This window comes from Vibrio sp. CyArs1, from assembly GCF_022432925.1.
Classification (GTDB): domain Bacteria; phylum Pseudomonadota; class Gammaproteobacteria; order Enterobacterales; family Vibrionaceae; genus Vibrio; species Vibrio mediterranei.
Window position 1 is genome coordinate 57,672 of sequence record NZ_JAKRBO010000006.1, and the last position, 115,343, is coordinate 173,014.

A 115,343-nucleotide genomic window follows, 5' to 3' on the forward strand; every position below is an offset into this window, starting at 1 on the left:
TTCCCAGAGCTTAAGAACGTAGCAGTATTTGACACTGCGTTCCACCAAACTATGCCTCAAGAGTCTTACCTATACGCTCTACCGTACAACCTGTACAAAGAGCACGGCATCCGTCGCTACGGCATGCACGGTACGTCTCACCTATTCATCGCACGTGAAGCAGCTGAACTACTTGGTAAGCCAGCTAACGAACTGAACATCATCAACTGCCACCTAGGCAACGGTGCTTCTGTTTGCGCTATCAAGAACGGCGAATCTGTAGATACTTCAATGGGTCTAACTCCTCTTGAAGGTCTAGTAATGGGTACTCGTTGTGGTGATATCGATCCAGCGATCATCTTCCACCTACACGATGCACTAGGTTACTCTGTTGAGCAAATCAACAACATGCTAACTAAAGAGTCTGGCCTTCTAGGTCTAACTGAAGTGACTTCTGACTGCCGTTTCGTTGAAGACAACTACGGTGAGAAAGAAGAAGCAACTCGTGCAATGGACGTGTTCTGCCACCGTCTAGCGAAATACGTAGCGGGTTACACTGCATCTCTTGACGGTCGTCTAGACGCTATCGTGTTCACTGGTGGTATCGGTGAAAACTCTGCACCAATCCGTGAGATGGTTCTAAACCGTCTAGGCGTATTCGGCATCGAAGTTGACGGTGAAGCTAACCTTAAAGCTCGTTTCGGCGGCGAAGGCACTATCACTGCAGCAAGCAGCCGTATCCCTGCAATGGTTATCTCTACTAACGAAGAGCTAGTAATTGCTGAAGACACTGCGCGTCTAACGGGTCTTTAATTTTCAAACTGGCTAACTTAGGTTAGCCAGTTTTCTTATTGGGCTCAGCCGACCGTCTGTTTTTCTCCTAAAAGGACGTTCACCACGCTGAGTTTCTTCCCTACATATAGTTTGAGGTACTCAAAGAATGTCCCGTACTATTATGCTTGTACCAACTAGCGCTGGCGTAGGTCTTACCAGTGTTAGCATGGGTGTATTGCGTGCTATGGAGCGCAAAGGTGTGAACGTTGCGTTCTACAAGCCTATCGCTCAGCCTCGCCACGGTGGCGATCAACCAGACTTAACTTCAACTATCGTTGGTAACAGCAGCGATATGAAAGTGGGCCAACCACTTCCAATGTCTGACGTTGAGAACCTATACGGTAGCGAAAAAGTTGATGTACTACTTGAGACAATTGTTGAACGTTACAATCAAGTAAGCAAAGACGCTGAAGTAACGCTTATCGAAGGTCTAGTACCGACTCGTAAACACCCATTTGCGAACGCAGTTAACGCAGAAATCGCAAAAACACTTGGTGCAGAGATCGTATTCGTAGCAACGCCAGGTACTGACAACCCAAGTCAGCTTAAAGAGCGTATCGAAGTTGCATGTACTAACTACGGTGGTACTAAAAACAAGAACATCTCTGGCGTTATCATCAACAAGCTAAACGCTCCTGTTGATGAAGCAGGCCGTACTCGTCCAGATCTTTCTGAAATCTTTGATGACGCAGACACCGCGCAGCAAGCTAACCTTGAAGTAATGCAAATCTTCAACACTAGCCCAATCCGCGTTCTTGGCTGCGTGCCTTGGAAGATCGATTTAATTGCAACGCGTGCAATCGACATGGCTCAGCACCTAAATGCCGAAGTAATTAACGCGGGCGATATCGAGAAGCGTCGTATTAAGAGCATCACGTTCTGTGCACGTTCTCTACCGAACATGATCGAGCACTTCAAACCAGGTTCTCTACTTGTTACTTCAGCAGACCGTCCAGACGTTATCGTCGCTGCGGCACTTGCTGCAATGAACGGTGTAGAAATCGGCGCTATCCTATTAACAGGTGGCTACGATGTTCCTGTTGAAATTGCTGACCTAATCAAGCCAGCACTAGACACTGGCCTGCCAATCTTTAAGGCTCAAGGTAACACATGGCAAACGTCTCTGAACCTACAGAGCTTTAGCCTAGAAGTACCTGCAGACGATAAAGAGCGTATCGAGTTCGTTAACGAGCACGTTGCTGGTCACATCGACGGTCCATGGATTGACTCTTTACTTGAAGGTACTATCGGTACTCGTAAGCTAAGCCCACCAGCATTCCGTTACCAGTTAACAGAACTTGCTCGTAAAGCTGGCAAACGTATCGTTCTTCCTGAAGGTGATGAGCCTCGTACAGTTAAAGCTGCGGCTATCTGTGCTGAGCGTGGCATCGCGGAATGTGTGCTTCTTGGTAACCCAGACGAAATCAAGCGCGTAGCTGCACAACAAGGTGTTGAACTAGGTGCAGGTGTTACAATCATCGATTCTGATGCGGTACGTGAAAACTACGTTGCTCGTCTCGTAGAACTACGCGGCGCGAAAGGTATGACTGAAGTTGTGGCTCGTGAGAAGCTACAAGACTCTGTTTACCTTGGCACAATGATGCTTGAAGCAAACGAAGTAGACGGTCTAGTATCTGGTGCTGTTCACACAACAGCAAATACTATCGTTCCTCCGTTCCAAATCATCAAAACGGCTCCGGGTACATCTATCGTATCGTCAATCTTCTTCATGCTTCTGCCTGATCAAGTATTGGTATACGGTGACTGTGCAATCAACCCTGACCCAACAGCTGAGCAACTTGCGGAAATCGCTATCCAATCTGCAGACTCTGCTGCAGCATTCGGTATCGACCCACGCGTTGCAATGATCTCATACTCTACTGGTGAGTCTGGTAAAGGTGCTGATGTAGATAAAGTACGTGAAGCAACCAAACTAGCAAAAGAGAAACGTCCTGATCTTATCATCGACGGTCCTCTACAGTACGATGCAGCGATCATGGAGAACGTAGCGGCTTCTAAAGCACCTAACTCTCCGGTTGCAGGTAAAGCGACTGTATTTGTATTCCCAGATCTGAACACTGGTAACACAACATACAAAGCGGTACAGCGTTCAGCAGACCTAGTTTCTATCGGTCCAATGCTGCAAGGTATGCGCAAGCCAGTTAACGACCTTTCTCGTGGCGCACTAGTAGACGATATCGTGTACACAGTAGCACTAACTGCGATTCAATCAGGTCAAGAGCAAAAGTAATTTGCCCTTTAACTGAATGAAAAAAGCCTCCATCATCGGAGGCTTTTTTTTTGTATGCAATTTAACGCTCTCTTCCATGAGGCGAATCCAAGTCCAAATCAGGGCCAGCAGGAACAATTTGAGTTGGATTGATACCCGTATGACTGAAGTAGTAGTGGCGTTTAATATGGTAGAGATCCGTGGTCTCTTTAACACCTGTAACTTGGTATAGCTCTTTGAGGAAACCTTGGATATTTTCGTAATCAGCGATACGTTTTTTATTGCACTTAAAGTGCCCCACATACACCGCATCGAAACGCACTAATGTGGTAAACAATCGCCAATCAGCTTCCGTTATCTGGTCACCCGTTAAGTATCGATGGGTCGCCAACTGCGCTTCTACCTTATCCAAAGCATCGAACAAGCTATTGTAAGCTTCTTCATACGCCTCCTGAGTAGTTGCAAAACCGCAACGGTATACCCCATTGTTAATGTTTGGGTAGATAAACTCATTCCACTCGTCAATCGCGGACTGCAATTTCTCCGGATAAAAATCGTCACTATTACCTGTCAGATGGTTGAACTCCGAGTTGAACATTCGGATGATTTCCGATGACTCATTACTCACAATAGTGTTGGTCTTTTTATCCCACAAAACAGGTACAGTAACTCGACCGGTATAGTCCGGTTTAGCTTGTGTATAAATTTGGTGAAGTTTGGTGAATCCAAATAGAGGTTCAGGAAGTCCAAAAGACCACCCTTCTGAAAGCATGTCAGGACACACGACCGTAACATCAATGTGCGGTTCCAAACCTTTAAGAGCGCGAAAGATCAGTGTTCTATGAGCCCAAGGGCACGCAAGTGATACGTATAAATGATAGCGACCAGATTCAGGCTGGAATTCTGCTTGTGGGCTATTGTCTATCCAATGACGAAAGCCAGCATCTTCACGCACAAACTTACCGCCAGACGTCTTAGTGTCGTACCACACATCATGCCAAACACCTTCAACCAATTTCCCCATGCTTTCATTCCTTCTCTTCATTTAGTGATGACATTATATGAAGCGAGCATGAAGAACTTGAGGGGATGGTTTGAAAGAAGTCGTTCGAATAACTTGAATGATCTTTTGGTGAGAACAAAAAAAGCGCGACCAAAAAAGTTGCCGCGCTTAGGCCCGTCACAGGCTGAAAATAGCGGCTCTAATTATTCACACACAAACAACTAGAGCCATTCCTTGCTGGTTAGTGGGATTCCCTAAACACTGACGTTTAGGCACGACACTGCGTGTACGTCCGTTCCCTGAATTGTTGGTTTCTGTTGAGCACACTGCTCCGTTGCTTGTGGGCAGCGTGTTCTAAACACACAACCTGATGGAGGACTGATCGGAGATGGTAGATCCCCTTCCAACATCTGAATGGTTTTAGTGCGCTCAATTTTTGGATCTGGAATCGGAACCGCTGACATTAGCGCTTTAGTATAAGGATGCGACGGATTGGCAAATAATGCTTCTGCCTCACCTAACTCAACAGCATTGCCAAGATACATTACCAAAACACGATCAGAAATGTGCTTCACGACTGACAGGTCATGCGCAATAAACACTAGACTCAAGCCTAGCTCTTTTTGCAGCTCTTTCAGTAGGTTAACCACCTGAGCTTGGATAGATACATCCAATGCCGATACAGGCTCATCACAAATAATCATCTTAGGACGTAAGATTAGTGCACGCGCAATACCGATACGCTGACACTGACCACCTGAGAACTCGTGCGGATAACGGTTAATCACGTTTGGTAGCAGGCCTACTTTTGCCATCATTTCTTTGACGCGATCTTTCACTTCCTGTTTTGAGAGCTCTGGATAAAAGGTCTCTAATGGCTCGGCAATGATGTCACCCACCGTCATACGAGGGTTAAGTGATGCCAAAGGATCTTGGAAAATCATTTGGATTTCTTTGCGAGTGTCACGACGCTGAACCGCTTGCATCTTAGTCAAATCTTGACCAAGCCACATCACTTCACCATCTGTCGCTTCTACAAGACCGATAATAGCGCGTGCAAACGTAGACTTACCACAACCTGACTCGCCTACTACACCCAGTGTTTCACCTTCGTATAGACGAACATTTACGCCATCTACGGCTTTAAGCTGAGCCGGCTTTGACCAAGGCCAAGCTGATTTCGATGCAATGCTGAAGTGTACTTTTAGCTCTTTTACATCAAGTAATAGTGATTTGTTGTTTGTCATTGCATTCATTTTGCCCAAGCCTCCCAATCAGAAAAACACGCACGTTGACGACCTTGTCCAAAGTTCTCTAGTGTTGGCGCAGACACGCTACACTGTGGAGTTGCACGGTGGCAGCGCTCTTGGTAAGGACAGCCCGGTGGCAAACGTAATAAGTTTGGTGGATTACCTGGAATCGTTGGTAGGATCTCCCCTTCCGTGTCCAGACGAGGGATTGCCTTTAACAGACCTTCCGCATAAGGGTGGCTAGGGTTATAGAAGATTTCATCTACCGTGCCGTACTCCATCGTACGACCTGCGTACATAACTAGTACTTTGTCACATGAACCTGCAACAACACCCAAGTCATGCGTAATCATGATAATAGCTGTGTTGAACTCCGATTTAAGCTCGTTCAGAAGGTCCATGATCTGAGCCTGAACCGTTACATCCAATGCCGTTGTCGGTTCGTCAGCAATCAGCAGTTTTGGACGACACAATAGCGCCATCGCAATCATCACACGTTGACGCATACCGCCTGAAAATTCATGTGGATACATAGTAATACGCTTGCGCGCTTCTGGAATTTTTACCGCTTCAAGCATACGAACAGACTCTTCGAATGCCTCCGCTTTACCCATGCCTTTGTGCAGCATAAGTACTTCCATCAATTGGTCGCTAACTTTCATATATGGGTTAAGCGACGTCATTGGGTCTTGGAAAATCATCGCAATTTGCTCAGCGCGAACTTTGTTCAGTTCTTTTTCTGGCAAGTTGAGGATTTCACGCCCTTCAAATTGTGCACTACCCGAAATGATACCGTTTTTCGCTAACAAGCCCATGATAGCGAATACAGTTTGCGATTTACCTGAACCGGACTCACCTACAATACCCAGCGTTTCGCCTTGGTTGAGGGAGAAATTCAAGTCGTTTACAGCGGTAACAATACCGTCCTGCGTGGTGAACTCAACACGCAGATCTTTGACATCTAATAAGCTCATATTCAATCCTTTCTTCTAGTTCTTATCTGTCTTTTGGATCCAGCGCGTCACGAAGACCATCGCCAACATAGTTAAAGCAGAACAAGGTTACGACCATGAAAATAGCAGGGAAAACTAACTGCCAAATAGCCACTTCCATTGTTTGAGAACCCTCTTGAAGCAATGCGCCCCAACTGGTCATCGGCTCCTGTACGCCAAGGCCAAGGAATGAAAGGAAAGATTCTGTCAAAATCATACTTGGGATAAGTAGTGTTGAATACACCGCTACGATACCAAGTACGTTAGGGACAATGTGACGTGTGATAATTTTCCAATTACTCACGCCCGAAACGTGTGCCGCTTCGATAAACTCTTTGCTGCGTAAGCTAAGAGTTTGACCACGTACAATACGCGCCATGTCCAGCCATGCAATCGCACCGATAGCCACAAAGATAAGCACAATGTTACGACCGAAGAATGTTACTAGAACGATAACCAAGAACATAAACGGTACAGCGTACAAAATCTCAAGTACACGCATCATAACGCGGTCAACACGACCACCAATAAAGCCTGATGTTGCACCGTAAAGTGTACCAATCAGTACCGCAACAAATGCACCTAGAACCCCTACCATTAGAGAGATACGGCCACCCATTAATGTACGCACATAAAGGTCACGTCCAAGACTATCAGTACCAAACCAGTGCTCAGCACTTGGTGCAGCATGCATGGCATACCAATCCGTATCATCAAACGCGTATTGAGCAAACATTGGCAGGAAAATCACTGCTAATGTCATCAGGGTTAGAATAAATAAACTCACCATCGCAGCTTTGTTACGCATAAAACGGATACGCGCATCTTGCCACAAGCTACGACCTTCAATTTCTAAATTCTCGGAAAACTTCTCTACCGCTTCCAAGTTTTCTTTTTTCGTTAGCATCATTACCACACTCCCTTAGTAACGAATTTTCGGGTCGATCATCGCAAGCAAGATATCTACGATGGCGTTAAATAGAATGAATAGGAAACCAATTAAGATGGTGACACCCATTACTAACGAATAGTCTCGGTTAAAGGCTGCGTTTACAAACAGCTTACCGATACCAGGTAATCCGAAAATAGTCTCTACTACTACCGAACCGGTAATAATACCTACGAACGCTGGGCCCATGTACGATACTACTGGCAACAGTGCAGGCTTAAGAGCGTGCTTAAGAACGATATAACGATAGCTCAAGCCTTTTGCGCGAGCTGTGCGGATAAAGTTACTGTTCAATGTCTCAATCATGCTGCCACGAGTAATACGTGCAAACGTTGCAACATAAAGCAGTGACATGGCGATCACGGGTAACACGATGTATTGAAAGCCACCATCATGCCAGCCACCAGCAGGGAAAAGATTCCAATGCAGTGAGAACAGATAAATCAATGCTGGTGCCAATACGAAAGAAGGCATAACGACCCCAAGCATGGCCGTAGACATAATCGTGTAATCGAGCCAAGTGTTTTGCCGTAAAGCAGCAATAGTCCCTACGGTTACCCCCATGATAACGGTAAAGATGAAGGCAATCAGACCTACTTTGGCCGATACAGGTAAAGCAACCGAAATAAGCTCGTTTACGGTGTAATCTTGATATTTAAAAGATGGACCAAAATCACCTTGTAAGATGTTGGTCAAGTACGTGGTGTACTGTTCGAATACTGGCTTATCAAGGCCATATTTTGCTTCAATGTTAGCCATAACTTCCGGTGGAAGTGGGCGCTCACTTGAAAAAGGGTTACCTGGTGCGAATCGCATCAGGAAAAAGGAGACAGTAATTAATACCAACAGTGTTGGTATCGCTTCAAATATCCGTTTAAGTATGAATTTAATCATAAACTCATCCATCCAGTCTGTGACAATTTAAAATAAAATAGACACTGCGTGTGCTTACGCACACACAGGTCTTAGTTAGTTATATTTTTTATAGGGGATTATTTTGCTTTGATGTATAGATCTTTTGAGTAGATCTTATCTTCAGCGTTACCTTCTGGGTAACCACCAAGCTGAGGTGATACTAGACGTGTTGTAACATACTGATAGATAGGAGCAATTGGCATATCTTTCGCTAGCAATTTCTCTGCATCGATGTATAGCTGAGTACGCTCTTCTTCAGAAGTAGAGTGTAGGGCTTTATCGATGATCTTATCGTATTCTGCACTCTTATAGTGCTGACCCGCCGTTGTGTTTTGACTAACCATTAGTGTTAGGAATGAAGACGCTTCGTTGTAGTCACCACACCAACCAGCACGTGCAACGTCAAAGTTACCTGTGTCTTTACTGTCCAGGTAAGACTTCCACTCTTGGTTTTCAAGCTTCGCGTTGATGCCTAGCTCTTTCTTCCACATAGAGGCGATTGCAACAGCAATCTTCTTGTGGTTTTCAGATGTGTTGTAAAGTAGGTTGAACTCTAGAGGGTTGCTCTTCGTGTAACCTGCTTCTTCAAGAAGACGCTTCGCTTCAGCGATACGCTCTTTCTGAGAAAGCTGACCATACTCAGGAGTTACAGGGTCGAAGCCTGCAGTGATCTCTGGCGTTAGGAAATAAGCTGGTTTTTGACCTTGGCCAAGGATAGCTTTAGTAACGATATCTCGGTCCATTGCATAAGACATTGCTTTACGTACGCGAACGTCGTTAAACGGTGCTTTTTGTGCATTGAACTGATAGTAGTAAGTACATAGGTTACCCTTGATGTTTACATCTTGTGGGTACTCTTTTTGTAGACGACGGAAGTGCTCGTTAGGTACTTCGTATGTGAAATCTAGTTCGCCAGAAAGGAAACGGTTCATTTCAGCAACTTGGTTCTCGATAGGCAAGAACGTTACTTTATTAAGAACAGTATGGTCGTTATCCCAGTAGTTGTCGTTACGTACAAGCTCTAGACGCTCGTTAACTACCCATTTGTTAGGAACAAACGCACCGTTACCAACGAAGTTCTCTGGCTTAGTCCACTGGTCACCGAATTTTTCTACCGTCGCTTGGTGAACTGGCTTAACCGTTGTGTGACCCATCATCATTACGAAGTAAGGTACTGCTGTATCTAGCGTCACTTCTAGCGTGTAGTCATCTACTGCTTTAACACCTAGCTCGCTCTTGTCTTTCTTGCCAGCAACGATGTCTTTAGCGTTTGCCATCTTGGTGTATTCCATGTACCAAGCGTATGGAGATGCTGTTGCTGGATCAACTGCGCGTTGGAAGCTGTATACGAAGTCGTTTGCCGTTACAGGATCGCCGTTAGACCATTTTGCGTCTTTGCGTAGGTGGAAAGTGAAAGTTTGGTTGTCTGCCGTTTCCCAAGTTTCGGCAACACCTGGGATAGTCTTACCATTTGCATCTTGGTTCACTAGGCCTTCAAGAAGGTCACGAATTACGTGTGACTCTGGAACACCTTGAGATTTGTGTGGATCGAGTGTTGCTACCTCGGTACCGTTACCACGAACAAGCTCTTGTTTCTCTGCTAGTTTAGTGCCCGCTGGTACATCTGCGGCAAGAGTAGAAAAAGAAGTGGCAGCCACTGCCATGCCAGCACCTAGAAGAAGGGCTTGCGTGATTTTATTCTTATACATGCATTTAACTCCAAGTTTTAATTTTGCATCCATGACTTCTTCGTAAGATTGCTAGAACGGACAGCATTTTAGATTTATTTAGCTCACTTTTTGAGCATTTAATTCTAAATCCATACAAAGATTGCGGTTCACATTACCAACCTTCGAACTAATTTGCCATATTTTTGTAGCAAAAATGGCATAATTCTCCTACAACAGGTAAAAATCAGATGAATATACTGCAATGTGAAGGTAAATTGACAACTTCTCTCTGCTCAGAGAAATATAGCTAGAAATTAATATTGATAGTTCTATTTATTAACGATTATTCAGCACATTATGCCAACCATCTAGCATCAAGTTTAACAATTCGTTTTCATTCTACCCTTGCTGTAGAATTATCAAATGTCAAAAAAAACCTAAATGTGAACATAATCACATACAAGTGAATGACGTACAGAAACCCTAGGATAGAGATCACAAAAAGACCCGACCTCTGACTACCAGGAGGTCGGGGAAACTGATGTTTTCACGCGGCTCAAGCGTGAGTTCAGATAAGGAGATGTGTCACTTGCAAACTTGATTGCTACTGCTTGATTGCTGCTTGCCTGTTCCAACATCATCATTGTTCCGCGCTTTCGGTAGAAATTGAATTCCCCAATGAGGTGACATTACTCTCATCATCAATGGACATGTTTGCCTCCGAAATAGACCGTCAATGGATCGATATTACTATCAGCGGGAACCGTTGATGCCGCCTCAAGAAAAAGAGAAAACAACTCAGATTGGGAAGATATCTTTAGTTTGTTATGAATCCGCTTTCGATACACTTTGACGGTTTCGGTGCTGACTTCTAACAATGGAGCAATCGCTTTGGTTGAATAGCCTTGCAGAACCAGTTGCGTCACTTGGCATTCCCTTTCACTTAAGAAGTCTTTCCCAAAATTACTAAAAATGTCATTGAGCTGATGCCCAATCGTTCTCTCTTCTGGGCTACCCAACTCAAAATGTTTACGAATGGCTGATTTAAGCATGTCAAAGTACAAATTCAGACGTCGCTTCTCATCACAATCAACACTCTGTTTATTTCTCAGCCCAGCAGAAAGCACCAAAGTGAACCCTTCGGTACAAGTAACAATCAAGCCTATTTCTTGCTGTAAGCCAGTCTTTTTGTATATTTGATGGTAATAATCACTGCTATAAAACTCATCTGGGGCGATTTCATCCAGTTTATACACCCCCTCTCTCACGCCTCTTCGGATCAGTTGGTAAAACGGATCCAAAACTAACGCCCCCATAAATTCTTTATCTCTGCTCTGTTCGGCAAAGAAGTTGGTATCGTTATAGATGACCACTGGGGCTTTATCTTCGCTAAAGCCCATAACCACTAGACTTTCATAATCGACAATGTTGGTGATGAGCTGAGACAGTTTTTCCAAAAAGCTCTGCTCTCCGATTGCTTCAATAAGAGGAGGATAGCGATGGCTAAACTCCATCCACCCGTCCATAATAACTGACATAGACACTCCTTATCACGTATCGCTCCCTGATGAAATACCACGTCAGGGGCACGAGCTCAAATCCACCAATTCAACATCTCAAACGATGACCCAATGACCTATTCGATTTGTCAAACTTGCGACTATTTTTGGGCATTATTTAGTACACGATGGCAAATATTGTTGATGATAAAAAGTAAAATACCTGCGTTTTGATGAAGACCATCACAGATTGAACCGAGTTAGAACATAGGCCCCTTAAGTCACTTCGAACACGTAACCCCATCAGGGTACATACCCAAAAGGAAAGCGATCACATACTGTTTACATTTCATCAACAAAAATGGAGTTGCATAATGAAAGGACAGATGATGAACGTCCCTCTCACCATCACTGAAATCATGCGTCACGCCGACCGCGTCAATGGCGATACCGAGATAGTCTCGGTGACCTACGACAACCCTAGGCACCGCTATACCTTGTCGGACGCCTTTTCACGAACTCGACAATTGGCGAATGCACTCAAATCACTGGGATTAAAAAAAGGTCAGCGCGTCGCTACGCTTGCATGGAATGACTACCGACATCTTGAGTTGTACTACGCCATCTCTTGTTCTGGGGGAGTATTACACACCGTCAATCCTAGACTCTTTGAACAACAAATTGAGTACATCATCAATCATGCAGAAGACACCATAATGTTCTTTGACCCCATCTTCACACCTCTTATTGAAAAACTGCAAAGCAAACTCTCTACCGTTAACCACTTCATCGCACTAACGGATCACGCTCACTTACCTGAATCTCAAATCGAAAACCTATTGGACTACGAAAGTTTTATCGTAGACCGAAGCACTGTATTTACTTGGCCCGAGCTAGAAGAAGATGACGCCAGTTCTTTATGCTATACCTCGGGGACAACAGGCCATCCCAAAGGCGTGCTTTACTCACACCGGTCGACAGTCCTTCACTCATTAGGCAGTGCTCTACCTGATGCGTTTGGGCTTTCCATCGATGAGTGCGTAATGCCTATCGTACCTATGTTTCATGTTAACGGATGGGGTCTGGCGTACAGTGCCCCGATGACTGGGACTAAACTCGTGATGCCCGGACCCAAAATGGCAGATGGAGCTACATTGACTGAGCTTATCAACAATGAAGGCGTGACCATGACAGCGGGTGTGCCTGTTGTGTGGCTGATGTTGCTGGAGCATTTAAAACAATCAGAGCTTCAAGTACCAAGTCTCAAGCGAATCGTCGTCGGTGGCTCTGCTTGTCCTGAAGTATTAATAAGGGAGTTCGATGAATTATTTAATGTCTCGATGCACCATGCTTGGGGTATGACCGAAATGAGCCCCCTTGGTACCTTCAATAAACTCAAGCCAAAGCTACGTTCACTTGCTGATGAACAAAAGATGGGGTACCAGCTTAAACAAGGTCGCATTGTGTTTGGCGTAGATATGCGAATAGAAGATTGGCAAGGCAATCAGGTGCCGTGGGATGGTCACCAATTTGGTTCGGTCAAAGTACGAGGCCCGTGGATTGCATCAGGGTATTACAAGCAAGGAGAAAGTGTTGATAGCAACGGCTACTTTGATACCGGAGACGTAGCCAGCATTGATCCTGATGGTTACATGCAAATCACCGATCGTTCAAAAGATGTTATTAAGTCAGGAGGCGAGTGGATTAGCTCAATTGAACTGGAGAATATCGCCGTAGGGCACCCTGATATCAAGGAAGCTGCAGTGATCGGTGTTTCGCACAACAAGTGGGGTGAACGCCCGCTGCTTATTGCAGTCACTCATGATGTGACTGTGACGGAATCAGAGCTCTTGGCTCACTTCGATGGTAAAGTGGCGAAGTTCTGTATCCCCGACGCCGTTGAGTTTATTAACGAACTTCCTCACACCGCCACTGGCAAACTCAGTAAAAAAGAACTGCGAGATCACTTTAAAGACTATGTTCTCGGTTGATCGTCACTTTGAGTTAAACGATAACACGCCAATAGATATCGCTCCCCTCTAAATCTTCCCGCCTTCAATATGTGTTCGATAAACAGATATTGAAGGCAATAACAATTTACACAATAAGCACAGTTGTAACATTTTTGTAACCCATAAGGGTACTACTGTAATTCATCAATAGCACTCATGATTAACATATCATTAACAACCCTACTCTAGGATGGATAGGAGATAACTATGTTAAAACACTTTGTGAGCCCCGCTAGGACTATCGACTCCAAAGCCCTGATCATTGCAGCCATGATGCTGGTAATGTTCGCCCCAAATGCCTTTAACTTTCTACCTTTTATGCTAGGTGGTGCGGCCGAAGTGATGTCATTAAATGACGCACAAATCGAAAGTATTGCCATGTACGAATTATTAGCCACCGCCCTTTCATCACTTCTCTTTTCGTTGCTACTCATTCGTCGTACTAATTGGCGCTATATTGGATACCTTGCTGCACTTGCGTTGATTGTGGGCAACTATTTAAGTATGACGGCACAAGATTTTGACAGTTTTATCTTAAGTCGCCTCATTGCAGGTAGTGGTCAGGGTATTGGTTACTCACTAGGTCTTGTCGGAATGAGTGTGACTCGTCACCCTGGTCGGAATTTTGGCTATATGATTGCAGCTCTGAATGTATGGCTGATCACGTGGTTTATCCTCATTCCAGAGTTAATGGCTACCTATGGTTTGAATGCGCTATATCAATTCTTCATGTTCGCATCCGCTCTTTGTCTAGTGGCATTTTGGTTCTACCCAGATAATGGCCGTCTCGACAAAGATCTTGAGATATCAGAGGGTAGTCAGAGCAAGGTGGATAAGAAAACATTTGTCGTCCCGATGATATGGGTCGGCGGCGCGTTTCTTGTGTACAGTTTGAGTCTAGGAATTATCTACCCGTACATCGAAATTATTGGCGATGATATGCAAGCTTCCACTGAAGATGTTGGTTTGGTGTTAGCGGTTGGTTCAGTAATGGCAGTTGTTGGTGGTATTTTGACGGCTGTAGTGGATAAAAAGTACAGTCATACCACGATAATTGTCTCGCTAAGTATCATCAATGCCGCAGTCTGCTTTGGTATGGCTAGCACCAATGACACCACCTCTTTCCTCGGTTTTTCAGCATTTTATATCATGCTATGGAACATGATGTACGCACGTTACTACACCGCATTAGCCACCACCGATAAGTCAGGGTGTTTCAGTTCCTACGGGCCAGAGATTGGTACAGTAGGTCTTGCACTTGGGCCAATTGTCGCCCAGTCAGCTACGGCAACTGGTGACTTTCAAGGACAAGTCGGTGTCGGTGCTATCTGCATTGTCGTCGCCACCGTGATGGTGTTCATTGGCCTTGGAAAATCCAAACTCATAGAACGCTCTTTAGCGACGTCAACTGATTCAAGTCATCAGAAAGCATAAACGAAAGGAGCCGATATCTTATCGGCTCCTTTGCTTTTTCTATCGATTATTTATCAGCCGGGAACACCACACCGGTCTGCAATCGTACTTCGGTAATTATTCTCGAAATATCCAATGAACGCTGCACCGCATGCGGATCCATTTCTTGCGCAGTGATCATAGAAGCAAACGCCTCAGCTTCATACATCATGCTGTTCTCTACTTGTGGAAGCGACACGCTGGTCACTTCACCACTTCTTTCTCGCTTTTCAAAGCCTAGACACTCAGAAAAGTGTGTGAGTAGTAAGCTAGCTTCTTCACCTTGAATCTCGCTCGCCGCATAACTGTTACTCACCTTTGAATGCTCCAGCGTCACATCAAAGTCCGAATAACTTAGCAATACACTGCCGTGCGCGTCAACGCCCGACTCCAGTAAATGCCCAGACGCTTGAATCTTGCTTGGGGCGCCAAATAACTCAACCGCTGCAGCAACGGAATAAAAACCAATATCCATAATAGAGCCGTTAGAAAACTCAGGATTGAACGTATTTGGATTCTCGCCATCAAGGTATCTTTGGTAACGTGAGGAATATTGGCAATAGGTCAAATGAACCTTATGTAGGCGGCCTAATTCCTTCGTAGCTTTTTTTAACTCGATAAAGTTAGGTAAGTACGCCGTTTTGAAGGCTTCCATCAGGATAACGCCGTTCTCTTTGGCAACCTCAAACATCTGCTCAACTTCTTTAATATTCGAAGCTAACGGCTTTTCACAAATCACGTGTTTGCCCGCGCGCATAAGTTGAATCGCTTGTTGGCAGTGCAGACTGTTAGGAGAAGCAATATAAACTGCATCAATGTCTGTCGATATTCCAAGCTCATCTAAACTATCAAAAAACAACGTCGCTCCAAGAGGCTCACCAAAACGCTTTGCTGTTTCTAACGCTCTAGAATAAACGCCACGCACGATGAATTTTTCACTTTCTAGTGCCGCCTGAGCAAACTTCTCACTAATCCAATTGGTTCCTACTATCGCAAGCTTAATCATGATACATCCTTATGATTTTAGTTTGCTGCTAGGGTACTCCTTCAGCTTGATAAACATCAAATGAAATCGTCAATATTGATAGACCATCACGATTCGTCGCTTCACCTTATTCGACCTCTTCCACTATCAGTTTGGACGGGCACTGCCCAAAGTGCTTGCGAAACGCTAAGGTAAAATTAGAAGGATGATGATAGCCCGCTTCGTATGCAGCTTCGGATATGGATAGTCCTCCCTGTTCAATAGACTGCTTAGCGCGCTCCAATTTGCGCGCTCTCACATAGCTTATGACCGTCATGCCAATCTGATTCTTGAATTTTCTTTGTAACTTAGAAACACTCATTGCCATCGAGCGAGCGAGTTCTTCCAAACCTAGATCCTGATCTAAATTGTACTCAATGTGTTTAATCAACTGCGCCACACTATCTGGCCGTTTCTGTTGTGACAAGTTGGAGATTGGTAAACGCTGCTCAATTTCATCCGTGACGATTTTAACCAACTGCAATGTCGCAATATCTCTTGAGATCGTGTCATTAAAGTTGCTGTTTTGTCTTGGTTCAATAAGACTACGAACTATCCGATCCAATTCTTCAGAATAATGAACGTCGATATGTGCCTTATGAGTATTGAGAAATTGATTCAGTGTACAAGACCCGCTTCCCAGCCTAGATTGCAACCACTGGTGAGAAAACAAGATGTTGATTTTCTTTAATGTCGATTGCTTGATGATATCTCTTCGAAAACTTGCTGGCTTCGTCAGATTAACCGCTATCGCTTGAGATTGATTCGTTACCGATAAATCAAAACAGAGGTCATCGTACCCAAAGCTGAGCCTCCCCTCGAGTAGCACAGTTACGATGAGAGCTGGCGTGGCGACAGAAACTACTTTGGTATTCATTAATTCTTCACTGATGCCTCCGTGAAGAACATACCCTTCCTCAATAGTAGAAGGGTGTGAGATAAACACCCCTCTAGCCAATTGCGAACGTCGGGAAGGTGTCTCACTAACAATCGCCTCAAGATCGTTGTCAGCGACTCTTTTTGTCATTACCACTTTCTTAAAAACACTATTGGCCAATTCCACTGCCATTCCTCTTTATAAAACTCATAACTGTTGGACGATTTCTCATAATTGTTTTTGCTATTCACGACCAAATTACAAACTTATCATAAATGCAAACTATTATCATTTACATCATTGGTTAATTTTATGAATGTTTGTCTACCCTCAAAGCCCTATCACGACTTATCTAAAACCAGCTTAGCGGTGGCTCTTGCTTTAGTAAGTGCCCAATCTTTAGCGGATACCGCTATCAATAACGAAAATACCCCACTTGAAGAAACCGTTGTGGTCTGGGGAGCAAAAGTCTCCAGTAGCTCGGAGTCAGTGTTTGCTGAAGATATGTCACTACGCCAAGCCGATCATATGTCCGACTTATTACGAGATATACCCGGTGTCGATGTTGGCGGTACGCACTCGGTAAACCAGCGGATTAATATTCGCGGATTTGGTGAAACTGATTTAGATATTCGTTTAGATGGCGCTTCGCAGCACGCGAATATGTTCCATCACATCGGTAACTTGACACTCAACCCTGACATCATCAAACAAGTAGACATTCAAGTTGGCAATAACTCTGTTACTCAAAGTGGCATCGGTGGCGCGGTTTATTTTGAAACGAAAGATGCACGGGATTTGCTTCGAGGTTCTGATCAGTTTGGCGCCCGTGTGTTTGGTGGCTATGCTGACAACAACAGTAAGCAAGGCTCGCTAACTCTTTATGGACTGATGTCAGAGAAAGTTGATTATATGGTGTACGGCCACGGTGTAAGCCGTGGTAATTTTAAAGATGGTGATGGTAATCAAACTTATGGCTCCGAAGGTGATGTTTATAACATTCTGGGTAAACTAGGATTTGAACCCACTCACGAACACCGCTTTGAACTGGCTTATGACTACTATCGTGACAAAGGTGATTACAACCCTCGCCCTGATATGGGTGGAAACGCCAATATAGGGCTCACTCAGGACGATCTCATTCCAACAACTTATGACCGCAATACCGTTACGCTTAATTACGAACTCAACAAAGAGAAACATATAGGTCGGGTAAATGCGTTCTACAGTAAAACCAAGATAGAGCGCGATGAGAGCGCCATCAGCGGGCGCTGGCCGGGTAACCGACATTCTAACAATAGCGCTGAAAACCGTAATCAGGGCTTCAACGCTAAAGTGCAATCTCAACTGCCTGTCTTTGGCTTCGACAACTCACTCACTTACGGTGTCGATTATGTCGACAAACAGTCAAAAAGTGCCTACGGTGGGGTCGAATTTATGGATGAAAGCGCTATTTCCAGCGCTGCATTCATCGAAGACAAGTTTTATGCTACAGATAGGTTTGCAGTAACGCTTGGAGGTCGTTACGACAACTATAAACGTGAAGCCACAACCAGCGACAAGACATTTTCTGACTTCACATGGGCTTTGGCAGCAGATTGGGAATTTGTTGATGGATGGACATTATTTGCCAGTGGGCGAACACTCTTTAAAGGGCCAGAACTGTTAGAGACCTTTATTCGATATCAGGATGTGGCTTATTTGTCCGACGATATCAAACCAGAAACAGGTTACAACGCTCAAGGTGGACTCAAGTTCAATCGACATATATCGGAACACTTTATTGGCGGTAACTTAACTCTATTTAATACTCGTATAGATGACTATATCGTCGCAGAAGGTAGTGGTCGCCCATATGTTTACAACATTTACAACAAAGGCGACGCCCAATACCGCGGCTTTGAGCTAAGCGGTACATACAGCTATCAAGCATTCCGCTCGAAAGCATCATACTCCAAGTCGGACAACAAAGATTTGACCAACGGTGGGCCCGTAGTCAACGCTGCAGGACGCAGTGCGGACATTGGGGATAGTATTGCCGTAACCTTGGAATATGATATTTTTGCTGTTGATACGCTAATTGGATGGACATCCATAGTGGTACTTGATGAAACGAACGTTCAGGATGGAGCGCCTATCAAACAAGGTTACAATGTTCACAATTTCTACGCACAATGGGTTCCTAACCAAACGCCTGAGCTTTCCGTAACCTTTGGTATTGATAACATCTTTAATGAGCAGTACGTCTCTCATGCTTCACGCTCTGGAACTGCAAGAGGATTTACGTTGGACGACTATGAGCCTGGACGCAACATTAAAATCTCAGCAGCATACGAGTTTTAAATCAATATAAGACGATCTGATAGAGAAAAGGCGCCATTTGGCGCCTTTACTTATAACTGTTTAACAGCAGTTTGAATTTGCTCAACCAGTTCTGCATTGCGCAGACTTCCCGCTTCCAAGTCAAAGTTGTCGTAGAAACTTGGCACTGAGACTGTGGCTTTAACATTGCCGCCAAAATAAGGTGCAGAGTTAACCGCAGCCGCAAGAACGTTACTTGCTCCGCCAGGGCCCGGTGAGGTAGCCAAATAAACCGCCGGAATACCTTTAAACACTTCGCGTTCAATGCGCGTTGCCCAGTCAAACAGGTTTTTATAAGCCGCTGGATGATGGCCGTTATGTTCAGCAAAAGACACCACCAAAGCATCGGCTTGATGAATAGCCGCTAAGAATGCCTTTGCCCCTTCTGCTTGGCCAATTTCTTTCTCTTTATCTTCGCTAAACATTGGCACATCAAACTGGGTAAGATCGAGTACTTCAACGTCCGCGCCTTCGATCAGATTTGCAGCATAAGTAGCTAATGCTTTGTTGATAGAAGTGCTGCTCGTGCTGGCTCCGAATGCGATTACTTTCATGACAAGTTCCTTATTAGTGACAACGTTTTAAGAAGTTGTTTAAAGGTTAACCTATCCATCGTTTTCAACAAGCGAGTAAAACCAATCAAATCAATCGATTTTTTCGAACAAGATTAGATCGCGGCTTGTAGTTCGGTCCAAAGATCGTTCACTATGATTCTATCGGCTGGAGACAATTCAGATTTCGCTTCATCAATACTAGCCTGAATACGAGTTTTGAACTCAGCCAAATCCACTACCCCTTCTTCCTCACAAGAAGCCGCTGACAACGAAATGTGGCCGCGAAGATACCCACCAGCAAACAACTCATCTTCGGATGCGTCTTGGATGCGAGAATCAATGGTCTCTAGAAGTTTTTCTTCATATTCGATGATCATAGTTTAGGTTTTTCCTAGTTTACTCTAACGAACCGCAAATTGGTCACGGCTAAGTTCAGGGGTTTGATAAAACTGTCTTAGTGCTTGAGAAAGTGCCAATACCCGCTTAGGAATACCTTCGGAAAGTATTGCCATTACTTCGTCATGTACTTTACTCATAAACGCCACTCTATCTGGCTCAAAGTCGCCGCTTAGATTGTCACAACTTACGGTAAACGGGAACCCTGCACTGACGGATAAAATCCATTCATAAGCTTGAGGGCGAATTTCTACTTTCTCAAATTCACTCTGCACTTCCTGAGTACGCCCATCTGGATGATACCAGTAGCCAAAATCTTCCAATAATCTTCTTTCAGGTCCCGCCACACACCAGTGTGCAATCTCATGTAAGCCTGAAGCGTAAAAACCTCGTGCAAAGACAATACGATGATATTCCGTTGTTTCGTCGGCAGGTAAATAGATAGGCTCATCTCCACCAAGCTCTAGCTTAGTGTTGTATTCCTGATAGAAAGTTTGGTTAAAAATAGTAATTAAATCTTGGTACTGATGCTGCATAGTGACAGTTAAACGAAAACAATTGGGGCGTATTGTCTATGGAATTTTGCTAGAGGTAAAGTCTTGAGGTGAAGGAACAAGTCGTATCATTAGTTTTATTAATCAGAAAAACGTTTCCTTTATATAATATTTCATTCGTCACAACGCCTTTATGCCACTACACTAGCGCATCTTTTATTTTCGAGTATCGTGTCATGTTGCTAAGTGTCTTATATATTATTGGGATTACCGCCGAAGCAATGACTGGCGCACTGAGCGCTGGCCGTCGCAATATGGACTGGTTTGGAGTTATGTTAGTAGCGAGTGCTACCGCTATCGGCGGTGGTACCGTTCGCGATATTCTGCTTGGTCATTACCCTCTTGGTTGGGTAAAACATCCTGAATTTCTCGCCATCACTTGTGTGGCAGGTGTTCTCACTACTGGGCTTGCCAAATGGATCATTAAGTTCAAAGGGGTATTCATTCGTTTAGATGCACTCGGTCTTGTTGTCTTCACCATCATTGGCACTAACGTCGGGCTTGGCATGGGATTACACCCGTTTATCTGTATCGTTTCCGGATTAGTAACTGGCGTTTTTGGTGGCTTGTTGCGTGACTTGATTTGTCGTCAGACACCTCTGGTACTGCACCAAGAGCTTTACGCGTCGATCTCCGTCATCGCTGCTTGTTTGTACCTTGTTCTTCTGGAATACGGTGTGAGTACTTTGACCACAACGATAGTTACCTTAGTGATCGGTTATACCCTGCGTATGGCAGCGGTTCGGTTTAAATGGCGTTTGCCTTCTTTCCACCTTGATAGTGAAGAAGCCGTCCACTAAGCCCAATTCAACACCACTTTTCTCTTGGCTGATATTTACTAAGTAAATATCAGCTATCTTCTCCGCTCTATCGCTCCAACTCTTTTCTGCTTTTATAGTAAGACTCATCCAAAGCAACCAACATTAAATGTTAGCTGCGCAGCAACGTTTGCTCGTGGCCGCACAATAGGTACTCAACTATGTTTAAGTCTAATTCTTTAAAAGCACTCGCGATCGTTATGGCTATATTCGCAACGGGATGCGCGTCTAATAAGGCTACGGATGGCGAGGAAGAGAATCGAAATGCAGCGCGTAATCGTGGTGCTATTGGTGGTGCGCTTATTGGCGTCACAGCAGGTGCTTTAACTGGTAGCCCTGAAGTCGCAGTAAAAGCAGGCACTATGGGTGCGGTTGCCGGTGGCGTATCGGGCTCTATGAAAGATACCGCAGAAGCGAGAGAAACCGAGCGTACTGCGATCCTTGCCGAAAGCTTGGACAAAGATACGCGCAGCGAATCAGAAAAACGTGTTGCCGAGCTTGAAGCAGAAATTCGAATTAAAGAACTTGAGCAGCAAATCGCAGAGATGGAGCAGCAAGAACAAGCCACGGATTCGGAAAATGACCAAACTACAACTAAACTAGAATCACAACAAGAGAGTGACAGGTCCTAACTTATAGCGTTTGAAGAATAACAACGTCGGTTGGAAGCCCCTTCAACCTCATTCGAGGTGCGGGGCTTTTTTTCATCGTTTAGGAAATATCAGAATCAATCAGCGCCTTCACATACTTTCTTTTGTATCGTTGGCGGTGCCGGTTCATAGTGGCTAAGCGTCATACTAAATCGTCCTTCGCCACCCGTCAGTGCTTTGAGGCGTCTTGAGTAATCTTGCAGTTCGTTAATTGGCGACTTGGCTTCCAGTAACGTACTACCAAACGCCCCCTGTTCGCTGCCAACAATCAACCCACGATTACCGGACAAATCACCAGATACATCACCTACTGACGCAGTCGGTATCTCAAGTGTTAAATCCACAATCGGCTCCAGTACTATTGGACCAGCCTCTTCAACCGCTTGCAAAAAGGCTTTCTTACCTGCGATAACAAAGGCAATTTCTTTTGAATCTACTGAATGGTATTTGCCATCAAAAACCGTCACTTCAATATCACGAATTGGGTTACCGGAAATCGCCCCTTCTTCAAGGGCCTGCTGAATGCCTTTCTCCACAGCAGGGATTAATGCCGTTGGAATGGCACCACCTACCACTTTATTGACAAACTTAAATCCTGCGCCTCTTGCTAGCGGTTTTACTTTTAGTTGAACCTCTCCAAACTGCCCAGCTCCGCCACTTTGTTTCTTGTGACGATATTGCGCTTCTGCTGGCTTAGTAATGGTCTCGAAATATTCAACGCTTGGCTGACTGGTTTCAACGTCCAACTTAAACACTTTAAGCATTTTTTCGAGCGCAATTTTGAGGTGGAATTCACCCTGTCCACTCAAGACTGTTTCATTGGTACGAGTGCGATGCTCAATTTTCAGTGTCGGATCTTCTGCGGCAATCTTAGCCAAAACATCAGAAAGCTTCTGCTCATCACCACGTTTTTTGGGGCGCAGGGCTAAGCTATACATGGATTCAGGGAAGTTTAGTGTTTTGAACGCCACTCCATCTTCATCATGGGAGTCATGAATGACCGAATCAAACTCCAGATCATCCACCTTAACAAGTACACATAAATCGCCGGCTTTAGCACTGCTAATTTCTTGTCGTTTTTTACCTTGCAGATTATACAAATGACCCACTTTGAATGCCTTGCTGCTATCTCCAACAAACAACTGGCTACCTGTTGTGAGCTCCCCTTGGAAAACTCTGACATAAGCAAGTTTACCCATGTATGGGTCTACATTTATTTTGTAGACATGCGCGACTGTGTGGTCACGTTTATCGCAGTCAATTGATACTCGTTTACCATTTTTCTCTAATAAAGGCGGATTACCTTCATCAGGCATTGGCATAATTTCTGCCAATGTACGAAGCAGAAGATCACAACCTGCCCCCGTATCGGACGATACGAAACATACTGGTATTACATGCCCAGTGCGCAAGGCTTCCTCAAATGGATCATGAAGCTGTTCTGGTGTTAATTCTGAGCCTTGTTCTAGGTATAGCTCCATCAAGGCTTCATCAACCTCCACTACTTGATCGATGAGCAGTTCATGGGCATCTTCAACTCCGCTAAACAAGGTCGCTTGCTCTGGATTAGGTTCGAAGTAACAGTCTATGACCTCTGCGGGCTTATCGGAAGGTAAGTTTATTGGCAAACATTGAGCGCCAAAACGTTGCTCAATGTCTTCTAAGAGTGCCACCAATTTATCGGTATGTTGGTCAATCTTGTTCACCACGATCATTTGGCATTTTTTCTGCTCTTGAGCAAATTTGAAAAGGCGTTCTGACACTTGGTTAATTGGTAAACTGGCATCAAGAATCAATGCCGTCGTTTCAACAGCAGGAAAGATACTCAAAGTGCGGCCAAGCAGCTCAGCTTGTCCTGGAGTATCGATAATATTCATTTGGTGTTTTTGCCAAGAGAGCGTAACGGGAGTTGCTTCAACACTATGCTGGTAGTGTATGGATTGGTCATCAAAATCAGTGATGGTGTCACCATCTTCCACATGACCAAGATGTTGGCTGGAATGGGACTCAAAAAGCAGGCGTTCAATTAGGCTGGTTTTACCGGTTCCTGTTTGACCGACAAAGGCAATATTTCTGATTTCATGTTGAGACATAATGGACTCCTAAAATGATTGGAAACAAGCACAGTTGCATCGAGTCGGCGGTTTCCCGCCAGCTCGTCTTCCAAGTCATTTTTCGGATCCTTCTGTCCAATAAATGCACTCCTTTTCTCGATGAAGTTCTAGTGTGACTCTATACCCCTAAAATTATTGTGACTAATTTCATATCATTACTAATTTTGAGCATTTATTGTCCAAGACGTGATGAGGTACAAAAAAAGCCTCGCAGCGTTACTGCGAGGCTTCAAGTCTGTTGCTTATTCGAGCTAAATAACCGGTGTTTCTGTCGTTACACCGTGGTTTTGACCACGATGACGCAGTAAGTGATCAAGGAGAACAATCGCTAGCATCGCTTCCGCGATTGGCACAGCACGAATGCCCACGCAAGGATCGTGGCGACCTTTGGTAATTAGCTGAGTTGGCTCACCAGTTCGAGTAATTGTGTCTCCCGGAACGGTAATACTTGATGTTGGTTTTAGAGCAATATTCGCAACGATATCTTGCCCGGTAGAAATACCACCTAAAATACCCCCAGCGTGGTTGCTTGAAAAGCCTTCAGGCGTTAAAGGGTCACGATGTTCGCTGCCTTTTTGGTTTACCACATCAAAGCCATCGCCAATCTCGACACCTTTAACGGCATTAATGCTCATCAATGCATGAGCGATATCGGCATCAAGACGATCAAAGATAGGCTCCCCAAGGCCAACTGGTACATTGGTTGCTACTACTTGCAGCTTAGCGCCAATGGAATCACCCTGTTTTTTTAGGTCACGAATCAGCTGATCAAATGCTTCGACTTTGTCCACGTCAGGGCAGAAGAACGCGTTGTTTTCGATTTCATTCCAATCGACCTTATCGATAGACACATCGCCCATTTGTGATAAGTAAGCACGAATTTCTACACCGAATTCTTGTTTAAGATATTTCTTTGCAATTGCACCAGCCGCAACACGCATTGCGGTTTCACGAGCTGATGAACGACCACCACCTCGGTAATCACGTACCCCGTATTTTTGGTGATAGGTATAGTCGGCATGACCGGGACGGAATTTATCTTTAATTTCTGAATAATCTTTAGAACGCTGATCGGTATTTTCAATCAGCAGGCCAATTGATGTACCCGTTGTTTGACCTTCAAATACCCCAGAGAGGATTTTTACTTCATCAGGTTCACGTCTCTGAGTGGTGTACTTTGAGGTACCTGGGCGGCGACGATCTAAGTCTACTTGCAGATCGGCTTCGGTAATTTCTAACCCTGGAGGACAACCATCAACGATACAACCCAATGCAATACCGTGACTTTCTCCAAATGTTGTTACACGAAAATGTTGTCCGATGCTATTTCCTGCCATTACTTCCTCTGTCTGTCAGAACAAGCTATATCCGAGCTTGTTCAATGCCTGTCTGTTCTTCGTGATTTCATAGTGACGACAAAGGCAGACGTTGTAAACCCCCAAACAAAAAAACGCCGCAATTCTCATTACGGCGTCTTCAGTCATCTCGTTAACGATCAATCTTTATAGATTGCAAATTCCTCAGCGTGGGCAACAAGCTGCTCTCGCGTCAGCATAAATACGCCGTGACCGCCGTTCTCGAACTCAATCCAAGTAAATGGAATATGAGGGTACTGTTCCATCATGTGAACCATAGAGTTACCCACTTCACAAATAAGAATGCCGTTATCAGTTAAGTAGTCTGGTGCATTAGAAAGAATACGACGCACCAATTTCAATCCATCGGTCCCTGCCGCAAGACCAAGCTCCGGCTCATGAGTAAACTCTTCTGGTAAAGAATTCATATCTTCTTCATCCACATATGGTGGATTTGAGACAATCAGGTTGTATTTCTCTTTTGGCAGATCGCGGAACAAATCAGAGCGAATTGGGAACACTTGCTGCTCGAGGCCGTGGTCTTGAACGTTTTGTTCTGCAACTTCCAATGCATCGGTGGAGATATCAATCGCGTCTACTTCGGCATCAGGGAAAGCATGTGCACATGCAATCGCAATACAGCCACTGCCAGTGCAAAGGTCCATGATGCGTACCGGCTCTTCACTTAACCATGGCTGGAACTGCGCTTCAATTAATTCGCCAATTGGAGAACGCGGCACTAATACGCGCTCATCAACGAAGAACTCTAAACCACAGAACCACGCTTTGTTAGTCAAGTAAGCTGTTGGAGTGCGATCATTGATACGCTTAATAACACGCTCAACAACGCGAAGACGCTCACTACTTGTTAAGCGAGAGTTCAAAACATGCGGTGGCACATCGATAGGTAAGTACAGCGTTGGCAGAATCAGCTGAACCGCTTCATCCCAAGCATTGTCAGTGCCGTGGCCGTAAAAAAGACCCGCTGCGTTGAAGCGACTGACCGTCCAACGAATCAAATCTTGTAATGTGTGAAGCTCAGAAACGGCTTCTTCCACAAAAATCTTATCCAAAATTGCCTCCAAAAAGCGCTACAATACTGCTAATAACCTAATTTAATGAGTTGTTCCCATTAATGAGCCAGAAAGACGACAATACCGATGATGATTTCGGTCTATTCCGGGACGCAGTACAAGGCGTAAAAAAGTTGCGACAGGATACCATAGTCCAGCAGCCAAACCGAAATAAGAAACAAAAAGAAGCGAAAAGAACCAATAGAGAAGCGAAAGACGCAGAGTTTTACTTCTCGGATGAGTTTGTTCCGCACTTAAGCGATGAAGGACCAACGCGCTATGCTCGCGATGATGTGTCTACGTATGAAGTAAAGAGGTTACGTCGTGGTGTCTATGTGCCTGATGTTTTCTTAGACATGCACGGCATGACACAACAAGAAGCAAAACGTGAATTAGGCGCAATGATTGCTCATTGCGTGAAAGAGAACATTCATTGTGCTTGCGTTATGCATGGCATCGGCAAGCACATTCTGAAACAAAAAGCGCCTCTTTGGTTGGCGCAGCATCCAGACGTAATGGCGTTTCACCAAGCACCACTCGAGTTTGGTGGTGATGGTGCTCTGTTGGTATTGCTTTCAATACCAGAAAAGTAACGTCCTAAGGGTGAATGTGCCAGAGCACTTCGCCCTGCCTTCTCTCCACATCATACTCAATACACACTAAGCCTGATGTTGGAAACATTGGTGCACTGATATCACCGACAAATTCGGCAGTTAGGTAACCAACCAACGGCAAGTGCGATACCAGCAAAACTGACTCTAGATTTTCTAACTCAGCAATAGCTGACACATACTCAACCACGTCTTCCGCTTGACCATAAGGCGTAATATCGTCAGAGGTCACCACGTCGTTACTACTAAACTCGCTACTAATTGCAGCCCAAGTTTGTTGTGCTCTCAGGTATGGGCTGACCAGCACTTTGTCAAACTCCGAGTAACCTTGCTGTTTGCAAGCTCTCGCAACGATTACCGAGCATTCTTTGCCGTGAGATGTCAGAGCTCGCTCTTCGTCGCTAGGTGCGTAATGGACAGCCTCGCCATGGCGCATTATAAAAACTTTCATATGTTTACCTGTTTCTACTGATGGTTAACTTCATCGTTCCATCGATACAGAGCTATACTTATTTAAAAAAATTAATTATATCAATTCACTTGCTAAAGGCTTCGACTTTCTTAACAATTTAATAAGTAGTCTAAAAATATTTGTAACTTTGTTTTTGCGTGTCTCTTATTTAACGTCATAATTATTTTACTTAAGTATTGGTAAACCCTGTTAGTACCAATAGTGAGACATTGCTTTTGTTGCCAGGTGCTTGGTTGAGCTGTCCAAGCTTCCGCTTAATCTGGAGAAGATAAGTGCATCTAAGTCCTAATGATAGTCGCTCCTATCGCTACCTTACTCTCAACAATGAGCTAAGAGTACTGCTTATTCAAGATATGCAGGCTCAAAAATCGGCTGCCGCTCTGGCCGTTAATGTCGGTCATTTTGACGATCCTGATGATCGTGAAGGGCTCGCTCATTACTTGGAGCATATGCTGTTTCTCGGCACAGACAAATACCCCAAAGTTGGTGAATTCCAGTCTTTTATTAGCCAACATGGTGGCTCAAATAATGCGTGGACAGGCACTGAGCACTCGTGCTTTTTCTTCGATATTTATCCAAACGCCTTTGAAAAAGGTCTCGACCGTTTCAGCCAGTTTTTTTCTGCCCCTCTTTTTAACGAGGAAGCGCTCGACAAAGAACGTCAAGCGGTAGATTCAGAGTACAAACTAAAGCTGAATGAAGATGGACGACGTTTGTATCAGGTCCAAAAAGAGACCATTAACCAAGCTCACCCATTTTCTAAATTTTCCGTCGGAAATATCGACACGCTGAGTGATCGAAATGGGCAAAGTATTCGCGAAGAAATTGTTCGTTTTCATAAAGAACAATACTCTGCTGACCTTATGACATTAGCACTCATAGGTCCTCATGAACTTGATGAGCTAGAGCAATGGGCTGCCGGCAAGTTTAGCGATGTGGGCAATAATCAAGTACACGGAAAAGTAGTTGATGTCCCTTTTACGACGAAAGAACATACCGAAGTTCTAATTCAAGTAGAACCTATTAAAGAGATCCGCAAACTAATTCTCTCTTTCCCATTACCTGCCACGAATCAGCATTATCACCAAAAGCCAATGTCATACTTCGCCAACTTACTCGGCTACGAAGGTCAAGGCAGCTTAATGCTTTATCTTAAAAACAAAGGGTGGATTACCTCGCTATCTGCTGGTGGTGGAGCGTCGGGGAGTAACTTTCGCGAATTCAGTGTCAGCGTCTCTTTGACACCTGTTGGCTTAGAGCATGTTGATGAGATCATCCAAGCCGTTTTCCAGTTTACCGCGCTAATAAAGTCTGACGGCATGGATGAATGGCGCTACGATGAAAAAAGGGCTGTTACCGAATCAGCGTTCCAATTTCAAGAACCTGCACGCCCATTAGATCTCGTTAGCCACCTTGTAATGAACATGCAAAACTATTTGCCGGAAGATATTGTCTACGGCGACTATAAAATGTCTGGTTATGATGAAGAGCTATTGAAGCAATATGGTTCCTATCTCACCACAGACAATTTGAAAGCAACCTTAGTCGCTAAAGAGCAACGTTACGACCAACAAGCGAAGTGGTATTTTACGCCCTATTCAGTAACGCGTTTTACTGACGAACAGTTAGCATTCTTTAATCAGTTGCCTGCATTTTCTGACCTTCCATTCGGATTGCCAGAGAAAAACCCATTTATTAACTACGATTTAAAGACCTACCCTGTTGAGTCCAATGGTGAGCACCCTGAGCTAATTGAAGACCTTGACGGCTTTAGGCTGTGGCACCTACAAGACGATAAATTCAACGTCCCAAAAGGCGTAGTGTTTATTGCTATCGATAGTCCTCACTCTGTCAATTCACCCAAGAACATTGTCAAGACTCGCTTATGTGTTGAAATGTTCCTCGACTCATTGTCTGAAGAAACTTACCCCGCTGAAGTGGCTGGTCTTGGATATGACATGTATGCACACCAGGGTGGTGTTACGCTGTCCATCTCAGGATTCAGTAAGAAACAGCCTCAACTACTGGAAATGATTCTTAAGCGATTCGCGTCTAGAGAGTTCAATCCTGCCCGGTTCGAAAGCATCAAATCTCAACTATTGAGAAGCTGGCGCAATACGGCCAAAGATCGTCCTATTTCACAGTTATTCAATGCGATGACTGGGATATTGCAACCAAACAACCCGCCTTATCCGGTACTAATCGAAGCTCTTGAGTCTATCGAAGTGGACGAGCTACCAAACTTCGTTCAGTCTATTTTGTCCGAGCTGCATATTGAGATGTTTGTCTACGGTGATTGGCATCGCCAAGGCGCACTCGATATCGCCACTACTTTGAAAGATGCCCTTAGACTGAATAATCAAAAATACGAAGAAAGCCTACGTCCTTTGGTCATGCTTGGGGAGAATGGCAGTTTCCAAAAAGAAGTGTTCTGCGACCAAGATGACTCTGCCATCGTGGTTTACTATCAGTGTGAAGATATTGAACCAAGAAGCATCGCGTTGTACTCGTTGGCGAATCACCTGATGTCCGCCACCTTCTTTCATGAGATTCGTACCAAGCAGCAGCTCGGCTATATGGTTGGCACTGGTAATATGCCGCTTAACCGTCACCCTGGTATTGTATTGTATGTCCAATCTCCAAATGCGGCGCCCAACGATTTGATTCGCTCAATCGACGAGTTTCTTAACGCCTTCTACATGGTGCTACTAGAACTTAATGATTACCAGTGGCACAGCAGTAAGAAAGGGCTTTGGAATCAAATCTCAACCCCTGATACCACATTACGAGGACGAGCTCAGCGACTCTGGATTGCTATTGGCAACAAAGACACAGAGTTCAACCAACGAGAGAAAGTACTAGCTGAACTTAAATCACTCACAAGGGCGGATATGATTCGCTTTGTTGTGAATGAGCTAAAACCCAGAACCGCCAATCGGCTGATCATGCACAGCCAAGGTAAAGCGCATATTAACGCGCCACGCTTGGACCTAGGTTTCGAGATAGGCTCAATTGAAGAGTTTCAATTAAGGCCGAAGGATACGGATTTAGGATAATAAAAAACCCCTCATTTGAGGGGTTTTCTTTTTTAACGCTTATTTATAGAAGGTTTCGTCAAGTCCAGCTCGAGTTAACAAGCCGTCGCATGGCGCAAAGCGGTCACCGTATTTCTCAGCGTGCTGGTTCATCAACTCAACGACTTTCTTAATTCCAATCGTATCCATATAGCGGAAAGGACCACCTAAGAATGGTGGGAAACCAATACCGAAGATCGCACCAATGTCACCATCACGTGGACTGCGAATAATGCCTTCGTCCAAGCAGCGCACTGCTTCATTCAACATAGGTAAAGCACAGCGAATAGCGATATCTTTCTCAGACATCTTAGCTTCAGGTTTCAGGCCAAGAACGCTGTACACCGAACTGTCCACTGACTTCTTTTTACCTTTATAGGTGTAGAAACCCTTACCTGTTTTTCTGCCTTTACGACCATCGTTTAATAGTTTGTCGAAAACATCCGGACCTTGGAATCGCTCGCCTAGTTCAGCGACTAAAATTGGCATGATCTTGGCGCCAATATCAACACCTACTTCATCTAACAGTGTGATAGGTCCGACAGGGAAACCAAAGTCCAACAAAGCGTTATCAAGTGCTTCAATCGGCTCGTTTGATAGTAGGACGTTTGCCGCTTCATTCATGTAAGGCGCAAGAATACGGTTTACGTAGAAGCCTGCTTGGTCTTTAACAACAATCGGTGTTTTACCTTGCTTTCTGGCAAACTTAACCATAGTCGCGATAGTTTCATCCGATGTACCTTCATGCGGAATCACTTCCACCAACGGCATTTTATCGGCTGGACTAAAGTAATGCAGACCAACCACATTTTCTGGACGTTCCGCTTTTTCAGCAATCTGCGCGATAGGAATGGATGACGTATTGGTAGCAAAAATGGTTTCTGGTTTAGCGTTGCTCTCGACGTCATTCACCATCTGTTGTTTCAACGATAGATCTTCAAATACCGCTTCGACCACAACATCGGCCTTGGCAAAACCGGTAAAGTCTGTGCCGCCAGCCATTTGCAACATTTGCGCTTGTAGATCCGCTTTAGAGATAATGCGACGCTTACGCTTTTTCTCTAACAACTTAAAGTTGTAATTAAGCGCATTCACAATGCCTTCATTAGCAACATCTTTAATGCGAACTGGCACTTTCGCTTTGCATACGGTGACGTGAGTAATACCCGCCCCCATTAAGCCACCACCAAGTACCACAGCGTTGTCGACGGCTTTAGGCTGCGCGTCACTACCAAATTCTTTCTTCATCTCTGTGGTAGCGAAGAAAATAGAACGTAACGCTTTAGATTCTGAAGTCATCACTAATTCGCCAAAGCGTTTAGCTTCATTCTCCAGCCCTTTCTTCATGCCTTTTTCGAGACCATAGCGAATTACATCTAAAATGGCATCGGCCGCAGGATAGTTACCGCGTGTTTTTTCGTTGGTCTTCTTCGCTGCTTGGTCAAAGATAACTTTACGACCAAGACCGGTACCTGACATCAACACTTCTTTCTTGGTGAGCTTTTTCGCTTTGCGCTTTTTACCCTTACCTAAGAAATCTTTCGCCACGTCCAACAAAATAGTGTGTGGCACACTCGCATCGACGACACCAAGTTTTTTCGCCTTTTTGGCGCGAAGTTGCTTACCCGTAAGAATAAGGTCAAGAGAAGGCAGTAGCCCAATAAGTCTCGGTAGTCGCTGTGTGCCACCTGAGCCAGGAAGCAAACCAAGCTGAACTTCTGGTAGTCCTAGCTTAGTAATATCCGCATCACTACATACACGATAATCACAAGCAAGTGCGAGTTCTAGACCACCGCCCAAGCAGGGACCGTGAATCGCAGCAACAACAGGGAATGGAAGATCGGAAAGCTGCTGGAACATCTCTTGCCCTTTTGCAGCTAACGCTTGTGCTTCTTCTGCAGATGTACATGCATCAAGCATTCTCACATCTGCTCCGGCAATAAAGTTATCCGATTTCAATGAGTGGACAATCAACCCTTTAAGTGCCGATTTTTTCTCTTCAAGCTCAGAAAAAACTTGTGCCATTTCATCGGCAAACGCAGCCTGAAGGGTATTCATTTTCTCACCTGGAACATCTATTCCAAGCCATGCAATGTTCTGCTCATCAACATTAAGATGAAAGGCTTTTTGCTCGCTCATTATTCTACCTCCAGAATCATTGCCGCACCTAAACCACCAGCCGCGCAAGCGGTGTTAAGCGCTAATCCACCACCGCGACGCTTAAGCTCGTTCAGTGTTTGCGTAATCATTCGTGCACCAGTGGCTGCGAATGGGTGGCCATAGGCAAGTGAACCACCAAGTACGTTGAATTTCTCCATATCGATTTCACCAATTGCACTCGAACGGCCAAGTTTTTCTTTAGCAAACGACTCGCTTGCAAACATCTTGACGTTAGAAAGTGCTTGAGCCGCGAAGGCTTCATGCATGTCGATAAGCGTTAAATCTGATAACGAGATTCCAGCGCGATCTAGTGCCATAGGTGTTGCATAAGATGGCCCCATCAGCATATCTTCACGAACGCCAATAGCAGAGAACGCATAAGAACGGATATAGCCTTTGATTTCTAAACCCAGCTCTTTAGCTCGACCTTCACGCATCAACATAATCGCTGCAGCGCCATCAGTCAGCGGCGTACTGTTAGCCGCAGTTACGGTGCCATATTGGCGATCGAATGCTGGACGAAGCTTACTATAGCTAGCAAGCTCTGAGTCATGACGGATGTTGTTATCTTGATCTAGGCTCTTCTTATATGGTTCAGGGAAGGCCGTCATTACCTCATCACGCACTTTGCCCTCTTTCCAAGCTTGCGCTGCAAGAGAGTGAGAGCGATGCGCTAACTCATCTTGTTCAAGACGGGTGATTCCATGAGATTTCGCCATCTGTTCAGCCGTTTGTCCCATGGATAATCCAGTCGAATACTCTGCAACCGCAGGTGGCACAGGCATAAGGTCCTTGAAAGACAACTTCTTAAGAATGCTAAGTTTTTGGCCGACTGTTTTAGTTTTACTCAAAGCAAGAAGGTTCGCAGCCAGTTTTTTAGAAACCCCAATAGGTAAAACAGAAGATGAATCGGCGCCACCAGCAATCCCAACATCAATGGTGCCAGCCATAATACTTTCGCAGACATTGGCAGCAGCTTGGAAACTAGTCGCACAAGCTCTTGTCACACTATAAGCGTCAGTATGAATGTTCATGCCTGTGCCAAGAACAATTTCTCGTGCAATGTTAGGGGCTTCTGGCATCTGAACAACCTGACCAAATACCACTTGGTCAATTAACTTAGGGTCGATATCGGTACGTGCCATCATTTCGGCAACGACCATCTTTCCTAGGTCAACAGCGGGTACTTGGCTAAATTCGGTGCTTTGGCGCGCAAAAGGGGTGCGCAACCCTGCAACTACAGCGATACGTTCGCCGTTACGGGTGGTGAGATCGATTTTCCCCACTTCCTTACTGCTCATAATTTCTCCTTCCTAAGAGGTCTGACCACAGCATTGTAACGAAGATGTTAAGAATTTAAAACAGTCGTTTAATAAAACTTGATGGATTTATTGAATAACGTGATATGGTCGACCAAAATGGAATATGAGAATGACGTAAGCTAAGCGACAATAGGAACAGTGAAAACAAGAAGATAGATTCTACGAGCAAAAAAAAACCACACAGTAAATTGTGTGGTTGGAATCTATAAAGCAATTAACTTGCGCCAATTGAAAATAATCAGTTTCCTGATTAGGAGAAAGTAAAGTCAGCCTTCAAAAGGAAGTGTCATCTTGCTCAACATGTTAGTCCCGAAAGACCAACGAGATGACAAGGGTTAATATAACCGCTCCTCAGGTCTTAATTTTGAACTAGATCAATTTTGAGTGACTTTGCTGTAAATCCAGGGAAAAAAACACGAATCACAGAGCAAAAACGGGGGCTCCTGTGTCATTTATAAAAAAGTTTGGAAAGAAATCTTCGAGTAGTCCGGTCAACTCGAATATGGACAAACAAAGAAAATACGAAGCACTGGTTCGTGCTTATCATAGAGATCTTTATCGATACGCTTATTGGTTGTGTAAAGATAAGCCCGTCGCTGAAGATCTTGTTCAAGAAACCTGCTTGCGTGCTTGGAAGTCTCTGGATAGCCTTCAAGATGAAAAAGCCGCGAAGTCATGGCTTATCACGATTCTACGTAGAGAGAATGCTCGACGTTTTGAACGTAAGCAGTTTGATCTCGTCGATATCGATGATTATGGCAATGATGCAAAGGTTTCTGATGATCCGCACCATCAGCAGGAATGGCTTCAAGCACAAATTATGAAACTCGATGTCGAGTATCGAGAACCGCTCTTTCTACAAGTCGTTGGTGGCTTTAGTGGTGAAGAAATCGGCTCGATCCTCGACCTTAACAAAAACACTGTAATGACTCGATTATTTAGAGCACGCAACCAGCTCAAGGAAATGTTGGAGTCTGCGGATTCACCTAGGGGGCAACACAATGGATGAGTTAGAATTCCGTCGTCGTATTATGTCCGATCCGAAGGCGAAAGATGCTGAGTTATTGGAAGCGATCCAACAAAGCGAAAACAATGCGAAATATATGGAAGATATTTTGTCATTGGACGCTCGAATCGAACAAGCGATGAAAGTCGATGTTCCCGATGATTTAGCTGACCGGATCTTATTTAACCAACCAGAAAGCAACGTGGTCAAAGTGAAATTCGGTAAGCGCGCGCTTTCATTAGCAGCGTCTATCGCTTTTGCCTTTGGTTTACTAGTAGGCCAAGTTAATTGGGGGAATGTGGTTGTTTCACCGGCACAAGCTTCGTTATCTGATACAGCTATGAAACATGTTCATGAAGAAATGGGCTTTATTGAGCCACTTGATGAAAACGTCTCTAAAGCTCAAATTAATGCTAAATTGCTGCCATTTGCTTATCAGATCGGCCAGAGCTTTCCTTACCATGTTTATTATTTGAATCACTGCGGTTTTGGTGAGTCCAATGCAATGCACATGGTATTTCAAGGTGAAAAAGGCAAAGTGACCCTGTTCTTAACAGGCATCGCGAGCGGACAAACTAAGTCTTTCGATAAAGATGGAATGGCGGGAATGGTCGAACCGATTGGCGATGCCAGTTTCATCCTTGTTGGTGAAGAAGGTGAAGACTTTAGTAAAATCGGCGAAAACATTAAGAAAATCCTTAACCCTGCTTAATTTTATAGATAAAAGAGCCCTATTTCCGGATAGGGCTCTTTTTTTATTGATATTGTTATTTTTAGAGTATCAACTCTAGAAATAACCTTTTTCGATGCATTTCCTGCCAAATAGTCATCATTTATATACTTTTTACGCGATTTTAGTTACTGGTCAGATTTCTATTGCCTATACTAGCGATTAGGATCAGCCCCGAAATTGAGCATTAACTCAATTTTCACTAACGCCCAAAGAGGCGATTACAAAAAAGGATGTATACTAAATGACTACTTCGCGTCTGTATAAAAAAACACTATTAGCAGTGGCAGTCTCGTCACTCACTTTCGCCTCTCAACATGCAGCAGCAGCAGGTTTCCAACTTAACTCTCAATCAGCAACAGGCTTAGGTCGTGCGTTTGCGGGTGATGCAGTAATTGCGGATAACGCTTCGGTAATGGCGCGTAACGCGGCAGCTATGACGTTGTTTGATTCGCACCAGTTTTCTGGTGGTTTGAATGTCATCGCATCTAGCATTGATGTTAAAGATATCGGTGGTGCTGGAGCCCCACCGTATGGACAACAAGAACCAGATGCGAATAATACAGCCACTTCTTATGTACCGAACATCTACTATATTCATCGTCTAAATGACAAATGGGCTCTGGGTGCGGGCATTTACTCGAACTTCGGTACTACTAACAATTTTGATGACTCATTCGGCAATACTAATTTAGCGAAGGTATACGGCGGTACTACTGAGATTTCCAGCATCAACTACACGCTAAACGCAGCATACCGCATTAATGAGCAATGGAGTATCGGTGGTGGTGTAGATATCGTTCAAGGTTCAGGTAAACTTGAAAGAAGCACAAGTCCGCTAACGCCGGGCTTGGGTGAAAGCGATGTAGTAAATATCGATGCAAACGGTGTGGGTGTTGGCTTCAATGTTGGTACGGTATTTGAGCTGAATGAAGACAATCGATTTGGTCTAGCATATCACTACAGCCCAACGGTCACTGCTGACGGTACTGTAGAGTTTGCATTGGATCCAAATGCCAGCAGCATCGATCTAAAGCTACCTAGCATGGTAGAGTTTAGTGGTTTCCACAAAATTACTGATACCAAATTCGCGGTTCACTATAGCGTTCAATGGATTGGTTGGAGCGTATTTGACAAAGTTGAAACTAATAACAACGCAACTATTAAAGAATACAACTGGCAAGATGGCTACCACTTTGCTCTAGGTGGTACGTACTACTTAAATGAAGAATGGACCCTACGTGCTGGCTATATGTATGACACAGCAGCACAAGACCAAGACCGCTCGATCTCTGTACCAGACTCAGATCGTCAATGGTTCTCTGTCGGTGCCGGTTATAACTTCAAGAAACACCACACGATTGACCTAGGTCTAACTTACCTAGCAGGTAAAGATGTTGCTGTAACTGAATCGAGCGCTCCTTTAGCTCCAGAACTAACTGCAACCACACATGCTAACGCATGGCTTGCAGGTATCCAATACAGCTACAGCTTCTAAGCTAAATAGCTAAAGTTCTTAAGGGTCGGTATTCCGACCCTTTTTTCTATCTACCCCTACTCTAACCTTCACTTTCAGCATACAACTGGTCATACCTTTTCTTAATTTTTGTATACAGATGTAAGCTGAATTTTTGAAACATCACCATAACATCTAGATTATTAGCCCACAACAACCTATTTTTACGATATTTAAATTCAAAAATGATGTATTTGTAATAAATTAGTTTTAAAGCATTTACTCTAAAAATAGAATCACCGCTCTAAATGGAAATACTTTGAGCGAACAATAATGACAATTTCAAAACGAACTCCCCTATCTCTTGCAGTGGTTTTGGGGCTGCTCTCCTCTACACAGGTCTCAGCGGCAGGTTTTCAACTAGCAGAATATTCAGCGACTGGTCTAGGACGCGCATTTGCAGGTGAGGCAGCAATGGCTGACAATGCAAGCGCACAATGGCGTAACCCAGCAATGTTGACTTATCTAGAGGGTACTCAGATATCTGGTGGTGTGCTTTATGTCGACCCAAATATTGACGTTACCGGTACCTCTTCTAGATTTGGCTACACCGAAGCGAAAGACATTGCTCATAGTGCACCTGTTCCTAACTTATATGTGTCACATCAAATTAATGATAGTTTTACTGCAGGTCTCGCTCTAGGGTCAAACTACGGTATGGAAACAGAGCTTGATAGCAGTTTCCTTGCTACCCAATATGGCAATCAAGCGAAAGTAATGACCGTAGAAGCTGTCGCTAGCTTAGGCTATAAAGTCAACGAGCAATTTAGTATTGGTGGCGGTATTCGTTTCGTCACTGGAGAAGGACATTTTGGTGCATCAGTTCCTGTAGCAGGCACTGACCTGAAGTATATGGAAGGAAAGGATAGCTCTTGGGGCTATCAGCTTGGTGCGGCTTGGCAGATTAATCCTGACAACCGTGTTGGTATTGCTTATAAGTCGAAAGTGACTATGGACTTCGAAGGTGATGCCAGTGGTTTATTAGTACCAAACCAAAGTATTGGCGGAACGCTCTCAGTCCCTCTACCAGCAACCCTTGAACTAGCTTCATTCCATCAGCTAAATGAAAAATGGGCAGTTCATGGAAGCATCAACTGGACTCAATGGAGTGACTTCGACAAACTTGTTGCCGAATACGACAATGGTATGAGCGATCATATTAAAGGTGAATACTGGAAAGATAGCTATCGTTTCGCTCTGGGTACTACGTACAGTTTAAATAAAAAAGTAACGTTGCGTGGTGGTGTTGCTTACGATATGTCAGCTGTTGACGATAAATACCGTACAACCACTATTCCAGAAACAGATCGTACATGGTTAAGTGCTGGTGCTAGCTATGCATTTACAGAACAGTTCACTTTGGATGGTGGTTTGACTTATATAATGGCGCGTAAAGCTCCAATCGTTGAACCTCGCGACTCACATGACCAAGCTGCGTCCGTTTTTGGTGATTTCACTGGTGAAATCTCAGGTGATGTTTGGATTGTAGGCGTACAAGCTAACTATCGCTTCTAAGTTCTTTATAATTTTCAACATGCTTTAAGAGATTCTCATTTTCACGAGAATGACGATTATTTTGATTAGGGATTACTCGTCATCCTCACGAAAGTGAGGATCTCATCCAACAAGTGACGTCCTCAACGACATTCTATTGAAGTCACCACACGCTTTAAGAGATTCTCGTTTTCACGAGAATGACGATGGTACCGACCGAAGGCTACTCAAAATCCTCCAAGTAGTCATCAATATAAGCTTCTTCCTCGGCATCCACTTCATCATCCACTACTTCTGCTTTGTAGTTCTGACGTTGGATATAAATATCCCGAGTAAGAGAATAAGGATCTGGTGACTGTTCGAGTGTTGCTTCTTGAGAGACGACTAGCGCGCGTTTTTCCATTCCTTCCAAGGCCCACTTGCCAAAGCTAGCCCAGAAGTTTAAGAAAGATATTGGCGGATATAATCCATCTACTACATCCGCACCTTCACGCAAGGTAATCGGTCCGTAACCCGGTATCATAAAATATGGGCCCGTACCGACTCCATAATGCCCAATTGCATCACCGAACTCTTTTTTATCTCGCTTTTCAATACCGGCCGCAGACGCGATATCAATAAAGCCTAATAAACCTAACGTACTGTTTATCCAAAAGCGATTTAAGTGATCCAGCGCCTTGCCACCATTCCCCATAACAGCATTGTTTACAGCGCTAAACGGCTCATCAAGGTTCGCTAGGAAGTTACGTACCCCTAGTCTGACAGGGTCAGGCGTGTAGTTGACATAGGCGAGAGAGACGGGACGCACAAAATAGGGGTCTAAATAGTCATAGTTAATCGCCCACATTGCTCGGTTAAAGCTCTCGAAGGGGTCATAGACATCGGTGCCAACCTGAGTCGTATCATTGTCAGGTTGTTGTTCACTGTTCTCGACTTGCAGATCGCTGGACTCACTTGAGCTAGAATCCAAAGTCGTCGTTGTCTCTTGGCTTTCTATTGGCTGGATTTCTTCAGGAGATGAAGAGCAACCAAACAGAAATACGCAAGAAACAAAAACGGCAAAAAGAGTTATCTTTTTGCCGGTTGATGCTGACTGCATAACCTCATCCATAAGCCATGACAATCTGAGCAGATTCGTATTTTTCTATCCTAATACTTTGATAATTAGGAATTAAGCTCTAGATTGTTGTTATAACCACTAGTAATGAGTATAGCGGTATGCAACTACACAGGCTAGTTAAAGCAACAATCTAGGCCAATATTTATTAATCAGTATGACTATGTGTTATAGGCATCAGTACTGCTGATTAATAGACACCTCCACGGTATCACCTAATTTAGCAGGCTGGCTTTCACCAAACCAATCGCCATCACGAGTAGCAACATTACCATCACTGTCGATACGAACTCTCACAATAAGGCCATCTAAACTTGATAGCTTACGCCCTTCCATCATGCTGTTGTTATCATCCAAAACAACAGTGCGTGGGAAAGTGCCTAGCGGATAGCGCGCTGCCGCAACTGGCATTGGCGAACCGTCGGCTGGATGTACTGAGACGATTAGTGCTGCATCATCTGGGATACGAGCATCAGGGCTTAGTGAAATCGTCACCGCCACTGACTTACCTTGAACAATCGGCTCACCCATACGCGCTTTGGCACTCTCAATGCTTCGAGAAAGCATTTCATAGCGGCTGTCTTCTGGACCAATCATTTTCTGCATAATCGACCAGTAACGGATAGCGCCTGGGAAGTCTTCTCGCTCAAATGCATCAAATGCCAATAGCGAGAACACTCGAAGATCAACATACTCTTCTTGAATCAGGCTAGTAAGAAGGCTTCTTGCACGATTATTGTCCATTTCATCTTGAGACATCATCAGAGCTTGAGCGTAACCTAACTTAACATCTGCATCATTAGGCGTTAAGCGATAGGCTTTTTCCATCGCGTCTGTTGCGGTTGTCACGTCGCGATTCGCAAGGGCGATTCGACCTAACAGCAACCAGCCCGTTGCATCGTCTTTTTGGTAGTGCAAACGCGTACGCAATGCCAAAGTAAGATCTTGCATCTCATCTTCAGTCATTGGCTCAGCAGAGCCCGCCATCAGCTTCTTCGACAATTCAGGAAGATTAGCCGTGACTTCTTGCCAATTTTTCACCTTGGTTGCACCACCAAAATGCATATACATGCCATAAGTCAAGATCACAACCAAAGCAACAGAAGGAATCAGTATCGCCATTGGCGAAATATTGAATTTCTCGGTTTGTTGCTGCTGTTGTGGAATATCGTCAAGCAGTGATTGTTTAAGGTCATCGATTAAGTCTTGTTGGTTCTCTACCAAGCCTTCTTCGTTCTCTACTTCCAACTCAGAAAGACGATCTTTATAGAATGCCTTGTTTAATTCATCACGAAGCTGTTCATCGTTGTTGGCTTTCTTACTGCTAAGAGTGATTGCCAGCAGTGCGATTGCAACGACAACAAGACCGACTGTTGATATCCAAAAAAGTGTCATTATTGCTTATCTCCAGTCTCTTTTTCATCCAGCAACGCTTTCAGTTGAGCTTCTTTTTCATCGCTCCACTCGCTGCCTGCTTGTTCAGTTTGCTTAGCGCGGTTCTTACGACTGCGCATCACAATCAGACCAAAACCGAACACCACGACAAATAACGGGCCAACCCAGAGGATCGCCGTTGCGAATGTCAGCGGTGGATTATAAGTCACAAAGTTACCGTAGCGAGCGATCATATAGTCGATAATCTCTTGCTTAGATTTACCTTCTTTGGTCATCTCATAGACTTTCTGACGAAGGTCTACCGCAAGCTCAGCATTAGAGTCACCTATAGTATTGTTTTGACACTTGGGGCAACGCAGCGTGTGGTTTAGCTCTTTGAACTGGTTTTCCTGTTCTAACGAGTCAAACTCATGAACTTCAATTGCAGCATTAGCTGCCAACGCGAGCACTAATGAAGAAGCTAAAGCGATTAACCACTTTTTCATTTTTTCGCCTCCTCTAACATTTGCTGATATAGAGGCTGAAGTTTCTCACTCCAGTTACGAGCGTTCACATCACCAACGTGACGGTAACGAATCACACCATTAGCATCGATTAAGAAGGTTTCAGGCGCACCGTAAACCCCTAAATCTAGACCTAGCATACCATCACCATCGAACAGGCTAATCAAGTAAGGATTACCCAACTCATTAAGCCATTGAATCGCCTTGTTACGTTGATCTTTGTAGTTCAAACCGATGATTTTGACGCCATTCCCCGCAAGCTCATTGAGATACTGGTGCTCGGCATAACAAGTTGGACACCATGTGGCCCAAACATTAAGCAGTAAAGGCTCACCTTTGAAGATATCCTGATTGTATAGCTTTCCAGGCTCGGCAAGATCTTCTAAACGAAACTCTGGAACGTGTTTGCCAATCAGCACCGATTCTAGCTTGGTAGGATCATCCCCAGCCTGGTTACGCCCTAGCTGAACGGCAAAGACCGACACCAGAATTAGAAATGCGACTAAAGGAATAAATAGGATCTTCTTATTCATTATGCGTCTCCTTCCGCCTTCGCTGTCTTTCTGAAACGGTAACGTTTATCACTGATAGCTAATGCACCACCGATAGACATAATCAGTGCACCTAACCAAATCCAACGAACAAACGGTTTGTGGTAGATACGAACTGCCCATGACTTACCATCATCTAGACGCTCACCCATCGCAATATACAAGTCACGAGTCACTCCACGATCGATAGCGGCTTCAGTCATCATAGACTTAGCAGTACGATAGAAACGCTTTTCTGCATGAAGGGTGTTGATGTATTTACCATCTTTGGTGATTTCAAAGTCAGCGATATAACCATCGTAGTTCGGGCCATCTTTGTCACGCAGACCTTTGAAGTAGAAGTCGTAGTCATTAATCTGGTAATGCTCGCCCGGTGCTAAACGCACATCGCGCTCAATGCTGTAGTTTTGCACCATAGCGATACCAATCACGCTTACCGCTAAGCCGATGTGACCCAACATCATCGCCCAGTGGCTGCGAGGTAGCTTAGTAATGCCTTTGGCAAAACTGTGGCGGTGAGTTGCACGCTCGTAAAGTTCAAAACCATGCATGGTAATGATCCAAGATGCCATCAACCATCCAAGGAATGCGAGACCTGTAAAGTATTCAGCCAAAACGGTTACCATCAGCGCAGAAAAAGCGAGTGAGATAACACCAGAGATGACCATTGGCTTAATAAGCGTCGACATTTTGTCACGCTTCCAGCGAATCAGAGGGCCGATACCCAGTAGGAACGCGAATGGCACCATTAGCCAAGTAAACAACATATTAAAGAATGGTGCACCGATCGATACTGAGCCCAGACCAATCTGTTTATGAACAAGTGGTAGTAAAGTACCAACAAGCACCACGACGAGCGCCGCCATCAACAGAACATTGTTACCCAACAGCGCGTTTTCACGTGACAGCAAGTCGAAGTTACCACGTACTCTCACCGAGGCGCCTTTCATAGCAAACAGCAGTAATGAACCACCTATCACGAATACTAAGAAACCAAGGATAAACATACCGCGCGACGGATCGGAGGCAAACGCATGCACTGAGACCAAAATGCCGGAACGTACTAAGAAGGTACCCAACAAACTCAAAGAGAATGCTGAAATCGCCAGTAATACCGTCCAAGCTTTGAACGTGCCGCGTTTTTCAGTCACCGCCAACGAGTGCATTAATGCGGTACCCGCTAACCAAGGCATGAACGAGGCATTTTCAACTGGATCCCAGAACCACCAGCCGCCCCAGCCAAGCTCATAATATGCCCACCATGAACCTAGTGCGATACCTAGAGTTAGGAAAACCCATGCAGCGGTTGTCCAAGGTCGAGACCAGCGAGCCCAGGCAGTATCCAAGCGGCCTGACATCAATGATGCAATCGCAAATGAGAACGCAACCGAGAAGCCGACATAACCCATATAAAGCATTGGAGGGTGGATGATCAAACCAGGGTCTTGCAACAGTGGGTTGAGATCTCGTCCGTTAACCGGGAAGAAAGGTAACGTTCTTAAGAATGGGTTTGACGTAACAATGATAAACAGTAAGAAACCTACTGTGATCATGCCCATCACTGCTAGCACTCGCGCGACTGACTCTTGAGGCATACCTCGGCTAAAGCTAGCTACAGCAACGGTCCAAGCCGCTTGAATCAGCACCCATAGTAATAGTGAGCCTTCGTGAGCACCCCATACTGCCGTTAGACGGTAGTACCAAGGCAACTGAGTATTCGAGTTATTCGCCACATACTGCAACGTAAAGTCGTTAACGTAAAACGCCCACTCGAGAATAACAAAGGACAACAGTAGCATAATGAACATACCCCAAGAGAGAGGCCTTGCTGTGTTCATTAGCAATGTGTTGTTTTTCGATGCGCCTATGAGCGGCAAAATACTGAGTAACACTGATAAACTCAACGAGAGTATCAGTGCAAAGTGACCAATTTCAGCAATCATTGACCGCTTCCTTGTTTCTGTTCTTGAGAATATTGCAGTGGTTCATGCGTCTTCTTCATAGCTTCTGCTACTTCAGGAGGCATGTATTCTTCATCGTGCTTAGCTAGTACTTCAAAAGCCTCAATCTTAGTAGGCTCCACTAGTACTCCTTGAGCAACAATGCCCTGCCCTTCACGGAACAAGTCAGGAAGAATACCATCATAAACCACTGTCACCTTAGGACCGACATCAGCTAAATCGAAGCTGACGCGCAGTGATTCTGTATCACGACTTACCGAACCTGCAACCACCATTCCACCAATACGCAGACGTTGGCCAATTTCAGGTTTTGAGCCGTCTTTCTTACCATTCACCAATTCCGTTGGTGTATAGAACAGATCCATGTTTTGATTAAGTGCATAAATGATCAAGCCAACAGTCGCACCGATACCAATGAAAATGGCCAGAATAATGCCGAGCCTTTTCTTACGCCTTGGGTTCATAGAGTGTTCTCCATATTTTTCGCTGCTTCGATACGCGCCTGCCTATCGACTTTAGCTTGAACGTCTTTAAGTAGTTTTTTTCCTCGTGACACGCTAGTCACAAGAAGAATAATCATGGACAAAAAGGTGATGCCAAATGCACTCCAAACATAGGAGGCATAACCTCCCATAGCAAAAAAGTCACCTAAAGATTCAAAATGCATAATATCTAACCTCTTTGCTTGGCTTGTTCAGCCAGTTTGATCACCCACGGACGGTGCCCCTCTTTATTGATGATCTCATTACGTAAACGAATCATCGTCACAGCTCCAAAGAAGAAGGCAAATCCGAAAATATTCAGTAGCAGTGGCCATAACATGTCGCTCGAAATCGAAGGTTTAGCGAACTTAGTAATTGTCGCGCCTTGATGTAGCGTGTTCCACCACTCCACAGAGAAATGGATTATAGGGAGGTTAATCACACCTACTATGGCAAGAATACCCGCTGCTTTTGCTGCCGTTTTTTGATCATCAAACGCGTGGTAAAGCGCAATGACACCTAAATAAAGGAATAGAAGAATCAATTCTGACGTCAAACGAGCATCCCAGACCCACCATGCACCCCACATAGGCTTGCCCCACACAGCACCAGTTAACAGCGCGATGAAGGTGTAGACCGCACCAATTGGCGCCATGGCCAAAGCCGCTAAGTTAGACAACTTGACCTGCCACACTAGACCAATAAATGCCGAAATCGCCATCGACATATACACGCCCATAGACCAAATTGCAGAAGGGACGTGAATATAGATAATACGGAAGCTGTCACCTTGTTGATAATCTGCAGGTGCAAACGCAAGCCCCCAGATGGTGCCGATAGATAAGCATAGCAATGCTATCGTGGCAAACCATGGTAAAAGCTTACCGCACAATTGGTAAGTGGTTTCGGGTTTGGCATAAGGATGGAGCCATTTCCACATAGTGTTTCTCACTCTTTGACGACATTTCTCTCATCGCCGAATCGGCAATGTAAGCGTGGTATATTTTTAGTTTACGCTAACTCTTAGTGCGGCACTGATAGCAAACGGAGTCAGAGTCATGGCTCCGGCTAACATAGCAGCTAGCAAAGCTAACTGACCATTATACGCAACACCCAATGATGCTGCATCAATCGCAGAAGTAGCAAATATTAGAATAGGAATATAGAGAGGCAATACGAGCAAGCTCAGTAGCACCCCACCTTTTTGCAACCCAACAGTCAATGCAACACCGATAGCGCCTATAAAACTCAAGGTAGGTGTCCCCACCAATAAAGTTAAGACGACAGCAATCCATGTATTTGAGTCCAGTGATAGCAAAATCGCCAGCAGTGGACTAATAATGATAAGAGGCAACCCTGTCAGCAACCAGTGAGCAATAATTTTTGCTATAACAACCAGTTGTAGGGGAATAGGCATGAGCATCATCTGTTCAAGAGACCCGTCTTGGAAGTCATCTTTAAACAGTCGCTCCAATGACAAAAGTGCAGAAAGCAAAGCGGCTACCCACACAATACCAGCAGCAATACGCGCCAGTAAGTTTGGCTCAGGCCCGATACTTAATGGAAAAAGAGTAATCACTATGATGAAAAACCATAGTGGATTGAAAATATCGGCTTGACGACGAAATGCAATGAGTAGCTCTCGACGGATTATTTTCATCATTGACGCAATCATACTACTCTCCAAGTTTGATCTTTTTGAGCTTAGGATTGTCGCTAAACATATCTTGGTGAGTCGTTAACAATACGATACCGCCCTGTTCCGCATGATTGAGAAATAGATCTTCTAGCACTTTAACACCCTGCTTATCGATCGCTGTCAGTGGTTCATCCAAAATCCACAATGGTTGCTTACTGAGCCAAAGACGCGCCAACGCTACTCTGCGTTGTTGACCTGCAGAAAGTTGAGCAACAGGTACATCTTCTCGACCAGCAAGGCCGACTTGGGTTAACGCAGAAAAAATCTGTTCCGTCGATGTGTCAGGAGCATGAATAGACTGATAAAACTTTAGATTTTCGAACGCGGTCAGATCGCGTTTGACGCCAGTTTGGTGTCCTAGAAACAACAAAGATTGGTGATAATCTTCCCGACTGGATTCGATTTTTTCACCGTTCCATTTGATCTCACCTTCTTCTTTATCTCCCAGTCCAGCAACAATACGCATCAGCGTGGTTTTACCGGTACCGTTTCGGCCCTCAATCTGTACGAGATCGCCTAATTGTAAAGAAAAAGATAAATTCTCAAATAATACGCGGTCATCGCGAATCGCTGTTAATTTTGTTACTTCTAACATTCATTTACGTACTGGTTCGACAGGGCGTCCATCTTACCATAGCTAAAATAGCGTTAAACGATAATGATCAAACTCGCTTCACGAAACTTGGTAAGAAACTATAAATTGCTGTTCTTAAAACGAAATATATACCCACAAAGTGGTATATATTTTCTTAATCTGTCATATCATGCCGAACCATAGAATAGCAAACCGTATACCTATGACGACTAGAAAAAGGTAAAGAATTGTTAACGTTGTTATTAAAATAGAACAAGAACATCAATGGGTTATTGATGTTCTGTAACGTCTATCTGCTCTTTTTAAGGGAGGAATAACCTTGACTGGCAGGTGCTCGGATAGGTTGCTTTGCCTTGTGTAAAGGCGGCACTTTTTCTTTGCCGGCAATTTTGTTCTGCAGCGAGAGCATCAGCTCTGCTTCCGCCTTTGGAAGTTCGCACTCTTCGATAAGCTCGTTGATATCCGCGCCCAGTTTGACCATTTTGTTAGCGCGAGTGTACAAACGACCGTCACTATCGACATTTTCCAGCTCGATAATACGCTCGGTTAGGTGGGCTATAATTTCTTCTTGTTCAGATACTTTCTGACCAAGTCCAACTAGCACCGAACGTACTTCGAGAAGCTGTTTATTGCATTTTTCTACATCTTTCTCTAGCGCTCGCTTTTGCTGGCGAGCATGTGCCTTATGCAAATTCAGGCCACGATGAACCCTCACCAACCATACAAAGAGAATGATTGCTAATGCCACCGCTCCCCATAGCAGTGGTGACATCAAAGACACAGAGTCAATCATTATAGGTAAGCCATTTCATCCCACTCATCTTCCGAGAGCAGTTTATTTAGGTCAACAAGAATCAACAATTTACCTTCACGGTTGCTCACCCCTTGAATGAACTTCGCGCTTTCATCTGTGCCAACACTTGGCGTTGTATCAATTTCAGAAGAGCGCAGATAAACCACTTCAGCCACGCTGTCGACTAGAATACCAATAACTTGGCGTTCAGATTCGATAACAATGATACGAGTATTATCCGTGATTTCACCAGGCATCAAGCCAAAGCGTGAACGAGTATCAATCACCGTGACCACGTTGCCACGGAGGTTAATAATACCCAATACGTAGTCTGGTGCTCCAGGTACAGGCGCTATCTCTGTATAACGAAGTACTTCTCGAACTTGCATAACATTGATGCCGTAGGTTTCTTCTTCTAACTGAAACGTCACCCATTGCAGCACTTCATCGTTAGCTTGATCTTTTCTTAGTTCAACATCCATCGTTTGAGACATAGTCTTCCTCTCAATTCATTTCTGCCTTGCTTTATAATGAAAGCGGAAGCAAATAGCATTAATTTTGTTGTTTACTGTACCGATTTAACATCTAATCCAGCATTAAGCATGTCAATTAGCTCAGACACATGAACTAACGCACACATTTGTTCTTTTACCATCCCAGCAAGCCAAGGACGCTTACCGGACTTTTCTCTCCAGCGCACTGCTTCTGGTCTAAGTAGTTCAGTACCTTTAAGTTCTGTAGATGCCAGTCCCCAATGGCTCTCACCTAACATCACAATATACTCATAAGCATCTTTGTAACTATCGTCATTAAGAACATCAGGCATTACCCACATAGCCGTATCAACCACATCAAGTTGACTATCACGACTCGACTGCAGCCCTAGATACCAAGCAGGTTTGCCAATCAAATGGTTTAGCTCACCAATCTGGTGGATACCACCAAGCTCATCCAAAGGCACGGCAAACGTCATACCATTGACATCAAAATACAGCACCTGAAAACCTTCAGTACGCTCGCCATTTTGCCAAATGTTCTGCTCACCCGACCCACCATCTGCGGTAACTAGTTCTACATCAACTGTATCGGCAATCTCAGAATCAACTTTAATATCACTAGTTACATCCGAAGTTTCTTCTAGATCCCACGATTGAATTTCTTCTGTTGCTGGTTCAGCAGCAATTTGCTCTGACTCAACCTGAACGACTATGTCTGGCTCAGTAACTATTGACTCTTCAAGTGCTTGAGCTTCTGACTGTTGCTGCAACCCACTAAACAGCTTCTCAAGATGTTGCAGGTCAGGCTCTTCAGCTTCCGCGATAAGTTCGTCGTAAGTGCGTGCAACTTCTTTTGATTGGCTAAGTTGTAGTTGAGGCTCAGGTTGCCAAGTAGATTGTGAACCCTGCTGCTCACTAGAAGCCTCAGCTTCTGATACTTCAACAACAGAAGCTGGTTCACTCACTTCGATTGGCTCAGACTCACCACTATCAAAATCAAGGCTATCTTCTAGCCCTAATAATGACGTAAAGTAATCGTCTAGCGCTTGTTCGCTTGAGAGGGGAGCTGCATCAGCTTTCATCTTGAGCCAACCTTTCTAAATAAATCAGCAGCTGCTTATAGGCAAATACGCCACGACTTCCAGCGGCAAAATGCGACGCAGGTAAGTGCTTAAGACTTGCGTCTCTAAACTTGGTATCGATAGGTACCGCAGAGCTCCAAACTTGCGATGGATAATCGTGTTTAAGCTGGGTGAGTGTTTGCAAAGATGCCCGAGTTCGTTTGTCATACATGGTAGGGACAATCGTTACCCTGAATGGGCGTTGACGTGATTTCTGCATGATAGCCAACGTACGCACCATTCTTTCCAGCCCTTTCATAGCCAAAAACTCGGTCTGTACTGGGATTAAAATTCTATCACTCGCCGCCAACGCATTGACCATCATCACACCTAATATTGGTGGGCAGTCTATCAACACATAATCGTACTCATCACGAAGTGCCAATAATGCGCGTTTTAAGATAAGTCCCATGCCACTGCGATTACCCATGACGCGGTCGAGTGTCGCCAGCGACATATGAGCTGGCAAAATATCAATATTATCTATCTCGGTCTGGTGAATTAACGCTTTAACACGCGTCTCACTGAATTCTTTCAGTTGGAACAAATCGAACAAGCTATGAGCCAGCTCGTCCGAATCCATACCCAGATAGGTGGTCAATGACGCATGAGGGTCGGTATCAATCAACAACACTCGATGACCCTTTTGGCTCAATAGTCCTGCCAACGTTACCGTGGTGGTGGTTTTACCCACTCCACCTTTTTGGTTAGCCACACTCCAAACAATCATAGTTAGTGCCTCTTGAGCTCTACTAAAATACGTTCGGCGATGCGCTCCAACGGCAGGTCTTCCGTCGAAATACCTGCTTTCGCTACAGCCTGAGGCATGCCATAAACCACGCAAGACTCTTCGTCTTGAGCCCAAATCGTTGACCCTGCAGCTTTGAGCATACGAGCGCCTTCTCTGCCATCTGCACCCATTCCAGTTAATATCATCGACAACACTTTGTCTTGATAGATCTTAGCGGCAGAACCAAAGGTGACATCAACACAGGGTTTGTAATTCATGCGTTCACCACCATCAATGATGCGGATCTTGGTATTACCAGGGCGCCCCTCGAGCATCATCTGCATTCCGCCTGGCGCCAAATAGGCAACACCTGGTTGCAACATATCGCCATCCGCCGCTTCTTTGACCGTAATTTGGCAAAGAGAGTTTAAGCGTGCTGCAAACGCTGCCGTAAACGTCGCTGGCATATGCTGTACAAGTAGAATCGGGTGGGGATAATTAACAGGTAACTTGGTTAAGATCTTTTGCAGAGCGACTGGCCCGCCCGTTGAAGTTCCGATCGCTGTCAACTGATACGACTTACCACTGGCACGAAACCGTGCGGCTGGCGCAGTGGCCTTTACAGCACTCACTGAAGGTTCGACACGTGAAGCGGCTGTTCTCGATGATAATGTGCCCGCTGGTCTTGATATTGGACGAATAGGAGTTCTGCGTAACAACGCGCGACGGCTAGCAATTTGCTGCACACGTTGCTGCAATAGGCTGACAGCTTCGTCTTTGTTGCGCGCAATATCTTCAAATTTCTTTGGTAAGAAATCTAAAGCACCAGCTTCCAATGCATCTAAGGTCGCTTTGGCGCCTTCATGCGTCAAAGACGAGAACATAAGTATTGGGGTTGGCTGAGACGCCATGATCTCACGTACCGCAGAGATGCCATCCATAACTGGCATCTCTATATCCATAGTGATCACATCGGGTTTCAGAGACAGTGCCTTTTCGACTGCCTCTTTGCCATTCACAGCAACATCAACCACTTCTAATCGAGGTGCTGCATTAATAATATCGCTAACACGTCTGCGGAAAAAACTTGAGTCGTCGACGACGAGTACTTTAAGTGACATAGACTTCCCTAAATTAGATACGCGATGCCGCTGCGTACTGCTTAAGTAAGTCAGGTACGTCTAATATCAATGCGATGTGACCATCACTAGTAATTGTTGCGCCTGCCATGCCCGGCGTACCTTGTAATAGGCTATCTAGCGGTTTAATCACCACTTCTTCTTGGCCGATCAAAGTATCCACAACAAAGCCAACACGCTGGCTGCCTATCTGAACGATAACCACATGCCCATGACCCGTACGCTGCTCAGCGCGACCCGCATGTGGTGCGAGCCAGTTTTGCAGATAGAACAGAGGAATAGACTTATCACGAACAATGATCGTCAATTGACCATCAACCACATTGGTACGGCTTAAATCTAGGTGGAAAATTTCGTTCACGCTTGCCAAAGGCAGTGCAAATGGATTACCTCCCACGCCCACCATTAAGGTTGGAAGTATCGCTAATGTGAGCGGAACTTTAATGGTAATTTTGGTGCCTTTACCGAGTTCTGAGTCAATATCGATAGAGCCGTTTAAGGTATTAATGGCAGTCTTCACCACATCCATACCTACGCCACGACCCGATATATCCGAGATCTTTTCTTTACTGGAGAAGCCCGGCATAAAGATAAGATTAAAGCACTCTTTATCGGTCAGACGAGAGGCTGCGTCCTCGTCCATCATGCCACGTTTTACTGCGATAGCTCGTAGCTTCTCAGGGTCCATACCACCACCATCATCAATAATGGCAAGTTCGATATGGTCACCTTCTTGAGAGGCAGAAAGGGTTATCTTACCCGTGCGAGATTTACCTGACTGTTCACGAACATCTGGCATCTCCACACCATGGTCAACCGAGTTTCGAACCAAGTGAATCAGTGGATCCGCTAGGGCTTCTACTAAGTTCTTATCGAGGTCGGTATCTTCACCTTGCATTTCAAGAACAATGTCCTTGTTAAGGCTACGCGCCAAGTCTCTTACCACTCGTGGGAAGCGACCGAATACTTTCTTAATAGGCTGCATGCGGGTTTTCATTACCGCACCTTGCAGATCTGCAGTCACAACATCGAGATTGGAGACTGCTTTAGACATCTCTTCATCATTACTGTTGAGACCAAGACTTACCAAGCGGTTACGAACCAACACCAGCTCACCAACCATGTTCATGATGGTATCCAGTGTTGAAGTATCAACACGCACTGTTGCTTCGGCCTGTGGTTTCTTGACCTGCACAGCCGTGTTCTTGCTTTCCGCTGGTAAGGATTTTTCTGGGGCTGGCGCAACAGCGGGGGCCGCCGCTTTGGTAGGTTCTGCTACTTTAGGCTCGATCGTCGCTGATGCAACGTTTTGAGATGCAGGTTTTGTTGCTACATCCAGTTCATCTGGAGAAGGACCCTTACCAACACCATGCAATTCATCCAGCAGTTTCTCGAACTCTTCGTCCGTCATCAAATCACCACTGTCAGACCCTGCTGGTGTCTCTTTAACCTCTGGCTTAGAGGCAGCTACAGGTGTCACTGCCGGGGCAATATCTGCCGCAGAAGGTCCCTTACCAACACCATGTAGTTCGTCTAACAGTTTTTCAAACTCATCGTCCGTAATGTCTGACGAGCTAAGTTCCGCTGGCGCAACAGGCGCGCTATCCACCGCAGAGATGGCAGGCGCAGCCGCAACTTTACTCGGGCCACTCCCTTTGCCATGAAGCTCATCTAGAAGACGCTCAAACTCATCTTGAGTAATATCATCGATGGAGTCGCCTTGCGCCACCGTTGAAGATTCAACTACGCTGAGTTCTGGCTCAGAGACGGTCGGAGGTTCTGGGATTTCAACCTTAGGAGCTACGGCCTCATCTGCGGACTCTGGCTTACTTAGGCGATGAAGTTCCTCTAGTAGTGCAGGATCGGCTGGTTCAATCGGAGCCATGTTCTGAACTGATTGGAACTGATGGTTAACGGTGTCTAACGCTTTAAGCATAGTATCCATTAGACCAGCACTCACTGAGCGCTGGCCGTTTCGAAGGATATCGAAGACGTTTTCCGCACCATGACAGGTATCAACAAGTTCAGTTAATGCTAGAAATCCCGCGCCACCTTTTACGGTATGGAAACCTCTAAATATCGCATTCAAAAGATCTTTATCTTCAGGGTTGTTCTCTAGTTCGACTAGCTGCTCTGAAAGCAACTCGAGTATCTCACCCGCTTCTACTAGAAAGTCCTGTAGAATCTCTTCATCTAATTCGTAGCTCATTGTCCACCCCTAAAACCCAAGACTCGAAAGCAAATCATCGACTTCGTCTTGCGAAGAGACGGCATCGTCTCTCTCATGAGGGTTAATAATCGGTCCCTCGACGCCAACTGGTGCCTGCTTTGGTTTTGTTGTTATTGGTTGTTGTTCGTCACTGAACACTTTCAAGATTTCCACCAGCCTCGTTTCCACTTCACTGACTAAAGTGATGACGCGGCGAATGATTTGTCCAGTAAGGTCTTGAAAATCCTGCGCCATTAGGATGTTGGTGAGCTGAGTACGCAGTTCGGTACCATCCCCTTCCACCTGACTAAGTAGATCATCAATACGATGACACAGGTCTTTAAATTGTTTTAGCTCAAGCCTGCCATGCATTAGCTCGTTCCACTGTGGACGAACCTGTAATAAACATTCATGGAGATTGTCCGCCATAGGCAGACAACGTTCTACCGCGTCCATTGTGGTATTGGCAGAAATTTCCGTCTTGTTGATGACGTATTCTAAGCGGTCGCGAGCTTCAGGGATTTCATCATTGGCAATCTCATTAAGACGCGTATCAATGCTGAATTCCTTTAAAGCATCGTGCAGGTCACGAGTCAGAGCGCCAACTTCTTGAAGTACTCGACTTTCGTTGCCGCCTTGAATCATCATGACCAGCTCATTGGCTTCTTGTTGTTTGTCGTTTTCCAACAAATCAACAAGCTGCTTAGCTTGTTCTAATGAAATCATTCTGATATAGCCATTCGCTATGATGAGCGCGTTATAAACGCTCGAAAATTTTGTCTAATTTTTCTTTTAGTGTTGCTGCGGTAAATGGTTTAACGATGTAACCATTTACACCGGCTTGCGCCGCCTCGATAATCTGCTCGCGTTTAGCTTCTGCAGTGATCATAAGAACAGGTAGGTGTTTAAGTTCTTCATCCGCTCGGATGTGTCGTAGTAGATCGATCCCTTGCATGCCTGGCATATTCCAGTCGGTTACGACAAAGTCAAAATCGCCCTTCTTGAGCATTGGTAGTGCCGTTAAACCGTCATCAGCTTCTAGCGTGTTGCTAAAGCCCAAGTCGCGTAGAAGGTTTTTGACAATACGGCGCATTGTTGAAAAGTCGTCAACAATAAGGATTTTCATGTTTTTATTCAAAATTGCCTCCACTGAAAGCAAGATCAGTGTTTATTAATTATTATCTGTCCAAGCACTTAGCTTGGTGCGAAGACGCTGCATCGATTGGCTCAATATTTGACTAACGCGCGATTCGCTGACGCCCAATACTTCACCTATCTCCTTCAAATTTAACTCTTCGTCATAATACAAGGATAACGTTAATGCTTCACGCTCTGGTAGCGATTTTATTGATTCTATTAACGCTTCACGGAACGCATCGTCCGCGACACCTTGAAACGGAGTATTATCTTCTTCATCTGAAACAGAGACAGAATCTTCCGAAACGCCTAAATCTTCTATTCCCACCAGCTTCGAACAATTAATATCGGTCAGAGCTTTGTGGTATTGAGCAAGACTCAGCCCCAAATAGTTAGCCACCTCAGAATCGGTTGGATCTCGATTGAGTTCGACTTCCAACACTGAAATGGCCTGAGAAATATCACGGCTATGTTTATGTACCGAACGTGGTACCCAATCACCGCGACGAATATCATCAAGCATGGCTCCTCGAATCCGAATCCCGGCGTAGGTTTCGAAACTCGCGCCTTTAGTGCCATCGTAATTTTTTTGTGCTTCAATCAAGCCGATCATTCCAGCCTGAATCAAGTCTTCAACCAACACGTTCGGTGGAAGTCGCCCAATCAAATGGTGGGCAATACGCTTCACCAATACTGAGTACTTCTCTAAGAAAGCTTGCTGACCACTCAAATTGGCATGTTGGTCATAGGTCAAAGCTTTATTCACTAAACGGTTCCTCTAGCGCTTCTGGTCTATTTAGTAGCCTTTCGACAAAAAACTCTAGGTGCCCACTTGGTACTTTTGGAATTGGCCAAGTTAACGCTTTGTTCGCCAAAGAACTTAGCGCTAGAGCAGCAGGTGAGCGTGGAAATGCATCAACTACTATTTTTTGTCTCTTCACTGCTTGTCGCACTTTATCATCTAATGGGATGCATGCGACTAACTCAAGACTCACATTGAGGAATCGTTCTGTGACTAGTGTCAATTTTGTAAACAATTCTCGTCCTTCTCGATAGCTACGAACCATATTCGCCACCACTTTGAAGCGCTGAACTTGATGCTCTCGACTAAGTAGCTTTATAAGCGCGTAAGCATCGGTAATTGAGGTTGGTTCATCACACACCACCACTACTACATCTTGCGCTGCACGAGAAAAGCTCACCACCATATCGGAAATGCCTGCTGCAGTATCTACAAGCAGTACGTCCATTTCTTCTTCTAAGCTACCAAACGCTCGAATCAACCCCATATGTTGAGCATGACTTAGCTCTGTCATACTTTGCGTACCAGATGTCGCTGGGATAATTCGAATGCCGTGAGGACCTTCGACAATGGCATCTTTTAAATCGCATTCGCCTGCCAATACATGACCGAGGTTTTTCTTAGGTCGAATACCAAGCATGACGTCGACATTTGCCAGACCTAAATCAGCATCCAACACCATCACTTTTTTGCCTTGACGAGCCATACAGATTGCAAGTCCAAGCGTCACATTGGATTTACCAACACCACCTTTACCGCCAGTAACTGAAATTACCTTCGTCAACGTTGGCTGAGTCAAACGTCTTAGGCCACTCGCTTGGTCATGTATCATGTTATTTGTCATATTCGCTTGCACCTAAACCCCCTCCATATCACTGTTCCAGAAGTGGGGTTCATTCTCTGTCGACTTCTCTAATAGTTCGTTCGCTTTCGCGACCATATATTTGGGCTGCGCAATTACAATGTCTTCTGGCACCCGTTGTCCATTGGCAATATAGGTGACTGGCAGTGCATTTTGTACTACAACACTGATAAATTCGCCCAAGCTTAACGACTCATCCAACTTAGTCATAATGCACCCTGATAACGGGATGCGTCTAAAGTGGTCTAACGTTTCTTGCAACACTTGACGCTGCGCCGTCGCCGGTAGCACCAAGTAGCTATGTATTACTTCTCCACTCTCCTGCATCAGCGTATCTAGCTGTTCGGAAAGCCTAACGTCTCGCTGCCCCATACCTGCGGTATCAATCAGCACTAAGCGTCTGTTTCTTAATTGATATAGTACATCGGCAAGTTCTTCAGAATCTTTAGCAACTCTGACGGGACATCCCATAATTCTGCCATAAATAGATAATTGCTCATGAGCACCAATTCGGTAGGTATCCGTTGTGACTAGCGCTACATTGTCAGAGCCGTATTCCATGGCGGCTCTTGCTGCTAGTTTAGCCACCGTCGTCGTTTTACCTACCCCCGTAGGCCCAAGCAACGCGACTATCCCACCTTTGCGCAGAATATCTTGCTTACTCACTACGATTTGATCTGAGACTAAAGACAACAACGCCTTCCATGCTTTTTGAGGCGGCGTATCTTCTGGAATATAACAAGCGAGTTGGTCAGAAAGTTCAGGAGACAGGCCCATTCTTTCTAATCGTTTGATTAACATGGCTCGAAGTGGCTCTCGGCGCTCGACTTCTTGCCACATTAAACCGGACACCTGATGTTCAAGAAGGCGGCGGATGGAAGACATATCTTCCTTCATCGCTTCGAGTTCTTCACCGATTTTCGCGTCACGTGGATTGGAACCTCTGCGCGGTGCATCTGTACTATTTTCAGCGAATTGATGACGCCCTGTGGAGCGTAGGCTTGAACGATTGTCGCGAGAATCAAAATCTGAGCGATTTTCTTGAGCGTATTGATAGCGATCGCTGTTTTGATAACTGTCACTGACCGATTTTGCTCGCTCTGATTGTCTTTCTAATAAAGCAGAAAGAGAGTCTGGCGGTGTCGATGCGCTTTTACTCGCGTTGCTGTCAGCACCACGATAATTTTTGAGCATACTGGCAAACCGATCGGTGACCGACGGCGCACTTGCTGAACTTTTTTGATTGAGATTCACAACGTCGTCCTTGAGGCTGCGTCCACTATTCTGGTTTCTACCATCAGCATAACGGTCATTGGTCTGGCGACCACCGTCATAACTGCTCTGTGGACGTGTTGGTGCCGCCAATGCGTTGCTTTGCATCTGACGTGGTTCCGATGGCGAACTATCACCATCGACGGCAGCAACGATTTCTACCCCACCCGCCACTTTTTTATTGGACATGATCACCGCTTCAGCACCAAGTTCTTCTTTTACTTGGAGCAGCGCCTGACGCATATCTCTGGCAAAAAATCGTTTAATTTTCAACTGTTACATCCATTTTCCATCCAAACCGCTAATTACCAACGGCTTGCACAATTCTGATTTGTTTCTCATCTGGGATTTCTTGGTAAGACAAGACGCGTAAGTTTGGAATGGTATTTTTCACAAACTTAGCCAATGTCGAACGTAGTACCCCTGATGTCAGCAGCACAGCTGCCTCACCTTTTAGCTCTTGCTCTTGTGTCGCTTGAGTTAGCGACGCTTGCAGTCGTTCGGCTAATCCAGGTTCAATTCCGGTTGATTCGCCACCAGAAGCTTGCATTGTTTGATGCAATATTTGTTCCAGCTCAGGAATAAGGGTAATGACCGGCAACTCCGGCTCTATTCCATTGATTTCCTGAACAATTAGTCGTTTTAGCGCTATACGAACCGCTGCTGTCAGAACGTCAGGTTCTTGACTCTTGCCGGAGTACTCGGCCAAAGTTTGCACAATAGTTCGAATATCTCTGATTGGTATGGCTTCATGCAGCAAGTTTTGTAGCACTTTCACCACAGTTCCTAGAGGTAATTGCTCTGGTACAAAATCCTCGACCAGTTTTGGCGCACTGCGCCCCAGCATTTCAAGAAGGTTTTGCACTTCTTCGTGTCCAAGCAATTGCGCTGCATTGTTGGTCAGCAACTGACTTAAGTGAGTCGCCAACACGGTAGATGAGTCGACAACGGTATAGCCTAGTGCTTGAGCGTGCTCTCGCTGTGCTTCCTGAATCCAGACCGCTTCAAGTCCGAATGCAGGGTCTATGGTTTGTTCGCCGTCGATCAGGCCATAAACTTGCCCTGGGTTAATCGCTAATTCTTGGTCAGGACGAATCTCTGCTTCACCCACCGCGACCCCCATCAACGTGATTCGATAGGAGTTTGGTGTTAGCTCTAGGTTGTCGCGAATATGCACAGCAGGAATGAGGAAGCCAAAATCTTGTGACAGCTTCTTACGAACCCCTTTAACACGCTCGAGTAATTCACCACCTTGGTCTCGGTCAACAAGCGGTATCAAACGATAACCGACTTCCAAGCCAATAACGTCCACTGGGTGAACATCATCCCAAGACAGCTCTTTAGGAGTTGATGATGTTTCGTTGCTGCTGATCTCAGCGGGCAGGTTCTTCTGCTCCTCTTTCTTAGCTTGTTTTCTGTGTAACCAATAAGCCCCTAAGCCGGCGATCAATGCCAGCATCAGGAAAGCAAAATGAGGCATTCCAGGCACAATACCCATCACACCTAGGATCCCCGCAGTAATGGTTAGAGCTTTCGGATTATCAAACAGTTGGAAAACAACCTGCTGGCCCATATCCTCGTCAGTATTTTGACGGGTCACCATGATTGCCGCAGCAATGGAGAGCAAAAGTGATGGAATCTGTGCTACTAAACCATCACCAATGGTCAGTAACGTATAGATTTGGATTGCTTCACCAAAACTGAGTGAGTACTGCATCATACCAATACTCAAGCCGCCAATGATGTTTAAGAACAAAATCAGGATACCAGCAATGGCGTCTCCTTTAACGAACTTGGATGCACCATCCATCGATCCGTAGAAGTCTGCTTCTTTGGTTACTTCAAATCGGCGTGTTCTAGCTTGCTCTTGATCAATAAGGCCAGCGTTTAAGTCTGCATCAATGGCCATTTGCTTACCTGGTAAGGCGTCCAAAGTAAAGCGCGCACTAACTTCAGAGATTCGCCCCGCACCTTTGGTAACCACCATAAAGTTAATGATCATCAAAATCATAAACACGACTAAACCAACCGCGTAGTTACCGCCAATCACGACGTTACCAAAGGCTTCAATTACGTTACCGGCCGCACCACTTCCCTCGTGACCATACAGTAACACCACTCGAGTAGAGGCAACGTTTAGTGCCAAACGCAGTAAAGTCGCGATGAGCAGCACCGTTGGAAAAGCAGCGAAGTCGAGGGGACGACGGGTATAGACCGATACCAATAGCACCACCATCGCTAATGCGATGTTGAAGGTAAAAAACAGGTCGAGAAGAAATGCCGGGATCGGAAGAACGATCATTGCCAACGCTGCAAGAACCATAATTGGCGCACCAATAGCTGGTAATGCTCTGCGAGGAATGTTTGGCAACCTATCGGTAAAAGGTAAAGTCAACTTCATTAATAACTACGTCACTGCGTCACCAAAACCACTAGCCCTTGGTGAAAATAATCCTATAACAACAGCAACTAGCAAGAATCAAGCCACTAGATTCGCCAAATATTTGACGCTATTTTTATATTCTAGCACCTCCGATTGTCTCATTTCTTGAGACAGACAATTCGATATTACCCTGCTTATAAAATGAATTGATTAACTTTAGGATCAGGCGCATTAATTTTCGCGAACTAACTAAGTCATAGCGGATTGAACAGGAAAATTTTGAATCAATGTTAACAATCAGAAATTTGAAACACGTGCCAGTGTTGTTAATGAGCCTGGCACTCGGGTGCACGTCACACACGCCACCAGTTAACCAACAACTCAGTACATCAAAGTCCGCTTCTGATTATACCTTGCAAAAGTACCTACAACGACCTAACCATATGATTGTTATGCTGTCATTTTCAGGTGGAGGTAGTCGAGCTGCGGCGCTCTCTTACGGTGTACTGGAGGCTCTAGAGCAAACTCAAATACAAATAGACGGCCAGTCAATCTCGTTGATAGACGAGGTAGATGTCGTAAGTGCTGTATCAGGAGGGAGTTTCACCGCGGCCTACCTTGGCTTATATGGACATGACAAGCTAGAGCAATATAGACAAGATTTCTTATATCAAGAAGTTTCCCATGATATCGCTTCGCATTTCCTCTCGCCATTTCGATGGGTAGTTCCAAAGAACCTAACTGCCGATGCCACCAATTATTATCAAGATCATATCTTTGGTGACGCCACTTTTTCGGATATCGATAATACTCAATCACCATACGTTATTATTAATGCTTCCGATATTACAACTCGGACGCGTTTTTCGTTTACACCGGAATACTTTGATTTGTTATGTTCTAACGTAGATAACTACCCTATTTCGAGCGCCGTCATGGCGTCGTCTGCTGTGCCTGTTTTGTTTCCGCCCGTTGTGCTAGAAAATTATCCAACATGCGAAACTACAGCAATCCCGCTTGAGCTAATCAATCATGGGTCACCTAACCGAAGCCAGCAATTCGTAGACAGCTTAGATAGCTACAGTAGCAAAAAGAAAAACCAATACATACACCTAGTAGATGGCGGAATTACCGATAACCTTGGTTTATTAGCCATTTATGAACTGATGGAGCACTATGAAGCAGAACAAATACTTAACGCCTCTAATTCATCGTCATCTAGCATTCCATTCGTGATTATTTCTGTGGACGCCTCCACCTCCCCAGAACTTGGTCTCGGTCGTCACTCTGAAGCTCCAAGCATTAAAGATACCTTGGATGCGGTAACCGACATTCAACTCCATCGCTACAATGACTCTACCAAAGATTTAATTCTCGATTCTATGCATAAATGGTCACAAGAAGGCTCAACAAAGCACAAAGTCATCAAACCTTATTTTATTGAGATCAGTGTTCAGAATGCACAAGATGCAAAACTCAAAGCGATAATGAATGAGATCCCCACCGACTTTACCTTAGAACGAGAGTCAATAGACATAATGATCACCGAGGGTCGTCAACAATTACTAAATCACTCTGAATTTCAAGCTATGATTTTGCAGCACACCCAATAAATAAGGCGCTTCACTAAAATCTCATATCTTTTGGAATGGTAATTTGGTCATTTTGCAGCGTAGGGCGCTGTCCACCTTTTTTACGATACTGTTTTAGCTGATACACATACGCCAGTATCTGAGCAACCGCAGCAAACAGGCCATCTGGAATCTCCTGTTCCAGTTCTGTTGTATGATAAAGAGAACGCGCTAGCGGAGGCGAAGGAATGACATAGATGCTGTGCTCTCTAGCCACTTCTCGTATCTTGAGTGCCATGTGGTCGATACCCTTTGCAACTACAACAGGCGCTTTGTCCTGTCCCTGTTTATAGCGAAGCGCTACTGAGAAGTGCTCCGGGTTGGTAATGATAACATCGGCCTGAGGTACTTCCGCCATCATTCTTCGCTGGGCGGCTTCTCTTTGCAGCATTCGAATCCGTCCCTTCACCTCGGGTTTACCTTCGGTATCTTTAAACTCGTCTTTGACTTCTTGCTTGGTCATTTTAAGCTGATTCGCATGCTGCCAAATCTGGAATGGAATATCGATGGCGACCACAATCAATAGTGTCGCACTAATCAACAAGATAAAGTTAAGTAGAATATCGAGCGCGTGAAAAATGTTTTGTGGAAAGACTTCCATACTAAGCTGGAACAAGTCTGCTCTGGAGGCGTTAACAAGATAGAATGCCATCCCTGCCACCAACGTGACTTTTAAAATCGATTTGACCAGCTCGACCCAACTTTGCATTCCCACCATGCGTTTCAAGCCACTAAGCGGGTTCATTTTGGATAGTTTTGGCATCGCCGCTTCTGCAGAGAAACTAATACCACCAACACCAGCAGCACCGATTAACGCCGCAATAAATAGAACAAACAAGATAAGTAGAAGTGGAAGCAATAGACTGGAAAGTGCGCCAAGTGCCACATCAAACAGCTTGGTCGAATCGTAGATTTCTTCTCGGCTCAAGTTAAACAGCCGAGACATTGAACCAAACAAAGCGCGCGCGAGGCCTTCGCCAAACATCATCAGCGAAAGCGCCCCAACAATCAGCACTGAGACCGACGCTAACTCTTTAGAGCGTGCCACCTGTCCCTTTTCGCGAGCTTGTTTAAGCCACTGGGGGGTGGCGTCTTCGGTGCGTTCTTGGCCATCTGATTCTGCCATCGTCAGCCTCCTACTCGCTTAACAGTTCAGGTCGATCAAGCGACATACCTGACCTTCCACTTCGAGCCAATACAATTGGTAGTGACTGTACAGGCCAGCCATGATGTACCAACAGATCATCAAACCAATCAGCAATGCAAAGGCAAAACCAAGAGAGAAAATATTCAGCTGCGGTGCCGCACGAGTCATCACACCAAACGACAAATTCACCGTTAATAGAGCGATAATCCCGGCTAAGGCCATACTCAAGGCGGTTTGGAACATGATACTTAACCATCCAGCCATCTCACGAAAATCGGCACTAGAGAGATGTCCAGACCCGATAGGCAAAGTCTTAAAGCTCATCACCACCAGTTGAATCATTTTCAAATGACCATCCGTTGCCAAAAAAAACATCGTGGCTAGGAACATAAATAGCTGACCCAGCAAAGGAGTATTTTGGCCATTCGCCGGGTCGACCATAGACGCGAAACCCAGACTCGATTGCATACCGAGGATCTGACCTAGCATAACAAACGTCTGAATCATGAAGACGGTCGTCATCCCCATCGCAGTACCAATCAGTATCTGTTCTGCGACCGTAAGAAAGCCTTGGAAAGAAAACAACTCGATAGTTTGCGGAACGGCAGGGATAGAAGGCATGACAGCCAGTGTCAGCGCTAGCCCCAAAAACAATCGAATTCTAGGTGACACAAAGTTGGCCCCCGTCACCGACATCACCATCAACATGGCAGAAATACGCACGTAAGGCCAAAAGTAATTACTGATCCATTCGAGTACAGCGCTGGTAGGGTACTCCATAATGTTGTTACCAGAGTACCTGTGGCAGTCTCTCTATAATTTCATAGAAAAACTCCATCATCATTTGAGTGCCCCAGTGAGCAAAGCCAATCAACGCCAATATGGTGACTATCAATCTTGGTAGAAAACTCAGCGTCTGTTCATTGATAGAAGTGGCCGCTTGGAAAATTGCCACTACCAAACCGACGAGAAGACTTGGCACTACAATGGCACAGACGAGGATCAACACCATCCATAATGCGTCTCTAAACAGTTCAACAAATACCTCTGGAGTCATCGATTATCTCCAGCTACAAGGCAAAACTGCCGGCCAGTGTGGACAGTATTAAGTTCCATCCATCAACCAACACGAACAACATCAACTTGAAAGGCAGCGATACGATCATTGGTGACAACATCATCATACCCATCGCCATTAGTATCGACGCTACAACCAAGTCAATAATTAAAAACGGTAAGAACAACATAAAGCCGATCTGAAATGCCGTTTTCAACTCTGAAGTAATGAATGCCGGAATCAGTACCGCCATTGACACATCTTCTGGGTTCTTTGCTGTCGAGCCCGACATTTCAACGAACGTCTCCAAATCTTTGACTCGTGTCTGCTTCAGCATAAAGGATTTCATCGGACCTTGTGCCTGCTGAAACGCTTCTTTTGCCGTGATTTGTTCATTCAAGTAGGGTTGAATCGCTTGGTCATTCACCTGATTCAATACCGGCGACATGATGAAAAACGTCAAGAAGATCGCGATACCGATAATCACCTGATTAGAAGGTGTTTGTTGCAAACCCATCGCTTGTCTTAGTATCGACATCACAACAACGATACGGGTAAATGAGGTCATCAAAATAACCATGGCAGGCAAAAAGCCCAACATGGTCATCAACGCCAAAATCTGCAAGTTTATTGAGTAGTCTTCGCTGCCATCAGGGTTGGTTTTCATGGTGAACGCCGGAATACCTGGCCCTGTGCCAAACGAGCTTGAGGAGGCGCTGCCCGCTGCCCCCCGGTCATTCTGCATAGCGGTGACAGTCACACCTGTGTCTAGTGCAGCATTACTCGGTACTGGTGTCGCTACCGCCTCTTCTGCCCATGACAGTGGCGCAAGAAGCAGCGTCAAACAGATGAAAATCAGTCGAGTTAAGTTAGTCATGGGAATTCGGTTTCTTCATCAGTTTCGATAGCTGCGCAGCAAACGCAGGCTGAGCCAAATCGGCTTCCTCTAGTGGCGTCTCCAACTTTGAAATCAGCTGAATCGACTGCGAGGTAATACCCACTAAAAACTGCTCTTCACCTGCCTGTACTATAGCAATACGTTCTTTTGTCCCAACTGGAATTTGCCTAACAATCTTAAGCCCTTGCTGGTTGACCAGTGATGGCACCTTCATGCGTTTTAGCACCCATGCCAAACCAAGAATTATCAGAATAACTAACACTAAAGAACCTAGCGTAGTAGCTAGGTCAAATGGAGAACCAGAAACGCTTAGTGGAGCACTTTCTTGAGAGGCGACCGCCGTCGATGCCCCTCCTAATGAAACTGCCACTAGCAGAACTCTAGACAAAAGCTTTATCGCCATATTAACGCAACTTCTTAATTCGCTCAGTTTGACTGATGACATCCGTCAAACGGATACCAAACTTGTCGTTTACCACAACCACCTCACCATGAGCGATCAAGGTGCCATTTACCATGACATCGAGTGATTCACCAGCAATGCGGTCTAATTCCACTACCGAACCTTGGTTTAGCTGAAGTAGGTTACGGATGCTAATTTGTGAGCGGCCAACTTCCATAGAGATGGTCACTGGAATATCCATAATCGTATCCAGTTTACGACGCTCATCCTCTGAAATCGGCGCTGGTGAGTCTTGCAGTTCATCCAGTGGGGCGGCGAGTACCTCATCCACATCAATTTCTGGCGCCATTGGATCTTCACCTAAAGCGGCTGCCCATTCGTCTGCAAGTTTTTGGTCGTCACTAATCGTCATTATTTATATCTACTCTGGTTATTCTTCGTCTGCGTCTTCCACATGCTCCAACTCAGCCATAATATCCTTACCAAGGAAAGCTAAGTCGGTTTTCACTACATCTGGGCGTCTTATTTTTTCGGAAATCTGTACGGCAACTTTTTCGCCAGTGCGTCCCATCTTCACTCTGAACGTCGGCAATTCCTCAACAAACATAGTGGCATTTTCCGGCATATCGATAGGAATGATATCTCCGGCTTGCAACTCCATAAGGTCACGAAGTGATACGTCTTTCTCTAACAGGTTCACGCGGAAGTTCACCGGAACATCCATAATTTCTTCACGCAGGGCGCTACTCCAACGGACATCGGTTTCCATCTTATCCGACTGGACACCTGCATCGAGTAATTCGCGAATAGGCTCCACCATAGAGTACGGCATCACCACATGGAAATCGCCACCACCGCCATCCACTTCAATATGGAACGAGCTGACCACAATAACTTCGGTTGGGCTGACAATGTTCGCCATGCTTGGGTTCACTTCTGAGTCCAAATACTCAAACTCAACGCCCATAACTGGCGACCACGCTTCCTTGTAGTCTTCGAAAACGGTTTTCATCAATAACTGAATGATACGCCGCTCTGTAGGGGTAAACTCTCGACCCTCAATCTTGGCGTGAAAACGGCCGTCACCACCAAAGAAGTTTTCTACCAAAATGAACACCAAACGCGCTTCCATAGTAATGAGAGCTGTTCCTTTTAGCGGTCTAAAGCGCACCATATTCAAGCTTGTTGGCACGTATAAGGTGTTTTGGTATTCACCAAACTTCATCATCTGAACGCCGTTAATCGACACTTCAGCGGTTTTTCGCAACATATTGAATAAGCTGATTCGCATATGGCGCGCAAAACGTTCATTGATAAGTTCGAGTGTAGGCATTCGACCACGAACAATGCGATCTTGCGACGAGAAGTCAAAATGCACCACGTCATTGGGGTCTTGATCTAGCTCATCTTCAACTTCATCGACATCGTCTACTCCGTGGAGAAGCGCATCAATTTCGTCTTGGCTTAATAAATCGGTCACACAATACCTACTGGATTACAAAATCGGTAAATAACACTCTTTCGACTACAGGCTTACCGACAACCTGAGACAAACTGGCTTGAACATCAGCGGTAGCTTGGTCACGTAATTCAACGCGGCCATTCGTACTGCGCAATTGCTCAACCGTCGCCGACGCAAACGTCGACAACAATGTACTTTCTATTAAAGGAGAGTGATAACGCGCCACTTCTTCGTTATCTAGGCCACGGACCATAAGTTGCGCTTTGATCTGAACAACACGATCGCGCTGTTTGCCAGCGGCATTAAAGATAAATGGTTGGGCGATATTCACATACGATATTGGGTCAACTGGCACCGCTGCAGCACCGCTTTGTGCCGCGGGAGCACTTGCTGGCGCCTCACCAGATCCCAGTAACCAATAGGCGACACCACCAGCAGCCAGTAATAGCACCAGCGCTGCGACAATAATGATCAACAGTTTTTTGTTGTTCTTAGGTTGTTCTAAAGTATCTTCTGCCATTTTGTTCTTCTATTTTCCATGAGATTACTCGCGTTAGGCGTAGTAACTAATACCATCTTTTTTATTGGCAACATTCACGTTCAAGCTTACGCTTTCTTCAGTATCATCGACACCATGATTCGACTGACCACTAGATTGAGATCCAGAACCACTCGATTCATGAGAAGCGTGACGTTGTTGCTGACCTTGACTCTGTTGCTGAACCGACGAATCTGCCAGTTGAATTCCCTGTTGAGACAGCATTTCACGCAGCCTTGGCATAGCATGATCGACCATATCGCGCGTTTGTTGGTTTTGAACCGTAAAATGCACCGTCGCAGAATCATTGTTTAAACTCATGCGAATTTGCATTCGACCTAAGTCTGGCGGATCTAAACGAATATCCACATGTTTCAAATTTTTCGCCATCATCATTTGAACGCGCTCTGCAACTTGGTCACTCGCGTTCTCTTTGGTGAGCACTAGGGGCGACTGTACGTTTGTTGGTGCTTGTGATTGCTCAGCTCGCAGTTGATTAGCAGTCACACCTGCTGCTGCGGCATGCGTTATACCGGCGGGAGCATCATTTGCTTGTCCAAGGTTGGCGGCTCCCTTTTGTTTTTGCACGCCAGCTAAACTTGCATTCCCCGAGGTTAACGATGGATTATTGGTATTGTGCTTGGTTGCGGCAGCATTAGCCGCTAATACACTTGCGGCCATCGCCCCCTCTGAGCCGGCTTGAGTTGCACTATGTATTGGCACTGCTGTTGCCTGGGTAGCTGGCGTCGCCATAGCAGCACTTTGACTTGCACTCGAATGAAGCTTATCTGCAGTAAAAGCCGTCGCCGCGAGAGTCTTGGCGTCTAATTTTCCGCCTTGCTCCGCATCAGGCTTAGACCAAGCAATTTGGTTTTGTGTGCCAGCTTTTGTGTCTCCATCAAACGTCGTTGCTCTCACCTCTTGGCCGGACGCTAAATGTGCTGCAGTTCCTGCGGCAACCGCCTTAGATTTGTGTGAACCGTCGAGGTTATCACCAGAAAGCGAAGCACTACCTTGTGTAGGATTATTTTGCGTAGATCCCGTTTGTGAAAGATTGCCCTGAGACGCAGAAAGTGCCGCCAATTCTTCGGCGGTAGCTTCACTGACAACCCCATCAGGAGCAACGATATTTTTGCTTTGTTTCTCTATTGACGAGCCGTCGCCACTCATTGATGCTGCGTGTCCATCAACTTGATTCATCGTTTGAGGGTTGCGAGCGTTTGCAGTTGTAGTACCTAATATCGCGGCTCCTGCTAATTTGGCTTCATCTTGAGACTCAACTGATGTTGATTTGGGCTTTAGCGCACTGTTTGATTCATCTAAACGATTAAGCAATTCAGCACTGTCGCTCACGGTTTTTTTGGCTTCGACACTGCTGCCTTGAGAATCGGAGCTTAACGTCTCATCACCCACAGCTATAGCACCACCAGCCGCCATTTTTTTGACACCCTTCTCTTCAGTGCCTTCTACATCTTCATCATTCGCCTGACTCTTTACCGTTGCTGGGGTGGCTTGTGAAGACTTCGTGGTCTCAGCGGCTTTTCCTACCTCATCACTCACTTCAGCGCCATCTTCCAATAAAACACCTGTCGAACTCGACGTTATCTTTTCGCCTGATTTTTTGCCTTCAACCTTTTGGTTTTCCTCAGTATTTTCTGAAGAAATTGCGCTTTTAAGCTTATCAAAAAAGCCCTGTTCTTCCGCGTTATCGGCGGAATCCACCAAGGTGGTTTTGTCACTAGACTTAGCATTTGGTGTCGCTGAAATACTGTTGTTAGTAATTGCCAGACTCATTCCATTAAGGCCCGTAAAGAAGAGTTAAATACGCTAGGTGGCAAAATGCCGCCGCTTACAGTTATGTCATCTATCGATGCAAAATTTGTACCGAACAGTGAGTTTTACTAAAGGATAGGGTTAACGAGCAGAGCGACGACGAGCGAAAAGCAGGTTAGAAAACTCATCCATCTGTTTTTGTTCAAGCTTTTGTTCTTGCAGTTGTTTCTCTTTAGCTTTTTTATCGATAAGCCACTCATAGGACCGACGTTGTTTACGAGTATTGTGCCAGTAATCTTGGCAGTCTTCGACCTGTTGTTTGAAGTGACTTTCTGCGGATTTTTGCTTGGTTAATGTCTCATCTAGCTGTGTCAAAAAACGATTGAGGTGACCATACTCACTCGCCGTCAGCCCTCCTTTGCCACGCTCTACAAGTTGATTACAGTAATCAAGGCGATACTGCTCAATTTGTCTTACTTGGTTGTAATAGTCTTCAAGCTCTGATCGTGCTTTGTTGAGGGCTAAGACCGCTTGTTGCTCGCTGTCTTTGGCTTGTTCTAGAAGAAAATCGAGCGCATTATCCATAACCGAATCAGTTTACCTGCAACAGTTGTTTAAGCATACCCAAACACATATCGTATGGCACCGTTTCACGCATACTTTGTTGCAAGTACTGGTCAAGCTTAGGTTTCAGCGTAAAGGCGCTATCAATAGCAGGGTCAGTTCCCGGTTTGTAAGCGCCTATGGATACCAGATCTTGATTTTTGCGACAAACCGATAGCACCTGCCTAACAGCTTTAGACATTAGTACATGCTGATCATCCGTGATTTGTGGCATAACACGACTCACCGATTTTTCCACATCAATGGCTGGATAGTGACCAGCATCTGCCATTTCACGAGACAGAACGATATGACCATCCAAAATCGCCCTCGCCGCATCAGCGATAGGATCCTGTAAATCATCCCCTTCAGTAAGCACAGTGAAGAATGCAGTAATGGAGCCCTGATTCACATCACCGTTGCCCGCTCGCTCAACTAAAGCGGGGAGCTTGGCAAAGACCGATGGCGGATAACCTTTGGTTGCCGGTGGCTCACCTACTGAAAGCGCAATCTCACGCTGCGCCTGCGCAAAACGAGTTAATGAATCCATCAGAAGTAAGACATCGAGCCCTTGATCACGGAAATACTCGGCAATGGTTAAAGCGGTTTGACAGCCCTTCAGGCGCATAAGTGGTGACGCATCAGCTGGTGCTGCAACGACCACCGAACGCTCACGACCCGATGTCCCTAGAATCTCTTCGATAAATTCTTTAACTTCTCGGCCACGTTCACCAATCAGTCCCACCACAACCACTTGTGCCGTCGTACCACGAGTCATCATACCTAGCGTGACCGACTTACCAACACCTGAACCTGCAAAAAGACCAATACGCTGACCTTTGCCAACGGTCAATAAGCCATTAATGGCTTTAAGACCAACATCAAGTGGTTCAGAGATGGGTTTACGCGCTAGCGGGTTGATAGGTTCAGCATTGAACGACGCGCGTTGGTCAGTATAGATCTCACCCAGTCCATCAAGCGGGTTTCCCACTCCATCAATCACTCGACCGAGTAGTTCCATTCCTACTGGAAGTCCAGCATCAGAAGTCATTGGCGTTACCCGAGCGCCAGGAAGAACTCCGGTAATCTGTTCACTTGGCATTAGATACAAGTGTTCACCGGAGAAACCTACCACTTCGGCGTCCATTTCGCCGTGCATGGTTTCCACTTTACAGACACTACCAATGGGTGCTTTGCAACCGATGGCTTCGAGTGTTAATCCAACAACACGAACCAGTTTGCCAGAAGCAATCGCGCGAGACTTATGCCCTTCAACTTTGTAATTGGCCAGTCGCTCGGCAAGTGCTTGCATCACTCGCCTCCCTGATGGCGATTGGTTCCACAAAAACTTTGTAATACGCTTTTCACACGCTCTTCGAGTTTGTAACTCACGCTCGATTCACCCGCTTCGATAAATACATCACCACGATTGAGTGACGGTTCAATAACAAGCGTCCAATTGCGAATATCAAGCTCTTCATCACCATAAGCGGCACGGATAATATCAACATCAGCCGGATGGAGTTTTAACGTAATTGCATGGCCAACAATCGGTAACGCGTCGACCGATTGCTTGACGGTATCGAGAATGACTTGCGGATTGGTTTGTACCTCAACATGCACCACTTCCTTGGCCAACGCGAGCACCATGTCGACCAATTGCTTTTCAACTTGGTTGTTCATTAGCTCTAACGGTTGAGCAAATTGGTTCGCCATGTTCATGAAGACTTCAACCTGCTGCTTAATGTACTCTTCACCAGCGGCAACGCCTTCTGCTTTGCCTAACTCAAGTCCCTCGGCATGTCCTGCTTGAGTTCCCTCTTCCTTGCCTTTGTCGTAGCCTTGTTTAAAACCGGCTTCTTGGCCTTGGAACAAGCCTTCTTGATAAGCACCCTGTTTGATCTGCTCAATCTGCTCTTCAGTGAGCATCAAAGGCTCTTCTTCAGCTGGTGCTTCTTCTAGAGGAGCCCAACTAGGATCGTAGTTAAGCGCGGTCTCTTTGGCATGTTGATTAGTTTGTGAGGTGTAATCTGGTAACCCCCAAGAATGAGCTGACTCTATGGTATTGTCTTCTGACGGACGCAAAAAGCCACGTTTTCTCTCTCCAGACATCAAGCCTTCCCTTTTATTCTTAAGAAAGTTTTCCAAATGAATATGTTATGAGTTTTTATAGGAACTCATCTGCGCCACCAGAAAGCATCAGCTCACCGTTGTCCGCCATTCGTCTAGCAATCGTGAGAATTTCTTTCTGTGCCGTTTCTACATCAGCAACACGCACAGGTGGCATCGCCTCAATATCTTCACGCATCATGTCAGCAGCACGTTTCGACATGTTATCGAAAATCTTCTCTTTAAGCGCATCATCGGCGCCTTTAAGAGCACGTTGCAACACGTCTTGCGGTACATCTCTAAGCAGCTTTTGGATACCTTGGTCGTCCACTTCGATAAGGTTCTCGAATACAAACATAAGATCTTGAATCTGAGTCGCCATATCTTCGTCTTGGTCGCGAATTTGATCCATAAGAATCCCTTCGACGTTGTTGTCGAGGTAGTTCATGATCTCCGCAGCCGCCTTCAGGCCGCCAATTTTCGCGGCTTGAGCGCCTGCTTGGCCTGCGAACTGCTTCTCCATAATTTCGTTCAGTTCTGCTAAAGCAGACGGCTGAACTTCTTCCAAGTTCGCAATACGCATCATCAAATCAAGACGAACTCTCTCAGGGAACTGAGAAAGAATTTCTGCTGATTGATCAGCTTCCAAGTAAGAAAGTACGATGGTTTGAATTTGTGGGTGTTCGTTAACAATGATGCTGGCAACTTGACGCGGATCCATCCATTTCAATGAATCCAAACCTTTGGAGCCTGTTCCCAGAAGGATTTGGTCCACAAGGTTGTTGGCTTTATCTTCACCTAATGCAGCTACCAAGGTATTGCGCATGAAGTCTTCGCTACCCATACCAATATTGGTGTACTTCTGGATATCTTCTAAGAAGGCGCGGTGAACCGCCCCCACTTTGTCTTGGCTCAGATCGCTGGCTTTCGCCATGGCACTACCCACACGCTGAACTTGTTTAGGTTCAAGATGACGAATGATGCTGGCCGCATCGGATTCATTCAAACTGAGTAGCAAAATAGCCGCTTTTTCATCTCCGCCAATGCTAGAAATGTCGACACTGGTTTCTGCAAGTTGGCCGCCATTTGCTGCCACGATCTCGTTTGCCATTAGTTTTCAGCCATCCAATTTTTAACAACTTGTGCCGCGAGTTCCGGCTCATTCGCCACCAGAGCTCGTACTGCTTTAAGCACATCTTCGTCTTTGTGTAGGTTTGGTAGGTCAATACCGGTACTAAATTCGAACAACTCACTGCCGTCAATATCAGTACCAATCAAGCTGGTTTCGCCGTCGGCGCCAAGCGGCAGACCATCCGGGCCATAAAGCTGGTCGTCTTCTTCCTGAGCTGCTGGGTTAAGCAGCTTCTTCATTGCTGGTCTAATTAGAACAAAGACCACGACGATGATCACCAAGGCACTCGCAAACCAGCGAATCCAATCATTGAAATTAGGGTGCTCCCAAATTGGTACATCCGGTAATAGATCGGCCGTAGGCTCTTCAAACGTCATACTCAAAACATTGAGTAAATCACCACGGTTTTCATTAAAACCAACAGCACCGATAAGTACTTGTCGAATTGCCGCCAGTTCACTCTCTGAACGCGGCTGGTAAGTGACCTCACCAGTATCTGGGTTCACGCTTGAACGGTTTTTTATTGCAACCGCTACGGTCTGGCGATTTACTACACCGCTTTGTTTGCGCTCGTGACTAATCGTGGTATCGAGTTCGAAGTTACGTGTCGCTTCTTTGTGAACTGAACCTTGCCCCATGATCGAGCCATCTTTCATTTGTGCGACATCAGTAGGAATAGAGGCGTCAGCGGGCGGCTGGTTACTAAGTGCACCCGGTACACCAGCCACAACATTACCGTTGTTGTAGTCTTCTAAGGTATATTCACTTCGAGTTGCTGGCGTATTCGGGTCAAAGCGCTTGCGCGTTTGCTCAACGGCGCTAAAGTCGAGTTCAATATCAACTTGAGCGGTGTAGTTACCTAAGCCAAGAATCGGAATCAATACCGAATCAATTTTCTCACGTAACGCTTGTTCTTGATTTTGCTCTAGTTCTTGCTCTTTTCGACGCGCCATAGAAGCAGCATCTTGAGAGCCCGAACTCAATAGGCGACCGTGCTGATCAGTAACGGTAATACGTGATGGCTTCATGCCCGGAACGGCGCTCGCCACCATATCCACAACGGAGTCAACTTCTTGCTGCCTTAATACAGCGCCTGTGGCTAGGGTGAGAAAGACTGAAGCGGATGCTTCTTGATTATGGCGAACAAAAACACTTTGTTTTGGCAGTGCCAAAAGTACACGAGCGGTGCGCACTTGCTTCATCTGCTCGATAGCTTTGCCTAGTTGCCTTTCGCGGCTTAGCTTAAGACGTTCTTGTTCAAGACGCTGAGAAACACCAAATCCCATATCCTGCATCAGGATATCGTCACCGGTATTTGATGCGCGGTTTATTCCTGCACGCACCATATCAAGTTTGAGGTTATTGTATTCACTCGCAGGAACACTCAGCGCATTACCTTCTAACTTGTATTGCACTTTCTTTTGGTCAAGATAATCAAGAACTGGAATAAGCTCTTCGGTCTCATATACGCCTAACGGGCGCATCTCTGGCTCTTTAACCCAGAAGAACAACATCACGATGAGCGCCACACAAATAGAGATAGACAGAACTAGGACGATTTGTCTGAGAAGATCGAGATCGCCTACGGCTAAGTCAAACTTAGAGCTGCTTTTCTCGTTGATGTCTGGATTTTGACTTTCTGCTGCGATGTCTGAGCTCGTCACCATTGCGGTATCTGAGCCACTATCCATTAACGCTACGTCTGTCGATTGATTTTCTTGAGCCACTACTTTTTACTACCTAGATTAAACGGGCATATTCATGAGTTCTTTATAGGCTTCTACAAGCTTATTTCTCACTTGAATGGTTGCTTCAAAGGCGACGCTAGACTTGTTTCGAGCGATCATGACATCAGAAAGAGAGACATCAGCGTCCCCTCGGTCAAAACGCATTTGCAGATCACCGGATGATTTTTGAAGACCATTCACGTTGTTCACCGCTTGAGAAAGCATGTCGCCAAAGTTAGCACCAACCTGATGGGCGTTTGCTGCAGGCTTAGAGTTGGCCGCTTCCAACATCATGGTCTGCATTTCATTGTGTAATCCGTCTACTTTCATGCTTTATCAATCGCCGTCAATCTTTTGACAGTGTCCTTACAATATCTTGATTCTTTCCTGAAAATTGCAAAAATTATGCCATGGTTTAAACCTAAAGTGTTAGCTCTAAACCAACACTTTAGGACACATCTTAGCTCGGGATCTCAATACCAGCATCGCGCATCTTCGCTAACTTATAGCGTAAGGTTCGTGGGCTAATACCAAGTTTCTCCGCCATTTCTTTACGGCGACCTTCGCACTCTTTCAGCGTCTCCAAAATAATTGAAAACTCTTGATCACGAAGTTCACCACCCAAGCCTTCGCTCGATGCTGCACTGCGACCCATGACGTCACTTGAAACCTGAGCAACAGGAGCGATCTCCGGTGCAACTTGCTCAGGGCTCGACACCACTTGTTGTAAGCTCGATGCGTCTTGCCAGTCCACACCTTCTAATAGAATGTGCTCAGCGCAGATGGTTGACTCGTCACATAAGATCAAAGCTCGTTGCACCACATTATCTAGCTCGCGAACGTTACCCGGCCACGGATAGCTCATGAGTTTTGCTAATGCTGCCTGACCAAATTCTGGCACTGGCATTCCCAATTTCTTACAGTGGCGCTCGGTTAGATGACGGGCTAAAGGCGCAATATCTCCAGAACGATCACAAAGAGCTGGCCACGCAATTGGGAACACATTTAAGCGATAATATAGGTCTTCACGGAAGTTACCTTCCTGAACATATTGTTTAAGATCACGGTTACTGGTCGCCAATACTCGAACGTCTAACGCAATGCTTTTACGACTACCTAACCGCTCTACCTCACGCTCTTGTAGTACGCGAAGTAATTTAGCTTGAAGGTTTAAATCCATTTCACTGATCTCATCAAGCAAAATGGTGCCACCTTGAGCTTGTTCAAATTTCCCCGGACAGGCTTGAATAGCGCCGGTAAACGCCCCTTTCTCATAGCCAAATAGGGTCGCTTCTAACATGTTGTCTGGAATCGCCGCACAGTTGATTGCGACAAAAGGACCGTCCGCACGTAGCGATTTGTTATGGATATAGCGTGACATGACTTCTTTACCTGAGCCACTTGGCCCCAGCACCATGACACTGGCGTCAGTCTTAGCAACTTTTTCAGCCAAAGTAAGCAGTTGAATACTCTTAGCATCCGCAACAATCGCATCACCATTATCATCTGACTTCACTGGCGCATAACGACTGACCATATTCAACAACACTTCCGGCGCAAAAGGTTTCGCCATGTAATCAATCGCACCTTCCTTCATGGCTGCGACGGCATCTTCAATGTTGGCATAAGCTGTCATTAACAACACAGGCAAATTGGGCCAATGCTGCTTAATGTTTCGCAGGAGTGCTAAACCACCCATCCCCGCCATCTGTACATCGGAAACAACAATATCTACCGGCTGAGTTTTGAGCTTCACTAGAGCATCTTCAGCGCAATCGGCTTCCACCCACTCATAACCTGCAAGGGCCAATGTATCGACGAGAGCTTCGCGAAGACCTTCATCATCCTCTACGATAAGTACTTTGCTTTGAGCCATCAGCTTATTCCTTCATTTGTTACTTCTTGAGATGACGTTGCCAATGGCAAGCACATGGTAAAACATGCGCCATCATCCTCTTCTGATATCAATTCAAGCCGTCCTTCATGAGCACGGCAAACCATTTGCACTACCGCAAGACCAAGACCCGTGCCTTGTGAACGAGTAGTGAAAAACGGTTCCATTATTTTCTGTTGCAGTTCAGCAGGTACGCCTGGCCCGCTATCTTGGACAGAGATTTTTAATTCGTTATTAACTGGACGGAAAAACACATCCAATTGCGACCCTTTACCAGCAATTTGCACGGCATTAAGTACAAGGTTACTCAAGGCAGAGGCAACCGCATTAACATTACCCAGCAGCGCTACTTCGTCTTGCTCTACTTCTAAACAATAATCGATGTTGTTGCTTTTTAGTGTGGTCTCGACCATCGGCTGATACTCATCCACCAGTTGTTTTAGGGTAAATGGCTTTATGACCTTATTGTCGCCCCCCTTTGCAAACAACAGCATGTCATTAACCTGCTTCTCAAGATCATGAAGTCTGTCGACCAATTTGATTTGAAAGCGTTCACGAGTAGGTTGTGGAAGGTTAGGCGCACCAAGGTTAGAGGCATACAACATAGCACTGGATAACGGCGTGCGAACTTGATGTGCGAGTGAAGCAACCATTCTTCCCAAAGATGATAAGCGCTGTAAATCGCTGACTCTTGATTGCAGCAAGCGCGTTTCAGTGAGGTCAGTAATGAGAATCAACTGTCCAGTTGAGGAAGCGGAAATAGCCAATCGAACCTTGCGGCCATTGCGTAAAGAGACCTCATGACCATCATCTTCTTTGGGGTCAAAAACCACTTGAATCAGATGAAACCATTTTTGGCCAACAAGGGGAATATCGAGAATACGGTGCGCTTCTGGGTTCGCTTCCCTGACCACACCTTGTGTATCCAACAAAATGACACCTGCAGGCATCGCTTCTATAACCTGCTGATATCGTTCTACTTGCGATTCCAAGGAATCTAAGTGTGAGCTTGATTGCTCATCTTGTTGTGATTCGCCCGTTGCCAACTGATCCATTTACGAGATGTTCCTTCTCAATACGACTCGCAGAAATACGTAGTCCATAAAAGACTTAAGCCCGAAAATGCAAAAAGCATGCCGGGCTTAAGTCTATATATTTCAACAAGTTAATCGCGTCAATAAATTGTCATAGCAAATTGAGCGTGACTTAAATCACATCACAAACAGCTCCAATCTAGCGGTGTAAGTTATACTTACGCATTTTTTCAACAAGGGTGGTACGACGCATACCGAGCATATCAGCAGCACGAGCAACGATGCCTTCTTGAGCATCCAAAGCTTGGCTAATCATGTTCACTTCGAGGTCGGCCAACATTTCTTTCAGGTTAACACCTTCAGGAGGTAACGATTGAGGTGCATTGTGACTTTCCAGTTCAGGCTCTTCAAAGGTAAAGTTCTCCGCGAATATACTGTCTAATGCATCACGCTCTTGTTCTTCAATCGTTTTGAACGCATTCATTTCTGGCTGGAATTCTGGGATATCACTATAGCGGTATTTAACCGGAAGATGATTCACATCCACCAAGCTATTTGGATACAAGATCACCATACGTTCAACGAGGTTGGCAAGTTCACGAACGTTACCTGGCCAATCATGTTCCATTAACGAATTAACGGAACGAGGGGCGAAACAGATAGGTTGCCCACCTTCTGCCTCCATACGCGCTAGCAGTTCTTGCAACAACAGAGGGATGTCTTCTTTGCGCTCTCGAAGCGATGGCATTTCAATTGGAAAAACATTTAAGCGATAGAACAAGTCTTCGCGGAAGTCACCCTGTTGGATCATGCTTTCAAGATCGCGGTGCGTTGCGGCAACAATGCGAACATTGGCTTTAATCACGCTACTGCCGCCAACGCGTTCAAACACGCGCTCTTGCAATACGCGAAGTAACTTGACCTGCATCGGCATTGGCATATCACCAATTTCGTCAAGGAATAAGGTACCGCCATCGGCAAGCTCAAAACGCCCTTTACGAGAAGTAATCGCCCCCGTAAAGGCGCCTTTCTCATGACCAAACAACTCACTTTCTAGCAAGTCCGGCGGAATCGCTCCGCAGTTCACTGGAACAAACGGCCCACTACGACGAGTTGAATGGTAGTGGATGTTGCGAGCTACAACTTCCTTACCCGTGCCTGACTCGCCCAGAATCAACACGTTCGCTTCCGAACCAGAGACCTGTTCAATCAAATGACGAACTTCCTGTATGCCAGGACTTTGTCCAACTAAACTACGAAATAGCGTATTTTTACGAAGATTCGACGGAACCTGAACGCCTTTACGCCCCAAAAACTCGCGACAATGACGCAGCGCATCACTTAGCTGAGGGTAGTTGAGAGGGAGTTCTAACTCACCAACAAAGTTGGAAAGTGGCTCAACCGCGCCGGTAAATTCACTCGTCACCAGCAAAGGAACATGATTAGACAGCGAAAGCTGCGATAACAAGACTTGAGATAGATTTGGGCTTTCCAAAGCACCTACGATGCAACCCGACCACGTCTGGGACCAATCGATTTGGTTTATGTCTGTAGATGGAATCGCCACACAATGCTCACCAACAAACTCCAAAATGGTGTTTAGATTAGTGCGAATTTGCGGATCATCAGCAATAACAAGAAGTTTAGCTAAGCCTTGCATGAGTCAGGAATTATGCCTTGATCAAAACCAACCACAGAGGCGTCAATTTTTTGTCACTCGTCAATTTTACGCCGAGCTAACAAAAGCCAAAAAACACCTTATAAAATTGACAAGCAATTTATAAAACAAGTGGTTAGATATAAAAAAACGCCATTAGGCTGGGAATGGCGTCTATTCTATTGACATTATTCTGATATAGCAACTTTGTCACGTTGACTTTAAGAGGTTAATTCCGCTTAGATTCCAACTTCTTGTGCTGTTAAGTTGTGGTAATCACTAGGAATTTGATCCCAAGCAGATTTTATCTCTCGTATGATCTCTATCACATCATCAATTGGTTTTGGGTTATTTTCGTGATTAGCCGTTGTGATTTGCGCAATCATGAATTCATACAACTGGTCGAGGTTTTTAGCAATGTCGCCGCCATCATCCATAGACAAGCAACTACGTAGTGCAATGATGATATCTAGAGCTTTGCCGATACGCTCGCCTTTCACAGGCACATTGCCTTGTTCCATCGCTGCCTTGGCTTGAATCAGTCTTTCTATCGCACCACCCATTAGCATTTGGATAACTTTGTGCGGTGACGCAGCACTCAATTGGCTGTCTACAGATACTTTCTTATATGCTTGTAATGAACCACGCATCACTATCCTCTCAAATAAATTTTTGGTACTGCTGTAGGGACTTTCTACCATGTCGGTACTTTCTAAGTTCCAGTCCCAATTGATCCGTTTTGGTTTGCATATGGGTCGCAATTCGACGTGTCGACTGTTCCACTTGCAGCCACTCATCACTCTGCTTTAGGTTCGGATTCCTTTGGCAAGCGGCTATTAACTTCGTGATTATCTGTTCTCTTTTATCGACCAGAAGGTGAATTTCTTCAGTATCCAACTCATCATTTTCTAAAACAGATTGTAAACGGTGATCCAAATCACCTAATTGATTGAATATGCTCAATTAGTAGACCCTACTTTCGACATCAGCTTATCCCCCCATCGCACTCATCATGCCTGCTAATTGTGACTGCATCTTTCCAGTAGCGTCTTGCATGGCGGCAAATTTGTCGTGAGTTCGTTTCTGTAGGCTATCCATGCGGCGGTCTAAATTGACCTGTTGGTCATTCAGTCGATAATTTTGTTCAACTAAGCTTTGCTCTCGAGTACGGATCGTCCCGGTAGCACCGGTCATACTGTGAATAGCATCTTCGACGCGTTTGGCAAATCCGTTATTACCGCCGAAAAACTCGCCTAGCTTGTTGAAGTTATTATTCAACTGCTTATCGAGCATTTGATAGTTTATTTCGAGATTACCTTGGCGCGTCGTAGTGACACCAAACTCAGTTAAGGTCTCTAACCCTTCAGGGGCACCTTCTACCGCTGATGAAAAGACACTTTTCAAACGCGAGTCCGCACTTCTCACCACACTATCTCCCGCCAATGGGCCGGTTTGCCCAGTTGTGGGGTCTGCACTAGAAAGCTCTTTGGACACTTGATAAAACTGGTTGTAGGCGGCAACAAATTGTTCAATATCAGCACGCACACTAGCGCGGTCATATTCCACACCAATTTCAGCTGGACGATCCCCTTGCTTGGTCGTGCCTTTCAACGTTAAATCCACGCCTTCAATGGCACCTTCAATGACATTATTGTGACTTGATAGCTCAGCAATACCGTCGAGTATGACCTTTGAATCTTGCGCTGCTTGGACTTGTGACATGCCATTGTAGATTTGCAGCGATCGCTGTGCTTCGGCAAGTTCAGCTTGAACTGATTCTACTTTTTCTAAACGCTCACGTTCTTCAGGTGATAGCTTGGCACGCTCTAGTTGCTTGGCCTCCGCTTCGGTCATATCACCGTCAGCAACAGCTTGGGCAATGGCCGCTTTTTCATCGGCCAATTCTTGCTCTAGCTGAGCTTGTGCTTCACTTGGCGTTACATAAGAGTCGGTCAAAGTGCCCGAGGCTGTATTACTCCAACCCGGGACTTCACCCGATTTCTCTAATGCTTTTTGATCAAGCTCCGGCTCTGGCGCTTGATAGGAATCCATTAAGGTTCCTGATGCAGTTTCTGTCCAACCGGGAATAGTGTCTTCAGGGCGGCCAGATGTTGCCTCTTGCGCGACAGATTCTGCGCTTTGCTCACCATTGGCGCTTTCCTCTTCCAAAGGCTCATTAGCAGTAGCTTCATTCACCTCGTCTACTTTCTTAGCGTCATTTTCCTCAGAGGATGGAACATCCAGTAAAGCTAAAGCATCAGCCTGAGCTTGCTCCAATGCCTTAACGCGCTGCTCAATAGTTTTATATTCGAATCGATAGAGATCGTTGCCGGGCTCAGCGTCCACAGCAATTAACAAGGCATGTTCAGCCCCTGATTGGTTGGCCGCCACAATGAGTCTAGGACCATTGATGTCTTTAACGATAGATGCGCGTACACCGGGGTTGTCACTCGCGCCGTTAATGGCACGAACTACGTCGGTTAAACGAGAATTACTGCGAAGGGAAATATCAAAGCTGTCATCACCCATTGAAATTTGCAGCTTACCTGGACCAAACTTCGTATCTTCAGGAATAGCATCCGAAGCGATTTTATGGCTTTGAGCAAGCTGCAATACATCGACAGCGTATTTGCCAGCAATAGCATCAGTAGATGCTGTTGCCGTGACAACGCTTTCTTCGGAGGTGTTGACGCTTCTCAGCGCAAACGCCTTCTCCTGGCGAAAGCTTGCCATAAGATTTTTCATCGTATCTAGTGACTCTTTGAGTCGTCCGTAGGCACTTATACCGGTATCAATTTTGCTACGCTCATAGTCGAGACGTTGCTGTTTCGGAATCCGCTCAGCATCGACTATTTTGCTCACCATGGAATTGATATCCATGCCTGAAGACATCCCTATCGGGCCCATATTCACCAAACCACTTCGAATTTAATACTATTGCATCTTAGTGATGCGACTACACCAACATATCAATGCTGAGTGCGCCATGTTTTTCAACACGCTTTAGTACGTCGAGAAGCTCTTGATCTGGAAACTGACGAATGATCTCACCGCTGTCTTTCGCATAAACAGTAATGATGTCGCGCCCTGATTCTTCATCTCTTCGAAACGATAATCCCGTATTCATTGAGGTGAGAAACTCATCAAGACGTTTGACCATATTTTCACGTTCTGCCTGATTGAGGTCATGACGCTCGGTCGCAATTTTCTGAATCAATTCGGAAGTTTTCTGGCTAGAAAACTCCACACTTTCCGCCGTTCTCAGTTCATTGACCTTTTTCGGCTGTGAGCCTTTATCGGTATCAACTGACGGTGTTGTTTTGTTAGTATTTCTCGAAGCAAGTTCTGTGCCACTAGAAGAGGCAAAAGGCTGAATGTTCGACGCGTAGGATGAGATATCCACTTTCGTTCTCCCGTTTCTAACCTTCTCTATTGTCCAACTCCAACTGGGGTAAAACTAGTTGAGCAATAAGCTTGAAATTGGAAGTTGGTGATAGAGTAACCCTATCACCAACACACTTGCCTAAGGTGTAAGCCTTTTTTAGCCTAGTAGGCTAAGTGCAGCTGATGGCGATTGCTTCGCTTGAGCTAGAATTGAAGTACTCGCTTGCTGCAGGATTTGGTTCTTGGTCATTGCCGTCGTTTCTTTCGCGTAATCGGTATCTTCGATACGGCTCTTAGATGCATTAACGTTTTCGTTGATATTATCTAAGTTATTGATTGCGTGATTGAAGCGGTTTTGGAACGCACCAAGTTCTGCACGGTTACTGTCTACGTATTTTAGCGCCGCATCTAGAATAGCTACTGATTCTTGTGCACCACCTACAGAAGTAACATTGATGTCATTAACTGATACCGCGCTTGCTGCACCAGAGAGGTCAAGCTCAGAACCGCCCGCTAGTGAACCACCGAACGTTAGTGAAGCACTATCAGCTTCGCCGTTGCTGCTTGCGAAGATTTGCAGAGCACCGTCTTCATCAACAGATGCTTGAACTTGGTCTGTTTGACCATTGATGTAGGTTGCAAGTTGCTCGATATCATCACCTTCTTTACCAGTGATAGCAATCTGAGTCATTGCGTTACCCGCTTTATCATCTAGGTCAATCGTTAAGGTCGCACCCGCTGCAACTGTCCAGCTTTCATCTTTCGCGTTAGCCGCTTTATAAGAAGAACCGCCCATTTGAGCATTATCAGAGCGCATATCGTTCATGCTCAGCATAACCGCTTCGCCACTGTTAGAACCGATTTGGAACGACTGTGTACCATATGTACCATTTAGAAGACGGTTGCCACCAAAAGACGTGGTTTCCGCGATACGGTTTAGCTCGTCATTAAGCGCTGTCACTTCTTCTTGAATTGCTACACGCTCTGCTTTTGAGTTAGAGCCGTTTGCAGATTGTAGAGATAGGTCACGCATACGTTGTAGGATGTTAGTTGTTTCATCCATCGCACCTTCAGCTGTCTGTGCAATAGAGATACCATCGTTTGCGTTTTTTACAGCCATATCTAAGCCGCGGCTTTGAACATTCAATCGGTTCGCGATTTGCAGACCTGCTGCATCGTCTTTCGCACTGTTGATTTTGTAGCCTGAAGACAAGCGTTCCATTGATTTTTGTGTGTTCTCTGCTGCGTTATTCAGATAACGCTGAGCAGTCATTGCAGACACATTCGTGTTTACATTAATTGCCATACTGATCTCCTTAGGCATTTAGGATAGATGGCCTCTGTGTCTCTCACCTCACATTGGCACATCCGATTTTATTTCTCTCAATCCCTGTAACGGCGATAAATTTAGAAGCTTTAGAACAAATTGGCGTTTTTTTTACTATTAATTCAATTGATTGGATAAATGTGATTTAGATCGGAGATTCGAATGGAGGATAGTTGTGTTTGCAACGCTCTAAAGCCAAATGAAAAAAAACCAGAGCCGAAGCTCTGGTTTGTTATTTGTCATCTGAGGCAATGCTTAGCCTAGTAGGCTCAATGCTGCGTTTGGCGCTTGTTTCGCTTGTGCCAAAATCGAACTTGAAGCTTGCGATAGAATTTGATTCTTCGTCATCGATGTCGTCTCTTTCGCGAAGTCCGTGTCTTTGATACGGCTCTTCGACGCGTTCACATTCTCATTGATGTTGTCTAGGTTGTTGATAGCGTGGTTGAAGCGGTTTTGGAAAGCACCAAGCTCTGCACGGTGACTATCCACATACTTCATCGCTGAGTCCAGAATCGCAACGGACTCCTGAGCGCCACCTACTGACGTGACATCAATATCGTTAACTGTTGCTGCTGCCGCTGCACCTGACATGTCTAGCTCACCTGAACCCGCTAGCGTACCACCGAAGCTTAATGATGCGCTGTCGATGTCTTTATTGTTGCTCGCGAATACTTGTAGAGCGCCATCTTCATCTACAGACGCTTGCACTAGGTCAGTTTGACCATTGATGTACGTCGCTAGCTGCTCAATGTCGTCGCCTTGTTTGGCGTTAATCGTCAGCGTTGTCATAGCGTTACCCGCGCTGTCGTTCATGTCGATTGTCAGTGTTGAGTTTGCTGCCACTGACCAATCTTTATCTTTGGCGTTTGCTGCTTGGTAAACCGAACCACCCATGCCGCTGTTGTCTGAGCGCATATCTTTCAGGCTTAGCATCACTGCTTCACCATTGTTTGAACCGATTTGGAATGACTGGGTACCGTAAGTACCGTTAAGTAGACGGTTACCACCAAATGCTGTGGTTTCAGCGATACGGTTTAGTTCGTTGTTCAGCGCCGTCACTTCTTCTTGAATTGCCACACGCTCTGCTTTTGAGTTTGAGCCGTTTGCGGATTGCAGTGATAGGTCACGCATACGTTGCAAGATGTTCGTTGTCTCGTTCATCGCGCCTTCAGCTGTTTGAGCGATAGAGATACCATCGTTCGCGTTGCGCACTGCCACATCAAGACCACGGCTTTGAACGTTCAAACGGTTCGAAATTTGTAGACCCGCTGCGTCGTCTTTCGCACTGTTGATTTTATGACCTGAAGACAAACGCTCCATTGATGTTGCTTGCGCTTGACTTGCATTGTTTAAGTAACGCTGAGCCGTCATCGCTGATACGTTAGTATTTACATTCACTGCCATGTTGTTTCTCCAATTGATTTTCCGGTGTAGCGGTTTCCGACGTCTCGGAAAACCAAGTAGTTCTCTCAAAGTTAATCTTTTAACGACGCGAGCGAAAAAACCTTTAGAAAAAAACTCGAAAAAACAAAAGAAAACATCCGTTTGATTAGGATTTGAGCAGTTAACGGAAAATTGAAAAGAAAAGATTAAAGTTTAACGAAATGCCGCCGAAACACTGTGATTTTGCTGAATTTGCTAGGGGTGAGTTGTGGATCTTAAGAAAAGAAAAAGCCCCTTTTCCTTTGAGAGAACTGGGGCTGGGTGGCGACTAGAAGCGTGCGGAGATCAGAGAGAAATAAACACACCCTAGCTAACCTACATACTTTGATGCCGTATTGAGGCAGGTTGAGAGAGAGAGCCTCAACACATCACAAAGTATGTTTGCCAAGCAACAGGAAATTTATTGCCACGTCTGGCTTATGTTCCTGTCACTTAGAACTCGGACACTATCTCTATTGTAGTAGAGACATCGCTGAGTTAGGCAACTGTTTTGCTTGTGCCAAAATTGACGTACCAGCTTGTTGTAGAATCTGGTTCTTGGTCATTTCGGTTGTCTCTTTAGCAAAGTCGGTATCTTTGATTCGGCTGTTTGACGCATCAACATTCTCTTGAACGTTCGCTAAGTTGTTGATGCTGTGGCTTAAGCGGTTCTGCTTCGCACCCAAATCTGCACGTTGTGAATCCACATACTTAAGCGCAGAATCGATAATCGAGATAGCGTTTTGCGATCCGGCGACTGAAGTCATGTCAATATCTTGCACTGTAGACTGAGCAGCAGACGCGGTTTGTAAGTCTAAATCTGTAGCTAACGAACCACCAATCGTCACAGACTGGTTTAGGTCAATGTCAGGTTCTGCGACAAACACTTGAAGCTCACCATTATCTCCTACAGAAGCGCTAATCTTGTCAGACTGACCATTAATGTACGTTGCTAACTGCTCAATATCATCGCCTTGCTTCGCAGTGATGTTGATAGCTACTGCTTCGCCAGATTTGGTCGTAAAGCTAATATCCAACTGGTTATTCGTATTATCAACACGCCAATCAGCGTCTTTACCGTTGTTTGCAGTATATGTGGTCCCGCCCATACGGAAATCATCTGCACGAATACTGGTTAGTCCCATAATTAAGGCTTCACCTGAGTTAGCACCGATTTGGAATGACGCTTCTCCGAAGCTGCCATTGAGCAAACGACGGCCACCAAATGAGGTAGTCTCTGCTATACGGTTTAGCTCCGCTTGAAGTGCATTAGATTCTTCATTAATTGCAACACGCTCAGCAGGAGAGTTAGTACCATTTGCCGATTGAATCGCCAGGTCACGCATGCGTTGCAAGATGCTGGTTGACTCATTCATGGCACCTTCCGCAGTCTGTGCAATCGAAATACCGTCGTTCGCATTGCGCATTGCCACATCAAGACCACGTGATTGCGCTGTTAGTCGGTTCGAGATCTGCAAACCTGCAGCATCGTCTCGTGCGCTATTGATCTTGTGACCAGACGACAAACGCTCCATTGAGGTATTTAGCGCATCGCTGGATTTGTTCAGATAGCGTTGGGCTGTCATAGCCGAAACGTTTGTACTTACTGTTACTGCCATTATGCTCTCCTAATTGAGTTCGCAAGCTTCAAGTAGGCTCACTTAATAACAAACATTGTTAATTCAATATTGTTACTACGCCCACCTAATACCCCGTATCAGGTGGAGTATCTAAAGTGCTTATTTATCGAGTTAGCCCGTAATCGGGTACTTTGTATTCATGTTTAGCATTTTCTATGCCAACTAATACATTTAATTATAAATCAATACATTAAAGCCCATTCATTGAGCCAGCGTATGACAAGATCTCGTTAGTGCATCCAAAGTGGCTTAAGATTGCCACCCAACGCTTTCACCTCTGCACACATGGCAATGCTCATGCGGCAACCGAGGTGCCAAACTATCACTATAGATAATTAAATAACGTCAGGTCCTTGGTTTTTCCAAACGCAAGCTGTGAAGCCTGTAATGCTCGTGAGTTCTCTTCAAAATCGATGACCGCTTTTGAGTAATCGAGATCCTCAAAATTACTTTTAGAACGGGCAATCGAAATTTTAAAATCTTCATGCTGCGATTGTTGGGTATCAAGACTGTTAAGCCTTACCCCAACATCGGTACGCGAGCTAGTTAAGTGCAAAAATGCCGCGTGAAACTGCTCAGTGACCTGATGAAGCTGAGCACTGGCTGAGGCATCGGCTACATCGTTATCCATCCAATACACCGCATCATTAAACGTATCAAACACGCTAAATGTTTTTTGAGGCTCAATTTCAATCGCGTCCCCTGGTGTAATTTGACCTTTAGTCTGAATGTTGAGCCCTTGGAATTGAATGCCTTGGCTCGGGTCAAAATTACCCGCAGCAACAACCGTATTGTTCTGTTCAAGCTGATAACCAAATTGCTGATTACCCATATCCACAAACGTCACTTTGTATGTACTGTTGTCGTTTGCATTACTGTTGGTGGCTTTTTCAAGTAGTAATTCTGAGCCTTTTTGCAGCTGATAATTGGCTTTGTAATCCCCAAGTGGGTTATCAATCTCCATAAACAGCTTGCTACCAGGATCGCTCGTAGCCACTTCTAGACTTGCTGCAATGCGCATTTTGCGTTGATAGTCATCGCCAGCGTAAGAAATACGCCCTTCCCCATCGACGAAAAATGGTTGAGTCTTAGGTTTTGTGCCAGCAAAGCTATAGTTACCCGATTCATCACGGGTATTCGCAAGCGCGAGAAAGTTCTTTGCCAACTCCTCTATTTCACGTGCTTTTGCTTCACGGTCTTCAGGAGAAAGCGCACCGTTGATTGCTTGCATCGTTAAGCGTTTTGCATTGTCGGCAAACTGCTCTGTCTCACCGAGCATGACTTCTTGATGCTCAAGGCGATTTCTCGACAACGTGATGGCACTGTCGTACTGGTCCAACTGCTGCGTCTGCTGTTTAAGTTTTTGCAAATAATGCGTCGCTAGTGGTGAGTCCGCTGGCTTTTGCAGCTGTTTACCAGAGGCGAGCTGTGCATGGTTTTCATGAATTTTGTTTTCTTGGCGGCGCATATCATTTTGCACCGTTTGGTAATTATGAAAACTAGAGATTCGATTCATCATAATCTAGCTCCTTACCTTAGCTGCAAAATAGTATCGAAGGTTTCATTTGCCGCCTGCATCACTCGAGAAGACGCCATGTACGCTTGCTGAAACTTCATCATATTGGCCGCTTCTTCATCGAGGTTCACACCCGAAATAGACGCTACACGGCTTTGCGCGTTTTCATGCTCAAGCTCAGCGACTTCCTGCAAACGAGTCGCCGTCGAGGCTTTCAAACCCACATCGGTATTTAAGTTGTGATAGATATCAATGACCGTCGAGTCGCCATCATTCATCGATTTATCGGTCTGAATATGCAGCATTTTTCTCAAGTTACCGTTATCACCCTCTGCCGGATTGAGGTTAGCGGTGAACTTGTCATTTGCCATCGCTCCGTCACTGAGCTCGAACGTGGTGCCAAGTACCGTCACCGGACCAGTCGGAGGATAAGGCGTTGGGCTCAATAATACGTTGCCGCTTTTGTCAGTGACGGCAAATTCCGTCCCTGTTGGCGATACCACCACTTCAAATTCTTTCAAACTGCCCACTGACGAGACTTTAAATTTGGCATCACCCTGCGCAAACGTAGTTGAGGCTTCAAAGCTCTGTGCTGCTATGGCTTTTGGGTCGTTAGTCGTCATTTTCATATTGGCTGCACCGTCTCTCGTCGGACGTAGCAAAAGCTTCTCGCCTACAGCAGGCGGATTACCAATTTCAACTCGAATACCATCTAGTTGCATGCTCGGGCCGGAGAAAGACTGAGTCACACCATCTGAGTTGGTCACATGGTAATTAGCACCGTCAAATTTCAATGAATACTCTCCACCCTTAAGTTGTGAGGTATCATCAATAAACACTGCCACGTCGGCACTTGAGTTGACTGGTGCAACGACCCTTGCTTTGGCAAACGCGAGAGTATTGACATCCGCGAACAGGTTTTGTCCGACTTGACCATTCAAATCAAGCCCTTGCCCTTGCAATTCATTCACTTTTTCAGAAAAAGCGATAGAGAGACGACCGAGCTCATCCAGAACGTATGGAATCTCTTTGTCACGAGTTTCAAACATACTTTCTAAGCGTCCGCCAATGTCATCGCTGGTAATTGGTTTAATGCCTTTACCTTCAACAATCGCAAGGCGGTGCTGGTGAGTATCTGGGAATCCATCAATCATCTTCAACTGACTGGCTTCTGTACCCGATACCAAAGTATGACCATTACCAATATGAACGTTGAAGCCCTCAGCGTTCCTGCGAGGCGTCACCGTCACTTTGGTGTATTCGGACAACTCTTTGATTAACGATTCATGCTTATCCATCAGATCGTTATGTGGACCAGGCGAGCGCATCATTAAGCGGTGAATATCACGAATTTCGATACCGATTTGGTTCACTCGCTCAACACTCACTTCGAGTTTCTTGTTGACGTTGTCTCGCTGTTCACGAACCGTATCGTGGAAATCATTCATCGATTGACGAATCAGGTTGGCTTTATCAAGTACGACTTTACGCGCACCAATATCATTGGGGGTGTCGGCCAATGTTTTTACAGCATCAAACCAGTCGTTAAGACTTTCAGGCACCTTTTTAGACGACATAGACGACAACATCCCCGACATCATATCGAGGTTAGTCAGGTTTTCGTTGCGATAATTCACCTGAGTCGTTGCCATGTTGAGTTCTTTGACGGCAAACTGATCCCACGAGCGGCGAACATTTTCCACATGCACTCCCATACCGTAGGTTTGACCACCAAACTGTCTCGGGGCATTCGTCCCCTGTATAACAGATTGTCGGCTGTAACCTTCTGTATTTGCATTAGAAATGTTATGACCAGTCGTGTTTAACTGTCTCTGAGCTGTCAGTACGCTTTGCGCACCTAAGTTCAGAAGATCTGACGCCATATCGCCTCCAAAAAACCAAAATTAGCCTAACTAAATCCACAAGTTACGCCACGCTGCCGTTTAATTTGCAATATATATGCCAGAGTATCTTTGCCGCTGAGCTTGGCACTAAAAAAGATAAGGATGAAGAGAAAAAGATGAAGGTAGTGAGAACAATCCCGGCGATTTGCCGGGATTAATGAGATCAGTAGAACTATCGATAGCCGTTAAAGTGACATATCATCGATTTGCGCCTTAACGCGCAACACTTTGTCCGCATAGTTTGGATCTGTCGCATATCCAGCTTGATGAATATCTCGAATGAAGCGTTCAGAACCTTGGTTACCATTCAATGCCGACTGATAACGTGGATTCTCATTAAGGAACTTCACATAGTCGTTGAAACTGTCTTCATACGAGTTGTAAGAACGGAATGCTGCACGCTCTTGCACAGGTACATTTTGATGGTATTCCAGTGTCTGCGTTGCGACCTTATCGCCATGCCAACTTCTGTCAGCCTTAATATTAAATAGGTTGTTACTGCTGCCCTTACTGTTGTTGACGACTTTTTGCCCCCAACCAGTCTCTAAAGCCGCTTGCGCTAATAATAACGATGAATCCACCCCTAACGACTGAGCTGCTCTGTCCGCGTATGGTTTCAAAGACTCGACGAAGTTTTGTGGTGTCTTAAAATCAACAGGCTGAGCAACCGGGGCTCCGTCTAGGCCCAGTGATTTCGCGGTATTACGAGCTTTTGCTTCATCGTAAGGGAGATTAAGTGACGTGTCGAACGCTTCATTACGCATACGGATTTCACTGCCCGCTGCAGCATGCGCTTCTGGTGAACGTGCTGCACCAAGCTGAGCGACGATCATATCTGCTAATCCTAGAGAACCATTGGCACTCAACTCACTCGACATCTGCTCATCAAGCATTTGACGGTAAAATTGACCGTTTTGGCTATTGGTCAGGTCTGATTCAAAATGAGTATTCGCGTCGCGCATCGACTTTAACATCATAGAAGTAAAGATAGATTCGAACTGACGAGCGGCAGCGCGTAATGCCGCATCATCATCGCCTTCTTTGCCGCTCACGGCTTTCTGACGAAGCTTATCTAGGCTGCTGATATCATGGATAAAACCGATGTCATTGGAGTTTTTAATCATGATACTTACCTAGATAACGATCAACTGACCTTCAATGGCACCAGCTTGCTTAAGCGCCTGTAAAATCGCCATAAGATCTGATGGTGCTGCGCCCACTTCGTTAACGGCACGAACGAGATCATCGAGGGTCAAACCCGGTTGGAAATTGAACATCTTGCCCGAACCTTCTGTTACCTGAATATCTGAGTTAGGTACCACCACTGTATCGCCACCCCCAAAGGCATTGGGCTGGCTTACTTTCAAGTTTTCTTTGATAGCAACCGTCATACCACCGTGAGTCACTGCCGCCGGTTTAAGCTTCACGTGTTTGCCCACCACAATTGTTCCTGTACGCGAGTTAACGATGATTTTTGCACCACTGTCTGCGGTATCGAATTCAACGTTTTCAACTGCTGATAGGAAAGCTACGCGTTGGCTGAGGTCGCGAGGCGCACGAACTCGAACAGAGGTAGAATCTAATGGGCTCGCCATTTGCGGACCCAGAAAGTCATTGATGGCATTTGCCATGTTTTGCGCCGTTGTGAAGTCTGATTGCAGAAGGTTAAAGGTAATGTAATCACCGCGAGAGAATGGGCTAGGAACTTCACGTTCAACCGTTGCACCACTTGAAATCATGCCGACCACAGGGTTGTTGCCCACAATCTTAGAGCCATCTAAGCCTTCGGCACTAAAGCCACTTACCACTAAATTACCTTGTGCTACAGCGTAGACCTCGCCATCCAAACCTTGCAAGAAGGTCTGCATCAAGGTGCCTCCACGGAGACTTTTTGCCGCACCAATTGACGAAACTGTCACGTCCACGCGCTGACCCGGTTTTGAGAACGCTGGTAACTCTGCGGTAACGATAACCGCAGCCACGTTTTTAAACTTAGGTTTGAAGCCGATTGGCATTTGAATACCAAACTTCTCAAGCATTGAGCGGAAACTTTGCTCTGTAAACGGCGTTTTCTCACCTGTACCCGGGAGACCAGTCACCAGACCATAACCCACCAATTGGTTACTACGCACCCCGGCAACTTCTGCCACATCCTTAATGCGTGCCGCTTGTACACTTACCGCAGCAAAACATAAACCAAGAAGTAAAAACGTGAATTTTTTCATCATGTTACCCTAAAAACAAACAAACCCTCTGAGGAGAGGGTTTGCCGCTTATTATTCGTCGATTCCTATCCCTATAGAGAGACATTAAAAAATCGTGCCAAGAATCCAGGTTCCTGCATATCTTGTTGGGTTCCGGTCCCCGAATACTGAATTCGAGCGTTGGAAATACGGTTAGATGCGATGGTGTTATCAAACTCAATATCATCTGGTCGAATCGTGCCGCTTAAGCGAATGTACTCATCTCCAGTATTTAAGGTTAGCCACTTTTCACCACGAATGACGAGATTGCCATTGGCAAGTACTTCAATCACTTCTACGGTAATCGAGCCCGATAAACTGTTGCTCTGATTGGCCGAGGCATTACCTTTAAAGTTGTTGTCGTTCTTCAACTCATAAGAGAAGTCATAGTCATTGACGGTGACGGGTCTACCACCAACGAAAAGTGGGTCCATTGAAGAATCATTGGCTTTCGAGAGATCGGCATCAGCACTTTTTGCGGCTTTAGTCGCTTCATTGAGCTCTACCGTAATGATGTCACCAATGCCACGGGGCTTAGAATCGTCATACCAATCGCGCGCGTAGTGAGTATTAAACAGTGAACCCGTTGCCGCTGCGTAATGTTCTGGCTTGTTTTTTGGATGAATCGGCGCCCATGCTGGGTCATCGGCAACAGGATCAGTTCTACCACGTAACGTATCAACAATCCCTGACGATTGGCTTTTATCTCCTTCAACTGCATCGACTGTCGTCGTGCTATTCGAGACATCGTCTACCGACTCTTCCTGACCAAACTGAGCACAACCAGAAAGTACGGCAAGTAAGGAAACACACAATAACTTTTTCATTCAATGTCGTCCTTATCCGTTATAGCTGCTGGTTAGCAAAGCTCATCATCTTGTCGACTGACGAGATAACTTTGGAGTTCATTTCATACACACGCTGAGCTTCAATCATGTTAACGAGCTCTTCCGTTACGTTAACGTTTGAAGTCTCTAGCATCGACTGACGAATTTGACCGAAACCATCTAAACCTGGAACCCCTTCATTTGGATCACCACTAGCACCGGTTGGTAAGTAAAGGTTCTGCCCGATAGGCTCTAGACCGCCCGGGTTAATGAAGTCGACAGTGGTAATGTTACCCACGACTTGGTTATCTTGCTGGCCACGTACTCGAACGGACACTTCACCGTCAGTACCCACCGTGATAGAAATCGCATCTTCAGGAATCGCAATTTCTGGTTCCAATGCATAGCCAGAACCAGACGTAACAATAGTCCCTTCATCATTTAGCGTGAACTGACCATTGCGGCTATAACCAATATTGCCATCTGGCATCAATACTTGGAAAAAACCATCACCTTCAATCATCATATCGAGACTGTTGGTCGTGGTTTGCGCATTACCCGGTGTGTGGATCTTTTGTGTTGCCACCACTTTTGAACCTGCACCTAGCATTAAGCCTGAAGGAAGTTCGGTGTTTTGCGATGATTGACCGCCAGGCTGATTGATATTTTGATAAAACAAATCTTCAAACACCGCGCGGCTTTTCTTATAACCGACGGTTGATGCGTTCGCTAGGTTGTTTGAAATTGTCGAAATGTTGGTTTGCTGAGCGTCTAAGCCAGTCTTACTTACCCATAGTGCCGGATGCATTCTATTCTTCCTCTCTCAATCCTATTAACCCATGCGAAGCAATGAGTCTGAAGCCTTGTCCATGTCTTCTGCGGTGCTCATCAGCTTGACCTGCATTTCGAATTGACGCTGCAAATCAATTAAGCTTGTCATTTCACCAACAGCATTAACGTTACTGCCTTCAATAGCTCCGGTCATCAGCTGTACATTGGCTGAAGCGGTGTAGCCTAATTGAGGATCTTTATTACGAAATAGACCGTTAGTGTCTTTGAATAGTGAACGGTTATCAGTATTAGTGAGCTTGATACGGTCAACGATTTCCATTTCGTCAGCAGGTGCATCTTGCGGTATAACAGAGACGGTGCCGTCACGGCCAATTTCAATCTTACGCAATGGAATCGGCACAGTAATTGGCGTACCACGCGCCCCCAACACAAGGTTACCGTTGCCGTTAACCAACAAGCCGTTTTGATCTACGCGCAAACTGCCATTGCGAGTTAACCCTTCTTTGCCGGTTTTATCCAATACTGAAATCCAACCTTGGCCTTCAATAGTGACATCAAGGTCTCGGCCTGTCGTCACAACACTGCCTTGCTCGAAGTTGTGTCCTGGGCGCTCTGTCATGCTAAACACACGACTCGGCATGCCTTCACCATACGCTTGCATTGAGCGCGCTTGGGCAAGGTCAGCTCGAAAGCCAGGCGTGCTCGCGTTCGCAAGGTTGTTTGCTCTAAGCTGCAAAGCTTGCATATTTTGCTTTGCGCCGCTCATTGAGAGGTAAAGGGCACGATCCATTGATAGCTCCAAAATTCAAAGTACGGAGCTTATAAAGCAAAGACTATGCCATTAATTTTATTCTTTATAAATCAACTAAATAAAAGGAAAATCAGGAAAGGAAGTGGAGGATCGGCAAGCGGTATTATATCGAAGAGGCAAAGCTATACGGCAAGGTGGCAACGATGCGGCAACAATATGACCGCTTTATAGAAATACAAAACAGCGTACGAATGTCCATATGCACTCGTACGCTCGAATCTTCAAGGCATTAATAACGAGTGACTGACAGCCACTCATACTATGACTTAACGGATTTGTAGAATGTTTTGTTGCAGCTGGTTATGTACATCCAAAGCACGTGAGTTTGCTTGGAAATTACGCTGCGCTGAAATCAGGTCTACCAACTCTTGGGTCATATCAATGTTCGATTGTTCTAGCGTGCCGTTATTGATGGTACCAAAAGAACCCTTGTTTGATTCGCCCCAAATCTTAGCACCAGAAGCAGTCGTAGAATCCCATTGGGTACCACCCTTCTTATCAAGACCTTGTTCGTTCGCTACACGTACCATAGCGACACGACCTAATGTCACATTCTCACCGTTTGAGTAAGTACCTAACACGTTGCCTTGCTCATCAAAGTCGACTTTAGTTAGGAAGCCAGTCGTCGCACCATCTTCTTGAAACTTAGTCAGTTCAAACGGAGCGGCAAACTGAGTGGCACTATCAAGACTAAACGACAATGTCTGCGCAGGATCGGCACCGTTCATGTCGATACCATTTGTACCTAGGTCCGTAGTAACAATTGGCTGACCATTGTTCAAGCTCGCCAGCGTGCCGTCGTTGTTGAATCGCATTGTATGACCAACATGTCCTGTTGGCGTCGTTGCATCACCACCAGCGATATTCACTGGCTTTTCACCTTGACCATCGGTTACCGTGTAGTAACTTTGCCAGGTGTTTTGCTGGGTTTGATCTTTCACATAGTACGTCGTCATTTTATACGACTGTCCCATGGAATCATAAATCGTTGATGATGTTGAACGGTTATAAGTTTCAGGATCGGTAAAGTCGAACAGAGCCGGATCTTTTAGATCACCGTTAGCAGGAAGGTTCACACCAATCTCAATATTCGCTGTCTGTTTTGGCTTACCAAACTCTGGCGGAATATTGATTGGACGAGGCTCGTAAGACACAACCTCATTGGTATCTTTATTCACCTCATAACCCAGTAGAAACTCATCGTTCGACGTCACCATGTAGCTATCTTTGTTTAGGTGGAAAGCACCGTTACGCGTTAGCTCATTTTGCTGTGGTACAAGACGATCTTTAGATACGGCGAAGAAGCCAGTACCGCTAATGCGCAAGTCCATTGGGTTGTTAGTCGATATGCTCGAACCTTCGTGGAACTGCTGAGCAATCTTGCTTGGCTGAGCACCGCCACCCGGTGTGGTTTTCGCATTAGTAAATAGTGAGTTTGAATACACATCACCAAACTCGGCACGTGACTCTTTAAAGCCGAATGTGTTGGCGTTGGCAATGTTGTTACTGGTGGTGTTGAGGTCTAACTGAGCCGCAGATAGACCACTTAAAGATACATATGACATTCCTAATCTCCTAATCTAGCCAGCGGTTACGCTTTGCCGACTTCCAGTACTTCTGCTAGCCGAACTGGATTTTCGAAGCCAGCTAGATTGAGTAGTACGTTTCCATCCCCTTTACCAAGAAGCACACTGTTCACGTTCGCATATGTCGACACTTCGAACTCGCGGCTTTCTCCATCAAGTAAACCCGAAGCTTTCACTTTGTATTTACCTGCAGGCATTGGATTACCCTGATCATCTTTACCGTCCCATTCGACACGAGCATCACCGCCAGGTTTTGCACCGACATCAAAGGTACGTACTAATTGACCCATTTCATTTTCTACACGAACAAACACGTTATCCATGGACTGTGGCAATTTGACCATTGCCGCCATGCCAGCGTCTGCTTCCTTCACACCAGCCGCACCGGGTACCAACACATCACGCCCAACAAGTGAAGACGCTTGTAGTGCTTGGTTAGACGTCATTGACGAGTTCAAACTCTCGAACTGAGTGTTCATCTTGCCAATACCATCTACCGTGGCAAACGACGCCATTTGAGCAATCATCTGGTCGTTGCTGACTGGTTTAAATGGGTCCTGTTGAGCCAACTGTTTGGTGAGTAGGGACAAGAAGTCTTCTTGCTTCAGATCCTGCTTACCGGTTGTCTCTTCAGGCTTGCTTTGTTCTTGCAGTTTTTTCAGTTGGTCAATGTAGGATAAACTGCCTTGACCAACGTTGTTGATTCCAGCCATGAGCTACTCCTATCTCTATTGACCCATTCGCAAAGTACTCAACAACATTTGCTTGCTCGCGTCCGCTACCTGAACGTTAGTCTGGTATGAGCGCGAAGCTGAAATCATGTTGGCCATTTCTTCCATCACGTTAACGTTCGGCTTGTAGATATAGCCTTCATCGTTAGCGAGTGGATGATCTGGGTTGTACTCTGCACTTAAGGGTTTGTCGCTCTCTACAATACCCAATACTTTCACAGGTACTGAATGATCGCGGTTGTATTGAGCTTTACTCAGTTCCGCGCCAAATACGGCGTGGCGAGCTTTGTAAGTCTCTTTTGCCGAGCTACTAATACTGTCAGCGTTGGCAAGGTTACTTGAGGTGGTATTTAGACGAACCGACTCAGCGCTCATCGCACTGCCTGTCACATTAAATACATTAAATAAGCTCATCTAAATTACTCCCCTTTAATCGCTTTGGTCATATTTTTGAATTTGCCGCCTAAGAAATCGAGTGATGCCTGATGTCTTAATTGGTTCTGCATGAACAAGTTTCTTTCTAAATCTACGTCTACAGTATTGCCGTCACCGGTATCTGGCTGTGTCGGAATGCGGTAAAGCATTTCGCCACTGACGTTAGTAGAGGCAGAAATATGCCGTCCATCAGTTCGACTAAGCCCAATACTTGCCCCTGAGCTTGCCGCTTTTAACGCACGATCAAACTCCATCCCCTTCGCTTTATAACCCGGCGTATTCGCCTGCGCGATATTGGTGGAGATGACTTCAGCATTCTTCTCACGCACACCAACGGTGTACTGATGAATACCTAATGCATTGTTAAAAGAGATGGCCATTGAAACCTCATCGTTCAAAAATACGTGCCCTATACAGAGATAAAGCAATTTCCGCGCCAAAAGTTATTTTTTGGTAACAACCACTGATGACGCTATTCAATTCGACGTTCATCGTGCTCCTTCTGGCAAAGATAGAGAGCAAAATGTACGCCAGTTTTGGCGGAGGGTTTAATTAGGAATGTCGACAGTGATGGCCTCCAAACCGTCACTGAACCTAGAGAATAGCAAGAAAAAAGCCTTGGCGAAAACCAAGGCTAGATATGGTAAAGATTGTGGAGAATAACTATTAGCTATTTGAGCTTGTAGATAATGCCCGGATTACAACGCACCATTTCAAATTGATCCGTCAGCCCCGTTAGCGACTCCGATGCCCCTAACAGCAAGTAACCACCTGGGTTTAGGCTACGTGCCATTTGGTTCAGCACTTTAGACTTCATTTCAGGGGAGAAGTAAATCAGTACGTTACGACAAAAGATAATGTCGAACTTACCCAACAACGCATACGAGTCCATCAGGTTTTGCGGACGAAAGTTCACCAAACGCTTTACGTTGTCTTTCACTTTCATCTTACCGTTACTGGTGTTTTCAAAAAACACTCTGCGACGCTCCGGTGATAGACCGCGACCCAACGCGAGGTTGTCATATTCTCCAAGACGACACATATCTAACATCGTAGACGAGATGTCCGTCGCGGTAATCGACACGTTAGGGATCATTCCCGGCTTCTTGTTTTGTGTCTCCAAAACTGTCATCGCCATGGAATACGGTTCTTGACCAGAAGAACTCGCAGCCGACCAAATTTTAATCGGTCGCTTGTTGGCGGCAAGTTCTGGGAGCAGTTTGTCAGACAACACCGTAAATGGGTAGTTATCTCTAAACCATAAGGTTTCGTTGGTGGTCATGGCATCAACAGCGGCAACTCTTAACTCACGATTGCGTCCAGTAACCACATCTCTTAATAACTGAGACAAAGAGACTAGACCGAATTTTGCCACCAACGGACTTAAACGGCTGCGGACTAAATACTGTTTACTATCGCCAAGAACAATACCGCATTGGGACTCTAAAAAGCGGCTAAAATCACGATACTCTTGATCGCTTATGGTTATCGCTGTCATTCACTTCTCTATACTGCTTTGAAGGCTTGCTTTATACGCTTTTCTCAAGCGACTACAAGCTCTAATTTTGTTTGTTTAATTTGTCGGCAAAATGGCCGCTTTGACGGCGCCTCCCAATTCATCAGGGTTGAACTTAGCGATGAATTCGTTAGCCCCTACTCGCTCTACCATTGCTTGGTTAAACACACCGCTTAACGAGGTATGCAAAATAATATGAAGATCTTTAAGATCGGGATGGCGGCGCACTTCTGCCGTTAGGGTGTAACCGTCCATTTCTGGCATTTCAATATCAGAAATCAACAGGGAAATCTGATCATGAATATCGCCTTCAGCTGCCATCTCTGTCAGCTTGTTGTAAGCGTCTTTACCATCTTTCACCAAAATGGACTCAAAGCCAATAGACTCAATGGCTCGTTGGACCTGTTTTCGTGCCACTGCGGAATCATCAGCGATCATAATACGCTTAACGATCTGCTTTTGCTCTTTCTCTTCAGCTGCGGCAATTTCCGTGGCGATATTGCTGTCCATGGTCTCAACCACAGGCGAAATCTCAGCGAGAATCTTCTCAACATCCAGAATCTCAACCAATTCATTGTCGATGTTGGTCACAGCTGTCAGGTAGTTGGCTTTACCAGCACCTTCAGGCGGCGGCAAAATCGATTCCCAATGCATGTTAATAATGCGTTCAACAGAGCTTACCAAAAATCCCTGTACGCTACGGTTAAACTCTGAGATAACCACAAAACAGTTTTCAATGTCCGTTGTTGGTCGACCACCAACAGCAAGACTTAAATCAATCACTGAGATAGTTTGACCACGAATATGAGCCACCCCTTTGACAAGACGATGTAGGTTGGGCATGCGCGTTAATTTAGGGCACTGAAGCACTTCTTTAACTTTGAACACATTAATGCCGTAACGCTGGCGGCCCATCAGACGAAACGTCAGTAGCTCTAGTCGGTTTTGACCAACCAGTTGCGTTCGTTGATTCACCGAATCCAAGATACCGGTCATAAGTTCATCTCCATCTCAAACTTTAAAGCTAAAAAAGTGATAGTCTACACAGGCAACAAGGAACCCGAGAAACAGAATGCTGTATAATAAGACATCTTTTTTGTGTACATCCAGTTACAAAACGAGGTTAAGACGCAACTGGCTTTCCCTCTGTATCGTCTGGCAAGCGTTATTCTTTAGTGTATTAACGCACGCAGCAACGCCTGAGCAAATAGAAAACATTCAAAAGGCTGCCCAAGCTCATGTTTTAAATACTATTGAGCAACCTATCGGCGGTGAAATTGTTGCCACACCTGGGCGTATCGACTCTCGAGTACATGCAACAGATTGCCCCTCTCCGCTTTTGACCTCGTCGTCAAACACCCGCAACACCAGCAGTAATGTCACCGTTTTGGTGGAGTGTCCGGAAGATAATTGGCGACTTTACGTACCCGTTCGAATGTCCATTTCCTTGCCCTTAGTGACCGCAACTCGCCCGTTATCTCGAGGCAATATTGTATCCAGTGACGATGTCACGATGAGCATGGTGGATAAGAACCGTTTTCGCCGCCAAGGCTTTACCGAGTTTGACCAAGTGGTTGGCGCAAAGCTCAAGAAAAACATGAATATGGGTGATGTTATTGAGCGTAATGATGTCTGTGTTGTTTGCCGCAACGAAAAAGTCGTTATTCGTGCAGTGAAAGGTGAAATGACCATCTCCACTAAAGGCACAGCACTTACCGATGGCGCTAACGGCGATCAAGTAAGAGTGAAAAATGACAAGTCTCAGCGTATAATTGAGGGTATTGTTACTGGCGTTGCGGAAATCACGGTTAATTTTTGATTTTTTCCTAAAGTAATCATTACGCTGGTCGATATGCTCGATATACAGGTAAACTATGCAAATTAGGCAACAAGAAGGCTAAACGATGGCAGGCATTGATAATATTCGTTCTGGACAGACGCTAACGACGACAAGTCGCGCTCCTGCCCGTTCGGAAGCAAGCAAAGACAGTAGTTCAGCTCAAGTTGGTCAATCATCAGCACAGCAAGATGCCGTAACACTGAGCCAAGGCGGTAAAGCCATTGGTCAGATGCATCAGCAAATGGCAAGTCAGCCTACCTTTGACGCGGCAAAAGTTGCGGCAATCAAAGAAGCAATCTCGAACGGTTCTTACACCGTCGATGCTGAAAAACTGGCAGACAACATGATGAAGTTCGAAGACGAACTTGGCGGATTACGCTAAACAGGTTAACAGATAATACTCACAGGTATATTAATGGCAGCACTGGTTGATTTGGTTGAATACCAACTGAAAAATGCAAAAGCATTGTCTATGCTCCTCTCCGAGGAGACCAAGGCCATTACTGCTCGCGAATCATCTGAAATTGAAAGATTTGCCAAAGAAAAGATGGCAATCATTGGTCAGCTTCAACAAACCGATCAAAGACTGGCTCAACATCAAGATGTAGCAAGACTCACCGAAGAAGCCGTGCTGGCTCAAAAGGTGGCTGACATTAAGTCGATTATCCTCGACTGCCAACAACTCAACGACATCAATGGTCAGAGTCTACAACGCGCCCAATTAAGCTTTAATAAGCTCAATAATTTGATGCAGCAAAGTCATGGCAAAGTGGGCATGACTTACAACGCAGGTGGCCAGACCCACACCTTGTCGACATTAGGAACTAACTTAAAAGCCTAATATCTCAAATACAAAAAAGCGGCAACAGGAGAACTGTTGCCGCTTTTTGCTATCTAGAGTGTTGATATTAGAACAAGCTCTGACGTTTCTTCTCAGGCACTCGGCGGATTTCGCCGTAGTCTCTTAGACGATTCATCTTATCAATATCGAGTAGCAGTTCAGTAACATAGCTGTCACCAACTTTATAGCTGCGAACTACTTCCGCACCACGAATGACACCATCTACCGCGCCTGTTGTCGATTCAACACCCAAGCGTTGATCTTGTAAGTCAGCACGAGCAGACACTCGTAGGCCGTACACTTGCTCCGCTAACTCGCGGTAAGCATCAATCTTAGAAGCACGCATGGCACGAACTTGCTTTTCTTCTTCATTGCGGCCAGTTTGCTCGCTGATACTCGCATAGCCCACCGCCGTTAGTGTGTTCTGGTCCATGGCTGTAATCGGAGTACAACCCATCATCACAAGCGCTACAAGCGCGGCAAATAAAAATCTCATTATCCTTTCCTATGGGCGCAATATGACTGTATGAGGTGTCGTCATAGTCGGGTCTGAGCGAATCAAAACGCCATCTTCGGTACGCATTTGATTCAGCGTATCCAAATCACGGCCAATACGGTCAGCAGGCAAGAAGCCTTGAGCCGAAGCGACCACAATACGCGACTGCATGCCAACAACACGAGCATTAACCAGTACACCACCTTCCTGGCGTAACATGGTTCCCGTCAAGACGAACTGAATCTGCTGCTCTTGGGCCAGATCTTTCCAGTCACGACTTAGTACGAAGTCGCCTTGGTTCGTCACCTGAATAGAGCCCGTTGTCTTGAAGTCAACAACCTTAAAGCCGCGGCGCTGAAGCTGGTAAATAAAGCCCTCTGATACCGAGTTCCCTAACCAGTTCGTCGCATCCATATTCTGCAAATCAACAAACGATGCCACCGCTATCGGAGTGCGAGACGACACACTAGTGTTCGATTCAACTAAGTCTTCCGTCAAACTCTCGACGAAATAATCCATCGTATGGCGAGGACTTTCCATCAGCATAAACTTACTGCCGGAATAGGATTCCTTACCGTTATAGATTGGTGAGTAGGCACAAGCGGTCAGTGTTAACACTGATGCCATCAGGAGCCACTTTTTCATTACACACTCTCCAAAAAGTTATTAATTGGATGGATAGGTTCCCCACCTTTTCAAGGTTGGAACAATCCTTGCTATTCTCATTCTGTCCTTAATAAGAAAGCCCGCTCCAATATTCGCTACAAACTAGCTAGCAAATATTGTTCCGCATTTGGATTGGTTGTATGAAAAAAATCGTTTCTTCTTTAATTTCAACGGCATTGGTTACATTTAGTAGTAGCTCTGCCTTTGCTGCATGGTATGAAGTCACCGGTACTTCCACCATCGTCTCCTCTGAGAAAGCGGCAAGGATCTACGCACTAGAAGATGCCGTCTACAAAGCAGTAGACTTCTCCGGAGCTGATATCGGTGGGCTTGCTAACTTAGCGCCGCTGCTCGAAGACGATAGAGAACAATACCAATTCATTGATTCCGAAGTTCGCCAGATCGTCATCGACGATCAGTACAAAAGCGGCAACCAAATGGTCGTCAAAGCGCGGATCGACATTTACCCAACGGCAAAGGCTTGCCATAACGAGCAATACAAAAAGACATTTGGCGTGGCAATGTTTGATATCGTTGATCCACAACAAGCGGTCATGGGGCAAATATACGACCTGGGTGAAGACTTCAGTTCTGTTATCTCTAATCAGCTTGAACATCGCTCATACAGTTTTGTTTCGGTCGGTACCACACGCTATGAGATTAATAAACGCCAACCTGAGCGTATTAAGATGATCGCCGAAGATCTGGGAGCACAATACTTAGTAACCGGACAGATTAACGATCTGACAGCCACCATAACTCAGGGCGGATTGCTGTCCGATGATGTAATCAATCGCCAGTTTGCTATGGATATGTCGGTCTACGACGGCAAAACCGGCCATGAAATCTATCAACGTAACTACCGTGAAATCGCCCAGTGGCCATTTGCTAAAACCAGTAAAGTCGACACCAAAAGTGCTCGTTTCTGGACATCTGCTTACGGCGAAATGATGCAGAAAGTCAGCCGTAATATCATGCTCGATCTCGAAGCAGAGATCTCTTGTAAGATGACCTTGCCTGAAGTAGTCGCCTCTTACGGCAATAAAGTCACCATAGACTTAGGCCGAGTCCACGGTGTGCAAGCGGGAGACCGATTGCAACTTTGGCATACAGGATCCTTTATCGACCAGAATGGTTTGCCGCGCAATAAAGTGAGTCAGAGCGACATCACCCTAACCGTGTCACGCGTCTATGAAAATGATGCTGAAGCAACCGTCGACCAGCCAAGCCTCGCCAACAGTATTCAAATTGGTGACGTGATGAACAAACTGTAATAAATGTAGAAAAGTGACTTAACTTATTCAAATAATTGAGTATTATTAGTCATAAGCTCCCGTGGCACAGCTGGATAGCGCAGCCCCCTCCTAAGGGGCAGGTCACAGGTTCGAATCCTGTCGGGAGCGCCATATTAAAAGGGCTAGCAAGTTAGTGATTGCTAGCCCTTTGTTGTTTTGGGTTTTCTGTGTGGGAAAATCATAGGTTAGACTTTGATATCTAATACACTTTGACGATAAATCGAGCAACCTCACCAATCTGCAATCTTAGCCGCTTGTTTTTATAGCGATTCGGCGCTTCCAAATACAACCCCCTTCTTGAGACTCTATAGGAGACACGCTTTCCATAGCATGATGTCAAGACTTGAGGCGTGCGTATAGCTTATTAAAAAAGTCTGATTGACTAAGTGGAAACTCTAAAAGCTTTCGTTAAGGAATGAGCCCTAAATAAGAGTTTCGACTCACTTTTGGACAAAAGTAAGCTAGAACGTTTGCTCTAGCTCCAATCGACTGGATTAGAAAAAGTATAGTGGTTCAGTTCAGTTTATAATCCGAGAAGCAATTAATGTCGCTCTAGCAGTTGCTCAATGTGAGTGGCAATACAGCTAATAGATTCACTGACAGCATCTATAACAAAGTCAAAAGCTCTTCCATAGCCGACGCTTAAACTGGCAGTATCAAACCCAAGGTCTTGCAGAGTATCAATACATTTCTTAACTGCATCATGGGCATCAGCGATCCTAAGGTCGTTATTCAAGAACAGCGACGCTAGTGTGGCATTGCGTTTTTTCCAACCCTCAGGTTCATTTTCTGATGTAAAGCAATCAATAGTTTCATGCTGTTCGTTCAAAGATTCGAGTACGTTCAAAAGACTTTGCATCAACTTCAAACATCCTAGGTTTTTCACGTCAGCGCTTGGACACCCAGCATGGCGAAGAAGTGACTTGAGAAAACCATTTGGGGTTTTTTGAAGAATCTCATGGAGACTCTTGCACCGAGCCAAAAATACCTGTTGTGTCATATCTAGCGGTGCGACCTGAGCTAGTCGCACAAGAGATGGGTAATGCAACCATCCATTAGCGTCTACTTCTTCTCGACTAAAACCTGTGAGGTCTTCAGGGGAATACAGTTGCCCAGTAGTCTCTCCTAGTGCTGATAACCCTTCTCCCAAACGTAGCAGGCCTACTAGAAGTCTTTGTACCTTTATTGCTATATGCTCCTCGTCTAGATCTAATTGTTCAACAACCTCTGGCTTGACCTCGTAATTATTCGCATGAACAATTTCTCTATCAGGCTTAGCCTTATACAGCTCACGAATCGGTATTCGGATTAAGTTTCTCCCAACTCGTTGGCATTCTGTAAAGCTCCACTGCCCTTTATATGAAGGTGCACACCACCACTGTCCATAGGTGTTTATGGGTGTGGTGTCATAGAAGTTACTTTGCTCATATTTTTCGAGGAATCGATCATCCAAGTAGACGTTGTAGTTAGCCATAAGCGCATTTGCCCTAGCATGTGTCATAGGCTCTTTGTCATCTGCCCAGAGCAAGGTTTCTGCGTCTTGCTCCAAGCACAGTTCTGGTAAAACGGCTTCAACCGAAGCCCAGAGCTGAAGGAGAATCCCTCCTTTGTGTTCTCGGAGGTCTAACTCATACCATTGGGGGCCTTCAGTTGGTTTTAATACAATATGAGATTTACCATTCAATGATTCTCGCAACTCTGGGGTGTCTTTTAATTGAGCTTCGTAGAAAAAAACCCGCACGCCTTTAGCGCCACGCAACCACAAATAACGGCGGAGGTATTCATTGGACATTTTCCAGCATACGTCGCGCTTCAAGTGACCTTGATATTCGCTTGATACTTCCCCCTCAGCGACGTCAAACTCTGGTAGGTTTAGGGCGTCATATATGAGTCGTTGTTCTTCATTACCTATGCAGCGAGGGGTGAGACCAAGAGTCATCCAAACTTTTTCAGCGAGGCTAAAAGTGTAAAAGGAAGAGCCCCCCCAAGCCGCAACTATGTAATCATACCCAGAGATTGAAGGACTGAATTGAGCAGACTCTGCCTTTTCTTCACCAAAAGGAACAGAGTAAGCCACAACACCTTCACCGGCCTCCCTCAAGACTTCAATTGGGCCATCGTTATCCTCAGGAACAACAGCCATCTGAAGGTGTAAGTGTTCTGCATTTTTTCCAAAAAGATCAGTCTTCTGCATGCAAGCGACCTCAACACGTAAATCAGGAGATAGGCCTACAGGCTTCAGTAACTCTTTTAGTCTATGTGGCAAAATGGATTCTGACAGAGGGAACGATTCAAGATAATTGAAATTCATGGTTAACAACCCGATTTTTAGTCCTCATATATGAACTGCTGAACCTGTAATCAGGCCACTAATTGCAACAGCCGCTCAATATGTGCATAGTAGATTAGTATGTTATTGGTATCATAAGCCCTGCATGAGGATTGTTGCAATGGATGTTTGTCGTCTTGGAAGTCTTATCAATTTTTTTTCAATGCCCTCTAAAAAGGAGGATTTTACAGAGTGGGTATCCCAGAAGGATGTCGTTGATTTTTTGGTTAGTGATGTAAATGACGATGACATAATTCTTCATGCATCAGCAAAAACTACTCTTCTTAATACTGTCCTTGTTCTTAAAAATGAGCTGTCTAAATCTGACCCTCATCAAATGGCTTCTTGGGATTACAACAATAGTGGATGGTCTGTTTGTAGCGGTGGTGGTCGTGACAAATCGTGGGTCGAGCCACCACTAGAAAGTTGTAAACCTAATGTTCTTAGCAAAGGTGAGCCTCTCATATTTAAGCGTTCTTTTCACGGCGTAAGAGGGCGAGAGAGCTACATAGAGGTCTCTGAAAAGTTCTTGCAAGTTATGGACTTGCACTACATGCATGAACTGAATTCTTGGTGCAAACTTGATAAAAATGGTGATATCGACGAAATCATCAAAATTCATGAGTTGGAGAAAGAAGGTGAAGAGTATGGCACTGTAGTTTCGATTAGATTCAGCGTATTAGCAGAGTACTGCTATCTAACCGAAACAGCAGTCGTAAGGTTATTTGATGTTGATAGAATTGACTATGCAAACTTCACTCGTTGGGGCTCATCACCAGAAGAAGTCGTGGCTGAACAAGGTGTGTTTGGCAAGCGCAAAGTCATCTCTAACGCTAGCTACTTTAGAGGGGTTCAAGCATTTGCGCCGATACATGAAGATAAGGAAGACGATACCTCAGAAGAACAGCAGTATGCCACTTTCATTGCTCAAGATTGGAAGAACAGGCGTGTTGAAGAGATATCATGTGCTCCATCCGCTATTGATAATTACTTTACAGACTCAGATAAAGCCTTTGAATTAAGCCCAGCATTCTTCAATGCTGAAGTTATTCTCAAATACAAGTCCGACACTGATAAATACACCTTAGAGGAAAGATCAATTACATCTAGAGCTGGTTGGTATTTAAAGAGCTACGACATTAACGAAGCTGGACAAATCCATACTTATCTAGGCGATCTACAGAAACTGCCATACTCAGAACAGTTGCACTGGAAGCAATATAATGAGAAGCCTAAAGCACCTATTTCAGAGAGATCTTTAGAAACAGACTTTAAGGGAAATTGGTTTAAAGTTTGTAACCCAGTTGAAGATCTCAAGCGAAAATTGGACGAGCTTGATTCCAAAGGAACAACTTGGTGGAGAATGAAAAACCGTGTGGTGAAGCAATCCCTCCACTCTGTTTATTCAAAGTCTGTCGATGAGTGGAAAGAGGAGATTTTGAGGTTGGATCAGGTATTAGTCGAAGGTTTAGTCAAGAAACAATTGAAAGCTAAAGCGAAGACGCTTGGTCAAAATCCACCGGATAAAGATAGAGAATTGAAACTAGTTGAATGGTGCCTCTTGGGGTGTGGTTTTGATGCAGAACATGCACGTAGCGTCCTTACTCCTTGGCATGATGCTCATAATCTGAGAAGTGTCCTCAAGGGACATATTTCAGGACAAACCGCTGAGCAAATCAGACTAGATGCTATCAAGGACTTTGGTTCACTTAGAAACCACTTCAATGACCTCTGCGAAAGATGCCATGAATCACTCTGTGTCATCTTCAATGCTTTAGAAGAACATCAGCAAGACAAAGCAGGTACTCAAAATATTTGAAGGTAGGGTTATTCACATGAGCCTAGCAAATCTAATCCCGAATTTGAGCGGCTGAAACTCATTTAGGGGCAAAAGTAAGCTACAGGTGGCTCATCTGACTCAGAGGACTCTTGTACTGATGGTAGATCCCTGCCTTCGCAGGAATGACTTGATTTAGGCACTTTACCGTATATCGTAACTAATTTGCTTACTTACGTTCTTTAGTTGCACCCCGACCTTACTAAACGCCTTTTGAATAGTCGTTGAGACATGCTGCTGACCTTCTCCCATTAAAAAGTTTGCTCTATCTTGATTCGTTTCGAATACGCAGACGATTTTTAAGCTCTGTGGAAAAGAATTGAATTTAACAGTATGAGTAACCCAAAGAAAACCATCGTAGCTTTTTAGCGTCCCTTCACATACTTCGGTCAGTACGTCTCTAATTAAATTTTCAACTTTCTTATCTGATTTACGCATGGAGAGAATTTCCTATTTGTAATGGATAAATAAATATGACCGCATATTTAGCACTCCCAATGTTTGGAAAGTAGGTCAACCAACAGGGGTTGAGGTTGGAGTATACCCACATCAAACTCATAAAGGACATCGGCCTTTCAGAAATAGAGAAAAGCCTATTTCGACACTTGCCAGCAACCTTCCTGCTCTCGAAGGCTGCTGGACAATAAAGAAACGCCTATGTTTGCCAGCACACGCCCTACGAAAGCCATTAATAACACTATGTTATCATTTTTATAATTATTGATAATTTTTAAAAACCACCAGTCATACTTATACTTCTCCACATCGAAACGAAACACGAAACGAATAATCAAATCAGTTTTTGGAGAAAGTTATGAAAATGAATCACGTTGGTATCATGGTTGGCGATATGGACAAAGCGGTAGAGTTCTACACTAAAGCGCTAGGCCTTCGCGTTGTAATGAACAACACTAAAGTAATCGAAGAGCGCGAAAGTGCAATCGGTCGTATGTGTATTGCAGTATTTGGTGAAGGCTTCAAAGGCTTCAACATTGCTCACCTAGTAACTAATGACGGTATCGGTGTAGAGCTGTTTGAAATGGTTGACCGTGAAGAACGTCATAACGTTGACTTTTCTCGCCTAGGTATCTTCCACTTCTGTCTACAATTGCCAAAAGAGCAGTTTGAATCAGCAATCAAACGTGTAGAAGAGTTTGGCGGTAAAGTGCGCATGGATATTCACCGTTACCACCCAGAAGATAATTCTAAGCAAGCGCAAATGGTTTACCTAGAAGACCCGTTTGGTAACTTATTTGAGTTCTACTCTCACTCTTACGAAGACACTTACGCTTCTGATTACGAGTAACTCTGAATTGCTAATTGAATAATTCTTGTGCCCACTAGATATTTGTCTCGTGGGCATTTTTGTTTTATTGCCTCAATGAATCTCGAAAAAAGTGAGTTAGTGAGGCTCTTGCTGACTCAAACGACATAAACTATGAAGTTTAGGTGAGCCGTGCGATTTGCTCTCTTACAATCTCTAAAGCTGATTGCAATTGTGGACGACTTGATGGACCTGCCAGAGATATCCTCACCGCTGCCGGAACTTCATAACGACCCACAGCAAACATTTCTGCTTCTCTCACTCTGACCCCATATTTCAGCAACGTTTGGTTAAAATGATACCCAGTTAGCGGTTTCGGCAAAGGTAGCCAAACATTGTAGCCAGGTACACCAATCTGGATTTTGGGAAATACCGTCTTCCAGACCCGATGACGTGCATTGAGTTCCATCGCGATCTCTTCATCCACAGCTTGCATCGCACCGCTGGTTAGCCAGCGACACACCAGATCGATGATTAGCGGGCTAACATACATACAACTGGCTCGTAGCGCACGTTGCATTAAGTCCTTGAAGGACAATGGTAGAATGACAAAACCCAGTCGCAACCCACCCGCAAAGTACTTAGAAAAGCTACCCACGTATAAGGTAATATCCGGAGCGATAGCAACTAACGGACTCTTTCGATGAGACGGCGGGCAGTAGAGCACATCGTCCTCAATAATTAGCACGTTGTAGCGACGGCATATTTCAATGATTTTCAGTCTTCGGCTGTCCGATAGCTGGGCTCCGGTCGGGTTTTGAACTCCCGGTGTTAGGTAAAGTAGTTTGGGGCGATGTCTCTTACAGTGCAAAGCCAAATCTTCCGGGTCTAATCCATTCTCATCAACTTTTACTGGCACTAACTTTCGTTCGGCTTGTTGACATGCGTGCATGAATTCCGGATAACACAAGCCTTCAGCAAGAATAGTATCTTGGGGACGGCTTAGTGCTTGTATAATCAACGATATTCCGTGCTGCCCTCCATGTGTCCAAACCACACGTCGGGCATCAATATCTATATTGAATTTGGTCATCAGCCATTGTCGAAGGGTCTCGCTATGACCATGAATGCCATCAGCGGAGTAATAATCCAGTACCGCTGCTTGCGCGATTTCTTCGTGAGATAACTCCTTCAATGCGTCAGCAAGAAGTTTCGGCTGCGATAACAAAAAAGGTCGGCAGCGTGCCAAATCAATACCTTTTTCTTCCAATACCGGATGATAAAAGTGGTTCCGTTCAGTTTCTCTGTTCCGAACATAGGTCCCGCTTCCTACTTTGGGCTCCGTTAATCCCCTTCGCTCAAGCTCATGATAAGCTCTTGTCACCGTTCCAACTGTCACACCCAATCGATAAGACAAAATACGCTGGGGTAACAATTTAGTATCCGGCGCCAGCTCACCACTTTCTATCACCTCAGCAATCGCATCAGCCAGTGCCATAAACTTAGGTCCGGAACGACCCGATATATCTGGGACTAACATTGTCTCTCTCCAAAGGGGTACAATTATTTCTTGCAATCAGGATAAATAAGGCCTGACAAAAATGAAACTAAAGAATTGTCACCATGACGCATTAACTGTAGGTCTATCTCTCTGAGCACCTTTACTCTTGGGCTGTCTGTACTTGTTTGAGAGGAGAAGAAAGGAAATGACGACATTATGGGACTTAATGCCGGCCATGAGTTTATTCGCGTTTGTAACCGCCATCACCCCGGGACCGAATAATTTATTGCTCGCCAATTCAGGGGCACAATTTGGTATCCGGAAATCATGGCGACATCTAATTGGCATTCGTATTGGTGTAGCCGGGCTGATCCTGCTCTGTGCATGTGGCGTAGGTGTCGCTCTTACGACTCACCCTAGCTGGTATCTAGCAATAAAATACCTTGGTCTGGCTTATATGTTTTGGTTGATGATAAAGCTTTTATGTACCAACCCTTTCTCAGGAAAATCCACCAAGAGCAAACCAATCAATATGACTCAGGCTACGTTATTTCAACTGGGTAATATGAAAGCCTGGATGGCATCACTCGCTTTGGTAACAAGCTATAGCCTACCCTCCAGCTATTGGCTCTCTGTGGCACTGATTACCCTAGTATTTACGACATTTGGACTGTTTGCCAATATCACTTGGGTTTGGGTTGGTCAAAAAATCCGAGTTTATCTCAATACCACCTTAAAACAGCGCATGTTTAATATCAGCCTAGCCGCTATAACGTTTATATCATTGTTGCCAGTGTTGGAGCACTCTATCTGAAAAACACCTGTCACCCTTGTTATATGAACACTAATTTCTCACAACTAATTATTGGCATATGCCAGTTATATTTATAGTATCTCTGGCAAAGCTTAAGGAGTCCATTAACCTGAAGGTAAGTTATGTCTATTCATCATCCTATCAACCACCAGCAATGCGCCATTTGCTGCCAGCCTTTTTTCAACCCACATACAACTCTTGAGTTCATTCCTACGTTAGATGGTGGAGTAAGAGCTAAAATCGTACCCATGGAGAATGTGCAAGGCTACCAAGATGTCATGCAAGGTGGGGCAATCAGCGCTCTACATGATGCCGCCATGACCCACTGCCTTTTCTCTCGCGACGTTTGTGCCATGACAGCCCAGCTTGATGTTCGCTTTATCAAGCCAATACCTCTTAACACGTTAATTGAAGTACAAGCTCATTGCTTAAAAAGCAAACGAGGTTTGTATATATTAAGTAGTGGTATTTATGTGGATGGTGAGTGTTATTCAAGGGCTGAAGCGAAGTTTATGTAAATACCTCCATTGCGGATGGTCGTCAGTCTCCCTCGCGCAAGAGAAGGGCTTCAGGAGCATGTGTTCCAATGAGAATAGAGAGTTAGATATGTAGAATAAAACGCATATGGTTGAACTTTTAAGACTCTTTAGACGCTATGACATGCACATCATTTTCTAGCCTTTTGTTTTACTATCATACTCAGCGCGAGCTTGCTCAATATTAGGTTTATGATTCTCGGCCCATTGAACAAGTTCATATAATGGCTTAACTAGTTGTTTACCTAAGTCAGTCAACGCATATTCCACGCGAACAGGTACTTCTGGGTAAACGGTCCTATTTACATAACCTTCTCTTTCCAAGTCACGAAGAGTTTGCGTCAACATACGTTGAGAGATTCCTTCAATTCTAGACTTTAAATCGTTAAATCGGTCAGGCCCATCCACTAGTGCAAATAAAATAAGCAACGACCATTTGTCACCGATTTGAGCTACCACGTTTCTAACGGGACAGTCCTGAGTGTTATAAAACACACGCCTTTCCGTCTTTGTTGCTTTGACCATAACTTCTTACCTTTTCTCTGTACCAAACCCGCCAACAGTTACCAAAAGGTAACTAACGCATCTTTTGGTGCCTTATTGTACTGCTAGTTACTATAAATTACTATAGTTACTAAAAGTAACTAATGGAAAACTGTGAAAGGGAGTTAACTATGTTTAAAGTACTAACTACATTCATCCTTATTATCGTGACTAGCCACGTCTGCGCACAATCAGCAGACACTTTAACTATTGATTTTAAAAACTTAACAAAAGCGAACTGGACAGAACAAGAAGCGAAAAATGCCGCACTAATTACGGATTTTGTTCAGCATCTAATGAACAACCATGACTTTGACTATGTGATGGAGCACTACAATGATAGTTCTTACGTTCAGCACAACCGAAACTTCCCCGATAAAGTCACTGGGCTAGTTGGATTTCTCAAGGAGTTTGTCGAGGACTACCCAGAGTACAGCTATGATGTAAAACATATCTATGCTGACGGTGACTATGTGATTTTTCACTCTCACGCCACACTCAACAGTGAAGACAGAGGAAACGATCAAAAAGGGATGAATATTATCGATACTTGGCGTATTGAAGATGGTCGGATTGTAGAGCATTGGGATTCGATTCAAGCGCTCGACTTCTCAATGCGAGTATATTCACTTATCAGTGGTGGCGATATCGAAAATGAAAATGGCGTGTTTTAGGCCTCTTTTCGCTAGTCTTGTTATCAACGCCACCTCTTTAGATGGCGTTGAATAGATGCCTTGGCCTGATTATCAGACCGAGGCATTCTCGTTAACGCCTACTCAGTATCTTGAAATGAAGCATCGGATTACTGAGAGTACAGTTTCCTCGTTGGCTCAGGCTCCACGTACTCAACCAATGCGTTATCAGCTAAGGAATCAGCCTTTTCCTGCTCACCAGAGACAACAAACACCCTCTGATTCTCCAATACCTCGACTACTTCTAATTGATGAGACATTAATAACTCCCTCACCTGTTGCTCCGCTCCCTGAGTGTACTTAACGTAAAATCGGGTTGGCTGCTCTGCCATGTCCACAGATATCTCATCTATTGGTGGAAAGGCCGGGTTGTCCGCGTAGCTTGCCGTCACGCTAAGGGCAAAGGCAAATCCGATTAACCAAGTTAGCCATTGAAAGCGAGAAGGTATGTAGTTCGTCATATCCACTCCTTACTGAAATGACAGTGTCCAACTGTTGATTGTTCCAGTATCTTGGCGAGCGCTATCTACCGCTTTAAGCGTCCAGTTCCCTTTAGACTCAACACCAGAAAAGTCTAAAGAATAGCTGGTCTTGATGTCGCTGGCAGAACCTCCACTATTTTCGTGCAGTACTTTTTCACTATTGGTCGGTGAGATCAATGTCAGTTTAAGATCTCCGATATAACTGTGGGTAATGTCCACGGTGACCTCAACGCTTCCAGAATCACCAGAGCGTAAGACCTCTATTTGGCTGATTGCTCCGCTAGTATTGTTATCAGGGATCTCGACCGCGCTGTTGTTAGTGTAAGTGGATGGTGGTTGAGTGCCGCTCTCTGCACCATTATGAAAGGCGGTGAGCATCACACCAGAATACGCCGAGTAGCCCTTAACCAATACATGATATGTGCCTGCTGAGACGTCATTTATCGTGCAGCGTTCATTATTTCCAGATTCCCATGAACGACAATCATAACGACGATTCGTCGGCTCTTGCTCAAAACTTACATAAAGATCAGCATCACCACTGCCGCCCACTAATGAGAAGCTAAGCTCGGTTGCATCAGCGGGTACATCAAATGTGAACAGACGACTTGATTGAGCACTACCTTGGAGCGGCCCTTTTGCAATACCATTAACTAATACCGTTTCTCCCTGCCCACCATCCGGACCATTACAACCTTGATCGAGATAGCGCTTTGCCGCATCAGCATCAACTAGACCATAACCGGTTCTGTTATCTCTGCCAGCAACATCGATATCTTTTGCACTTGCGGTTAATGCTCGGCGAACTTGTGAC

General features: G+C 45.2%; 109 protein-coding genes and 1 tRNA gene (2 of these 110 cut by a window edge). 24 read left to right on the plus strand and 86 right to left on the minus strand.

Annotation, left to right across the window (positions count from 1 at the left end; genetic code table 11):
• Together MMA19_RS17670 and pta are read left to right on the plus strand one after the other, a co-directional pair.
• A protein-coding gene (locus MMA19_RS17670; RefSeq protein ID WP_240206828.1) for an acetate kinase crosses the window boundary here: on the plus strand, positions 1-792 show its 3' portion. The gene continues 405 nt to the left of window position 1, outside the view; 792 of the gene's 1,197 nt are visible here — the last part of the coding sequence; its start codon lies off the left edge, out of view; the stop codon is at positions 790-792.
• 127 nt (positions 793-919) lie between these two features.
• The gene (gene pta / locus MMA19_RS17675) at positions 920-3,064 is read left to right on the plus strand and encodes a phosphate acetyltransferase (RefSeq protein WP_006070028.1); all 2,145 of its coding nucleotides are present in this window, start codon (positions 920-922) and stop codon (positions 3,062-3,064) included.
• Positions 3,065-3,125: 61 nt separating this feature from the next.
• Here pta and MMA19_RS17680 read toward each other — a convergent pair whose 3' ends face one another.
• The 7 genes from MMA19_RS17680 to MMA19_RS17710 all read right to left on the minus strand — a co-directional run bounded on the left by MMA19_RS17680 (position 3,126) and on the right by MMA19_RS17710 (position 11,360).
• Positions 3,126-4,067 carry a glutathione S-transferase family protein gene (locus MMA19_RS17680; protein WP_240206829.1) on the minus strand — a complete coding sequence of 314 codons (942 nt, stop codon included), beginning with the start codon at positions 4,065-4,067 and terminating at the stop codon, positions 3,126-3,128.
• 233 nt (positions 4,068-4,300) lie between these two features.
• Positions 4,301-5,293, minus strand: a complete 993-nt coding sequence (gene oppF / locus MMA19_RS17685; RefSeq protein WP_038221908.1) for a murein tripeptide/oligopeptide ABC transporter ATP binding protein OppF — start codon at positions 5,291-5,293, stop codon at positions 4,301-4,303.
• A gap of 5 nt (positions 5,294-5,298) precedes the next feature.
• Positions 5,299-6,270 carry an ABC transporter ATP-binding protein gene (locus MMA19_RS17690; protein ID WP_006070025.1) on the minus strand — a complete coding sequence of 324 codons (972 nt, stop codon included), beginning with the start codon at positions 6,268-6,270 and terminating at the stop codon, positions 5,299-5,301.
• A gap of 22 nt (positions 6,271-6,292) precedes the next feature.
• Positions 6,293-7,195: an oligopeptide ABC transporter permease OppC gene (gene oppC / locus MMA19_RS17695; protein WP_031493371.1), complete on the minus strand. Its 903-nt coding sequence runs from the start codon at positions 7,193-7,195 to the stop codon at positions 6,293-6,295.
• Positions 7,196-7,210: 15 nt separating this feature from the next.
• Positions 7,211-8,131 carry an oligopeptide ABC transporter permease OppB gene (oppB, locus tag MMA19_RS17700; protein ID WP_006070023.1) on the minus strand — a complete coding sequence of 307 codons (921 nt, stop codon included), beginning with the start codon at positions 8,129-8,131 and terminating at the stop codon, positions 7,211-7,213.
• A gap of 98 nt (positions 8,132-8,229) precedes the next feature.
• Complete coding sequence (locus MMA19_RS17705) at positions 8,230-9,861, minus strand: ABC transporter substrate-binding protein (RefSeq protein ID WP_038221884.1); 1,632 nt, start codon at positions 9,859-9,861, stop codon at positions 8,230-8,232.
• 662 nt (positions 9,862-10,523) lie between these two features.
• The gene (locus MMA19_RS17710; protein ID WP_006070020.1) at positions 10,524-11,360 is read right to left on the minus strand and encodes a helix-turn-helix transcriptional regulator; all 837 of its coding nucleotides are present in this window, start codon (positions 11,358-11,360) and stop codon (positions 10,524-10,526) included.
• Positions 11,361-11,695: 335 nt separating this feature from the next.
• On the opposite strand from MMA19_RS17710, the gene MMA19_RS17715 reads away from it, so the two are divergent.
• Positions 11,696-13,312: a long-chain-fatty-acid--CoA ligase gene (locus MMA19_RS17715; RefSeq protein ID WP_240206830.1), complete on the plus strand. Its 1,617-nt coding sequence runs from the start codon at positions 11,696-11,698 to the stop codon at positions 13,310-13,312.
• 228 nt (positions 13,313-13,540) lie between these two features.
• Complete coding sequence (locus tag MMA19_RS17720) at positions 13,541-14,767, plus strand: MFS transporter (RefSeq protein ID WP_240206832.1); 1,227 nt, start codon at positions 13,541-13,543, stop codon at positions 14,765-14,767.
• 46 nt (positions 14,768-14,813) lie between these two features.
• On the opposite strand, the gene MMA19_RS17725 is transcribed toward MMA19_RS17720, so the two are convergent.
• Complete coding sequence (locus tag MMA19_RS17725; RefSeq protein ID WP_240206834.1) at positions 14,814-15,791, minus strand: Gfo/Idh/MocA family oxidoreductase; 978 nt, start codon at positions 15,789-15,791, stop codon at positions 14,814-14,816.
• A gap of 106 nt (positions 15,792-15,897) precedes the next feature.
• Positions 15,898-16,836 carry an AraC family transcriptional regulator gene (locus MMA19_RS17730; RefSeq protein WP_181359052.1) on the minus strand — a complete coding sequence of 313 codons (939 nt, stop codon included), beginning with the start codon at positions 16,834-16,836 and terminating at the stop codon, positions 15,898-15,900.
• Positions 16,837-16,998: 162 nt separating this feature from the next.
• Here MMA19_RS17730 and MMA19_RS17735 point away from each other — a divergent pair, with 162 nt between their 5' ends.
• Complete coding sequence (locus tag MMA19_RS17735) at positions 16,999-19,029, plus strand: TonB-dependent siderophore receptor (protein ID WP_240206836.1); 2,031 nt, start codon at positions 16,999-17,001, stop codon at positions 19,027-19,029.
• Positions 19,030-19,079: 50 nt separating this feature from the next.
• Here the strand turns inward: MMA19_RS17735 and MMA19_RS17740 are convergent, their stop codons facing one another.
• The 3 genes from MMA19_RS17740 to MMA19_RS17750 all read right to left on the minus strand — a co-directional run bounded on the left by MMA19_RS17740 (position 19,080) and on the right by MMA19_RS17750 (position 20,533).
• Positions 19,080-19,601 carry an NADPH-dependent FMN reductase gene (locus tag MMA19_RS17740; protein ID WP_124940091.1) on the minus strand — a complete coding sequence of 174 codons (522 nt, stop codon included), beginning with the start codon at positions 19,599-19,601 and terminating at the stop codon, positions 19,080-19,082.
• 113 nt (positions 19,602-19,714) lie between these two features.
• Positions 19,715-19,978 carry a YfcL family protein gene (locus MMA19_RS17745; protein WP_006070013.1) on the minus strand — a complete coding sequence of 88 codons (264 nt, stop codon included), beginning with the start codon at positions 19,976-19,978 and terminating at the stop codon, positions 19,715-19,717.
• 24 nt (positions 19,979-20,002) lie between these two features.
• Entirely contained in the window at positions 20,003-20,533 is a 531-nt protein-coding gene (locus MMA19_RS17750; protein ID WP_006070012.1) for an elongation factor P hydroxylase, read from the minus strand.
• Positions 20,534-20,727: 194 nt separating this feature from the next.
• Here MMA19_RS17750 and MMA19_RS17755 point away from each other — a divergent pair, with 194 nt between their 5' ends.
• Together MMA19_RS17755 and MMA19_RS17760 are read left to right on the plus strand one after the other, a co-directional pair.
• Positions 20,728-21,351 (plus strand): trimeric intracellular cation channel family protein, encoded by a 624-nt coding sequence (locus tag MMA19_RS17755; RefSeq protein ID WP_006070011.1) that lies wholly within the window; start codon positions 20,728-20,730, stop codon positions 21,349-21,351.
• A 179-nt stretch (positions 21,352-21,530) separates the two neighbouring features.
• Complete coding sequence (locus MMA19_RS17760; protein WP_240206837.1) at positions 21,531-22,001, plus strand: glycine zipper family protein; 471 nt, start codon at positions 21,531-21,533, stop codon at positions 21,999-22,001.
• Between the two features lie 95 nt (positions 22,002-22,096).
• Here MMA19_RS17760 and fusA read toward each other — a convergent pair whose 3' ends face one another.
• The 3 genes from fusA to prmB all read right to left on the minus strand — a co-directional run bounded on the left by fusA (position 22,097) and on the right by prmB (position 26,561).
• Positions 22,097-24,112: an elongation factor G gene (fusA, locus tag MMA19_RS17765; protein ID WP_006070009.1), complete on the minus strand. Its 2,016-nt coding sequence runs from the start codon at positions 24,110-24,112 to the stop codon at positions 22,097-22,099.
• Between the two features lie 272 nt (positions 24,113-24,384).
• A complete protein-coding gene (aroC, locus tag MMA19_RS17770; RefSeq protein WP_006070008.1) occupies positions 24,385-25,470 on the minus strand; it encodes a chorismate synthase in 1,086 nt (361 codons plus the stop codon).
• A gap of 158 nt (positions 25,471-25,628) precedes the next feature.
• Positions 25,629-26,561 (minus strand): 50S ribosomal protein L3 N(5)-glutamine methyltransferase, encoded by a 933-nt coding sequence (prmB, locus tag MMA19_RS17775; RefSeq protein ID WP_006070007.1) that lies wholly within the window; start codon positions 26,559-26,561, stop codon positions 25,629-25,631.
• A gap of 62 nt (positions 26,562-26,623) precedes the next feature.
• Here prmB and smrB point away from each other — a divergent pair, with 62 nt between their 5' ends.
• On the plus strand, positions 26,624-27,154 hold the full coding sequence (gene smrB, locus MMA19_RS17780; protein WP_031493271.1) for an endonuclease SmrB: 531 nt from the start codon (positions 26,624-26,626) through the stop codon (positions 27,152-27,154).
• A 4-nt stretch (positions 27,155-27,158) separates the two neighbouring features.
• Here smrB and sixA read toward each other — a convergent pair whose 3' ends face one another.
• The gene (gene sixA / locus MMA19_RS17785; RefSeq protein WP_236111371.1) at positions 27,159-27,623 is read right to left on the minus strand and encodes a phosphohistidine phosphatase SixA; all 465 of its coding nucleotides are present in this window, start codon (positions 27,621-27,623) and stop codon (positions 27,159-27,161) included.
• Positions 27,624-27,916: 293 nt separating this feature from the next.
• Here sixA and MMA19_RS17790 point away from each other — a divergent pair, with 293 nt between their 5' ends.
• On the plus strand, positions 27,917-30,700 hold the full coding sequence (locus MMA19_RS17790) for an insulinase family protein (RefSeq protein ID WP_240206838.1): 2,784 nt from the start codon (positions 27,917-27,919) through the stop codon (positions 30,698-30,700).
• A 39-nt stretch (positions 30,701-30,739) separates the two neighbouring features.
• On the opposite strand, the gene fadJ is transcribed toward MMA19_RS17790, so the two are convergent.
• On the minus strand, positions 30,740-32,857 hold the full coding sequence (gene fadJ / locus MMA19_RS17795) for a fatty acid oxidation complex subunit alpha FadJ (protein ID WP_240206839.1): 2,118 nt from the start codon (positions 32,855-32,857) through the stop codon (positions 30,740-30,742).
• Positions 32,857-34,164 carry an acetyl-CoA C-acyltransferase FadI gene (fadI, locus tag MMA19_RS17800; protein WP_038229680.1) on the minus strand — a complete coding sequence of 436 codons (1,308 nt, stop codon included), beginning with the start codon at positions 34,162-34,164 and terminating at the stop codon, positions 32,857-32,859. The genes fadJ and fadI overlap by 1 nt, the downstream gene beginning before the upstream one ends.
• 538 nt (positions 34,165-34,702) lie before the next feature.
• Between fadI and MMA19_RS17805 the strand changes: the two genes are divergently transcribed.
• The 4 genes from MMA19_RS17805 to MMA19_RS17820 all read left to right on the plus strand — a co-directional run bounded on the left by MMA19_RS17805 (position 34,703) and on the right by MMA19_RS17820 (position 38,967).
• Positions 34,703-35,209: a sigma-70 family RNA polymerase sigma factor gene (locus MMA19_RS17805; RefSeq protein WP_006070001.1), complete on the plus strand. Its 507-nt coding sequence runs from the start codon at positions 34,703-34,705 to the stop codon at positions 35,207-35,209.
• Positions 35,202-35,918 (plus strand): DUF3379 domain-containing protein, encoded by a 717-nt coding sequence (locus tag MMA19_RS17810; protein ID WP_240206841.1) that lies wholly within the window; start codon positions 35,202-35,204, stop codon positions 35,916-35,918. The genes MMA19_RS17805 and MMA19_RS17810 overlap by 8 nt, the downstream gene beginning before the upstream one ends.
• A 262-nt stretch (positions 35,919-36,180) precedes the next feature.
• Positions 36,181-37,434: an outer membrane protein transport protein gene (locus MMA19_RS17815; RefSeq protein WP_171389982.1), complete on the plus strand. Its 1,254-nt coding sequence runs from the start codon at positions 36,181-36,183 to the stop codon at positions 37,432-37,434.
• A 291-nt stretch (positions 37,435-37,725) separates the two neighbouring features.
• Positions 37,726-38,967, plus strand: a complete 1,242-nt coding sequence (locus MMA19_RS17820) for an outer membrane protein transport protein (protein WP_240206842.1) — start codon at positions 37,726-37,728, stop codon at positions 38,965-38,967.
• A gap of 202 nt (positions 38,968-39,169) precedes the next feature.
• Here the strand turns inward: MMA19_RS17820 and MMA19_RS17825 are convergent, their stop codons facing one another.
• The 22 genes from MMA19_RS17825 to flhA all read right to left on the minus strand — a co-directional run bounded on the left by MMA19_RS17825 (position 39,170) and on the right by flhA (position 60,212).
• Entirely contained in the window at positions 39,170-40,045 is an 876-nt protein-coding gene (locus MMA19_RS17825) for an MlaA family lipoprotein (protein WP_240206844.1), read from the minus strand.
• A gap of 195 nt (positions 40,046-40,240) precedes the next feature.
• Positions 40,241-41,458, minus strand: a complete 1,218-nt coding sequence (gene ccmI / locus MMA19_RS17830; RefSeq protein ID WP_240206845.1) for a c-type cytochrome biogenesis protein CcmI — start codon at positions 41,456-41,458, stop codon at positions 40,241-40,243.
• Entirely contained in the window at positions 41,458-41,943 is a 486-nt protein-coding gene (locus MMA19_RS17835) for a cytochrome c-type biogenesis protein (RefSeq protein WP_063606428.1), read from the minus strand. The genes ccmI and MMA19_RS17835 overlap by 1 nt, the downstream gene beginning before the upstream one ends.
• Positions 41,940-42,494 carry a DsbE family thiol:disulfide interchange protein gene (locus MMA19_RS17840; RefSeq protein ID WP_006069994.1) on the minus strand — a complete coding sequence of 185 codons (555 nt, stop codon included), beginning with the start codon at positions 42,492-42,494 and terminating at the stop codon, positions 41,940-41,942. The genes MMA19_RS17835 and MMA19_RS17840 overlap by 4 nt, the downstream gene beginning before the upstream one ends.
• Positions 42,494-44,455: a heme lyase CcmF/NrfE family subunit gene (locus MMA19_RS17845; protein WP_240206846.1), complete on the minus strand. Its 1,962-nt coding sequence runs from the start codon at positions 44,453-44,455 to the stop codon at positions 42,494-42,496. Before MMA19_RS17845 ends, MMA19_RS17840 begins: the two co-directional genes overlap by 1 nt.
• Positions 44,452-44,937 (minus strand): cytochrome c maturation protein CcmE, encoded by a 486-nt coding sequence (gene ccmE / locus MMA19_RS17850; RefSeq protein ID WP_006069992.1) that lies wholly within the window; start codon positions 44,935-44,937, stop codon positions 44,452-44,454. The genes MMA19_RS17845 and ccmE overlap by 4 nt, the downstream gene beginning before the upstream one ends.
• A complete protein-coding gene (ccmD, locus tag MMA19_RS17855) occupies positions 44,934-45,140 on the minus strand; it encodes a heme exporter protein CcmD (RefSeq protein ID WP_006069991.1) in 207 nt (68 codons plus the stop codon). Before ccmD ends, ccmE begins: the two co-directional genes overlap by 4 nt.
• A gap of 5 nt (positions 45,141-45,145) precedes the next feature.
• Positions 45,146-45,895, minus strand: a complete 750-nt coding sequence (locus tag MMA19_RS17860; RefSeq protein WP_171391752.1) for a heme ABC transporter permease — start codon at positions 45,893-45,895, stop codon at positions 45,146-45,148.
• A 66-nt stretch (positions 45,896-45,961) separates the two neighbouring features.
• Complete coding sequence (ccmB, locus tag MMA19_RS17865; protein ID WP_006069989.1) at positions 45,962-46,630, minus strand: heme exporter protein CcmB; 669 nt, start codon at positions 46,628-46,630, stop codon at positions 45,962-45,964.
• 1 nt (position 46,631) lies between these two features.
• Positions 46,632-47,249, minus strand: coding sequence for a cytochrome c biogenesis heme-transporting ATPase CcmA (ccmA, locus tag MMA19_RS17870; RefSeq protein WP_006069988.1), 618 nt, complete (start codon positions 47,247-47,249; stop codon positions 46,632-46,634).
• A 289-nt stretch (positions 47,250-47,538) separates the two neighbouring features.
• Complete coding sequence (locus tag MMA19_RS17875) at positions 47,539-48,042, minus strand: DUF2802 domain-containing protein (RefSeq protein ID WP_062457924.1); 504 nt, start codon at positions 48,040-48,042, stop codon at positions 47,539-47,541.
• Positions 48,042-48,536, minus strand: a complete 495-nt coding sequence (locus MMA19_RS17880) for a chemotaxis protein CheW (protein ID WP_006069986.1) — start codon at positions 48,534-48,536, stop codon at positions 48,042-48,044. The genes MMA19_RS17875 and MMA19_RS17880 overlap by 1 nt, the downstream gene beginning before the upstream one ends.
• Positions 48,537-48,607: 71 nt before the next feature.
• A complete protein-coding gene (locus MMA19_RS17885; RefSeq protein WP_240206848.1) occupies positions 48,608-49,621 on the minus strand; it encodes a chemotaxis protein CheW in 1,014 nt (337 codons plus the stop codon).
• On the minus strand, positions 49,611-50,390 hold the full coding sequence (locus MMA19_RS17890; RefSeq protein ID WP_240206849.1) for a ParA family protein: 780 nt from the start codon (positions 50,388-50,390) through the stop codon (positions 49,611-49,613). The genes MMA19_RS17885 and MMA19_RS17890 overlap by 11 nt, the downstream gene beginning before the upstream one ends.
• A gap of 2 nt (positions 50,391-50,392) precedes the next feature.
• The gene (locus tag MMA19_RS17895) at positions 50,393-51,511 is read right to left on the minus strand and encodes a chemotaxis response regulator protein-glutamate methylesterase (RefSeq protein ID WP_038229385.1); all 1,119 of its coding nucleotides are present in this window, start codon (positions 51,509-51,511) and stop codon (positions 50,393-50,395) included.
• 13 nt (positions 51,512-51,524) lie between these two features.
• Positions 51,525-53,738 carry a chemotaxis protein CheA gene (locus MMA19_RS17900; RefSeq protein WP_240206850.1) on the minus strand — a complete coding sequence of 738 codons (2,214 nt, stop codon included), beginning with the start codon at positions 53,736-53,738 and terminating at the stop codon, positions 51,525-51,527.
• A 9-nt stretch (positions 53,739-53,747) separates the two neighbouring features.
• On the minus strand, positions 53,748-54,464 hold the full coding sequence (locus MMA19_RS17905) for a protein phosphatase CheZ (RefSeq protein WP_006069981.1): 717 nt from the start codon (positions 54,462-54,464) through the stop codon (positions 53,748-53,750).
• Between the two features lie 31 nt (positions 54,465-54,495).
• Complete coding sequence (gene cheY, locus MMA19_RS17910; protein WP_006069980.1) at positions 54,496-54,864, minus strand: chemotaxis response regulator CheY; 369 nt, start codon at positions 54,862-54,864, stop codon at positions 54,496-54,498.
• Positions 54,865-54,909: 45 nt separating this feature from the next.
• On the minus strand, positions 54,910-55,641 hold the full coding sequence (locus tag MMA19_RS17915; protein WP_038229381.1) for an RNA polymerase sigma factor FliA: 732 nt from the start codon (positions 55,639-55,641) through the stop codon (positions 54,910-54,912).
• A complete protein-coding gene (locus tag MMA19_RS17920; RefSeq protein WP_031495379.1) occupies positions 55,634-56,521 on the minus strand; it encodes a MinD/ParA family protein in 888 nt (295 codons plus the stop codon). Before MMA19_RS17920 ends, MMA19_RS17915 begins: the two co-directional genes overlap by 8 nt.
• Before the next feature lie 12 nt (positions 56,522-56,533).
• On the minus strand, positions 56,534-58,084 hold the full coding sequence (gene flhF / locus MMA19_RS17925; protein ID WP_239920658.1) for a flagellar biosynthesis protein FlhF: 1,551 nt from the start codon (positions 58,082-58,084) through the stop codon (positions 56,534-56,536).
• Positions 58,085-58,112: 28 nt separating this feature from the next.
• On the minus strand, positions 58,113-60,212 hold the full coding sequence (gene flhA, locus MMA19_RS17930) for a flagellar biosynthesis protein FlhA (RefSeq protein WP_240206852.1): 2,100 nt from the start codon (positions 60,210-60,212) through the stop codon (positions 58,113-58,115).
• A 311-nt stretch (positions 60,213-60,523) separates the two neighbouring features.
• Between flhA and MMA19_RS17935 the strand changes: the two genes are divergently transcribed.
• Positions 60,524-61,807 (plus strand): patatin-like phospholipase family protein, encoded by a 1,284-nt coding sequence (locus MMA19_RS17935; RefSeq protein ID WP_240206853.1) that lies wholly within the window; start codon positions 60,524-60,526, stop codon positions 61,805-61,807.
• A 13-nt stretch (positions 61,808-61,820) separates the two neighbouring features.
• On the opposite strand, the gene flhB is transcribed toward MMA19_RS17935, so the two are convergent.
• From flhB to MMA19_RS18125, 38 genes are all read right to left on the minus strand, one after another.
• Positions 61,821-62,951, minus strand: coding sequence for a flagellar biosynthesis protein FlhB (gene flhB, locus MMA19_RS17940; RefSeq protein WP_240206855.1), 1,131 nt, complete (start codon positions 62,949-62,951; stop codon positions 61,821-61,823).
• 18 nt (positions 62,952-62,969) lie between these two features.
• Positions 62,970-63,752: a flagellar biosynthetic protein FliR gene (gene fliR, locus MMA19_RS17945; protein ID WP_006069974.1), complete on the minus strand. Its 783-nt coding sequence runs from the start codon at positions 63,750-63,752 to the stop codon at positions 62,970-62,972.
• Positions 63,753-63,759: 7 nt separating this feature from the next.
• Positions 63,760-64,029 carry a flagellar biosynthesis protein FliQ gene (gene fliQ, locus MMA19_RS17950; RefSeq protein ID WP_006069973.1) on the minus strand — a complete coding sequence of 90 codons (270 nt, stop codon included), beginning with the start codon at positions 64,027-64,029 and terminating at the stop codon, positions 63,760-63,762.
• A gap of 13 nt (positions 64,030-64,042) precedes the next feature.
• Positions 64,043-64,906, minus strand: a complete 864-nt coding sequence (fliP, locus tag MMA19_RS17955) for a flagellar type III secretion system pore protein FliP (RefSeq protein WP_240206857.1) — start codon at positions 64,904-64,906, stop codon at positions 64,043-64,045.
• A complete protein-coding gene (gene fliO / locus MMA19_RS17960) occupies positions 64,899-65,330 on the minus strand; it encodes a flagellar biosynthetic protein FliO (RefSeq protein ID WP_240206859.1) in 432 nt (143 codons plus the stop codon). Before fliO ends, fliP begins: the two co-directional genes overlap by 8 nt.
• A gap of 1 nt (position 65,331) precedes the next feature.
• Positions 65,332-65,742, minus strand: coding sequence for a flagellar motor switch protein FliN (fliN, locus tag MMA19_RS17965; RefSeq protein WP_006069970.1), 411 nt, complete (start codon positions 65,740-65,742; stop codon positions 65,332-65,334).
• 18 nt (positions 65,743-65,760) lie between these two features.
• Positions 65,761-66,810 (minus strand): flagellar motor switch protein FliM, encoded by a 1,050-nt coding sequence (gene fliM / locus MMA19_RS17970; protein WP_006069969.1) that lies wholly within the window; start codon positions 66,808-66,810, stop codon positions 65,761-65,763.
• Between the two features lie 7 nt (positions 66,811-66,817).
• Positions 66,818-67,312, minus strand: a complete 495-nt coding sequence (gene fliL / locus MMA19_RS17975; RefSeq protein ID WP_006069968.1) for a flagellar basal body-associated protein FliL — start codon at positions 67,310-67,312, stop codon at positions 66,818-66,820.
• A gap of 33 nt (positions 67,313-67,345) precedes the next feature.
• Positions 67,346-69,124, minus strand: a complete 1,779-nt coding sequence (locus tag MMA19_RS17980; RefSeq protein ID WP_240206860.1) for a flagellar hook-length control protein FliK — start codon at positions 69,122-69,124, stop codon at positions 67,346-67,348.
• Positions 69,125-69,244: 120 nt separating this feature from the next.
• Positions 69,245-69,688, minus strand: coding sequence for a flagellar export protein FliJ (fliJ, locus tag MMA19_RS17985; RefSeq protein WP_031494285.1), 444 nt, complete (start codon positions 69,686-69,688; stop codon positions 69,245-69,247).
• 7 nt (positions 69,689-69,695) lie between these two features.
• Positions 69,696-71,018, minus strand: coding sequence for a flagellar protein export ATPase FliI (gene fliI / locus MMA19_RS17990; RefSeq protein ID WP_236111408.1), 1,323 nt, complete (start codon positions 71,016-71,018; stop codon positions 69,696-69,698).
• Positions 71,018-71,818 carry a flagellar assembly protein FliH gene (fliH, locus tag MMA19_RS17995; protein ID WP_240206861.1) on the minus strand — a complete coding sequence of 267 codons (801 nt, stop codon included), beginning with the start codon at positions 71,816-71,818 and terminating at the stop codon, positions 71,018-71,020. The genes fliI and fliH overlap by 1 nt, the downstream gene beginning before the upstream one ends.
• Before the next feature lie 55 nt (positions 71,819-71,873).
• Positions 71,874-72,926 (minus strand): flagellar motor switch protein FliG, encoded by a 1,053-nt coding sequence (fliG, locus tag MMA19_RS18000; protein ID WP_006069963.1) that lies wholly within the window; start codon positions 72,924-72,926, stop codon positions 71,874-71,876.
• Positions 72,926-74,674 carry a flagellar basal-body MS-ring/collar protein FliF gene (gene fliF / locus MMA19_RS18005; RefSeq protein ID WP_198558134.1) on the minus strand — a complete coding sequence of 583 codons (1,749 nt, stop codon included), beginning with the start codon at positions 74,672-74,674 and terminating at the stop codon, positions 72,926-72,928. The genes fliG and fliF overlap by 1 nt, the downstream gene beginning before the upstream one ends.
• 18 nt (positions 74,675-74,692) lie before the next feature.
• On the minus strand, positions 74,693-75,004 hold the full coding sequence (gene fliE, locus MMA19_RS18010; protein WP_006069961.1) for a flagellar hook-basal body complex protein FliE: 312 nt from the start codon (positions 75,002-75,004) through the stop codon (positions 74,693-74,695).
• A gap of 130 nt (positions 75,005-75,134) precedes the next feature.
• Entirely contained in the window at positions 75,135-76,550 is a 1,416-nt protein-coding gene (locus tag MMA19_RS18015; RefSeq protein WP_006069960.1) for a sigma-54 dependent transcriptional regulator, read from the minus strand.
• Positions 76,550-77,623 (minus strand): ATP-binding protein, encoded by a 1,074-nt coding sequence (locus tag MMA19_RS18020; protein ID WP_006069959.1) that lies wholly within the window; start codon positions 77,621-77,623, stop codon positions 76,550-76,552. Before MMA19_RS18020 ends, MMA19_RS18015 begins: the two co-directional genes overlap by 1 nt.
• Before the next feature lie 178 nt (positions 77,624-77,801).
• Positions 77,802-79,262, minus strand: coding sequence for a sigma-54 dependent transcriptional regulator (locus tag MMA19_RS18025; RefSeq protein ID WP_006069958.1), 1,461 nt, complete (start codon positions 79,260-79,262; stop codon positions 77,802-77,804).
• Between the two features lie 236 nt (positions 79,263-79,498).
• The gene (gene fliS, locus MMA19_RS18030) at positions 79,499-79,909 is read right to left on the minus strand and encodes a flagellar export chaperone FliS (protein ID WP_006069957.1); all 411 of its coding nucleotides are present in this window, start codon (positions 79,907-79,909) and stop codon (positions 79,499-79,501) included.
• Between the two features lie 10 nt (positions 79,910-79,919).
• Positions 79,920-80,222, minus strand: a complete 303-nt coding sequence (locus MMA19_RS18035) for a flagellar protein FliT (RefSeq protein WP_006069956.1) — start codon at positions 80,220-80,222, stop codon at positions 79,920-79,922.
• A 27-nt stretch (positions 80,223-80,249) separates the two neighbouring features.
• Positions 80,250-82,172, minus strand: a complete 1,923-nt coding sequence (gene fliD / locus MMA19_RS18040) for a flagellar filament capping protein FliD (protein WP_240206863.1) — start codon at positions 82,170-82,172, stop codon at positions 80,250-80,252.
• A gap of 43 nt (positions 82,173-82,215) precedes the next feature.
• Positions 82,216-82,662: a flagellar protein FlaG gene (locus tag MMA19_RS18045; RefSeq protein ID WP_239920668.1), complete on the minus strand. Its 447-nt coding sequence runs from the start codon at positions 82,660-82,662 to the stop codon at positions 82,216-82,218.
• A gap of 138 nt (positions 82,663-82,800) precedes the next feature.
• Positions 82,801-83,949, minus strand: a complete 1,149-nt coding sequence (locus MMA19_RS18050; protein WP_038229343.1) for a flagellin — start codon at positions 83,947-83,949, stop codon at positions 82,801-82,803.
• 276 nt (positions 83,950-84,225) lie between these two features.
• Positions 84,226-85,374 (minus strand): flagellin, encoded by a 1,149-nt coding sequence (locus tag MMA19_RS18055; protein WP_240206865.1) that lies wholly within the window; start codon positions 85,372-85,374, stop codon positions 84,226-84,228.
• 491 nt (positions 85,375-85,865) lie between these two features.
• Positions 85,866-87,011 (minus strand): flagellin, encoded by a 1,146-nt coding sequence (locus MMA19_RS18060; protein ID WP_038224925.1) that lies wholly within the window; start codon positions 87,009-87,011, stop codon positions 85,866-85,868.
• Between the two features lie 346 nt (positions 87,012-87,357).
• Entirely contained in the window at positions 87,358-88,551 is a 1,194-nt protein-coding gene (gene flgL, locus MMA19_RS18065; RefSeq protein WP_088876026.1) for a flagellar hook-associated protein FlgL, read from the minus strand.
• Between the two features lie 11 nt (positions 88,552-88,562).
• Positions 88,563-90,431 carry a flagellar hook-associated protein FlgK gene (gene flgK, locus MMA19_RS18070; RefSeq protein ID WP_171393127.1) on the minus strand — a complete coding sequence of 623 codons (1,869 nt, stop codon included), beginning with the start codon at positions 90,429-90,431 and terminating at the stop codon, positions 88,563-88,565.
• A 206-nt stretch (positions 90,432-90,637) separates the two neighbouring features.
• Positions 90,638-91,576, minus strand: a complete 939-nt coding sequence (gene flgJ / locus MMA19_RS18075; RefSeq protein WP_240206867.1) for a flagellar assembly peptidoglycan hydrolase FlgJ — start codon at positions 91,574-91,576, stop codon at positions 90,638-90,640.
• 9 nt (positions 91,577-91,585) lie between these two features.
• On the minus strand, positions 91,586-92,677 hold the full coding sequence (locus MMA19_RS18080) for a flagellar basal body P-ring protein FlgI (protein ID WP_240206868.1): 1,092 nt from the start codon (positions 92,675-92,677) through the stop codon (positions 91,586-91,588).
• A 71-nt stretch (positions 92,678-92,748) separates the two neighbouring features.
• A complete protein-coding gene (gene flgH, locus MMA19_RS18085; RefSeq protein WP_038224914.1) occupies positions 92,749-93,522 on the minus strand; it encodes a flagellar basal body L-ring protein FlgH in 774 nt (257 codons plus the stop codon).
• 19 nt (positions 93,523-93,541) lie between these two features.
• Positions 93,542-94,330, minus strand: a complete 789-nt coding sequence (gene flgG, locus MMA19_RS18090) for a flagellar basal-body rod protein FlgG (RefSeq protein ID WP_038224912.1) — start codon at positions 94,328-94,330, stop codon at positions 93,542-93,544.
• A gap of 24 nt (positions 94,331-94,354) precedes the next feature.
• Complete coding sequence (flgF, locus tag MMA19_RS18095) at positions 94,355-95,104, minus strand: flagellar basal-body rod protein FlgF (RefSeq protein WP_240206869.1); 750 nt, start codon at positions 95,102-95,104, stop codon at positions 94,355-94,357.
• A 287-nt stretch (positions 95,105-95,391) separates the two neighbouring features.
• Entirely contained in the window at positions 95,392-96,690 is a 1,299-nt protein-coding gene (gene flgE, locus MMA19_RS18100) for a flagellar hook protein FlgE (protein WP_240206871.1), read from the minus strand.
• Between the two features lie 26 nt (positions 96,691-96,716).
• Positions 96,717-97,424, minus strand: a complete 708-nt coding sequence (flgD, locus tag MMA19_RS18105) for a flagellar hook assembly protein FlgD (protein WP_006069942.1) — start codon at positions 97,422-97,424, stop codon at positions 96,717-96,719.
• A 15-nt stretch (positions 97,425-97,439) separates the two neighbouring features.
• On the minus strand, positions 97,440-97,856 hold the full coding sequence (gene flgC / locus MMA19_RS18110) for a flagellar basal body rod protein FlgC (protein ID WP_006069941.1): 417 nt from the start codon (positions 97,854-97,856) through the stop codon (positions 97,440-97,442).
• Positions 97,857-97,861: 5 nt separating this feature from the next.
• The gene (gene flgB / locus MMA19_RS18115; protein ID WP_006069940.1) at positions 97,862-98,257 is read right to left on the minus strand and encodes a flagellar basal body rod protein FlgB; all 396 of its coding nucleotides are present in this window, start codon (positions 98,255-98,257) and stop codon (positions 97,862-97,864) included.
• A 290-nt stretch (positions 98,258-98,547) separates the two neighbouring features.
• Positions 98,548-99,375 (minus strand): protein-glutamate O-methyltransferase, encoded by an 828-nt coding sequence (locus MMA19_RS18120; protein ID WP_006069939.1) that lies wholly within the window; start codon positions 99,373-99,375, stop codon positions 98,548-98,550.
• A 75-nt stretch (positions 99,376-99,450) separates the two neighbouring features.
• A complete protein-coding gene (locus MMA19_RS18125; protein WP_006069938.1) occupies positions 99,451-100,389 on the minus strand; it encodes a chemotaxis protein CheV in 939 nt (312 codons plus the stop codon).
• Between the two features lie 76 nt (positions 100,390-100,465).
• Between MMA19_RS18125 and flgA the strand changes: the two genes are divergently transcribed.
• The 3 genes from flgA to flgN all read left to right on the plus strand — a co-directional run bounded on the left by flgA (position 100,466) and on the right by flgN (position 102,074).
• Positions 100,466-101,212 carry a flagellar basal body P-ring formation chaperone FlgA gene (gene flgA / locus MMA19_RS18130; RefSeq protein ID WP_006069937.1) on the plus strand — a complete coding sequence of 249 codons (747 nt, stop codon included), beginning with the start codon at positions 100,466-100,468 and terminating at the stop codon, positions 101,210-101,212.
• Positions 101,213-101,297: 85 nt separating this feature from the next.
• Complete coding sequence (flgM, locus tag MMA19_RS18135; RefSeq protein WP_006069936.1) at positions 101,298-101,615, plus strand: flagellar biosynthesis anti-sigma factor FlgM; 318 nt, start codon at positions 101,298-101,300, stop codon at positions 101,613-101,615.
• A gap of 33 nt (positions 101,616-101,648) precedes the next feature.
• Positions 101,649-102,074: a flagellar export chaperone FlgN gene (gene flgN / locus MMA19_RS18140; RefSeq protein ID WP_006069935.1), complete on the plus strand. Its 426-nt coding sequence runs from the start codon at positions 101,649-101,651 to the stop codon at positions 102,072-102,074.
• 67 nt (positions 102,075-102,141) lie between these two features.
• Here the strand turns inward: flgN and MMA19_RS18145 are convergent, their stop codons facing one another.
• Both MMA19_RS18145 and MMA19_RS18150 read right to left on the minus strand, forming a co-directional pair.
• Positions 102,142-102,570, minus strand: coding sequence for an LPP20 family lipoprotein (locus MMA19_RS18145; protein WP_006069934.1), 429 nt, complete (start codon positions 102,568-102,570; stop codon positions 102,142-102,144).
• Positions 102,571-102,579: 9 nt separating this feature from the next.
• Entirely contained in the window at positions 102,580-103,215 is a 636-nt protein-coding gene (locus tag MMA19_RS18150) for a FlgO family outer membrane protein (RefSeq protein WP_038224902.1), read from the minus strand.
• A 161-nt stretch (positions 103,216-103,376) separates the two neighbouring features.
• On the opposite strand from MMA19_RS18150, the gene MMA19_RS18155 reads away from it, so the two are divergent.
• Positions 103,377-104,510, plus strand: a complete 1,134-nt coding sequence (locus MMA19_RS18155) for a flagellar assembly protein FlgT (protein ID WP_240206872.1) — start codon at positions 103,377-103,379, stop codon at positions 104,508-104,510.
• A gap of 55 nt (positions 104,511-104,565) precedes the next feature.
• Positions 104,566-104,642, plus strand: a tRNA-Arg gene (locus MMA19_RS18160).
• Between the two features lie 430 nt (positions 104,643-105,072).
• Here MMA19_RS18160 and MMA19_RS18165 read toward each other — a convergent pair.
• Entirely contained in the window at positions 105,073-106,842 is a 1,770-nt protein-coding gene (locus tag MMA19_RS18165; protein WP_240206873.1) for a hypothetical protein, read from the minus strand.
• 139 nt (positions 106,843-106,981) lie between these two features.
• Between MMA19_RS18165 and MMA19_RS18170 the strand changes: the two genes are divergently transcribed.
• Entirely contained in the window at positions 106,982-108,679 is a 1,698-nt protein-coding gene (locus MMA19_RS18170) for a hypothetical protein (protein WP_240206875.1), read from the plus strand.
• A 162-nt stretch (positions 108,680-108,841) separates the two neighbouring features.
• Here MMA19_RS18170 and MMA19_RS18175 read toward each other — a convergent pair whose 3' ends face one another.
• Positions 108,842-109,135, minus strand: coding sequence for a Fis family transcriptional regulator (locus MMA19_RS18175; protein ID WP_239913245.1), 294 nt, complete (start codon positions 109,133-109,135; stop codon positions 108,842-108,844).
• A 376-nt stretch (positions 109,136-109,511) separates the two neighbouring features.
• Between MMA19_RS18175 and MMA19_RS18180 the strand changes: the two genes are divergently transcribed.
• The gene (locus tag MMA19_RS18180; RefSeq protein WP_240206876.1) at positions 109,512-110,003 is read left to right on the plus strand and encodes a VOC family protein; all 492 of its coding nucleotides are present in this window, start codon (positions 109,512-109,514) and stop codon (positions 110,001-110,003) included.
• Positions 110,004-110,142: 139 nt separating this feature from the next.
• Here MMA19_RS18180 and MMA19_RS18185 read toward each other — a convergent pair whose 3' ends face one another.
• Positions 110,143-111,501 (minus strand): PLP-dependent aminotransferase family protein, encoded by a 1,359-nt coding sequence (locus MMA19_RS18185; protein WP_240206877.1) that lies wholly within the window; start codon positions 111,499-111,501, stop codon positions 110,143-110,145.
• Positions 111,502-111,667: 166 nt separating this feature from the next.
• Between MMA19_RS18185 and MMA19_RS18190 the strand changes: the two genes are divergently transcribed.
• Together MMA19_RS18190 and MMA19_RS18195 are read left to right on the plus strand one after the other, a co-directional pair.
• Positions 111,668-112,276: a LysE family translocator gene (locus tag MMA19_RS18190; RefSeq protein ID WP_006069924.1), complete on the plus strand. Its 609-nt coding sequence runs from the start codon at positions 111,668-111,670 to the stop codon at positions 112,274-112,276.
• Positions 112,277-112,398: 122 nt separating this feature from the next.
• Positions 112,399-112,794, plus strand: coding sequence for a PaaI family thioesterase (locus tag MMA19_RS18195; protein ID WP_240206879.1), 396 nt, complete (start codon positions 112,399-112,401; stop codon positions 112,792-112,794).
• A gap of 156 nt (positions 112,795-112,950) precedes the next feature.
• Here the strand turns inward: MMA19_RS18195 and MMA19_RS18200 are convergent, their stop codons facing one another.
• Positions 112,951-113,337: a helix-turn-helix domain-containing protein gene (locus MMA19_RS18200; protein WP_006069922.1), complete on the minus strand. Its 387-nt coding sequence runs from the start codon at positions 113,335-113,337 to the stop codon at positions 112,951-112,953.
• Positions 113,338-113,486: 149 nt separating this feature from the next.
• On the opposite strand from MMA19_RS18200, the gene MMA19_RS18205 reads away from it, so the two are divergent.
• A complete protein-coding gene (locus MMA19_RS18205; RefSeq protein WP_240206880.1) occupies positions 113,487-114,029 on the plus strand; it encodes a nuclear transport factor 2 family protein in 543 nt (180 codons plus the stop codon).
• A gap of 128 nt (positions 114,030-114,157) precedes the next feature.
• Here MMA19_RS18205 and MMA19_RS18210 read toward each other — a convergent pair whose 3' ends face one another.
• Both MMA19_RS18210 and MMA19_RS18215 read right to left on the minus strand, forming a co-directional pair.
• Complete coding sequence (locus tag MMA19_RS18210; protein ID WP_240206881.1) at positions 114,158-114,508, minus strand: ATPase; 351 nt, start codon at positions 114,506-114,508, stop codon at positions 114,158-114,160.
• Between the two features lie 9 nt (positions 114,509-114,517).
• Positions 114,518-115,343, minus strand: the 3' portion of a protein-coding gene (locus MMA19_RS18215; RefSeq protein ID WP_240206883.1) for a S8 family serine peptidase. It continues 1,523 nt past the right edge of the window; 826 of the gene's 2,349 nt are visible here — the last part of the coding sequence; the start codon falls outside the window, past its right edge; it ends in the stop codon at positions 114,518-114,520.

Coding starts and splice junctions, on each gene's coding strand:
- pta (WP_006070028.1), top strand. CDS start 920: ATGTCCCGTACTATTATGCTTGTACCAACTAGCGCTGGCGTAGGTCTT.
- MMA19_RS17680 (WP_240206829.1), bottom strand. CDS start 4,067: ATGGGGAAATTGGTTGAAGGTGTTTGGCATGATGTGTGGTACGACACT.
- oppF (WP_038221908.1), bottom strand. CDS start 5,293: ATGACAAACAACAAATCACTATTACTTGATGTAAAAGAGCTAAAAGTA.
- MMA19_RS17690 (WP_006070025.1), bottom strand. CDS start 6,270: ATGAGCTTATTAGATGTCAAAGATCTGCGTGTTGAGTTCACCACGCAG.
- oppC (WP_031493371.1), bottom strand. CDS start 7,195: ATGCTAACGAAAAAAGAAAACTTGGAAGCGGTAGAGAAGTTTTCCGAG.
- oppB (WP_006070023.1), bottom strand. CDS start 8,131: ATGATTAAATTCATACTTAAACGGATATTTGAAGCGATACCAACACTG.
- MMA19_RS17705 (WP_038221884.1), bottom strand. CDS start 9,861: ATGTATAAGAATAAAATCACGCAAGCCCTTCTTCTAGGTGCTGGCATG.
- MMA19_RS17710 (WP_006070020.1), bottom strand. CDS start 11,360: ATGTCAGTTATTATGGACGGGTGGATGGAGTTTAGCCATCGCTATCCT.
- MMA19_RS17715 (WP_240206830.1), top strand. CDS start 11,696: ATGAAAGGACAGATGATGAACGTCCCTCTCACCATCACTGAAATCATG.
- MMA19_RS17720 (WP_240206832.1), top strand. CDS start 13,541: ATGTTAAAACACTTTGTGAGCCCCGCTAGGACTATCGACTCCAAAGCC.
- MMA19_RS17725 (WP_240206834.1), bottom strand. CDS start 15,791: ATGATTAAGCTTGCGATAGTAGGAACCAATTGGATTAGTGAGAAGTTT.
- MMA19_RS17730 (WP_181359052.1), bottom strand. CDS start 16,836: ATGACAAAAAGAGTCGCTGACAACGATCTTGAGGCGATTGTTAGTGAG.
- MMA19_RS17735 (WP_240206836.1), top strand. CDS start 16,999: ATGAATGTTTGTCTACCCTCAAAGCCCTATCACGACTTATCTAAAACC.
- MMA19_RS17740 (WP_124940091.1), bottom strand. CDS start 19,601: ATGAAAGTAATCGCATTCGGAGCCAGCACGAGCAGCACTTCTATCAAC.
- MMA19_RS17745 (WP_006070013.1), bottom strand. CDS start 19,978: ATGATCATCGAATATGAAGAAAAACTTCTAGAGACCATTGATTCTCGC.
- MMA19_RS17750 (WP_006070012.1), bottom strand. CDS start 20,533: ATGCAGCATCAGTACCAAGATTTAATTACTATTTTTAACCAAACTTTC.
- MMA19_RS17755 (WP_006070011.1), top strand. CDS start 20,728: ATGTTGCTAAGTGTCTTATATATTATTGGGATTACCGCCGAAGCAATG.
- MMA19_RS17760 (WP_240206837.1), top strand. CDS start 21,531: ATGTTTAAGTCTAATTCTTTAAAAGCACTCGCGATCGTTATGGCTATA.
- fusA (WP_006070009.1), bottom strand. CDS start 24,112: ATGTCTCAACATGAAATCAGAAATATTGCCTTTGTCGGTCAAACAGGA.
- aroC (WP_006070008.1), bottom strand. CDS start 25,470: ATGGCAGGAAATAGCATCGGACAACATTTTCGTGTAACAACATTTGGA.
- smrB (WP_031493271.1), top strand. CDS start 26,624: ATGAGCCAGAAAGACGACAATACCGATGATGATTTCGGTCTATTCCGG.
- sixA (WP_236111371.1), bottom strand. CDS start 27,623: ATGAAAGTTTTTATAATGCGCCATGGCGAGGCTGTCCATTACGCACCT.
- fadJ (WP_240206839.1), bottom strand. CDS start 32,857: ATGAGCGAGCAAAAAGCCTTTCATCTTAATGTTGATGAGCAGAACATT.
- MMA19_RS17805 (WP_006070001.1), top strand. CDS start 34,703: ATGGACAAACAAAGAAAATACGAAGCACTGGTTCGTGCTTATCATAGA.
- MMA19_RS17810 (WP_240206841.1), top strand. CDS start 35,202: ATGGATGAGTTAGAATTCCGTCGTCGTATTATGTCCGATCCGAAGGCG.
- MMA19_RS17815 (WP_171389982.1), top strand. CDS start 36,181: ATGACTACTTCGCGTCTGTATAAAAAAACACTATTAGCAGTGGCAGTC.
- MMA19_RS17820 (WP_240206842.1), top strand. CDS start 37,726: ATGACAATTTCAAAACGAACTCCCCTATCTCTTGCAGTGGTTTTGGGG.
- MMA19_RS17825 (WP_240206844.1), bottom strand. CDS start 40,045: ATGCAGTCAGCATCAACCGGCAAAAAGATAACTCTTTTTGCCGTTTTT.
- ccmI (WP_240206845.1), bottom strand. CDS start 41,458: ATGACACTTTTTTGGATATCAACAGTCGGTCTTGTTGTCGTTGCAATC.
- MMA19_RS17835 (WP_063606428.1), bottom strand. CDS start 41,943: ATGAAAAAGTGGTTAATCGCTTTAGCTTCTTCATTAGTGCTCGCGTTG.
- MMA19_RS17840 (WP_006069994.1), bottom strand. CDS start 42,494: ATGAATAAGAAGATCCTATTTATTCCTTTAGTCGCATTTCTAATTCTG.
- MMA19_RS17845 (WP_240206846.1), bottom strand. CDS start 44,455: ATGATTGCTGAAATTGGTCACTTTGCACTGATACTCTCGTTGAGTTTA.
- ccmE (WP_006069992.1), bottom strand. CDS start 44,937: ATGAACCCAAGGCGTAAGAAAAGGCTCGGCATTATTCTGGCCATTTTC.
- ccmD (WP_006069991.1), bottom strand. CDS start 45,140: ATGCATTTTGAATCTTTAGGTGACTTTTTTGCTATGGGAGGTTATGCC.
- MMA19_RS17860 (WP_171391752.1), bottom strand. CDS start 45,895: ATGTGGAAATGGCTCCATCCTTATGCCAAACCCGAAACCACTTACCAA.
- ccmB (WP_006069989.1), bottom strand. CDS start 46,630: ATGATTGCGTCAATGATGAAAATAATCCGTCGAGAGCTACTCATTGCA.
- ccmA (WP_006069988.1), bottom strand. CDS start 47,249: ATGTTAGAAGTAACAAAATTAACAGCGATTCGCGATGACCGCGTATTA.
- MMA19_RS17875 (WP_062457924.1), bottom strand. CDS start 48,042: ATGATTGACTCTGTGTCTTTGATGTCACCACTGCTATGGGGAGCGGTG.
- MMA19_RS17880 (WP_006069986.1), bottom strand. CDS start 48,536: ATGTCTCAAACGATGGATGTTGAACTAAGAAAAGATCAAGCTAACGAT.
- MMA19_RS17885 (WP_240206848.1), bottom strand. CDS start 49,621: ATGAAAGCTGATGCAGCTCCCCTCTCAAGCGAACAAGCGCTAGACGAT.
- MMA19_RS17890 (WP_240206849.1), bottom strand. CDS start 50,390: ATGATTGTTTGGAGTGTGGCTAACCAAAAAGGTGGAGTGGGTAAAACC.
- MMA19_RS17895 (WP_038229385.1), bottom strand. CDS start 51,511: ATGTCACTTAAAGTACTCGTCGTCGACGACTCAAGTTTTTTCCGCAGA.
- MMA19_RS17900 (WP_240206850.1), bottom strand. CDS start 53,738: ATGAGCTACGAATTAGATGAAGAGATTCTACAGGACTTTCTAGTAGAA.
- MMA19_RS17905 (WP_006069981.1), bottom strand. CDS start 54,464: ATGATTTCATTAGAACAAGCTAAGCAGCTTGTTGATTTGTTGGAAAAC.
- cheY (WP_006069980.1), bottom strand. CDS start 54,864: ATGAAAATCCTTATTGTTGACGACTTTTCAACAATGCGCCGTATTGTC.
- MMA19_RS17920 (WP_031495379.1), bottom strand. CDS start 56,521: ATGACAAATAACATGATACATGACCAAGCGAGTGGCCTAAGACGTTTG.
- flhA (WP_240206852.1), bottom strand. CDS start 60,212: ATGAAGTTGACTTTACCTTTTACCGATAGGTTGCCAAACATTCCTCGC.
- MMA19_RS17935 (WP_240206853.1), top strand. CDS start 60,524: ATGAGCCTGGCACTCGGGTGCACGTCACACACGCCACCAGTTAACCAA.
- flhB (WP_240206855.1), bottom strand. CDS start 62,951: ATGGCAGAATCAGATGGCCAAGAACGCACCGAAGACGCCACCCCCCAG.
- fliR (WP_006069974.1), bottom strand. CDS start 63,752: ATGGAGTACCCTACCAGCGCTGTACTCGAATGGATCAGTAATTACTTT.
- fliQ (WP_006069973.1), bottom strand. CDS start 64,029: ATGACTCCAGAGGTATTTGTTGAACTGTTTAGAGACGCATTATGGATG.
- fliP (WP_240206857.1), bottom strand. CDS start 64,906: ATGACTAACTTAACTCGACTGATTTTCATCTGTTTGACGCTGCTTCTT.
- fliO (WP_240206859.1), bottom strand. CDS start 65,330: ATGGCGATAAAGCTTTTGTCTAGAGTTCTGCTAGTGGCAGTTTCATTA.
- fliN (WP_006069970.1), bottom strand. CDS start 65,742: ATGACGATTAGTGACGACCAAAAACTTGCAGACGAATGGGCAGCCGCT.
- fliL (WP_006069968.1), bottom strand. CDS start 67,312: ATGGCAGAAGATACTTTAGAACAACCTAAGAACAACAAAAAACTGTTG.
- MMA19_RS17980 (WP_240206860.1), bottom strand. CDS start 69,124: ATGAGTCTGGCAATTACTAACAACAGTATTTCAGCGACACCAAATGCT.
- fliJ (WP_031494285.1), bottom strand. CDS start 69,688: ATGGATAATGCGCTCGATTTTCTTCTAGAACAAGCCAAAGACAGCGAG.
- fliI (WP_236111408.1), bottom strand. CDS start 71,018: ATGCAAGCACTTGCCGAGCGACTGGCCAATTACAAAGTTGAAGGGCAT.
- fliH (WP_240206861.1), bottom strand. CDS start 71,818: ATGTCTGGAGAGAGAAAACGTGGCTTTTTGCGTCCGTCAGAAGACAAT.
- fliG (WP_006069963.1), bottom strand. CDS start 72,926: ATGGCAAACGAGATCGTGGCAGCAAATGGCGGCCAACTTGCAGAAACC.
- fliE (WP_006069961.1), bottom strand. CDS start 75,004: ATGAAAGTAGACGGATTACACAATGAAATGCAGACCATGATGTTGGAA.
- MMA19_RS18015 (WP_006069960.1), bottom strand. CDS start 76,550: ATGGCTCAAAGCAAAGTACTTATCGTAGAGGATGATGAAGGTCTTCGC.
- MMA19_RS18020 (WP_006069959.1), bottom strand. CDS start 77,623: ATGGATCAGTTGGCAACGGGCGAATCACAACAAGATGAGCAATCAAGC.
- MMA19_RS18025 (WP_006069958.1), bottom strand. CDS start 79,262: ATGCAAGGCTTAGCTAAACTTCTTGTTATTGCTGATGATCCGCAAATT.
- fliS (WP_006069957.1), bottom strand. CDS start 79,909: ATGCGTGGTTCATTACAAGCATATAAGAAAGTATCTGTAGACAGCCAA.
- MMA19_RS18050 (WP_038229343.1), bottom strand. CDS start 83,949: ATGGCAATTAATGTAAACACGAATGTGTCTGCAATGACTGCTCAGCGT.
- MMA19_RS18055 (WP_240206865.1), bottom strand. CDS start 85,374: ATGGCAGTGAATGTAAATACTAACGTATCAGCGATGACGGCTCAGCGT.
- MMA19_RS18060 (WP_038224925.1), bottom strand. CDS start 87,011: ATGGCAGTAACAGTAAGTACAAACGTTTCGGCTATGACAGCCCAACGC.
- flgL (WP_088876026.1), bottom strand. CDS start 88,551: ATGATGAATCGAATCTCTAGTTTTCATAATTACCAAACGGTGCAAAAT.
- flgK (WP_171393127.1), bottom strand. CDS start 90,431: ATGGCGTCAGATCTTCTGAACTTAGGTGCGCAAAGCGTACTGACAGCT.
- flgJ (WP_240206867.1), bottom strand. CDS start 91,576: ATGATTAAAAACTCCAATGACATCGGTTTTATCCATGATATCAGCAGC.
- MMA19_RS18080 (WP_240206868.1), bottom strand. CDS start 92,677: ATGAAAAAATTCACGTTTTTACTTCTTGGTTTATGTTTTGCTGCGGTA.
- flgH (WP_038224914.1), bottom strand. CDS start 93,522: ATGAAAAAGTTATTGTGTGTTTCCTTACTTGCCGTACTTTCTGGTTGT.
- flgG (WP_038224912.1), bottom strand. CDS start 94,330: ATGCATCCGGCACTATGGGTAAGTAAGACTGGCTTAGACGCTCAGCAA.
- flgF (WP_240206869.1), bottom strand. CDS start 95,104: ATGGATCGTGCCCTTTACCTCTCAATGAGCGGCGCAAAGCAAAATATG.
- flgE (WP_240206871.1), bottom strand. CDS start 96,690: ATGTCATATGTATCTTTAAGTGGTCTATCTGCGGCTCAGTTAGACCTC.
- flgD (WP_006069942.1), bottom strand. CDS start 97,424: ATGGCTGGAATCAACAACGTTGGTCAAGGCAGTTTATCCTACATTGAC.
- flgC (WP_006069941.1), bottom strand. CDS start 97,856: ATGAGCTTATTTAATGTATTTAATGTGACAGGCAGTGCGATGAGCGCT.
- flgB (WP_006069940.1), bottom strand. CDS start 98,257: ATGGCCATCTCTTTTAACAATGCATTAGGTATTCATCAGTACACCGTT.
- MMA19_RS18120 (WP_006069939.1), bottom strand. CDS start 99,375: ATGACAGCGATAACCATAAGCGATCAAGAGTATCGTGATTTTAGCCGC.
- MMA19_RS18125 (WP_006069938.1), bottom strand. CDS start 100,389: ATGACCGGTATCTTGGATTCGGTGAATCAACGAACGCAACTGGTTGGT.
- flgA (WP_006069937.1), top strand. CDS start 100,466: ATGCTGTATAATAAGACATCTTTTTTGTGTACATCCAGTTACAAAACG.
- flgM (WP_006069936.1), top strand. CDS start 101,298: ATGGCAGGCATTGATAATATTCGTTCTGGACAGACGCTAACGACGACA.
- flgN (WP_006069935.1), top strand. CDS start 101,649: ATGGCAGCACTGGTTGATTTGGTTGAATACCAACTGAAAAATGCAAAA.
- MMA19_RS18145 (WP_006069934.1), bottom strand. CDS start 102,570: ATGAGATTTTTATTTGCCGCGCTTGTAGCGCTTGTGATGATGGGTTGT.
- MMA19_RS18150 (WP_038224902.1), bottom strand. CDS start 103,215: ATGAAAAAGTGGCTCCTGATGGCATCAGTGTTAACACTGACCGCTTGT.
- MMA19_RS18155 (WP_240206872.1), top strand. CDS start 103,377: ATGAAAAAAATCGTTTCTTCTTTAATTTCAACGGCATTGGTTACATTT.
- MMA19_RS18165 (WP_240206873.1), bottom strand. CDS start 106,842: ATGAATTTCAATTATCTTGAATCGTTCCCTCTGTCAGAATCCATTTTG.
- MMA19_RS18170 (WP_240206875.1), top strand. CDS start 106,982: ATGGATGTTTGTCGTCTTGGAAGTCTTATCAATTTTTTTTCAATGCCC.
- MMA19_RS18175 (WP_239913245.1), bottom strand. CDS start 109,135: ATGCGTAAATCAGATAAGAAAGTTGAAAATTTAATTAGAGACGTACTG.
- MMA19_RS18180 (WP_240206876.1), top strand. CDS start 109,512: ATGAAAATGAATCACGTTGGTATCATGGTTGGCGATATGGACAAAGCG.
- MMA19_RS18185 (WP_240206877.1), bottom strand. CDS start 111,501: ATGTTAGTCCCAGATATATCGGGTCGTTCCGGACCTAAGTTTATGGCA.
- MMA19_RS18190 (WP_006069924.1), top strand. CDS start 111,668: ATGACGACATTATGGGACTTAATGCCGGCCATGAGTTTATTCGCGTTT.
- MMA19_RS18195 (WP_240206879.1), top strand. CDS start 112,399: ATGTCTATTCATCATCCTATCAACCACCAGCAATGCGCCATTTGCTGC.
- MMA19_RS18200 (WP_006069922.1), bottom strand. CDS start 113,337: ATGGTCAAAGCAACAAAGACGGAAAGGCGTGTGTTTTATAACACTCAG.
- MMA19_RS18205 (WP_240206880.1), top strand. CDS start 113,487: ATGTTTAAAGTACTAACTACATTCATCCTTATTATCGTGACTAGCCAC.
- MMA19_RS18210 (WP_240206881.1), bottom strand. CDS start 114,508: ATGACGAACTACATACCTTCTCGCTTTCAATGGCTAACTTGGTTAATC.